This is a genomic window from Gimesia alba, from assembly GCF_007744675.1.
Taxonomy (GTDB): Bacteria; Planctomycetota; Planctomycetia; order Planctomycetales; family Planctomycetaceae; genus Gimesia; species Gimesia alba.
Genome location: NZ_CP036269.1, coordinates 3031008 through 3146350, shown reverse-complemented (window position 1 = coordinate 3146350; position 115343 = coordinate 3031008). Strand labels below are relative to the sequence as shown.

General features: G+C 50.3%; 83 protein-coding genes and 1 tRNA gene (1 of these 84 only partly in view). 46 read left to right on the top strand and 38 right to left on the bottom strand.

Going from position 1 to position 115343, the window contains the following annotated elements; all coding sequences use genetic code 11:
* Positions 1–454: 454 nt before the first annotated feature.
* Both Pan241w_RS11775 and Pan241w_RS11770 read right to left on the bottom strand, forming a co-directional pair.
* Entirely contained in the window at positions 455–2293 is a 1839-nt protein-coding gene (locus Pan241w_RS11775) for a 30S ribosomal protein S1 (protein ID WP_145215526.1), read from the bottom strand.
* A gap of 498 nt (positions 2294–2791) precedes the next feature.
* A complete protein-coding gene (locus Pan241w_RS11770) occupies positions 2792–3970 on the bottom strand; it encodes an aldose 1-epimerase family protein (RefSeq protein ID WP_145215523.1) in 1179 nt (392 codons plus the stop codon).
* Between the two features lie 239 nt (positions 3971–4209).
* Here Pan241w_RS11770 and Pan241w_RS11765 point away from each other — a divergent pair, with 239 nt between their 5' ends.
* The 3 genes from Pan241w_RS11765 to Pan241w_RS11755 all read left to right on the top strand — a co-directional run bounded on the left by Pan241w_RS11765 (position 4210) and on the right by Pan241w_RS11755 (position 8661).
* Positions 4210–5052, top strand: coding sequence for a glycosyltransferase family 2 protein (locus Pan241w_RS11765; RefSeq protein ID WP_145215521.1), 843 nt, complete (start codon positions 4210–4212; stop codon positions 5050–5052).
* Between the two features lie 287 nt (positions 5053–5339).
* Complete coding sequence (ftsH, locus tag Pan241w_RS11760) at positions 5340–7340, top strand: ATP-dependent zinc metalloprotease FtsH (RefSeq protein ID WP_145215518.1); 2001 nt, start codon at positions 5340–5342, stop codon at positions 7338–7340.
* A 67-nt stretch (positions 7341–7407) separates the two neighbouring features.
* On the top strand, positions 7408–8661 hold the full coding sequence (locus Pan241w_RS11755) for a DEAD/DEAH box helicase (protein ID WP_145215515.1): 1254 nt from the start codon (positions 7408–7410) through the stop codon (positions 8659–8661).
* 34 nt (positions 8662–8695) lie between these two features.
* Here the strand turns inward: Pan241w_RS11755 and Pan241w_RS11750 are convergent, their stop codons facing one another.
* From Pan241w_RS11750 to Pan241w_RS11735, 4 genes are all read right to left on the bottom strand, one after another.
* On the bottom strand, positions 8696–9586 hold the full coding sequence (locus Pan241w_RS11750) for an alpha/beta fold hydrolase (RefSeq protein WP_145215512.1): 891 nt from the start codon (positions 9584–9586) through the stop codon (positions 8696–8698).
* An 89-nt stretch (positions 9587–9675) separates the two neighbouring features.
* Positions 9676–10866, bottom strand: coding sequence for an 8-amino-7-oxononanoate synthase (gene bioF / locus Pan241w_RS11745; RefSeq protein ID WP_145215510.1), 1191 nt, complete (start codon positions 10864–10866; stop codon positions 9676–9678).
* 113 nt (positions 10867–10979) lie between these two features.
* Complete coding sequence (locus Pan241w_RS11740; protein WP_145215506.1) at positions 10980–12119, bottom strand: M24 family metallopeptidase; 1140 nt, start codon at positions 12117–12119, stop codon at positions 10980–10982.
* Positions 12120–12173: 54 nt separating this feature from the next.
* The gene (locus Pan241w_RS11735) at positions 12174–13226 is read right to left on the bottom strand and encodes an FAD-dependent oxidoreductase (protein ID WP_145215503.1); all 1053 of its coding nucleotides are present in this window, start codon (positions 13224–13226) and stop codon (positions 12174–12176) included.
* A gap of 660 nt (positions 13227–13886) precedes the next feature.
* Here Pan241w_RS11735 and panB point away from each other — a divergent pair.
* Positions 13887–14702 carry a 3-methyl-2-oxobutanoate hydroxymethyltransferase gene (panB, locus tag Pan241w_RS11730; RefSeq protein WP_145215499.1) on the top strand — a complete coding sequence of 272 codons (816 nt, stop codon included), beginning with the start codon at positions 13887–13889 and terminating at the stop codon, positions 14700–14702.
* 17 nt (positions 14703–14719) lie between these two features.
* Here panB and Pan241w_RS11725 read toward each other — a convergent pair whose 3' ends face one another.
* From Pan241w_RS11725 to Pan241w_RS11715, 3 genes are all read right to left on the bottom strand, one after another.
* On the bottom strand, positions 14720–15481 hold the full coding sequence (locus Pan241w_RS11725) for a polyprenol monophosphomannose synthase (protein WP_145215496.1): 762 nt from the start codon (positions 15479–15481) through the stop codon (positions 14720–14722).
* Between the two features lie 35 nt (positions 15482–15516).
* Positions 15517–16872, bottom strand: a complete 1356-nt coding sequence (locus tag Pan241w_RS11720; protein ID WP_145215493.1) for a tetratricopeptide repeat protein — start codon at positions 16870–16872, stop codon at positions 15517–15519.
* Positions 16873–17974: 1102 nt separating this feature from the next.
* A complete protein-coding gene (locus Pan241w_RS11715; protein WP_145215490.1) occupies positions 17975–18505 on the bottom strand; it encodes a hypothetical protein in 531 nt (176 codons plus the stop codon).
* A 124-nt stretch (positions 18506–18629) separates the two neighbouring features.
* Here Pan241w_RS11715 and Pan241w_RS11710 point away from each other — a divergent pair, with 124 nt between their 5' ends.
* The 5 genes from Pan241w_RS11710 (at position 18630) to Pan241w_RS11690 (ending at position 25892) form a co-directional block, all read left to right on the top strand.
* The gene (locus tag Pan241w_RS11710) at positions 18630–19028 is read left to right on the top strand and encodes a HEAT repeat domain-containing protein (RefSeq protein ID WP_390621005.1); all 399 of its coding nucleotides are present in this window, start codon (positions 18630–18632) and stop codon (positions 19026–19028) included.
* Between the two features lie 487 nt (positions 19029–19515).
* Complete coding sequence (locus Pan241w_RS11705) at positions 19516–20034, top strand: QcrA and Rieske domain-containing protein (RefSeq protein ID WP_145215487.1); 519 nt, start codon at positions 19516–19518, stop codon at positions 20032–20034.
* Positions 20035–20114: 80 nt separating this feature from the next.
* Entirely contained in the window at positions 20115–22118 is a 2004-nt protein-coding gene (locus Pan241w_RS11700) for a cytochrome b N-terminal domain-containing protein (RefSeq protein ID WP_145215484.1), read from the top strand.
* A gap of 295 nt (positions 22119–22413) precedes the next feature.
* The gene (locus tag Pan241w_RS11695) at positions 22414–22860 is read left to right on the top strand and encodes a BlaI/MecI/CopY family transcriptional regulator (protein WP_145215481.1); all 447 of its coding nucleotides are present in this window, start codon (positions 22414–22416) and stop codon (positions 22858–22860) included.
* Complete coding sequence (locus Pan241w_RS11690; protein WP_145215476.1) at positions 22857–25892, top strand: M56 family metallopeptidase; 3036 nt, start codon at positions 22857–22859, stop codon at positions 25890–25892. The genes Pan241w_RS11695 and Pan241w_RS11690 overlap by 4 nt, the downstream gene beginning before the upstream one ends.
* A gap of 47 nt (positions 25893–25939) precedes the next feature.
* Here Pan241w_RS11690 and Pan241w_RS11685 read toward each other — a convergent pair whose 3' ends face one another.
* The 4 genes from Pan241w_RS11685 to Pan241w_RS11670 form a co-directional block, all read right to left on the bottom strand.
* Complete coding sequence (locus tag Pan241w_RS11685) at positions 25940–27577, bottom strand: S41 family peptidase (protein ID WP_145215473.1); 1638 nt, start codon at positions 27575–27577, stop codon at positions 25940–25942.
* A gap of 84 nt (positions 27578–27661) precedes the next feature.
* Positions 27662–30712, bottom strand: coding sequence for a PVC-type heme-binding CxxCH protein (locus tag Pan241w_RS11680; RefSeq protein ID WP_145215470.1), 3051 nt, complete (start codon positions 30710–30712; stop codon positions 27662–27664).
* Positions 30713–30839: 127 nt separating this feature from the next.
* A complete protein-coding gene (locus Pan241w_RS11675; RefSeq protein WP_145215466.1) occupies positions 30840–31838 on the bottom strand; it encodes a DHH family phosphoesterase in 999 nt (332 codons plus the stop codon).
* A 72-nt stretch (positions 31839–31910) separates the two neighbouring features.
* Positions 31911–32846 (bottom strand): bifunctional riboflavin kinase/FAD synthetase, encoded by a 936-nt coding sequence (locus Pan241w_RS11670; RefSeq protein WP_232107424.1) that lies wholly within the window; start codon positions 32844–32846, stop codon positions 31911–31913.
* A gap of 281 nt (positions 32847–33127) precedes the next feature.
* Between Pan241w_RS11670 and Pan241w_RS11665 the strand changes: the two genes are divergently transcribed.
* The 6 genes from Pan241w_RS11665 (at position 33128) to Pan241w_RS11640 (ending at position 38400) form a co-directional block, all read left to right on the top strand.
* On the top strand, positions 33128–34624 hold the full coding sequence (locus tag Pan241w_RS11665; protein ID WP_145215463.1) for a Gfo/Idh/MocA family oxidoreductase: 1497 nt from the start codon (positions 33128–33130) through the stop codon (positions 34622–34624).
* A gap of 117 nt (positions 34625–34741) precedes the next feature.
* Positions 34742–35737, top strand: coding sequence for a DUF6807 family protein (locus Pan241w_RS11660; protein ID WP_145215460.1), 996 nt, complete (start codon positions 34742–34744; stop codon positions 35735–35737).
* Positions 35738–35745: 8 nt separating this feature from the next.
* Complete coding sequence (locus Pan241w_RS11655) at positions 35746–36129, top strand: CoA-binding protein (RefSeq protein WP_145215457.1); 384 nt, start codon at positions 35746–35748, stop codon at positions 36127–36129.
* A 111-nt stretch (positions 36130–36240) separates the two neighbouring features.
* A complete protein-coding gene (locus Pan241w_RS11650) occupies positions 36241–36765 on the top strand; it encodes a UvrB/UvrC motif-containing protein (protein ID WP_145215454.1) in 525 nt (174 codons plus the stop codon).
* A gap of 137 nt (positions 36766–36902) precedes the next feature.
* Positions 36903–36984: transfer RNA gene (locus Pan241w_RS11645), tRNA-Leu, on the top strand.
* Between the two features lie 228 nt (positions 36985–37212).
* Entirely contained in the window at positions 37213–38400 is a 1188-nt protein-coding gene (locus Pan241w_RS11640; protein ID WP_145215450.1) for an SEL1-like repeat protein, read from the top strand.
* Positions 38401–38469: 69 nt separating this feature from the next.
* On the opposite strand, the gene Pan241w_RS11635 is transcribed toward Pan241w_RS11640, so the two are convergent.
* Entirely contained in the window at positions 38470–40521 is a 2052-nt protein-coding gene (locus Pan241w_RS11635; protein ID WP_145215448.1) for a PEP/pyruvate-binding domain-containing protein, read from the bottom strand.
* A gap of 258 nt (positions 40522–40779) precedes the next feature.
* Here Pan241w_RS11635 and Pan241w_RS11630 point away from each other — a divergent pair, with 258 nt between their 5' ends.
* Positions 40780–41772, top strand: a complete 993-nt coding sequence (locus tag Pan241w_RS11630; protein WP_145215445.1) for a hypothetical protein — start codon at positions 40780–40782, stop codon at positions 41770–41772.
* A gap of 48 nt (positions 41773–41820) precedes the next feature.
* The gene (locus Pan241w_RS11625) at positions 41821–42672 is read left to right on the top strand and encodes a 5'-nucleotidase, lipoprotein e(P4) family (protein ID WP_145215442.1); all 852 of its coding nucleotides are present in this window, start codon (positions 41821–41823) and stop codon (positions 42670–42672) included.
* Positions 42673–42731: 59 nt separating this feature from the next.
* Here the strand turns inward: Pan241w_RS11625 and Pan241w_RS11620 are convergent, their stop codons facing one another.
* From Pan241w_RS11620 to Pan241w_RS11595, 6 genes are all read right to left on the bottom strand, one after another.
* Positions 42732–43823, bottom strand: a complete 1092-nt coding sequence (locus Pan241w_RS11620; protein WP_145215439.1) for an acyltransferase family protein — start codon at positions 43821–43823, stop codon at positions 42732–42734.
* Positions 43824–43924: 101 nt separating this feature from the next.
* The gene (locus Pan241w_RS11615; RefSeq protein ID WP_145215436.1) at positions 43925–44446 is read right to left on the bottom strand and encodes a zinc ribbon domain-containing protein; all 522 of its coding nucleotides are present in this window, start codon (positions 44444–44446) and stop codon (positions 43925–43927) included.
* A gap of 219 nt (positions 44447–44665) precedes the next feature.
* A complete protein-coding gene (locus Pan241w_RS11610) occupies positions 44666–45160 on the bottom strand; it encodes a hypothetical protein (protein WP_145215433.1) in 495 nt (164 codons plus the stop codon).
* On the bottom strand, positions 45160–45972 hold the full coding sequence (locus Pan241w_RS11605) for a hypothetical protein (RefSeq protein ID WP_145215430.1): 813 nt from the start codon (positions 45970–45972) through the stop codon (positions 45160–45162). Before Pan241w_RS11605 ends, Pan241w_RS11610 begins: the two co-directional genes overlap by 1 nt.
* A gap of 207 nt (positions 45973–46179) precedes the next feature.
* Positions 46180–47721 (bottom strand): sulfatase family protein, encoded by a 1542-nt coding sequence (locus Pan241w_RS11600; RefSeq protein ID WP_145215427.1) that lies wholly within the window; start codon positions 47719–47721, stop codon positions 46180–46182.
* Between the two features lie 88 nt (positions 47722–47809).
* Entirely contained in the window at positions 47810–48349 is a 540-nt protein-coding gene (locus Pan241w_RS11595; protein WP_145215424.1) for a hypothetical protein, read from the bottom strand.
* A 188-nt stretch (positions 48350–48537) separates the two neighbouring features.
* Between Pan241w_RS11595 and Pan241w_RS11590 the strand changes: the two genes are divergently transcribed.
* Both Pan241w_RS11590 and Pan241w_RS11585 read left to right on the top strand, forming a co-directional pair.
* Positions 48538–50154, top strand: a complete 1617-nt coding sequence (locus Pan241w_RS11590; protein ID WP_145215421.1) for a phytoene desaturase family protein — start codon at positions 48538–48540, stop codon at positions 50152–50154.
* Positions 50155–50629: 475 nt separating this feature from the next.
* The gene (locus tag Pan241w_RS11585) at positions 50630–51724 is read left to right on the top strand and encodes a linear amide C-N hydrolase (protein ID WP_145215418.1); all 1095 of its coding nucleotides are present in this window, start codon (positions 50630–50632) and stop codon (positions 51722–51724) included.
* Positions 51725–51938: 214 nt separating this feature from the next.
* On the opposite strand, the gene Pan241w_RS11580 is transcribed toward Pan241w_RS11585, so the two are convergent.
* Positions 51939–52994: a GntR family transcriptional regulator gene (locus tag Pan241w_RS11580; protein ID WP_145215415.1), complete on the bottom strand. Its 1056-nt coding sequence runs from the start codon at positions 52992–52994 to the stop codon at positions 51939–51941.
* Between the two features lie 131 nt (positions 52995–53125).
* On the opposite strand from Pan241w_RS11580, the gene Pan241w_RS11575 reads away from it, so the two are divergent.
* On the top strand, positions 53126–54301 hold the full coding sequence (locus tag Pan241w_RS11575; RefSeq protein ID WP_145215413.1) for a sialidase family protein: 1176 nt from the start codon (positions 53126–53128) through the stop codon (positions 54299–54301).
* A gap of 66 nt (positions 54302–54367) precedes the next feature.
* Positions 54368–58474, top strand: coding sequence for an FAD-dependent oxidoreductase (locus tag Pan241w_RS11570; RefSeq protein WP_145215410.1), 4107 nt, complete (start codon positions 54368–54370; stop codon positions 58472–58474).
* 591 nt (positions 58475–59065) lie between these two features.
* On the opposite strand, the gene Pan241w_RS11565 is transcribed toward Pan241w_RS11570, so the two are convergent.
* Positions 59066–59731, bottom strand: a complete 666-nt coding sequence (locus tag Pan241w_RS11565) for a hypothetical protein (protein WP_145215408.1) — start codon at positions 59729–59731, stop codon at positions 59066–59068.
* Positions 59732–59947: 216 nt separating this feature from the next.
* On the opposite strand from Pan241w_RS11565, the gene Pan241w_RS11560 reads away from it, so the two are divergent.
* The 3 genes from Pan241w_RS11560 to Pan241w_RS11550 all read left to right on the top strand — a co-directional run bounded on the left by Pan241w_RS11560 (position 59948) and on the right by Pan241w_RS11550 (position 61928).
* Positions 59948–60529, top strand: a complete 582-nt coding sequence (locus Pan241w_RS11560) for a hypothetical protein (RefSeq protein ID WP_145215405.1) — start codon at positions 59948–59950, stop codon at positions 60527–60529.
* An 85-nt stretch (positions 60530–60614) separates the two neighbouring features.
* The gene (locus Pan241w_RS11555) at positions 60615–61349 is read left to right on the top strand and encodes an oxygen-binding di-iron domain-containing protein (protein WP_145215402.1); all 735 of its coding nucleotides are present in this window, start codon (positions 60615–60617) and stop codon (positions 61347–61349) included.
* A gap of 120 nt (positions 61350–61469) precedes the next feature.
* Positions 61470–61928, top strand: coding sequence for a hypothetical protein (locus Pan241w_RS11550; RefSeq protein ID WP_145215399.1), 459 nt, complete (start codon positions 61470–61472; stop codon positions 61926–61928).
* An 84-nt stretch (positions 61929–62012) separates the two neighbouring features.
* Here the strand turns inward: Pan241w_RS11550 and Pan241w_RS11545 are convergent, their stop codons facing one another.
* A complete protein-coding gene (locus tag Pan241w_RS11545) occupies positions 62013–63089 on the bottom strand; it encodes an alpha/beta hydrolase (RefSeq protein WP_145215396.1) in 1077 nt (358 codons plus the stop codon).
* A gap of 163 nt (positions 63090–63252) precedes the next feature.
* Between Pan241w_RS11545 and Pan241w_RS11540 the strand changes: the two genes are divergently transcribed.
* Together Pan241w_RS11540 and Pan241w_RS11535 are read left to right on the top strand one after the other, a co-directional pair.
* Entirely contained in the window at positions 63253–63702 is a 450-nt protein-coding gene (locus Pan241w_RS11540; protein WP_145215393.1) for a hypothetical protein, read from the top strand.
* A 115-nt stretch (positions 63703–63817) separates the two neighbouring features.
* Positions 63818–64045 (top strand): hypothetical protein, encoded by a 228-nt coding sequence (locus Pan241w_RS11535; RefSeq protein ID WP_232107423.1) that lies wholly within the window; start codon positions 63818–63820, stop codon positions 64043–64045.
* Between the two features lie 155 nt (positions 64046–64200).
* Here Pan241w_RS11535 and tal read toward each other — a convergent pair whose 3' ends face one another.
* Positions 64201–65286: a transaldolase gene (gene tal / locus Pan241w_RS11530; protein WP_145215387.1), complete on the bottom strand. Its 1086-nt coding sequence runs from the start codon at positions 65284–65286 to the stop codon at positions 64201–64203.
* Between the two features lie 333 nt (positions 65287–65619).
* On the opposite strand from tal, the gene Pan241w_RS11525 reads away from it, so the two are divergent.
* Positions 65620–67056, top strand: a complete 1437-nt coding sequence (locus tag Pan241w_RS11525; protein ID WP_198000475.1) for a DUF1598 domain-containing protein — start codon at positions 65620–65622, stop codon at positions 67054–67056.
* 309 nt (positions 67057–67365) lie between these two features.
* Complete coding sequence (locus Pan241w_RS11520; RefSeq protein ID WP_145215381.1) at positions 67366–69162, top strand: arylsulfatase; 1797 nt, start codon at positions 67366–67368, stop codon at positions 69160–69162.
* Here the strand turns inward: Pan241w_RS11520 and hemG are convergent.
* From hemG to Pan241w_RS11500, 4 genes are all read right to left on the bottom strand, one after another.
* Positions 69134–70609 (bottom strand): protoporphyrinogen oxidase, encoded by a 1476-nt coding sequence (hemG, locus tag Pan241w_RS11515; RefSeq protein WP_145215378.1) that lies wholly within the window; start codon positions 70607–70609, stop codon positions 69134–69136. The two genes, Pan241w_RS11520 and hemG, sit on opposite strands and share 29 nt — an antisense overlap.
* A gap of 230 nt (positions 70610–70839) precedes the next feature.
* Positions 70840–71898, bottom strand: coding sequence for a uroporphyrinogen decarboxylase (gene hemE, locus Pan241w_RS11510; RefSeq protein WP_145215375.1), 1059 nt, complete (start codon positions 71896–71898; stop codon positions 70840–70842).
* 125 nt (positions 71899–72023) lie between these two features.
* Positions 72024–72854, bottom strand: a complete 831-nt coding sequence (locus Pan241w_RS11505; RefSeq protein WP_145215372.1) for a uroporphyrinogen-III synthase — start codon at positions 72852–72854, stop codon at positions 72024–72026.
* Between the two features lie 153 nt (positions 72855–73007).
* Entirely contained in the window at positions 73008–73976 is a 969-nt protein-coding gene (locus Pan241w_RS11500) for a hypothetical protein (RefSeq protein WP_145215369.1), read from the bottom strand.
* Between the two features lie 563 nt (positions 73977–74539).
* On the opposite strand from Pan241w_RS11500, the gene glgB reads away from it, so the two are divergent.
* From glgB to Pan241w_RS11485, 3 genes are all read left to right on the top strand, one after another.
* Positions 74540–76483 (top strand): 1,4-alpha-glucan branching protein GlgB, encoded by a 1944-nt coding sequence (glgB, locus tag Pan241w_RS11495; protein WP_261344304.1) that lies wholly within the window; start codon positions 74540–74542, stop codon positions 76481–76483.
* 601 nt (positions 76484–77084) lie between these two features.
* The gene (locus tag Pan241w_RS11490) at positions 77085–78380 is read left to right on the top strand and encodes a DUF1444 family protein (RefSeq protein ID WP_145215366.1); all 1296 of its coding nucleotides are present in this window, start codon (positions 77085–77087) and stop codon (positions 78378–78380) included.
* Between the two features lie 31 nt (positions 78381–78411).
* On the top strand, positions 78412–79221 hold the full coding sequence (locus Pan241w_RS11485) for an MBL fold metallo-hydrolase (RefSeq protein WP_145215363.1): 810 nt from the start codon (positions 78412–78414) through the stop codon (positions 79219–79221).
* A gap of 246 nt (positions 79222–79467) precedes the next feature.
* Here Pan241w_RS11485 and Pan241w_RS11480 read toward each other — a convergent pair whose 3' ends face one another.
* Together Pan241w_RS11480 and Pan241w_RS11475 are read right to left on the bottom strand one after the other, a co-directional pair.
* Positions 79468–80841 carry a LysM peptidoglycan-binding domain-containing protein gene (locus tag Pan241w_RS11480; RefSeq protein ID WP_145215359.1) on the bottom strand — a complete coding sequence of 458 codons (1374 nt, stop codon included), beginning with the start codon at positions 80839–80841 and terminating at the stop codon, positions 79468–79470.
* 327 nt (positions 80842–81168) lie between these two features.
* Entirely contained in the window at positions 81169–83028 is a 1860-nt protein-coding gene (locus Pan241w_RS11475) for an ExeA family protein (protein WP_145215356.1), read from the bottom strand.
* A gap of 624 nt (positions 83029–83652) precedes the next feature.
* On the opposite strand from Pan241w_RS11475, the gene Pan241w_RS11470 reads away from it, so the two are divergent.
* From Pan241w_RS11470 to Pan241w_RS11455, 4 genes are all read left to right on the top strand, one after another.
* Positions 83653–84618, top strand: a complete 966-nt coding sequence (locus Pan241w_RS11470; protein WP_145215353.1) for a PhoH family protein — start codon at positions 83653–83655, stop codon at positions 84616–84618.
* Between the two features lie 53 nt (positions 84619–84671).
* Complete coding sequence (locus Pan241w_RS11465) at positions 84672–86993, top strand: HD family phosphohydrolase (RefSeq protein ID WP_145215350.1); 2322 nt, start codon at positions 84672–84674, stop codon at positions 86991–86993.
* 19 nt (positions 86994–87012) lie between these two features.
* Complete coding sequence (gene ybeY / locus Pan241w_RS11460; RefSeq protein WP_145215347.1) at positions 87013–87519, top strand: rRNA maturation RNase YbeY; 507 nt, start codon at positions 87013–87015, stop codon at positions 87517–87519.
* A 125-nt stretch (positions 87520–87644) separates the two neighbouring features.
* On the top strand, positions 87645–88955 hold the full coding sequence (locus tag Pan241w_RS11455) for a hemolysin family protein (RefSeq protein WP_145215344.1): 1311 nt from the start codon (positions 87645–87647) through the stop codon (positions 88953–88955).
* 19 nt (positions 88956–88974) lie between these two features.
* Here Pan241w_RS11455 and dusB read toward each other — a convergent pair whose 3' ends face one another.
* On the bottom strand, positions 88975–90057 hold the full coding sequence (gene dusB, locus Pan241w_RS11450; RefSeq protein WP_145215341.1) for a tRNA dihydrouridine synthase DusB: 1083 nt from the start codon (positions 90055–90057) through the stop codon (positions 88975–88977).
* Between the two features lie 304 nt (positions 90058–90361).
* Between dusB and Pan241w_RS11445 the strand changes: the two genes are divergently transcribed.
* From Pan241w_RS11445 to xerC, 3 genes are all read left to right on the top strand, one after another.
* Positions 90362–91525 carry a hypothetical protein gene (locus tag Pan241w_RS11445; protein ID WP_145215338.1) on the top strand — a complete coding sequence of 388 codons (1164 nt, stop codon included), beginning with the start codon at positions 90362–90364 and terminating at the stop codon, positions 91523–91525.
* A gap of 105 nt (positions 91526–91630) precedes the next feature.
* Positions 91631–91861, top strand: coding sequence for a hypothetical protein (locus Pan241w_RS11440; protein ID WP_232101029.1), 231 nt, complete (start codon positions 91631–91633; stop codon positions 91859–91861).
* A gap of 105 nt (positions 91862–91966) precedes the next feature.
* Positions 91967–92872, top strand: coding sequence for a tyrosine recombinase XerC (gene xerC, locus Pan241w_RS11435; RefSeq protein WP_145223356.1), 906 nt, complete (start codon positions 91967–91969; stop codon positions 92870–92872).
* A 65-nt stretch (positions 92873–92937) separates the two neighbouring features.
* Here xerC and Pan241w_RS11430 read toward each other — a convergent pair whose 3' ends face one another.
* Positions 92938–93930 (bottom strand): Gfo/Idh/MocA family oxidoreductase, encoded by a 993-nt coding sequence (locus Pan241w_RS11430; RefSeq protein WP_145215335.1) that lies wholly within the window; start codon positions 93928–93930, stop codon positions 92938–92940.
* Positions 93931–94098: 168 nt separating this feature from the next.
* The gene (locus tag Pan241w_RS11425) at positions 94099–95202 is read right to left on the bottom strand and encodes a calcium/sodium antiporter (protein ID WP_232107474.1); all 1104 of its coding nucleotides are present in this window, start codon (positions 95200–95202) and stop codon (positions 94099–94101) included.
* A gap of 232 nt (positions 95203–95434) precedes the next feature.
* Here Pan241w_RS11425 and Pan241w_RS11420 point away from each other — a divergent pair, with 232 nt between their 5' ends.
* Both Pan241w_RS11420 and Pan241w_RS11415 read left to right on the top strand, forming a co-directional pair.
* Complete coding sequence (locus tag Pan241w_RS11420) at positions 95435–96709, top strand: ornithine cyclodeaminase (protein ID WP_145215329.1); 1275 nt, start codon at positions 95435–95437, stop codon at positions 96707–96709.
* A 104-nt stretch (positions 96710–96813) separates the two neighbouring features.
* The gene (locus Pan241w_RS11415; protein WP_145215328.1) at positions 96814–97176 is read left to right on the top strand and encodes a cupin domain-containing protein; all 363 of its coding nucleotides are present in this window, start codon (positions 96814–96816) and stop codon (positions 97174–97176) included.
* Between the two features lie 6 nt (positions 97177–97182).
* Here Pan241w_RS11415 and Pan241w_RS11410 read toward each other — a convergent pair whose 3' ends face one another.
* The 3 genes from Pan241w_RS11410 to Pan241w_RS11400 all read right to left on the bottom strand — a co-directional run bounded on the left by Pan241w_RS11410 (position 97183) and on the right by Pan241w_RS11400 (position 102532).
* Positions 97183–97911, bottom strand: a complete 729-nt coding sequence (locus Pan241w_RS11410) for a Swt1 family HEPN domain-containing protein (RefSeq protein ID WP_145215325.1) — start codon at positions 97909–97911, stop codon at positions 97183–97185.
* Between the two features lie 212 nt (positions 97912–98123).
* Positions 98124–99587 (bottom strand): DUF1501 domain-containing protein, encoded by a 1464-nt coding sequence (locus Pan241w_RS11405; protein WP_145215322.1) that lies wholly within the window; start codon positions 99585–99587, stop codon positions 98124–98126.
* A 44-nt stretch (positions 99588–99631) separates the two neighbouring features.
* Positions 99632–102532, bottom strand: coding sequence for a PSD1 and planctomycete cytochrome C domain-containing protein (locus Pan241w_RS11400; protein WP_145215319.1), 2901 nt, complete (start codon positions 102530–102532; stop codon positions 99632–99634).
* A gap of 334 nt (positions 102533–102866) precedes the next feature.
* On the opposite strand from Pan241w_RS11400, the gene Pan241w_RS11395 reads away from it, so the two are divergent.
* From Pan241w_RS11395 to Pan241w_RS11375, 5 genes are all read left to right on the top strand, one after another.
* Positions 102867–103211, top strand: coding sequence for a 4a-hydroxytetrahydrobiopterin dehydratase (locus Pan241w_RS11395; protein ID WP_145215316.1), 345 nt, complete (start codon positions 102867–102869; stop codon positions 103209–103211).
* A gap of 36 nt (positions 103212–103247) precedes the next feature.
* A complete protein-coding gene (locus tag Pan241w_RS11390) occupies positions 103248–104660 on the top strand; it encodes a DUF6513 domain-containing protein (protein WP_145215313.1) in 1413 nt (470 codons plus the stop codon).
* 97 nt (positions 104661–104757) lie between these two features.
* The gene (gene pabB, locus Pan241w_RS11385; protein ID WP_145215310.1) at positions 104758–106257 is read left to right on the top strand and encodes an aminodeoxychorismate synthase component I; all 1500 of its coding nucleotides are present in this window, start codon (positions 104758–104760) and stop codon (positions 106255–106257) included.
* Positions 106258–106281: 24 nt separating this feature from the next.
* Positions 106282–106863 carry an anthranilate synthase component II gene (locus Pan241w_RS11380; protein ID WP_145215307.1) on the top strand — a complete coding sequence of 194 codons (582 nt, stop codon included), beginning with the start codon at positions 106282–106284 and terminating at the stop codon, positions 106861–106863.
* Positions 106864–107131: 268 nt separating this feature from the next.
* Complete coding sequence (locus tag Pan241w_RS11375) at positions 107132–108076, top strand: thioredoxin family protein (protein ID WP_145215304.1); 945 nt, start codon at positions 107132–107134, stop codon at positions 108074–108076.
* 9 nt (positions 108077–108085) lie between these two features.
* Here Pan241w_RS11375 and Pan241w_RS11370 read toward each other — a convergent pair whose 3' ends face one another.
* Positions 108086–112534, bottom strand: a complete 4449-nt coding sequence (locus Pan241w_RS11370; RefSeq protein ID WP_145215301.1) for an amidohydrolase family protein — start codon at positions 112532–112534, stop codon at positions 108086–108088.
* Positions 112535–112698: 164 nt separating this feature from the next.
* Complete coding sequence (locus Pan241w_RS11365; RefSeq protein ID WP_145215298.1) at positions 112699–114186, bottom strand: sulfatase; 1488 nt, start codon at positions 114184–114186, stop codon at positions 112699–112701.
* A 317-nt stretch (positions 114187–114503) separates the two neighbouring features.
* Here Pan241w_RS11365 and Pan241w_RS11360 point away from each other — a divergent pair, with 317 nt between their 5' ends.
* Positions 114504–115343: the start of a ThuA domain-containing protein gene (locus tag Pan241w_RS11360; protein ID WP_198000473.1), read on the top strand. It continues 5802 nt past the right edge of the window; only the first 840 of its 6642 coding nucleotides appear in the window; the start codon lies at positions 114504–114506; the stop codon falls past the right edge of the window.

Below are 115343 nucleotides of genomic sequence, written 5' to 3'. Positions count from 1 at the left end.
GAAAACCTGTTATCTATTCGTTGTTGACAAATGGAAATGCCGAACCAATTCCATGGCTTTCCATTAGATTTGCAACCGTTCGCGGGAACTCGTTTCCTCTCGACACGATGATTTATTTACAGAATCAAGGCAGATATACCTTGCACCCTGTAAACTACCTATCGGCAAATCAAAGTGGATTTCTGAAGGCGGTATGGAAAAGCCCAACAGGAAACGAGGAATCTGCAGAAACTGTAACGATTGTAGGGATCAGGTAGACCTCTACTGCTAAAACACAATGATTACTACAGTTTTGCACAGAATCGGACTCCAGGCATTGCATCAAAAGTGGTTGATTGGACATCCTCATCAAGTAGCTCCGCAGCTTTCGCAGAAACGAAAAAAGCGGTGGTCCGTTAAGACCACCGCTTTTAATTTCAATTCCATTTCCAGTCAGAACTGGACTGGAAATAATTTATTCTGCCGATTCTTCAGAACTCTCTTCTGCAGCAGGTTCTTCTGCAGGAGTTTCAGCACCTTCTGAAGGCATGCTGAACAGCGGGGCGTTTCCACCGGTTCCACCCATCAGTTCCTTACGAGGAGCACCAGCGGTTGCTGGTTCACCGGCTTCACCCGACGCTTCTTCTTCGATCGGTTCTTCGAGCTTACGGCTCAGGCCGATCTTACGATCATCAGTGTCAACACGCAGGATTTTGACATCCAGTGTTTCGCCGACCTTGACGATATCTTCGGGGTTTTCCACTTTGTGATCCGCGAGTTCTGAAATGTGCAGCAGGCCTTCCAACTCATCTTCCAGTTCTACGAAGACACCAAAGTTCGTAATCTTGGTAACCACCCCTTGCACGATGGCACCGGGCTGGTACTTCTGAGGAATATCGGTTTCCCAGGGATCGGAAGCGAGCTGCTTCAATCCCAGTGCGATTCGTTTTCGCTCTTCATCAACGGAAATGACCAGACACTCAATTTCGTCGCCTTTCTTCATGACTTCGCTGGCATGAGAAATCTTACGTGTCCAGGACATGTCGCTCACATGCAGCAAGCCGTCGACACCTTCTTCGAGTTCAATGAAGGCACCGTAGTTGGTGAGATTGCGAACGGTTCCTTTGACCTTGGCACCTTCCGGGTATTTCTTGGTGACTTCGTCCCATGGATTGGACTGAGTCTGCTTCATACCGAGAGAGATTTCCTGTTTGTCTTTGTTGACACCCAGCACAACCACTTCCACTTCATCGCCGATATTGACGAGTTCACTTGGATGGTTGATGCGTTTGGTCCAGGACATTTCACTGATGTGAACCAGGCCTTCGATGCCGTCTTCCAGTTTCACAAAGGCACCGTAAGACATCACGTTGACAACGTGACCGATGACTTTGGTACCCACTGGGTATTTGGATTCGACCAATTCCCAGGGACTGGGTGATTTCTGCTTGAGACCGAGGGCAATTTTTTCTTTGTCACGATCGACGCTCAGGATCATGACTTCGATTTCGTCATCAATCTTCACGATTTCAGTCGGATGGTTGATACGTCCCCAACTCATGTCGGTAATGTGTAACAGACCATCAATCCCGCCGAGATCAACAAAGGCACCAAAGTCGGCGATGTTTTTCACGACGCCTTTAACAATTTGACCTTCTTCAATCTTGCTGAGCAGATCCTGTTTGAGCTTCTCACGTTTTTCTTCGATGAGTTTACGACGTGAAACAACAATGTTTCGTCGGGCTTCATCAATTTTCAAAATCACACATTCAATGGTGCGACCAATGTAGTTGGCGATATCGGAAGGACGACGAATATCAACCTGGCTGGCTGGCAGGAAGACATTCACGCCGATATTAATGAGCAGGCCACCTTTGATTTTGCGAACAACAGTACCGGAAACCACATCGCCTTCGGCGTGTGTTGCGATGACTTTTTCCCACTCGCGAATGCGATCGGCTTTGCGCTTGGAAAGCATGGTCAAGCCGAATTCGTCTTCGACTTCTTCCAGCAGTACCTGAACCTTATCACCGGCCTTGGGAGGTTCTTCATCCTCAGACCATTCGTCAATATGAACGACACCTTCACTCTTGAATCCGATGTCGACAAGAACCTCTTCACCCTCAACGCTTAAAACAACACCATCAATAATCTGATTTACATCATAAGCACAGGAGACGGAAGCATAGACGTCATCCAACACCCAATCGGTTTCTTCACCCTCTGCATCAACTTCTGGCATGACCTCTGCGAATGCCGCATCCAGGTCTTCATCAGAAATGTTAAACTCTCGAATTAAATTACGATCAACCATACTAAAAAAAATCCAAATACACTTAAAATTTCAAAATCAACTTCTTACAGGAATGCCCCATCAAATTTTGCTGTTAGCGGAACATGGCATGAACTCACTTTGGTTCACCCGTTCCAGCAATCCAAAAACATCTCTTTGTCAACAGGTCTCAGACGTTCGCTCACGAAGAGCAGGGGGGAGAGAGAAGTACGTCAACTTGTCTTTGAATGCGATCCAACAATCGAAAAAAAAAGCGAAGAGATCAGAGAATCTCCCGCAACATTCCAGCGAATATCAATTTCTCCAAAACCAAATGTCTCTCTAAGCGGTCAACACACAACGCGTTGATCAATGCACCCAAGAGATCAGTCCAGCAAATATATCAGAACCAATTGATTTAATTCCAGCCATATAGATGTCTGAAAGTCATTAAATCACGTATTTCTTGTATTTTTTTGACTTTTTGTGGCTCTGATTCACAATCCCGACTGACAGTCATCAGATTGCCAGAATCAGGCATTAAGAAAACCGGGGATGGGGCGTCTCATGCACAACCGAGGGGCCCTGTTCACTTAACTTCGTGATTTTCTGCCTGACCTCATCAACGGAATCCGAATTATTCAAAATTGAAACCTGAAATTCGGTCTCGTAGCTGCCCCCTGGCTCAACGCGCTTTAAGCGCCCCTGCTCCCGCTCGACTCCCCTGAAATTCGGGAAACTGATCGCAGGCTCCAGCCCTGTCACGTAGCCGCCTGACTCAGACTGAGTATTCTTCCACAGTGTAAAATAAGGGAGAGACGCCTTCTTAAAATTCACCAGAAAACCTAAGGCCCCCTTTTTGCCAGTCAGTAACGCCGGCGAGTCCCCATTCTCATCACAGACAGGAAGAAAATAGTACGCCTGCTCAGCATAACCGGGTGTGGGTCCCAGATACGTCTCGAACTCATTCACCCCTTCTGCCGCACGGGGATCTCGGGGTGCCATTTCCTTAAATGGCATCGCAAATCGGGAACCTTCCCCCAAAAACGGCGCGCCCACATTGATGTGATACAACAATTCCGACTCAGTCGGTTCCGGTCCCAGGTTAGTCACACGGTCACGAATCCGAAATTCTGCTGATCCCAGACGGGTTTCGAGCGTCGATTCCAGTAGAAAATGACTGCCAAACAGCATGCCTTCTTCCATTTTGCCACTAATTTTCAACCAACCCCCGTCAGCAGGGTCGAGTTCCACACTCACATAATGCGCGGGCGTATTGGCAATCCGCCCGTGCAAAGTTAATTCTGATTCGAGGGGATTACCTGCTGAATCGGCCCCGGGAGGTCCGTTTGAGATCAGGCCACACCGACAAATCAGCTCATTAAAGCCACTCAGCCAACCGAGTCCACCTCGCTCCGAAAGCGTGACAAATGCAGGATTTACAGGCGATTTTACAGGAGACTGCCATTCCAGCGGAATTCCCTGGCAATTCCCTTTCCAGACCCCCATTCCCCGAGTGGGCAGAATCGAAAGCTGTAGCGCGCCGTTATTCACCTCGATCAGATCCACGCCTTCCGACAGTCCGCCGTGCAGTTGTGTTTTGCGAATTGACCAACTCGGATTCTCGGAAAACTCAGGATGGCTCTCTGCATTCAGCAGGATTTCTTCCACCCAGGTTTGCGAATTCACATCAGTGAACAAAATTTGTGTCGATTTCATTGTCGTGCCTCAAATCTAACAGATCAGTAAATTCGGAAAATCCGGAATGAGTGAAAAAAAGAAGAATATCAACCTGACAGTCTGGATAATGTAAACCGGTTTGTTCAACCTGGCCAGCGTCGAAAGCAGAAACCAATCAGAAAGTCCTCTTGCAGATGCCATTTGCAACTTATAATACAGAATAGAACCTATCAAACCTTAACCACTCTGTATCAAAGTTAATCATGGATTTCCACTCAATGACTCCAGTTCCTCAATCGGATGAGCACGGTTACCCGTACACGACCGAATGGTATAGCTCCTTAAAAGCATCACTGGGAGAAGCGGGCTGTCGGCAGCTTGGCTTTTATCCCATTCCAGAAGACTTTTTACTCTCAGTCGTCATTCCCATTTTCAATGAGAGCAAGACTGTCGAAAACCTGATTGATCAGGTCAAAGCTGTTCCGATTCGAAAGGAACTGGTTCTAGTCGACGATGGCAGCACCGATGGAACACGGGAAATCCTGAAACGACTGGAAGAACAGGCACAGACGAGCGACGACCCCCAAAATCAGCTTCGCGTCATTTTTCACGAGGTGAATCAGGGAAAAGGGGCCGCCGTTAGAACCGGATTTCTTGAAGCACAAGGCGATGTTATGCTGATTCAGGATGCCGACCTGGAATACGATCCTTCAGAATACCCGCGTCTTCTGCAGCCCATCATTGAAGGGAAAGCTGATGTCGTCTACGGGAGCCGTTTTCTGGGAGACCAGCCTCACCGGGTGCTTTATTACTGGCATTATCTGGGGAATAAATTCCTGACCACGCTCTCGAACTGTTTTACCAACCTCAATTTGACCGACATGGAAACCTGCTACAAGCTCTTTAAAAAAGAGGTGATCAAGGAAATCGCCCCTGGACTCTGCCAGAATCGGTTTGGAATCGAACCGGAACTGACAGCGAAAGTAGCCCGGCGCCATTGTCGGATATTCGAAATGTCGATCAGTTATGATGGTCGCACATATGATCAGGGGAAGAAAATTGGCTGGCGAGACGGTGTCAAAGCACTGTGGTGCATTGTGCGTTATGGATTAAAAGATTAGTGGCCCACCCAATAATGCAATAACATCCCGTCTTGGAAGAACTTATTTTACTGACAGCTTGCTCGATCCTTTCTAAAAACAGGCTTCCCACCATTGCCTGCAAGACGGATTTTCTCATAGAATCAGCAACATATTACTGAAACATAGAAATAAACAATCGTCCCCCATAATCGTGGTGCGACGATTTCCTGGCAGACGACTGATTCAACGTGTATGCCACACCATGAGTAAGCCAGTCTTCAGCAACAATATAAAATAAAGATCTCAGTAAACGAACGGAACATCATATGGCCTCTCCTCCGGAGATCCCCCAGGAAAATCCTCCCAAAGGCAAAGCACCGCAAAAGCAACCCGGCAAAGATTCTCAGGGCGCCGCTCCCTCAACAGGTCCCTGGCTGATTATCCTGCTGATTCTGGTAATTGGCAGTCTGATCATGATGAAAAACTCGCCGGAAAATACGGGATCGAAGGTCGACTATAGTTTCTTCATTTCTGAGCTGAAACGTGGCAATGTGGAATCCGTCGATTTCCATGGCGACATCCTGACCGGAAAATGGAAGATTCGTCCTGAGAATCCGGATAAGGAAAAAAAAGAGAAAGAGGAAAAACTGGCAGAAGAATTCAACACAGTTCTGCCTTCACACCCAGTTGAAGATCGAGACCTGGTTCCGGAACTGATCAAACAGAAAGTTGATTTCAAGGCGGAAAGTACCAATGTTGGCATCGGTACGTACATCATTCCCTGGCTGATTGGGCCATTGTTAATCATCGGATTCTTCTGGTTCATGCTGCGGCGTTCCGCCGACCCCATGGGCTCCGGAATGCTGGGTAACTTCACCAAGAGCCCGGCAAAGCGGTTCCGCCCCTCGGAAGAACAAACCACCTTTGACGATGTCGCAGCCATGGAGCAGGCCAAATCGGAATTACAGGAAGTCGTTGAGTTCCTGAAGACACCAGCCAAGTTTCAGCGTCTCGGTGCACAAATTCCCAAAGGCGTCTTGCTGATGGGCTCGCCTGGAACCGGAAAAACTTTATTGGCCCGTGCAACGGCCGGTGAAGCCGGTGTTCCCTTTTATTCCATAAACGGGTCGGAATTCATTCAGATGTTCGTCGGCGTCGGTGCCAGCCGCGTACGGGATCTGTTTCGAACCGCCAAAGAAAATGCCCCCTGTATCATTTTCGTTGATGAAATTGATGCCGTGGGACGAATTCGAGGTGCCGGTCTCGGAGGTGGACACGATGAACGCGAACAGACGTTGAACCAGATGCTCAGTGAAATGGATGGATTCCAGCAGAATGAAGCGGTGATCATCATCGCAGCAACCAACCGTCCGGATGTCCTGGACCCGGCATTGCTGCGTCCCGGACGCTTTGACAGGCACATCACAGTGGACCGACCCACTAAAGAAGGACGAGCCGCAATCCTGAAAGTTCACTCGCGAAAAATCCCGCTGGCAGATGATGTTGATTTGAATCATATCGCCGCCGGTACGATTGGTTTTTCAGGTGCTGACCTGAAGAATCTGGTGAATGAAGCGGCCTTATCGGCAACGCGTCTCAACAAAGACCAGGTCGATAAGGAAGATTTTGATAATGCTCGGGATCGTGTCTTGATGGGACCAGAACGTGAGGAGATTTTGAGCGAAAAAGAACGTGAAATGACAGCTTACCACGAAGCCGGCCATGCGTTATTGGCCTGGTTACTTCCGGAGATCGATCCGGTTCACAAAGTCACGGTGATTCCTCGTGGTAGAGCACTCGGAGTAACGCAGCTATTGCCCGATGAAGAACGCTACAATATGGGAGAGAAGCAACTTCACTCTCAGTTAGCATTCATGTTGGGTGGTCGGGCTGCGGAAGGCATTGTCTTCGGCGAACATACAGCCGGAGCAGCAGATGACATCAAACGAGCGACCCAGATCACACGAAAAATGGTGGGGCAGTGGGGCATGAGTGATGTCATCGGACCGGTGGCGTTTCGCCATTCGGATGAGAACCCGTTCCTGGGGAAAGAGATGAAATCACAGGGCGAATGTAGTGAAGAAACGGCCCACGTCATCGACCAGGAAATGCAGCGATTTTTAAACGCGGCTGAACAACGGGCAGAAGAAATATTAACAGAAAACAGGGAGAAACTTGACCTGCTGGCAAAAGCACTCGTAGAACAAGAGGCCATTGACAGTAATGACATCAAGCGTCTGATTGGCGTTTCGGTTCGGGAACAAGCAAAGCTTGACAGTGCTAAAGAAACCGGCACTGAGAGTCAAAGTGAAAACGAATCAGAGTAACCAGCCAATCCAGGATGCCTCATCAGAGAGCGAGTTTTCTCCTGCCTCAGCAGGAACAATTAGGAAAATGACTCAGAAAACGAAAAAGAAAAAGAAGACAACCAAAACCAAATTTGATCAGTTAGGACTGAATGACAAAATCTTAAAAAATCTCAGCAAAGCAGGGTATGAAAAACCCAGCCCCATTCAGGCTGAACTGATTCCGATTGCCGTTACCGGACAGGATTGTATCGGACAGGCTCGAACCGGAACCGGCAAGACAGCCGCCTTCTCGTTGCCCGTATTGCAACAAATTGACCTCAGACGTCCAGGCATGCAAGCCTTGATCCTGGCTCCCACCCGGGAATTGAGTGAGCAGGTCGCAGCAGAAATTCGTAAGCTGTGCCCTTCGAAATCACTGAGTCTCGCGGTATTAGTGGGTGGCAAACCAGTTCGTCCCCAGGAAAATCAATTGAAAAAAGGAGCCCAGATCGCCGTCGGGACGCCGGGCCGCGTGATTGATCATATCAATCGCGGAAATCTCAAACTGGGCCAACTTGGTTTCGTCGTCTTAGATGAAGCAGACCGCATGCTGGATATCGGCTTTCGTCCCGATATCGAAAAGATTCTGCGGAAGTGCCCGAAAGAACGACAGACTTTACTGCTATCGGCAACCCTGCCACCTCCGGTCGAGCGTCTGGCTCAACGCTACATGCAAGAGCCGGTCATGATCGATCTGTCTGATAACAAAGTTAGCGTCGACGCCATCGATCAGTATTACATCACTGTGGATCCGGATCGAAAAATCAAACTCCTCTCGCGACTCCTGTTTCAGGAACGCCCCAAACAAACGATCGTTTTCACCCGCACCAAACGGGGTGCCGATAAACTCGATCGGATCTTTTCCAAGAAACTCAAAGACGTCGCCGCCATCCACGGAGACTTACCACAAACGAAACGGGACCGTGTTCTTAAAAAATTCCGTGAAGGAAAAATTCGCCTGTTGATTGCCACAGACGTCATGGGACGCGGCATCGACGTCAGCGGCATCTCCCACATTATCAATTTTGATATCCCTGAATTCAGTGACGATTATGTGCACCGGATCGGGCGTGTGGGCCGGTTGTCTTCCGATCAGAAAGGCGCCGCTTTCACGTTTGTGGCACCTGATGAGGGAGACCAGTTGACCAACATCGAAAATCGGATCAATCACATGATTTCCGAATTTCGGGTAGATAACTTTGAAGCGTACAAACCTCAGAAGCCCCGCAAGAAAATCGAGAAGGTTTCACACCTCGGCTCGACCGAGCACTTAATCAATCCCGAGTTCGGCGATTTTTAATTTTAATCAGCAGACTTCCCGCAGGCTTCACTGCTTAACCGAGCGGTGAGGCCTGTGTTTTTAGAAACTGTTCGATGCGGGGCAACATGATTTCATGGGCGTCCTCAAACACATAATGTCCCGCATCCGAAATCCGTAATGTTTCCGCCTGGGGGAACCGGCGTTCGAATTCGTCCAGAAAATTGGTGGTAAAACACCAGTCCTTCTCGCCCCAGATCAAAAGCATCGGATGGTTTTGAAACTGTGACAGGCCTTCTTCCACATGCTGCAGCGTTGCATAGCTGGGATGAGAGGCTTTGAGCGGAATGTCTTTCACAAACTGATGCACGGCCACTCGATTCTGCCATGAATCATAAGGCCCGAGAAAACCGGCTTTGACTTCGTCCGTCATCCGATCCCGTTTATTGACCGCCATGGAAATTGCGGCGCCCGAAAATAGATTCAATCCGCGAACGCCGATGGCTCCCAGTAAGGGAATCCGACAGACTGCAATCCGCAGCGGAATTTCCTGTGAACGAAAGGCGGCCGTATTCATCAACACAAACCGCTGAAAGCGGTCAGGTAAATCGACGGCGGTCCCCATGCCGATCGCACCGCCCCAGTCATGAGCAAATAACGTAATGTCCTGCAAATCCAGTTCCTGTATCAACGTCTTCAAGTTATTGATGTGCGATTCCAGCCGGTACGGATAATCCTGAGGCTTATCGGACAAGCCACAGCCCATATGATCAACGGCAATCACGCGATACTGGGAAGAAAGCTGCTTCACCAGCCGACGCCAGGCAAAACTCCAGGTCGGATTCCCGTGGACCATCAACAACGGTTGTCCCTGGCCTTCATCCAGATAATGGTATTGATGGCCGTCGATCTTCAACCAGTGAGATTCAAACGGATATTCATTTTTGATCTGATCACGAAAATTCATGCAAGAGTCTTCAATCGATGAGTTTCAAAATGGCTGTCAGACAACCCGATGAGTGATGTTTCTGTGTTGGAAAAGCTGATTTGCCTACCTTATCGAGATTCGACATTTCTGGCGAGTGAACGATCCAATGCTTTTAAAAACCGCACCAGATCGTCTTGTGTATGAGCATAAGTGACAGAGACCCTGAGCCGCGACGTCCCCTCGGGAACCGTAGGAGGCCGGATGGCGCCGACCAGGAAACCAGCTTCCTGCAACTCCGCCGCGACCTTCATGGTGACATCGGGGTCCTGCAGAATGATCGGGATGATCGGTCCGTTAGACGCGGGAATCGTGATGTTCGTACGTTGTTGAAGTTCTTTACGTAGAAAATCTGCCCGCTCAAACAGAACACGCCGCCGCTCCGGTTCCGCCTGAATGATCTCTAACGCCTCGCAGGCGGCTGCACAGATCGCAGGGGGCAGGGCGGTTGAATAGATTTGTGTCCGTACACGGTTCCACAACCAGTCAACCAAAGCCGACGAACCGGCTACAAAGCCCCCCATCGTTCCGACCGCTTTACTGAGCGTCCCAATTCGAACCGTCACCCGATATTCGACACCAAGCTCTTCCGCCAGACCTCTACCAGTGGCGCCCCAGACGCCGGTACCATGTGCTTCATCAATCATCAAAATCGCTTCATACTTTTCTGCCAGATCACACAGGGAAACCAGGGGGGCCAGACTGCCATCCATGCTAAAGACTGAATCGGTGACGATGATTTTTTTTCCGTCGCCGGTCACTTTCTCCAGCTCGCGTTTCAGCTTTTCGAGATTGTCATGACGATAGACGCGTAACCGGGCACCAGAGAGCCGGCAGCCATCAATCAGACTCGCATGATTCAGGCGATCGCAGAATACGGTATCCTGTTCACTCGCCAACGCCGAGACAACACCCAGATTAGCGGCATAACCGCTGGGAAACAGAATCGCTGCTTCAGCCCCCTCAAACAGAGCCAGCTGCGATTCCAGCCGTTCGTGCCATTCGGTACGACCACTGACCAGCGCGCTGGCCCGCGCGCCGACTCCCATTTCCGACAACGCCGACGTGGCAGCAGCGATCAGACGGTCATCGTGCGCCAGATCAAGATAATCATTGCTGGAAAGATTGATCAGCGTTTGACCATCCAGCAGGCAGCGCCCGCCTGGGAGTGGTTTGAAGGTTCTCCGGGATCGAAACAGACCCGCGTCCCGAATCTTCTGCAAGTCGTCATCAATCCATTTCGGATATTCAGGAGAGGACATGCTGCTTGAGACACCTGACAGAACTAGGAATATCCCCGAGTGAAACAGACAGCCGGCTCATCAACACACTGAAACCGGCCGTTCTGTTTTCGAAAGTTCACTCAGGACAATTTTTACGTTAACGAAATGACGTGATTACTGAGCCGCTCGAATCCGTCGTCCGTAATCAGGTAGTTATGCTCAATCCGCATCCCACCGATGCCTTCGACATAAACACCGGGCTCGAGTGTGATCACATCACCGGCCAGCAGGGTATCCGTACTTTCCGGCACCAGAATCGGTGCTTCCGGATGCCCCAGTCCCAGTCCATGACCGGCGTGATGCTGGAAGTTTTCTTTGTAGCCGGCGTCCCAGATCGGTGCCGCGGTTGCTGCATGCACGTCGGCACATTTCGTTCCCGCTTTGAGAGTCGACTCGCCTCCCTGCATGGCAGCCTGACATAGACCGAATAGTTTCTGTTGATCAGCCGTCGGTTCACCAACGCTGATGGTATTCGTGAAGTCACTCCGGTAACCGTGAATCACAACTGAATAATCGAGGACGAACAGATCCCCATTCTCAAGTACATGGCCGGAAGGTAGACCTCCCGCTTTGGGGACGGCAGGAGTGGATGCACGAAAATCGCCGTAAATGATCACAGGCAGGCCCGCCGCCTGCAGTACAGCCGCCTGAACTTTGCGGAAGATGTCGAATTCACTTTTCCCCGCTGCCACCACTTCCCGTGCACAGGCATGGCCGGCATCACAGGCCTGCATGCACTGTTTCAACAGCTCGATTTCATCCGCGTGTTTCTGCCGACGCAATTGACGCAACACGCTGCCTAATTCCAGCGTCGTATCAGTCTGGGTGATTTCCAGTTCCTGCAACGCGCCCACCGGCAACCATTCTGCTTCGATCGCACCGGCACGACCCTTTAATTGAGGAACCACCGACCCGAGTGCCTTGAACAGCACATGATCTCGGTTTTCCACCGAATGTTTGTGATCGTACCACGTTTCGATGGCTTCATGATCGACAAAGAAATCGGCAGCGGAGGACCGTAGCGTAAAATTATCGCCGATCAGCGTAACGCCTTTATCACGATCCAACAGCAGCAGCGCCCGTTCGCCTCGCGAGAAACTGCAGGGCTGAACGAGAAAATTCGAAAGATAGAGGACGTGACGCGGGTCCGCGATCAGAATCCATTCCAGATGATCGGGAACGGCTTCCCACAATCGTTTCTGTCGCGCCAGACAACCTTCTTTTGACAGCATGATCTTGAAGTCCTTTCAGACATGATTGAAAAAGTATGAATCAGCAGGTCCAGATTACTCGTGGCCTTTTTCAACGAGCCAGCGTTCCGCATCCAGGGCCGCCATACAGCCACTACCGGCGGCGGTGATCGCCTGCTTGTAGTTGTCGTCGGCAACATCGCCGGCAGCAAACACACCATCCACGCTGGTATTCGTGCGAAAGGGAATCTTCCACTGAATGAAACCTTTGTCGTTGGTTTCAATCTGACCTTTCAAAAAGCTGACGTTCGGAGTGTGACCAATGGCGGCGAAATAGCCGGTCGCTTCCAGCTCTTCGGTCTGACCCTCATCTTCCGTGCTGCGAATGCGAACGCCGGTCACTCCTTTTTCATCATTGCCCAACACTTCATCAATGACCGAATTCCATTTGACTTCAATCTTCTCGTTGGCCAATGCCCGTTCTGCCATAATTTTACTGGCGCGGAATTCATCGCGACGATGCACGATATAGACCTTGGAAGCAAATTTGGTCAGATAGTTGGCTTCTTCCATGGCGCTGTCTCCCCCACCAACAACCACCAGAGGATGATTACGGAATCGAGGCATCGCGCCATCACAGACGGCACAAGCAGAGACGCCCATGTTCTTGAAGCGGTTTTCTGAGTCGAGTCCCAGATAGTTTGCACGAGCTCCTGTGGCAATAATCACCGACAAGGCTTCCACAGGTTCGCCATTGAGAGGGGTAATCTTAAAAGGATGTGAGGAAAAGTCGACATCGACCACGTCGTCGGTCACGACCCGTGTGCCAAAATTGACCGCTTGCTGACGCATCAACTCCATCAACTCCGGGCCGCTCACACCATGCCCGGGATGTGGTGCCATATACTTCCGCTTCGATTCGTCGATGGAATCATTAAGATAGCTTTCCAGGTTACCGGCGGGAAAGCCGGGATAGTTTTCGACTTCGGTGGTTAAGGCTAACTGTCCCAGGGGCAGAGTCCCTTGAAGGCGATTTTCTTCTGTAATCGCCCCTTCGAAGCAGAGTGGTTCAAGGTTAGCACGAGAAGTATAAATGCAAGCGGCCCAACTGGCGGGTCCTGATCCAATTACGACGACTTTTTCTGGCACGTTCGGTCACCTCCTGATATGCAGACTCTCTCGGCGGAAATCAGAAATAAGAGATTTCGGACAAGAGAAATTGCCAGTGGAATGGAATTCTGAAACACAGCCAGCATACGAACCTGGCGTGTGTCACAATCCTAATGAAGTCAGGGCAGGAATTCCAGAAGGGGAAAGGACTCGTTTTTAAGCCGAGGAGAAAATCAGGGGATAACGCATAGATATAGACGTAAAAAAAGGTGCTTCGAATCATGTGAATGACTGAAGCACCTTTTCTGTGCTGAATGGAGCAAGTGCGGGCCAACGCTTGCCACCATCGCTGCTATAGTACTAATGCATAAGCCGTACCATTCAGAAAATTTCGTGCAACTTTTTCTGTAAGACACTTATATTCAGGCCTTTACGTTTTTATGAAGATCTTGCTTAGTCGATCCCCCCAAAAGAATGCGCCGCATTATGCAACAGGTGTTGCAATATAATACGGTGCAAAATACTACAGCCGTTGTGCCCGATCTGTTTTTGAAGAAAAGCAGACCTCAGTCTTGCGAATCAGGACTCCATTTTCCTATTGTGGAGCCTCAACTGCTAAGAACGTCTACGATGATAGTCCGTAGATGCCTGATTTCTGGCTGCTGTGCCAGACCAGCGATGTGATTTAAGGAGAGTTCCGTGTCGAATGCGTCCCCCGCACGGCCCAAAAAGTTTACCGTCCCCCGATTTCTGGCTGCCAAAGCAAAAAAACAGAAAATCACCATGCTGACTGCCTACGATTATCTGTCAGCAAAAATTATGGATGAAGCCGGCTTAGACTGCCTGCTGGTAGGCGACACTTTAGGAATGGTCGTCCAAGGCAAGAGTACAACGCTCCCGGTGACCGTCGATGAGATGATCTATCACGGCGAAATCGTGGCCCGCGCTGCCCAGCGGGCTTTAGTGATCATTGATATGCCTTTTATGTCATTTCACGTCTCTCCCGCACAGGCTTTGGAAAATGCGGGACGTATCCTGAAGGAGACCGGCGCGGATGCCGTCAAATTGGAAGGGGGCGTCAATCAGGCCAAAACCATCGAAGCCATCGCATCAGCCGACATCCCTGTCATGGCCCACCTGGGTCTCAAACCACAATCCGTGCGGGCGATTGGAGGCATGGGCAAAATCCAACGGGACGAAGACCAACTGATAGCCGATGCACTTGCTGCAGAAAGAGCAGGGGCCTTTGGAATTCTGCTCGAAATGATCACAGCACCCATCGCACAAAAAATTACCGACACGGTCACAGTCCCCACCATTGGCATCGGTTCTGGACCTGGCTGCGACGGTCAGGTGCTGGTTACGCCGGATATGCTGGGCATGAACGCCGATTTTCATCCGCGGTTCTTAAAGAAATATGCCAACTTCGCTTCAGATATGACGACTGCCGTACAGGCGTATGCAAACGAAGTCCGCGAAGGGGCATTTCCTGATGAGTCTCACAGTCATTCCTGAGACAGTGAACCGGCCGGTTATTCTGAGGACTCAGCGGGAAGCGTACGGACCCGTTTACCCAAACAGTTATCAATCCCCAGCACGAACATCACCCATAGCGCAGAAAATGCTTCACCCATATTGATTTTCGAGCTGCCAAACCGGCGTTCTTCGAACGTGAAGGGGACTTCCTTAAACGTACAGCCCACACGACGGCAGCGATAGAGAATCTCTTCCTGAAAAGCATAACCCTTGGCCCGCAGCAGATCAAAATCGATCTCGGCCAGTTTGGGAACCCGATAACAGCGAAAACTGCCGCTGCAGTCCCGTGATTTCAGACGGAGCAACAAACGGGCATACCAGTTGATGGCCCCACTCATAAAATAACGTTTCGGCCCCCAACCTTCGATTTTGCCCCCCGGCACATAACGAGAACCAATGGCCACGTCAGCTTCTTGGGTCGCTTCTACCAGATCGGGCATGAATCGGGGTGGATGACTGAAATCGGCATCCAGATTCAAAACCAGATCATATTTGTTTTCGATCGCATACCGGAAACCGGCTATCGTTGCCGTTCCCAGCCCTATTTTTCCGGTACGATGGATCGAATGAATCCGTGGATCGGCTTTTCCCAGTTCTTTCGCATACTCTCCTGTCCCATCGGGCGAATTATCATCAATCACCAGAATATGCGCTTCTGGCAAGTAATTGTGAATCTCCGGGATCAGCAATTCCAGGTTTTCGCGCTCGTTATAAGTACATAATGTCACTAACAATCGAGGAGAGGCAGTATCTGTCATCAGTCGTATTGAGCCCGGTGATTAAAAGAGGTGTTCTATTTCTGTGGAGGTATCAACAACGGCGGCTGTTGACTTTTAGCAGGCTCGGGAAGAGGAATCAACGGTTCGCCCGGTGTACCGGCGTCTTTAGGGAGCGGGGGTAGAGGCAGATTGTTGATCTGCGGCGCCTTCTGCTTCGCAGGAGGTGGCGGCAGAGGCAGTGGCTTGGAGATCGGAGCTGATCGTGATGGTCCCTGTGGTTTCGGCTGCGGTTGCTGTTTGGTTGCTTCAAATGCGGGTGGTCGGGTTTTCGCCGGATCAACAACGTACCCGGAAGGGGCACCTTTCTGTGGAATCATCTGCTGTTTTCCTGGAACCGGCTTGGGATCCAGAAACGCCAGAAAATGATCGCCGCGTCCCGCCAGACGAGCCGCCGTTCTGAAGACATCGTTTGCCTGTTCTGTCTGACCGTTAAAATGTAACACCACGCCGAATACAAACAGCCGATCAGGATCGCGAATATCTTCTTTGACGAACTCAGCCACCTGATGCAACATTGAATCTTTCGCAATCATATGATCCGAACCAAACAACTCGTTCAAACTTTCACCGGTCGCAGGCCAGGTGGGATCAAGAGCCAGTCCCTGTTTAAATTCATACGCAGCCCGGTCATATTGTGTTAATGCAACTAAGGCAAACCCTTTTTTGAAATGGGGAGTCGCGAGATCTTTCGCCAGAGAAGCAGCCAGCTTATAGCGATCATAGGCTCTTCGATAATCCAGCTTTTTAAAGTACTCGTCCCCTTTGACCTGATTTCGCAGGCTCAATTCTTTTGCATGCCGTGTGGAAGGGATGACATATCTTTGAATCTTTTTTGAAGGCTCAGGCAGATAGTTCTTGTCTTTCCATCGATCCAGATCATCTTTCAACGCCTGATTCAACGGCACATTACTGGCAGCGTTATTGGGATCATTCCATTGGGGATGAGCGGGCAGAGTCGGTAAGACGCCCGGCACATTGCTATAAGGATAAACGGCTGGTGGCGAATATCCCTGACCAGGGAGAATCGGATAAAAGCCGTTTAAGGAATACCCATTAGAAAACAGGACGGGATTGCCAGCGATAAAGGCATCCGTTCTGTAATAACCAAAACGGTTATAGAAGTAGGGGCCCCAGGGATCGCCATAATAGGAATTGCCACCAAACGAGAAGTTATAAGCAACGTTTCCGGAGCGACCACTGACCGACCAGCTGGGATTCGACCAGGTACGACCATAATAACGCGGGTACGAATGATGGTGATGCGAATGCCCGTAATGGTGTCCGTGTCCCGAGTGATGCCGCTGAGCGACAGCCGGTTCGGGAAGCATCATAAAGAAAGAAGCCAAGCTCAAAACGAGAAGATACCGCATTTGTTTTTCTCCTGTTGGCCCGACTGGAAATACTCTAATACATTATGCACCCTGAATTTGCTAAAAGCAAGGATTGTTCAACTGATACAATCAAAAGCCTTTGACCAAGACCATGTCAAAGCATTGCCTGAAAAATGCATGTCAGGACCGGTCGAAACTGATTAAGTTTGTTTCCAGACATAATTCCCACTATTTGAGCATACGGACCAGCAGGAAAAGAGAAAAAATCAGTTGCCATTGTTCCAGACAGCATTGATCGGCAAAGTTGGAACAGATTCCAGGCAACTTAGTTAGACTTTTCCGGCTGAATTCTGAGCACGCTGAAAGCGAGGATGTCGCAAACCATCCAACAAAAACAGCTGACAGGAACGGGTCCCTCCTCACATTAGGCATAGCCCCAACCGTCAAATATAAGTTTCCCTCTGGCACACAACTCTCCCAGATTTACACATTTTAGGGGGCGTTTCTGCACTCAATTCGTCGCAAACCTCTCCTAGTTTAACCAACCGTTACGATGCTAATAATCCGATGTAAAAATGACGTAACCTTTTTATCTGATAATGACTTGAGACATTCAAGCGATAATTACAGCACGCCGATAGATTGTAGCAGTCGCAATGAGAATTCGCGTCTGAATGATAGAAGGAAACAATTCGGATGTGAATTTGGCCGGTGCTCGCAAGAGCATCGACCGCAATCGAAATTACGGAAATTATTGTAAAGGAATTGTGAGTCACAATTCCTTTAAGGCTCAAGCCAGCGCGAGTTGATGATTTCAACTTGGACCGAAAGCAGTCCCTAAAGGAACAAAACAAAATTCGCGCCGTAAACCACTGTGATGTGACAAAAGAGGCACATCAATCTGTCTATGATGGTCAGAAATCGACCCAAGAAGGAGACGCTGTTCTATGAAATGGATTAGTCTGTTAAGTGCATTTGTTGTGGCATTGGGGATGAATGCCGTTGCACAAGCAGATCTTTTTGACCTTTCGCTTAATTGCGGGGCTGCAAAGAGCTGTGAATGTGCCTCGACATGTCAACCTGAGTGTTGTAAACCCACTATTACCAAACCATGTGAGCCTAACGTTTATACATACCAACGTCAGTGTTCATCAATTAAACCGCCTTGCTGCTGTGAATCTGCTCCAGTTTGCTGCAAGCCTGCTCGCCGTCTGCGTGGCTGGTTCAAAAAGCACTGCTGCAACTCAGGATCTAGCTGCAACACATGCAACACCGGTTGTAACACCGGCAAAGGATGCTGCACACCAGCTCCTAAAGCATGTGCCGCTCCTGCACCTAAAGCTTGCTGTGCACCAGCTCCCAAGGCCTGCTGTGCTCCTGCTCCAAAAGCATGTGCCGCACCAGCTCCTAAAGCTTGCTGTGCTCCTGCACCAAAAGCCTGCTGTGCTCCTGCTCCTAAAGCATGTGCCGCACCAGCTCCTAAGGCTTGCTGTGCTCCTGCACCAAAAGCTTGCTGTGCTCCAGCTCCTAAAGCCTGCTGTGCTCCTGCACCAAAGGCTTGCTGTGCACCAGCTCCCAAGGCCTGCTGTGCTCCTGCTCCCAAAGCATGCACACCAGCTCCTAAGACCTGTGCTGCACCAGCTTCTTGCTGCAACGAAAAACCTTGCTGCAACTATGATCCTTGCGAAATCGCTGAATTGATCTACCAGTCTCAAACTGCTTGCTACGCTAAACACCGTCGTAAAGCAATTCACAAACTGGGCGACAAATTCACCTGCGAATGCAATCCTGAGATCATGTGTGCTTTCATCTACGCTCTGAACGACGCTGACGAACGTGTTCGTGCTAAAGCTGCTGATGAAATCGGCGACCAGCTTCGCAAGAATAGCTGCTGCTGCTCACCTGAGCTGACAGCTGCTCTGACTTGTGCTCTGGGCGACTGTGACAAGAAAGTTGTTCGTGAAGCAACTCAAGCTCTGGAACTCTGCGGATACGAAGTCGTTGAAGGTTGCTGTGACAAACCTTGCTGCCACACTGGATGTGCTCCTGCTGGATGCTCACCCTCAGCAGCTCCTGCAGCTCCTGCTCCAACTTCAGATCCTAAAGCTTACTTCCCCAGCCGTATGCAAGACCGTAAACAGTCTCGCCGTCTGAGCGGAAACAGCCTGTCAAACCTGTTCGGCCTGATTGACTAGTTCTCAATCAAGACTTCAGTTTGACTGAAATTAAGATAAAAGCGGCTCCCCTCTTCGGGGGAGCCGTTTTTTTTATTGTCTGACTGAATTCAGAAGCCCGGGATTGTACTTCCCCTATTCTGGACAGTATAATCCTAATTAACTATTCCCATTGCCTTAAAGACATGAAGCCATTAGAGTTAAAATAAACATTCGTAATCTCTTGTATGATTTGTTAGGATAGAGTCAGCCTTCCAGCAGTAACTGAAACTTAAAGATTACTGTTTCGGAAAAGTAGATTGTTACTTCCCTCCTCAACAGCAACTCACTAAAAACGAGAAGCATCCTACCAGTTTGAAGTATGACAGACATTTGACTGTTTACTATTCCAAATAGAAGAAAACTAAACCGTTACCTTAAAAGTCACATTTTGTTTGATTCAGAAATCAAGTAGTGATATCCAGATTACTGATCAACAGCTGGCTTTTCAGATTTGAAGGTTCTCACCATGCGACGTCGAAAATTCCTCAAATATTGCACTGGTGTTTTAGGTGCCATCTATGCCACAGTTCTGGCGGTGCCTGGATTAGGCTTTCTACTTTCGACGCTGAAGCGCGGTCAAAAACAAGAAAATACGTATCAACTTGCCAAACTGAACGACCTGGAGCCGGGCGTTCCTCAACGATTCTCCATCATCGATCAGCGCGTCGATGCCTGGACCAAATATCCGTCTGGTCCGATCGGTTCAGTCTGGATCACCAAAGCCCAGGACGGAACGGTGACGGCGTTCTCATCCACTTGTCCGCATCTGGGCTGTGTGATTGATTATGTTCCTGGCGACGAAGAGTTTTTCTGTCCTTGCCATGCAGCCACCTTCGAGCCAGACGGTGGTACGGTTAGTGGCCCTCAGCTCCGCGGAATGGATGAACTGAAAACATCGCTGAAAAAAGTACGGGGCGAGCAGTGGGTTGAAGTCGAATACCAAAAATTTGAACCGGGCATTGCAGAAAAAAAAGCCTTAGGCTGAGTTCGCATTCCCAACCTTCCAACTCTGATACCTTATTCTATTGAAGTAATATTTTTGATTTCCCATAGGGAGATGTTTCAGTGCTGTCAGAAAAAACCAAACAGTGGATCGACGAGAGAACCGGCTACAAGAACTTCTTCCATGCGATCTTTTTATTAAACTTCCCCACGAAGAGACGCTCCCGCTGGCAGAATATCTGGGGCGGGGCTCTGGTCCTGTTGATGTTGCTGGAAATCGTCACTGGCACTTTGTTAATGACGGTCTATAGCCCGTCCGAAGCAGCCGCTTGGGGTAGTGTGCATTACATTGAAACACAAGTTGATCTAGGCTGGTTTGTACGCGGTCTGCATCATTATGTTGCACACATGATGATTGTCGCGGTCATCATTCATATTTTTCTGGTCATCATTTCAGCCGGTTATCGCAAGCCAAAAGAATTTATTTACTGGACCAGCCTCTTGATTGGCGGCGTGATTGTCGGACTCACGATTACCGGAAATCCGCTCCCCTGGGACCAGAAAGGCTATTGGTCTTATCAAATTGAAACCGGAATCGCCGGGACCATGCCTGTGATTGGTTCCACTCTCCGCTCCGTTATCGTTGGTGGTAGCGAATTTGGAAACCTGACTCTAACACGACTCTACACAATTCACGTTGTCGTGTTACCTGTGATTGCCATTCTGCTGTTTACCATTCACATGGCGCTCGTGCGGCGTGACCGTCTGCGAACAGCAAAAATCAAAGAAGCTGCCGACGATCCGGAAATCGATTTTGAACTGGATGATGATGATCCGGTCAAAGACGAAATTACTCAACCTTACTGGCCTTATCAAACGACGCGCACTCTGGTGTTAACCCTGATCCTGATTGGGATCGTGATTCTCCAGATGGTCGTTTATCCTACCCTCAAAAATCAACATGTTGCTCCAGAACTGGCGGAATGGGAAATGGACATGCCGCTCAGCGAGATCAAACTCGAAGCGCCCGCCGTCAGCGACAGTTCGATTCCCTTTATCGCACGTCCCGAGTGGTTTGTACGATTTCTGTTTGAACTCAGACACATGGTTCCCAAAGAACTGGAAGTCCTGGTTACTGCCGTCCTGCCAGGTGTGCTTCTGGCCATTTTGATCCTGGTTCCCTTTTACGAAAAATTCTTTGGAGAGAAATGGGGACAGCGTCTGGCAATTGCCGTTTATGTCGGCGGTTTAGTAATCATTTCCGGCATCAGCTGGTATAGCATTAAAACCGAGAGAAGTGCGCCAGACTATTCCTTGAAACGTTCACAGGAAATCGCCTATGCCGCCCGTGCTTCCTGGCTGGCTCAAAAAAATGGTGTGCCCCCGGAAGGCCCCGCTTCGCTACTGCGCAACGACCCCAAGTCGATGGGACCGTTGATTTTTGCACGGCACTGTGGAGTCTGCCATACGTGGAACGGCCATGACGGAACAGGTCTCAATATCATGGAAATGAAAGACGGCAAAAAAGTCAAAGCGACTCCCCGTGCATCCGATCTGGCAGGATTTGCTTCGAAAGAATGGATTGCGGAATTTCTGACAGATCCGACAGCGCCCAAGTTTTTTGGGCACCTCGGATCATCAAAAGGGGGTGACGCGATTCTACACGGAGACATGAGCGACTGGGCTGACAGCTATGTCGGTCCGGAAGGCGTACTCTCGAAAGAAGATATCGAAGCCGTCTCGGCACTCATCGCACGCGAAGCCAAACACCGGAATGCGGAACCGCTCAGCGAAGCGGTCATGAAACGCGGCGTGTCTGTCTTCAGCGGCATCGACTTTAAAGATAAATCTGGGAAAGTAGTCGACTTTGACGGTTACTGCGCCCAGTGCCACGCCATGAAAGCCGGTGACCCTGAAGAAGAGGGGGGCGGTGCTGCTCCCGATTTGAACGGTTACGGCTCCACCAAATGGCTCTCCGATTTCATTCGCAATCCGGGCGCAGAACACTTCTATAGTGACAAGAACATCATGCCCGCGTTCGAAGAATCGAAACTCTCCCAACACGATCTGAATTTGCTCGTCAATTGGATGCGTGGAGAATGGCAGCGTCCGGAAGAAGAAAAATAACCTCTCATCGCACACCATAACAGGGGCACTACCAGCGTCTTTCCAAAATCAGGCGCTGGTAGCCCACTGACCTTGATCCACCTTCAAGGCAGTGTGTCCAACTCTTGTGCTCACTGCAGCTTAACCTGTGAAGCGATGGCCTCTTTCTGTCTGCAAATTCGTGCAATGACGCAGTCAATTCGATCACTCTGCGCAACAGAATCTGAAAAATCTTAAATTTTCTGCTTGCAGAATTACTACACCTGTGGTAACACTACACAAACACATTACTACACACGTAGTCACAGGAGACCGCATGAGCCAGCAACCCGAATTACAAATCACAGATGCAGAATGGGAGGTCATGCTGAGCGTCTGGGAAGCGAAGGACCAGACAGCCGGTGAAATCATCGCTCGCGTCGAACCGATTCGTGAGCGAAGCCATCGAACAGTGCGAACGCTCCTTGCACGCCTGGTTGAAAAAGGTGCTGTTGCTGTACGTGTTGATGGCTCGCGCCATCTCTACAGCGCGGCCATCTCGCGAGATGAATGCGTTCGACTGGCAGCCCGTTCCTTCACGGAACAATTCTTTGCCGGGAACCTGCAGTCCCTGTTGATGCATTTTGTCGAAAATGAAACGCTCTCTGAAAAAGAAGTGAAAGAACTCAGACAACGCTTAGACGAACGTCTCACGAAAAAATCCCAGCCGAATGCTGAGGAACGTACCGGCAGATCCTCTTCAACCCGGAGAAAGAAATCATGAACTTCGATTTTGAATGGACCGCGTTATTGATACTTGTATGGCGTGCAACCTGGCAGGCGTTCGTCCTGGCTGGTATTATTCTCTGCCTGACTTCGACTTTGCACCGCTGGATTTCTCCCAAATTTCGTGCGCTGCTGTGGGCCATTCCACTGGCACGTCTGGCTTTGTTACTGATTCCAGCAAGCGGGTTGAGTCTCTTCCATTTTCTCGATTTCGAGAAGCAAAATCCAACTCCCGCTACCGTGATCTCTTTCGTTGAAACCAGAGACACAGGATTGACAACTCCCCCAGATTCGCTTCAGCCAGATCACCGGATGATAAAAAAGGAGGCCGCTCAAGAACACAGCGCATCTCAGGCACCAGTTACGGTGCCTCAAGAGCCCCCGGCCAGCACATCCATTTCGCTTTCCAGCTGCCTGTTGTTTCTTTGGCTGACTGGTTGTTGTATTGTACTTTTCAGATGGATCGGTTCCAGAATCACGTTGGCCCGCATCATCAAAAACAGCGAACGTCTCCAGGATACAGGGCTGCTCCAACTGATCGCGGTCAGACAAACACGGGATCGACTCTGGTTCCCGGTACGCTGTTTCGTTACCGATATCGAGCTGGGCCCCTCCTCTTGCGGATTCTGGCGGCCGACTATTTTGCTACCCCAAAATTTATGGACCGATTTTAATGAAGAGGAACGACAGGCGATTGTTAATCACGAACTGGAACATATTCGCCGCCATGACGTTTTACTGCTGCTCATCAGCCGTATCGCAATTACCATCCACTGGTTCAACCCATTGGCCTATCTGATCAATAACCGCATGCGTCGCGAAATGGAACTAGCCGTTGATTTAGCAACAGTCGCCAATTTTGATGAGCGAGCACGTCATGATTATGGCGAGCTCTTAATTCGTATGGCACAGCAAACACAGAAGCCTGTTGGCGCACTCCCCATGGCAGGTAAACGTTCTGCACTACGTGCCCGCATCAATCAGCTCACATCACCGATTCAAGACAGCCGCACGCAGTCTGCACTTGCCATAAGTTTATTGCTGATCCTGTTCGTAACCGGTTTGAGTGATGTTGCGCAGACTCAGGAACAAAGCTCACCAAAAACGAAGCAAGCAACAGTCTCTCCTAAATCAGAAGCTGTTCCAGACTACAAGAAGTCTAACCAGTATTTTATCACCGGCACCGTTCAAGATGCTCAGACTGGCAAACCAGTAACAGGTGCTGAGATCCAGATCCTGGTGGCATCAGAACCAGATCCGGATAAGAAAGTTCTTAAGGGAACAACGAACAAGGCAGGGCAGTATCGCGTTGAAGTACCTTTGGGTAGTGTGCAGATCTGGTTTCCGACTTTAAAACCGGGTTATTGGCTTAAGCCGGAAGAATGTATGCGGGCCTTAGCAACAACGACAGAAAAACCTGTTGTAACACACGACATCATGGCACAAACAGGAGCCGCCTGGAACATTCAAGCCAAAGGCAACCTCGACGACAAACACTTTCGACACCTTGTAACAGTAAACGAGGTGGAGGATGATGACAAACGGACTGCCTGGCTGAAAGGGGAACCCGTCTCGATCCAGAAAGCACTCAACTCATCTATTAGCTACCTGGATCAGAAAGGTCGTGGGAAGCTGACCGAAGTTGGAACGAGTGGTAAATATCTTGTCGGAGTTGCCAATCAGTTAATCGAACTGATAGTTGAGCCTGGTTTTGATAATACTCATGTTGTATCGCTGAAACGACTCCCTGATTCCGATACAACCCAGATGGTCGATGCCTCCGGCAAAAAAGCAACGGTGACAAATGCTACTGTCACGCTCAACAAAGGTGTTCCTCAACTGACATGTCTTTACGAAGCATTGAAACCTGTCGGCATGCAAAAACTGGTCGGTCGCGTTGTCGATGTGGATGGCAAGCCGCTTGCCGGTGTGCGAGTGGGAGTCGCTACAGGCACAAAAGGAGGGGGGAGCTATGACACGGGAGATGAAACGCAAAGCCTGCGTCACGGCAACTTCTCTCTGGAAGTCCCCGTGTATGGCAAACAAAATCCGGGTGATCATTTTTATTCTGTGATTCTGACAAAAGACGGTTATGCCGCCATGGATTCGCAAATTGTTGATGCCTCAAAGAATTTTGATCTCATTGACTTCAGGATAATGACGCTACGCCCTGGCTATACACTGCCAATACGTGTTCTGGATGAACAGGGAAAGCCCCTGCCTGGCGCAGTCATCGAACCGGGAACGGCTTATGCATTGAGGCGACAAGCGGTTCGTACGGACGTTGATGGTCGGGCGGTGTTAAAAAACTTACCCAGCGGCGTAATTCAGGCCTCCGTGCGTTGGGGATCGAAAATGAAATGGCTCAATCTGGTGATCAGTCAACATAAAAAAGAAAACAAGGAAGTCATCATTCACCTCAAAGAGCTAACGAATTCTACAACAAACCGGGTAGAAAAACTCAAACCGCTGGCTGTGGGTCAGATCGCGCCCGAGTGGAACATCACAGAATGGTCTGATGGGCGTGCCCGCAAATTATCTGACTATCGCGGTCGCGTTGTCGTACTTGATTTCTGGGGACTTCGCTGCAAAGGCTGTATCGAAATGCTTCCCGCTCAAAAGAAACTGGAAAAGAAATTTGCAGAGCAAGGTGTAGTCTTTCTCGGCATCCATACCGCGGATGGTGAAATGAGTCAAATCAACAAAATCAAACAAAGTGAGCAATGGACGATTCCCATCGCACTTGATCGCGGCACGTCCATTTTGGATGGCGCAACCTGTCTGAGTTATGGAGTACAATCCTACCCGACACTGATTATCATCGATGCGGATGGGAAAATTGCTTTTCGTAGCGATGTAGAACCACCTCAAGATCGTACGACCTACATGCGAATTCTAGCTGACGCAAGCGGCGTCAAATGGCCGCCTGCCAAGAATGCGACTCAAGCAGAGATGGTAGAAATCATGAATCAAATCCAATATACCTTGCTGAATCGTGAAATAGATCGCGTCCTGAAAATGAAACGATAGAGCTTACACACTTATTTGAGGTTCGGTTCGCGCGAACCAGTTTGATCTCATTTACGAGGTATGAGCGTTTCTTCAGAACGGCCTGGCTCATTCGGTGAGTTTTTTCGCAGCCGTTTTAAAGCAGCAGTCAGCACGGGATCTTCGGTTTTCGTAAAGTCTTTGGGAGCCGCCTGGACTTTGATATCTGGTTGAACTCCCACGGTATCAAAGGATTTTCCGTTAACATCAAGGGGAATCCAGCGGGGCAGATTCACTATAATCCCCGCGCCAGCATCGATCCTGCGCGGATTCCCACTGGATCCGGCGGTTCGATCACCCAGCGTGGTCACATTAGGACATTCCGCCAGCATCAGTGCAAACGCTTCCGCAGAACTCATCGTTTTCTCTCCCAGAAGCACAACAACGGGCCCCCGGTAATACCATTCCTCATTGGGAGAAAAGTTTCGTTTCTGTTTCGCTCCCAAGTCGGTGTGCTGGGGACCGCTCCGGTACTGATGCATCGCATACAGCCGCGGCTGATCTAAAAAGTAGCCCGCCATTTTCATCGCCAACGGTTCGGCGCCGCCTCCATTGGCCCGAAGATCCAGAATCAAACCATGAGTTCCGCGCATTTGTTTCAGCGCGGTTTGAAACTCATCAGGCAAGGCAGCGTTTGATAAACTGTCAACGGCGATATAGCCAATATCGTCTTTCGTTCGCCCCCATCTCATTCCCCTGACTCGATTGAGCTGACCAATCAAATGCGGCGCCGCTGCGGGACTAGCATTAAAGAACCGCTCGCGATTGAAACCTTTGACAAATTTGCCATCAACCAGAACATAGACATGCAGATCTTTCAAATGCGTCAACATTTCGCTGAGCACGTCTGCCAACTCACGATTTGTTTTTGCTGCGACAGCCTGAGGACGATACTGATCGCGCAGCTTCTGCCATTTGACGTCCGGCTTAATCACAAACATCGCATACTCGCGATCGAAAGCATTCCAGACTTTGTCGAAAATGTCAGCTCCTGCACCAGGCTTAAACGGGACCACTACAGGAAGCACCCGGTTACGGAATGCATCCACATACTTCACCGTCTGCTGTTTGGTATCGATTACATAGAAACGCCGCGATCCTTCTTTCGTCTCCAGATCAATAATGATTGATTCATGGAGCGGAACCATCGGTCTACCGTTCTTGTGCCAGCTTGATCTCATTTTGTGAGAGGCTAATCCATTTGCCTGTTTGATCAACGCAGCGTTTCCCTGTTCGACAACCGTGTTCGCGGGAAACAACTCCCCCAAACGTGCCGGATGAAAACGCAGCCAGACACTTGTAACCTGCTCCCCTTTGCCTGCACTGGCCGTCACAATTTCCCCGGGCTTATCAGGAAAAACAGCAGCCCACAGGACATTCTTATCATGACGTCCCAAGGCAACCTGCGCGGCTCCAAGTTTGACTTCGAAACGGTCTGCTAATTTGAAATCAAAAGACGAAAGACTCCAAACGTCCTCTTTCTCTGTTGCCGTATTATAGCTACGAGGCTGCTTTGAAAAATCCAGACTGGCTGGATATTTCTTACTTAGATCTTCTGCAACCGCTGGTTTTACCCCCGTTGTCAGCAACAATGCCAACAACAGGGCTCCTAACGAGACACAACTTCGTTTTCGTAACAACACACTTTTTGTAACAGGTCCTGCCATCACACGATCACCTCCCTGAAAGAGTATCGGAATCTGGGTCTATTATTTCAAAGTGCCTGCGAATTCAGTGTTTCACGTCTCGATTTATGGGCTCGTGGCTGCTGCCACGGGCGGTTTCACCTGCGTATTTCCAGCAATGTAAGCAATCAAATCCGCCAACTGCTGCTTGGTCAGTTGATCAAGTTGCCCTTCCGGCATCAGAGATAATTTGGACTGATTCATTTCATCAATCTGACGCCGATCCAGCACAAGTTGCTCGTTCTGTGTCTGCAAAGTCAGCTGTTGATCGGTTTGTCTGACAATCGTCCCATTCAAAATGCGACCATCTTCCAGCGCGACCACCACCATCTCGTATCCTTTCGGAATCAGGGCAGAGGGGTCTACCATATTTTCCAGCAGATAATCCATATTGGTCCGATTGGCGCCGGTCAGATCCGGTCCAATCGTACCGCCGTTCCCAAACAGCCGATGACATTTCGCACACGTTTTTTCGTAGAGCGCCCGACCTTGCACGCGATCTGCTTTTTGCAGGCGTTCTGCCGTCAATAATTCTTTATAACCTTCTATCTGTGCCCGTTTCTTTTCGGGAGTTTCCCGCGCGAGGCCCCAAACCTGATTCAGTTTATCGACGACTTCTTTGTCCTGAAAATTACGCAACTGCCGCACATGAAATGCAGAGACTTCACCTTGGGGCACCTGCTTCTTATCAATGGCCGTCAACAACAAGAGGACATATTCCTTGCGACTGCAGAGTGTATCCATCAATACCTGGCGTCCCTCATGTTTAATATTGCGATACCGGCCCAGCATGCGCTGAACCGTCTTGGGATCATAAAACCGCGCTAATCCCCGGAATGCCAAAGGTTGCAATTCGGTGGTGTAGACCGACTGCTGAATCACAGGCAATAAATCTTTGTCTTGAGAACTGTTCAATAATGATTCCAATGCCTGATAGCGGCTCTTCATAGACTGGTCCTTATCCAGAACGATCTGCTTGAGTGCGTCCATGGTCTGTCCATCACCAAATACAACAGACAGTTCTGTTACCAGAGTCTGCAATTCTTTTGAGTCTGATTTTGCAGTCTGTTGTTTTAATGTCTGCCAGTTTTTCGGTGCCTGGGCTTTGAGCCGCCCCTGTAACGCGGACTGGATCCCCGTTAACAGATCTTGTTGAACCGCTGAGTCCTTCGCATCAATCACCTGTTGAACCAGTTGTTTCACATACTCAGGATGTTGATCAATGTCTTCGGTCAACCGCCGAGCCACCAGTTGTCGTACCAGTGGTCGTGTAGAGTGACTCAAAAACTGCAGTGCGGCATTGCTCTCTGCCATGACCGACGGTTCGATGCCATACCAGAGCATCAATGTAAAATTGCGGTCTTCCGTGTCCTGATGATTTTGGTCGAGCGCCGCAGCGATCTCCCAGCAATCCTGTGGAGCAAGCGACTGCATCGCCGATGCCAGATAAAGCCGGACCAGTCCTGATTGATCATTGCGGGCCAACTTAGCAAACGCCTCTACCGCTTCCGAGGGAACCTTCCCGTCATCCACCAGATACCGAATCGCCCAGATGCGAACGTGCTCACTCGGATCATCTAATTGTTTTACCAGCCACGCATCATTTAATTGATTCGTACAATACAGAGCCCACATGGCACGCAACCGACGGGGCACCTCTTTGGATGTGTTATAAATATTCAACAATTCAGCTTTGGGCTGACTCCAGTTCGCAGCCGTTCCTGCTCGCTCCATCAGAATGCGCCGGGCATGACGGACATACCAGTCATTTGGATGCAGCTGCAGCTTGACGAGTTCACTGTCAGAAAGCTGATTCAAATCCAGCTTGTTCGGCTGTGTGACATCACCATACGAAATTTTGTAAATGCGTCCGCTGGTACGATGCACGCCATCATGGTCGTGACACTCACCGAGATCGGCCCAGTCAGAAAGATAAACACTGCCATCAGGACCATACTTCAATTCGGTTCCCCGAAACCAGTCTGATCCAGTCAGCAGAAAATCAGGACGGTGGGTGCCCACATATCCGGAACCTTCGCGTTCCAGAGCATCATTATTCACACGATGTCCGTGCGTGTTGCACAAAAAGATGGTATTACGATATTTCTGCGGCCAGTTGTCGCCCAGATAAATCATGCCGCCACAGTGACTATGGCCGCCTCCCAGTTTCCCATGAATTCCGGACGTATCCCGCGAATCGGTCCATTTGCCTGAAGAACTGTCCCAGTGATCGTGGTCGGCACACTTGGTCATCAATTCATAAACATAAGGATTGGGATCGCTGCCGTGACCATTCATGCGAATGTAATGCGAACCGGGAATCATGTGCCATAAATGACCGTTCACATTGTTCGTAAAAAACATTTGACCGTATTCGTCATAATCAAAGCCCCAGGGATTCGTGGTGCCGGAACTGACTTCTTCGATTGTTTTACGAACGGGATGATAACGCCAGACTCCACAATGAATCAGCGTGCGCTGGGAAGGATCGGTCTCGGGTGTTCCCACCAGCGAGGTGTCGGTAATTCCGTGTCGGCCGTACAACCAGCCATCAGGCCCCCAGGTCAGACCGCTGACAATATTGTGACGGACTGTCTTATAGTTCCAGCCTTCGAGGAGAACCTGCGGTTTCCCGTCGGGAACATCATCGTGATTTTTATCTTCAAAGTAACGTAATTCGCCACGGCACAATGCCCAGACACCATTTGAGCCGACAGTGACGCTGGTTAAAGGTCCCGGTCCCTGCCAGAAAACTTTCCGACGATCCATTGAACCATCGCCGTTGGTATCTTCCAGAATGATAATCCGGTCCTGATGTTTATCGTCGTAGGTGCCGCGTTCATAAGTGAAACATTCGGCGACCCAGACACGACCACGGTCGTCAATTTCAAATCCGATCGGTTGATGCACATCAGGTTCACTGGCAAACAGCGTCACTTTGAAACCTTCCGGCACCGTCATGTTCTGAATCGTCTGTTGTGGTGACGTCGCGATATCTTTGGGATCTTGCGTATTCTGAATCGGAATTTCGGCCAAAGAAAATTGAAACAACAGGCCGGAGAGCAGTATGAACGTCAGTAGAGAGACAGAAAATCGGTTTAGGTAGTGAAAGCGCATCGAATACCCTCTGTGGCAGGAATAAATAGACAAACATAGCTTGATGTTATTTATGCTATATCAGCCACTGAGCAAGAGCAATCAAATCGCTATCGGGATCACCAAGAAATTTGAGAAATCCAGTTTGTTATTTCTCAAGTACATCAAACAGATCTCGGAATTTGCCGAGAACTTTGGTGACGGCTGAAGAAAGAGGACCGTTTAACATCGCCCCCGATGCCTGCCGATGACCGCCACCTCCGAATGATTCTGCGATTTTGGAAATATCCCATGCAGAACGACTGCGAAAACTGATTTTGACCTGTCGGCTGCGCTGTTCGACGGCGATAAACGCCGCCTGAGTCCCCGCCAGCGTCAGACAATAGTTGACGAGGCCTTCCGTATCTACGGGTGTGGTTCCCGTGGCACTGAAGTCTTCACAACTGACAACCGTATAAGCCAGCTGTCCGTCGAAGTCCGTCTGTACTTTGCCCAGTACGCGGCCCATCAATTTTAACTGAGGCAGACTGTTCTGTTCGTACAACAACTCATAAATTTGATGCGGTTCTGCTCCTGCTGTAATCAACTCGCTAATGATCTGCATCGTGTAACTGGTTGTGGAGGGAAATCGAAACCAGCCGGTATCAGTGGCGATGGCAGCATAAAGTAAGGTTGCGATATCCGGTGTCACCGTGCAATTGAGAGCTTTGCCTAGATCATACACCAGACAACCCGCCGCCGGAGAAGTAATGTCTTTAAATTCTTCTGCTCCCAGAGAATCTGAACTGACGTGATGATCAATCACCACTTTCTTCGAATCTGTTTTTCGGTAAAAATTTGCCAGTCCGGGCAACTGCGACCAGGCACTCGTATCAAGAATGATGTGCACTTCGGCCCATTCAAAGTCTTCCGTGGTCACACCATCGCCTACATAGCGAACTTCGTGCTCCTGAACCAGAAAGTCCAGGCTTTTTGGATGCACTGACGGGTTGATCACGCGGACTTCTTTACCCAGCTCTTTCAAAAAGCCGGCCAGCGCCAGCTCAGAACCCAGAGCATCGGCATCAGGCCGCACATGGCAAGAAAGGAGAAACTTCTGATGTGCCTCGATGATTTCACAAAGGGGAGTCCAGTTGATACTGCTCATTCATGTTTCCTACGCTGCGTGTTCCTGCCAATTCCAGTAACTGGTTCCACTTTGTCATTGAGACATCTTAGGTTATTCTGGGGTGGCATTCCATTGCTTGAGCTGCTTTTTTGCTGAATCAACGTCAATCGCCAACTGAGTTTTGAGTGCTTCGGCATCAGAAAACACCTGGGTACCGCGTAAGCGTTCGATCAAATCGACCTGCAATGTTTGATCATAGATTTCATCAGAGAAGCCGATCAAATACACTTCCACCTTCGTTTCCGAATTTTGAAATGTGGGATTCGCACCAATATGAATCGCCGCTGAGTAGCGCTGACCTCCCACAGTCCCAAATCCACAATACACACCATCTGCTGGTAAGAGTGTTGTGACGCCACTCAAATTGGCCGTCGGAAAACCTAACTTTCTTCCCCGCTCGGCACCATGTTCCACAGTTCCTTTGATCTGATAAGGCCGCCCCAGCATCTTTTCCGCCAAAGCTACGTCTCCTGCTTGAATTGCTTTGCGGACTTCCGAGGAAGAGATCATCTGAGTATCACACATGCTCGGTTCGACCACTTTGAAAGACATCCCAGCATGCTCACACAGAGTCTGTAACAGCTTGACATCACCCGCACGGTCTTTGCCGAAATAAAAGTTGGGACCTTCCACCAGTCCTTTCGCCTGCAACTGATCACATAAAACCTGTTGAAAGAACTCTTGGGCACTCAACTTCAGTAACGCCCGATTAGTCGGGTAGGCAATCACACAATCAACACCCAGGCTCTCCAGGATGGCGGCACGCTCTTCAATGCCCATTAATTCCGGGGGGGCGTGCTCGGGGCGGAGGAGCTGAATCGGATGTGGATCAAACGTGAACACAATCGCGGGCAGATCCTCACACCGGGCCTGGTGAACCAATGTCTGAATCATCCGTTGATGCCCGCGATGCACGCCATCAAAGTTACCGATGGAAACGACGCCTCCCTTGCAGGCGTTGAATCCTTCTAATTCACGTATTAACACCACTTAACCCAACAATTTATTGCCTTTATTTAGAAAATCTTCATGCCCGGTACTTATATCAGGCTGTATCAATTGAATCGGCAACAATTCAGAAAATGTAGAGTGATAAGTACCATCTGGCCCTCAATATTGCTACTATTAGGCGTAAGGAGAGTGTATCCCTCTCCTTCCCCCGCTGCACCAGAGGGTGCTCACCATAAAGTATTGAACACTTTGGTATCGCCGTCCCTTGATGCCATCCAGTAACAGACTCACTTTATTAAATAACTGGAGATAACGAAATGGATCAAAGCCCCATCAATCGAAGAGATTTCCTGAAAACATCAGGAACGACAGCTGTTGCTGCCAGTACCATCGCCGGCCTGGCAACCGCACCTGCACTGGGAGCCGGAAATAGTAACGAAGCCATTCGCATTGGATTTATTGGACCGGGTGGACGTGGGTTTGGTGCTCACGTCAAAAAATTGGTTCAATTGAAGAAAGATGGGATGAATATCGAGTTGGTCGCCGTATCAGACGTCTATTCAGAACACCGCGACCGAACCGCCAATTACATTAAAAAAGAGCTGGGTAACGATGTCGCCAAATATGTCGACTACCGGGACATGCTCGAAAAAGAAAAACTGGATGCCGTCGCCATCGGAACTCCCGACCACTGGCACGCCAAGCAGACCATCGACGCGATGAATGCCGGCCTGAACGTCTATTGTGAAAAACCAATGACGAAAAAAGTCGAAGAAGCACTGGCCGTCGTCGATACCTGGAAAAAGACCGGCAAGATCATGCAGGTCGGCGTGCAGTCCACCAGTCTGCCTGTCTGGGACGATGTCCGGGCACGACTGCAAGACGGGCAACTGGGTAAAGTGATTCAGTTCCAGACCGAATACTTCCGCAACTCATCAATGGGACAGTGGCGGTATTATGCTCTGAAAAAAGAAATGAATCCCAAAAACATCGACTGGAACCTCTGGTTGGGTACCAAAGAAGGCCTGGCGGAATTCCAGCCGTTCGACCGCGCTGTTTATGCACAGTGGCGTCGTTTCTGGCCATTCGGTTCGGGCATGTATACCGACCTGTTCGTTCACAGAACTACCGCCATGTTAAAAGCAACCGGACTGCGTTATCCCGGGCGTGTTGTTGGTGCAGGGGGGCTTTATCTGGAATATGATGGCCGCGATGTTCCCGATGTCGCCACCGTTGCCGCGGACTTCAATGAAGGTGTTCAGGGGCTGATCAACGCTACCATGTGTAACCAGGAAACCCGCATCAAGCAAATTATTCGCGGGCACAATGGTTCGTTTGTCTTCGGTAACGGCGAAGGCTTCGACGGATACGATTTTGTCCCCGAACGCCCTCAAGTAACGCGAGACAGTTCTTTGAAACAGCAGCGAATCGATGTCGCTCAAATCAAAGACACCACGTACGCTCACTTCAAAAACTGGGTCGAAGCAATGCAGGCCAACGATCAGAGCAAGTGTAACAACCCGCCTGATCTGGGTGCTGCTGCCATCGCCGTTGTGAACATGGGCTCCAACAGCTATCGCAACGGTAAGGTTTACCACTTCGATACAGATACGCAGGAAATCACCGATGGTGACGGAAGCTGGGCCAAGAAATGGGAAGCCATGTCCAAAGCACGGCAGAAACCCAAGCACATCCCCGGCTGGAAAGCAGGCGACAAAGGCAGTCTTCTGGAAGAACCCGCCTACATGTCTCTGGCTGGTCCCTGGATCGACGGAAAACCTCCTAAGAACGATCCAAATTCCAACGCCGGTTAATCAGACGGTTTGACAACTCCATTCCCGCGTTCCTCCCTGGAACGCGGGAATTTTTTCACGTATCATTTAGATTCACAAACCAGATTCTTTTTCACTTTTAGTTCCACGGATCTCACCATGAAACGTTTTTCTGCATTCTCAATCACCCTCTCAGCAATGATGACGCTGCTCACATTCATCTCAGCAGCGAACGCAGAGGAGAAACCTGGTTTCACCTGGAAAGATCAGCCCGAGAAAAAAGTCGCCGATCTCTATTTCAATGGCACCCCGGTTCTGCAGTACGTTTACCCGTACGATGATTCTTCCGCAGAAAGCTTTCACGACACATACAAAGTCTTCCACCACGTCTATGGGCCAGCCAGTAAAGCCATCATCACCAAAGGCCCCGGCGGAAAATACACGCATCACCGCGGACTGTATGTCGGCTGGAACAAAACGAAATTTGATGGCAAACAGCTCGACTTCTGGCACTGCAAAAACGGAGCGCACCTGAGACATGCCAAAATGATCGAGATGAAAGGTGGTCCCGAGACCGGCACTATGACGTCTGAAATTCACTGGAATGATGCAGAGGGCAAACCGGTCATCGTGGAAACCCGCACTGTCACCGTCACTCCAATCAAAGTCCCGAACTCGAAAATTCACGCCTGGCAGATCGACTGGCAAACCAAGCTCGAAAGCAAACGGGGTGAAATCATTCTCGACGGCGACCGCCAGCACGCTGGGTTCCAGTTTCGCGCAGCCCAACCCGTCGCAGAAGCCAACAACGCAAAGTACGTCCGCCCGGAAGGATTCCCCCAACAACCCGCGCCGTTTCAGGTCTCGGACAAAACCGATCCCAACGGCCACATCAATCTGGGCTGGTTCGAAATGTCGTACGGCATTGATGGCAAACATTACAATGTCGAATACATGGAAGATCCCGGCGTTCCCAAACCATCGCGTTATTCCGAACGTCCCTACGGCCGTTTCGGTGCTTTCTTTGATACCAAGTTTGATGAAAGCAAGCCACTGGAAATGAAATACCGGGTGATTGTCAGTGAAGGGAAGACTCCCACGCAGGCAGAGATCCAAAAACGCTATGATGAATTTGCCGCTTCTCTGAAGAAATAGGATTTCACATGGGCAAACCAACCGTTGCCATTATTGGAGCCAGTGCGGACCGACAGAAATACGGAAACAAATCGGTCCGCGCTCATCTAAAACAGGGTTATGATGTTTACCCCGTTCATCCTACCGAATCGAGTATCGAAGGCCTCACCGCCTACCCCAGCCTGGAAGAAGTTCCGTCAAAACAACTCGATCGGATCAGCGTGTATGTTCCCCCCGAAGTCGGGATTCAGCTGCTGGAACAGATTCGCAACCGCGGGGCAAACGAAGTCTGGTTCAATCCCGGCAGCGAAAGCCCGGACTTACTCGCCCGTGCCAAAGAACTCGGGCTGAACGTCATTCAAGCGTGCAGTATCATCGCGATCGGCGAATCACCGTCGGATCATCCGGAATAAACCGGAATCGCGATTGAGCCGCTTTACCGGTTCGTATAGAATAAATTCAGACGTGATTCATTTGCGTTGGTGAATTTCCTCATTTGTCCGGTATCTGATAAAGTCTCGACCATGAAAAAATGTAAAGTCTGTAATAAACCGGCCGTCTACCACCTGACCGAAATTCAGAGCGGACAGGCACAGGCGCTGCATTTCTGCGAAGATCATTTCCAGGAATACATCAGCGGCCAGGCCCCGCAGGACGAATGGGAACCGCAAGACGAAGCCACGCTCATCGAGCTCAACTCGCAGGATCTGGAACTCGACGAAGAACTGGAGTGCCCGAATTGTGGCATCACCTTCCAGGAATTTCGCAGTGAAGGGCGGCTCGGCTGTCCGCACGACTACATTGCCTTCCGGGAACCGCTGATTCAGCTCCTGGAAAATATTCATGGCGAATGTGTCCATATCGGCAAATTCCCCAAGCGAGCACCGACGTCGAGCCAGCAACAGTACGACCTGATCAAACTCCGCCGCGAGCTGACGGCTGCCATCGCAGAAGAAAATTACGAAACAGCCGCCTCACTCCGCGATCAGATTTCCAAACTGGAAGAGGAAGAGCAAAATAGTTCCGAATCAGAAACGGCAGAAGAATAACGATTCCGGATCTCAGAATTCCCGGCATAAAACCGGAAAAATCGACCAAAACCCTCTGAAAGTCAAACTTTTTCCTCCTGATCGATTTGTATCAGCCTCCGGAAATCGTTAGTATTCCTGCAGAATCAAAATTCCCCGGGGATGTGGTGGAATTGGCAGACACGCTAGATTTAGGATCTAGTGCCGCAAGGCGTGCAGGTTCAAGTCCTGTCATCCCCATTTTGTTAACAGAAAAACGACTTACAGTAATCACTGTGAGTCGTTTTTTTTGTTCTAGCCGATGCTGGTTGTGCCCCCAAAAAGCGGAAATCAACTTCCTCAAGCGATCAAATTTGACAGCCAAATCAACGGGTTCTACCAACAAAAACAAAATTTGAACCTTACCTTAGAAGTATGTATATTTGTTTTCCGTAATTTCATCATGATACTTTTTCTGGAAAATGAGCCATGACACAAAAACAGAAGTTCGAGGTGAAACAGAGTCAATTTGGTTCTCATTCTCCGTCTACTAGATTAGCTCAATATATGTGCCAAGGAATGATTAACACTTTTGCTGGGTGGCTCTCATTTGTTGTTTTATGTTTGATATTACTTAGCGGATGTCAGGATGATCAAGGAGCCTCCTCACAACCTAAGTCTGTTTCCAGCTCAATTAAATCTGAAAATGTGAAACAGGAGGAAAGACAGGAGTTTGAACGGTGTCTTAAAGCTGCTGAATCAGGGGATGTCGAAGAACAAATAAATATAGCAGCAATGTATTATAGAGGAGAAGGTGTCGAGCAAGACCACATTCAAGCGGCGAAGTGGTTTCGGAAAGCTGCTGAACAGGATGATTCCGATGCACAAAATCAAATAGGAAGCTTGTATTATGAAGGGAAAGGTGTCGAGCGAGACCTCGCTCAGGCAATGAATTGGTTTCGGAATGCTGCGGAACAGGAAAATGCTGAAGCACAATTTAATTTAGGAACCATGTATTATAATGGAGAAGGTACTAAACAAGATCACGCTCAAGCTGCGAAATGGTTTCAGAAAGCTGCTGAGCAAGGATTTGTCGATGCACAATTTCTGCTGGGCACCATGTATGCTAATGGGGAGGGCGTGAAGCAAGACCACATTCAGGCAATCAAGTGGTATCGAAAAGCTGCAGAACAAGGAGATGCAGATTCACAACACAATTTAGGACACTCGTACGCCACAGGAAAGGGGGTTGAGCAAGACTACGAAAAAGCGATCAAGTGGTATCGAAAAGCTGCTGAACAAGGGGATATAGATTCACAATATAATTTAGGAGAATTATACGCCTCAGGAAAGGATGTTAAGCAAGACTACGCGAAAGCGATCAAGTGGTATCGTAAAGCCATTGAACAGGGAGATGCCGGAGCACAACATAATTTAGGAATCATGTATTACAAAGGCGAAGGTGTAAAGCAGGACCACAAACAAGCATTCGAATTATTTCGAAAATCTGCTGAGCAAGGGATTCCCAATGCACAATTTATAGTAGGCGCCATGTATTATAATGGAATTGCTATCAAGCGTGATCAAAATCAAGGCATAAAGCTAATCCGTAAAGCTGCCAGACAAGGACATCAAACAGCAATTCAAACCTTAACGGATTTGGGAGCGAATCCGTAGCCAAAATTTAACTTCGAACGATTTTAATCTCATCCCTGAAACGATGAAACCTTCATCACTCTCATCTGCTCACTCGCAATTCTCCAAAATCCGTACGACCTGGGCGTAGGTGTCGACTTCAATCAAATCGCCGGTTTGAATACGGGTGGTGGCTTCGCGGGTGCCTATGAGCGTTGGTTTCTTTAATTCTCGGGCCAGAATCGCCGCGTGGCAACCGATCCCCCCGTCATCGGTGACAATCGCACCACACCGATTCAATAACGGCAGCAATGCCGGGTTGGACTGAATTGAAACCAGCACTTCACTCTCATCAATCGTCTGATCCTTCGCATCCAGAGTGAGCACGACCCGCGCCCGTCCTCGAAAGATGCCAGGCCAGGCAGCCTGGCCGGTGAGCTCGTTGGAGTTGTTTGTTCGCGCGAGCTGACGCTGCTTTGCCAGGCGGGTTAATAAGTAACCGGTTTGCGAGACCAGATGAAAATTCTCTTCTCCCCCGATCATTTGAAAGATATACCGGTCACCGGCTTCAACCGCCTGCAGGCGAGACTCCAGCAGTTCCCGAGTGACGGTACCCGCTTTCAACTCGCTCCACAAAACCAGATCACAGGCACGATCGGGATCTGCAAAACCGAGCTGTTCTGCTGTCTGTGCCGCCAAAGGCTCCAAGATATTTCGTTCGATCACCGGATACAGAGAATGCGAGCGAATCTGTTCCGCCAGCGCCCTGACTTCAGGATCATCAACCTCGTGCGCTTCAATATAAATCAGAACCCAGGCCGGAAAGACTGTTGTGTGCTGCGCGACATCGGCAAAGAAGTCTTCGAGTTCCTCTAAGTTTTGAAACCCGTCCAGCCCCCGTTCAAGGATGGGCGGTGCCTGTGCATAAATCCCCAATCCATATCGTAAAATCCTAATAAGTTCATCCCGATTATTTTGAAACAGATCACCGATCCGATCGAGAAAAGCGTCTGCAGACTCCTGAGAATAAAACAGATTCATCATCCCTGTTTCATCCTGGACCAGCAACGCTTCATTCAGATGTCCTCCGAGCGTATTATCGGCGTGCTTTGCATCCAACCAGTAAGGTAGGATGGAGGCAGCCAACAAGAAAAACGGGCGACGAACCGTGAATTGCCATTCCTGACTTTCATCAATCAGCGTCTGGTTATATTCCTCCGCCAGTGTCGTGATCGGGCGCGCCTGCAATACCTGAAACTGCCCCTCCTCGATCGCCCATTCGGTATCAATCGGATGGCCATAATGATCGTGCAGCCGCGTCAACAGACTGGCAAATTCGGTCACTTGCTGCGTGCTGATTTTTGGCTGCGAGCCACGCCCGTCAAGTTTTTGCCACGCCGGTTTCGTATCGCCTTCTCCCATCCAGAGCGCTTCTTTCTGTTCGCCAATCATCGACTCGAGAATCTGGTTGGTGCCACGCTCCACCACAAATTGATCGGGAACAATTCGCCCGGAGACAATCGCTTCACCCAACCCGAGACAGGCCTCAATCAGCTGAATCTCAGGTTCCTGAGTTACGGGATGCACGGAAAAGCCGATGCCGGAAATGTCACTGGCCACCATTTGCTGCACCACAACCGCGACAGAAATCTCCCCTGCTGCAAAGCCGTGCGTCGCCCCGTAAGAGAGTGCCGACTCGCTGAACAGGGAAAGCCAGCAATCCCGGATTTTTTCCAAAATCGCATCCGGCCTCACGTCCAGAAATGTTTCCAGTTGTCCTGCCCAGGCACTCGTAGCACTATCTTCGCAGGTAGCACTCGATCGCACTGAAACCCGAGTGACGTTTAATTCTTCTGTAGCCGCGTCAACGGAGTCGCTGATTTCGTCTGGTATCGCGACACCTTCAAAACAGGAGCGTATCTGCTGATGTGCCTGAGATAAATCAATCTGCCCCGCATTCAATGCCTGGATCGATTCGATGACTGCCTGTTTCAGATTTCCCGATGCCAAATACTTCTGGAAAGCGGAACTCGTTACAACAAAGCCCGGCGGGACCGGTGCCTGGGCTCGCATCAGCTCTCCCAGTGAAGCCCCTTTTCCGCCCGCTTCTGCAACGAACGAAGAATCCAGTTCTGAGAGTGAATAAATGAGTCGATTTGCCATCGTGACTTCTTCCCGTTGTACTTATGAAACCTGTTTCTGCAAAGCGGCCCGATTTATTTATCGGCATTAAACACGATCCGCCTGTTCATATGCAACCTGTGAAACGGAATTCAGAAAAGATCCTCAAAAACCAGCGGTCCTCAGAGTGGTCTGTACATCAAAGCGGTTTCCACGTATGGTTCTCCTCAAATCGGCGTTGTTGCATGCGAAAACGGCTCCGCACCTTGTTGAATCTTCAATCTCCAACGGACTGGAAATATGAGATATCTGTTGCTGTTACTCCCTTTACTGTTATTTGAGGGAGATGCCAGCACTTTTGAATATCGTACCCCAAACTTTGTGGTGTTCTGTCATGATGCGTCTTTCTCCGTTCAAGTCGGGGAAGCAGCCGAACACTATCGAGAGAAACACGCCAGGGAATGGCTGGGGAAATCGATCCCCAACTGGTATTCGCCATGCCCGATCCGCGTCAGCCTGATCAACGAAGCAGGAGCAGGGGCAACCACATTTTCTTTTGACCAGGGCGAAGTCTTTGGCTGGGATATGCAAATTCAGGGCACTCCCCAGAGCCTGATGGAAAGCGTAATTCCGCACGAAGTTCTGCACACCGTTTTCGCTTCACACTTCAGACGGCCACTGCCACGCTGGGCCGATGAAGGCGCCGCCACTTATGAAGAGGACGAATCTGAAAAGCAGTTTCACAGACAATTAGCAGAGCAGGTCGTCGGCACAGAACAGCAGATCCCCATCCGAAAATTGCTTGTGATGCATCATTATCCCGATAATATGGGCGGGATCGCAGTCCTGTATGCACAGGGATTTTACCTGGCTGAATTTCTAATTAACCGCAAAGGGAAACAGGAGTTTGTCAAATTCCTCGATACCGCGTACCGGACAGACTGGGACCGGGCCTTCGAAAAACACTATGGTTTCAAATCTCAGGAAGACGCTTACACAGCCGCCTGGCGGGAACATTCCCAGCCCGAACAGCAGGTAGCCAGCCGCTATGAAATCAAAATGTTTACCGGCCCCAACTGCCAACGATGTGAAGAAGACCAGCGTAAAGTTTTACCTCTTCTAAAAGCCAAAGGGCTCGTTGTGGAAATTCTGGACTATGATCGGAACCTTGATCTGGCCAGAAAAGAAAATGTCATCGGCTTACCAACTTATATCATTTACGAAAACGGGAAACGGATTGCCAAATTGCGCGAGAGTCGCTCGATTTCTTCTCTGTTAAAGCGACGCCACTAAACCTCGCTTCGGAGAGTGAATCCAAACTCCCGTTTCACAGGTGCCCCCATGCCAAAATACCTTTTCCTCTTGTTCCTGCTCAGTTGGACGACGCTCAGCGCACACGCACAAGAACCAGCGTCCCCCACCATTGTCGCTCCCCAAACCGATCAGGGGCTCGATGGCACACTCTGGATGCAAACTTCCGTCGAGCACGATTTCGCCTGCGTTCAGGCATATCGACTGGCGACAGCACAGGCCACGCAGGCACTAAATGATCCTTGCTGGACCGCAGCGACCGAACAACAGACAGGCTATGCCCAACTCCCTCCCGCAGTCATTCTGGATCTGGATGAAACTGTTTTGAACAATGCCCCCTTCATGGGCCAATTGGTGAAACAGGATACCAGCTGGAACGAAACTTTGTGGGAACAGTGGGTCCGCTCCAAAAAATCAACCGCGGTTCCCGGTGTGAAACCTTTCCTGCAGAAGTTAGTTTCGCAAGGCATCGCCGTCTACTTCATCACCAACCGGCATTTCAAACTGGAAACGCCGACCGTCGAAAACCTGTCCCGCGTACTCGACATGCCCATCACCAAATCGCAGGTCCTCTTCCAGCAGGAAAAACCAGACTGGACCTGGAATAAAACATCCCGCCGTGCCGAGGTTGCCCGCAGTCACCGCATCCTGCTTCTGCTCGGCGATGACTATAACGACTTCGTCTACCAGGGAAAACTGACACCCCTGGAACGAGTCACGCAGGGAAAACGCTATCAGCAATACTGGGGCGAACGTTGGATTATTTTGCCAAACCCCGTATACGGCGACTGGGAAAAGGCGCTCTATCATTACGACAGTGCGCTTCCCACCGCGAAAAAAATCCAGTTGAAATTCGACGCGCTCAAGACAGAGAATGATTAACCAGACATACTGCAGTCTGGCGACAACACCGAATGTAGTTCGATGTCTCTCATACTTGATTACAGACTGGCAGGCTGCTTAACGGGAGTGCCTGTTTCCGCCTGTGTCGTGGCTCCCACATAATGACTGCTTCTGAGCAGAAATCGTTTTTCCACCAGATTCCACATCAGGATTGCGCCGACCAGCGTGAGACTGACTGCAGACAACAGAAAGAACCAGGGACGCTCTATAAACCAGCCCGTATTCAATAAAAGCTGAATCAGTGGAAAGTGGAGAATATAAACGCCGTACGAAAAATCGCCATACTTCCCGAAGTTCCCCGCGTACAGAAACAGTCCGAAAAACAGAACCAGCGTCGCCAGCGCAAACGGCTGCAAGAGGGGCAGGGGAAACAGAAAATTGACAGACAGCACCCCAGCCGCGATCGCAACAAAGTATCCCACCCGGCGTTCAAAGAACGGCAGATAATAAAACAGAATCGCCCCTGCTATAAAATACGACAATTGTCCCGGCAATTGTCGCGCCAGCCGTTCATAAAAACCGCCCCCCGTGTGTGCCGCTACGATCGTCATCAACTCGGCATACGCGACCGACAGACAATAAATGAGAAGTAGCACAGGAAGTCGGCGAAACCGTCTTAAACAATAGACGAGTATTGGCACCACAGCATAAAACATCACCTCAATCTTGAGCGTCCATAACGCTCCATTGACGGCTGCCAACCGGTTGCTTTCAAACACACCAGGCAAACTGGGTTGCAGAAAATTCAGAAACGAGAGATTCGCAGCCAGATACTTAAGCCACGCCAGTGAAAAATATTCCTGAAGCGGCCGCTGACTCACCAGCACCAGTCCCAGCGCGCACAAGATGACGACCGTGAAATAAGCAGGATAAATCCGACGTAGACGTTTACTGGTATAAGAGGTGAGAGAAGAAGACCGCTCATAACTCATCACGATCAGAAAACCGCTCACCACAAAAAATGCCTGGACCGCGACTTGTGCAGACAAGACTCCACTCAATGACTGCAAAGCTGCAAAGCCCGAGAGTTCAGCCGCATGCACCAGACAAACCGCCATCGCCAACAACAATCGCAAAAGATCGAAGTTATTCTCTTTCAAACGAGGATGATCGAGAGGCAGCAAATCCATTTCCTGACCCGTTTTTGAACGTCAAAATCAAATAATCAACGCCCAAACTGTCGCGAACGAACAGGATTCTGTCAAGATGGGTTGTGCTGACTGAAAGCGAATCACCGTTTTTGTTGAGAAACTCGGAATTTCTCCAACAGATCAGACTCCTGTTTGATGAAGCGCTCTTTCGAGTAGGGAGTTTTGACCCGTGGGTTATTTGAAAAAGTCACTGAAACGACTTTCACGCGACGGGTTTTCCATTCCGGTTCAAGCTGGCTTTTGAGCTCTTCCGGCATCGATTTGCCATGCTCTTGAAAGAATCGCGTGAACAGTTCTCTATCTTTGACACTGATACTCAGCCGGGGTGGATGTCGATATGTTGGCGTTTCTGGTTTCTTACCCCAGGAGGTCAACCCAGCTCCCACCAGTCCAATGATCACATTCAACGCCACCATCGTCACCAGCGAACCCGATTTGCTGTCCACTTCTTCCAGCGGAGCCGACTCGCGCGAAGAGACCTCGTTCTGCTGGAAACTGTGATCACAAAACAGACATTCCTCAGCATCCAATTCCAGATCAGCCCGACATCCCGGGCATTTCTTATAAATCAACCGTTGTTCGTGATCATGATACTCCTTCATTTGCGATCCCCCCTAGGTTAATTATCTATTGAATTGATTACACGATTCAACAGGCCCGCAGAATCTCTGCCTATTTTAAATGATCTAAATTCAACTGGCAAATTATTTTTGTCGAAGAAACAAATAATATTTTTGAGACAGGTTTACAGAAAAAGACACGATGACATTAATTGGAGTTCACGCCTGAATGAACACAACTTCTATCAAAACATAGAACGACTAATCTGAATCTGTGCCATCAGGCTCTGAGATGGACTTAGGGAGTTTTAAGTCAACTTGACCACCATGTTGGATCTGAATCTGGTCGATAATATCCTGTAGCTTTTTCATTGCTTCTTCGGGAGTATGATTTTGCAACATCGTCGCCAGTTGTGGATCATCCGAATCAGATTCGGGGAGTTTGATTTCTGACTTTATCTGATTCGCTTCGGCTCTTAACTTGACTGCCTCGGCCATCTTCAACTCATAATCCGCTTTGGCCTGGATCAACTTGACCTCGTTTTCGATTTCTTCTTTCCTGACTCTGGCTTCTGTAAATCGTCTCGCAAGATCAAGTGGTTTCATTCCCAAAAACAATCGAACTTGATTGAGGAACCTCTGATATCGGGAAGGAGGGTCATTTTTTTCAATCGGTGCAAGATCGGTTCTTTGAATAACCAACTGCTCCTCTTCCTGTTGAATGACCGGATCATCTTCAAAGGGAGTCATACTCATCAGATCACCTCCCCGGCCAAAGAACGACGTTCTTCTTTAACAATCTCTAACCCAGACCCACCATGTGCGCGATACAAGGAGTCCAGTGCAATATATAAATCGGTAATCAATTCCGGTGGAGCACTCCCCGGATCGAGGTAAACGGAAAACGGCTCAGTTTCACTCACCGCCTCTTCATTTGCTGTCGCCTGTCCCCAGACCTTGATGGTTTTATCATAATATTCTTTGGTTTTCAGATACCATTCTGGCGGCGCACCGTGCCAGAAGTCTCCCAGTGGACCTGACTCAGAAGCATCCGTCACGTCCATTCCGAGTTTTGTTAAACTCTCGAAATCTTTGTATATCGCGGCAATTGTCTCGTTCGCTACGAGACGACTAAAATGGCTGGCCGTATGAAGCCCTCTTGCTTTATGCCTGGCATACTTGACCGCCTCAACACTCAACTCAGCAGCGTTCAGAGCTTCCTCAACAGCATAATTGGCATCAGCAGTTCGAGCAGCTCGGGTTGCTGCCACTGCAGAAAGAATCGCATCTTTTAAAGCGTCTGGCAGATCTGGTGTAGTAAGTGCATTTTCAGCAACAACAAGAACAGTAGAGACAGCATCAGCCGATGCCGAAACAAGCAAAGACCGGAACTGACGATCGAGTTCTACGACTGCTTGCTGGTAAGAAGCGGAATAGGTGAAAGAACCATTAGATAAAACAAGTAAAGGCTGCGCCCGTAAGGCGCAACGTATCGCGTACTGAACAACAGAACGACCGGGAAGCTTCAGTAACATTTCTTTACCAGGTAGCCTGTGATTCTCACTCATTTCGATCCCCCGTAAGTACAATGCAACGCCACTGACTCTGGACTCTCTTACAGAACATAGCGAGAATTACATGTTACCAGTTGTATATAAGCCGTCAACCTTTTTCATATTTCAACAGAATTCAACACGGAGTGAACAGTAATTCTTCGTTGATACAAAAGGAGCGCGAGAGCTCGTCTTCGAATGACTCATCTCATACTGATACGGTTACTCTTTCGCATTTTTATCCCGCATTAGCTGATGCGGAAACTGTGCCGGTTCCGACCCGTTTTTCAGCCGCAGGTTCGCTCCCATCCGCCGTTTGTGGCTGAAGGGAACCCGGTTGGCATCCGACTTTTCCAGAATCGCATGCAGGTCGGCCCGCATCTTTTGGATCCGTTTCTGATGTTCTTTCTCGAAGATCAGATTGTGCTCTTCGTGTGGGTCCTCTTGCATGTCATACAGTTCGTCAAGATCCCAGATGCCGTGATATTGGATAAACTTATACCGCGGCGTGCGCAACGCGAACGTGGTCGGCGTCTGTGGGAAGTTATACTCCCAGTAGTATTCATAAAGGCTGTTCTGCCGCCATTGGGAAGCTGGCATGTTTCCAGCGGCCAGTTGCAAAAAGCTTTGACCGTCCATTTGTGATGGAGTTTGTAATCCTGCTGCGGCCAGAATGGTCGGTGCAATGTCAATATTCGCGACCACTTCATTCAACACAGTTCCCGGTTTCCAGAGACCGGGGCAGACCCCCACCAGAGGCACACGGATCGATGCTTCATAGGCGGTCCGCTTGTCAATCAGGCCATGCTCGCCCCACTGAAAGCCGTTATCTCCCATGTAAAGAATCATGGTATTCTCGCCATAGCCATTCTCATCGAGCCACTTCCGCACGCGGGCAATCGATTCGTCTACACTGAGCAGTGCTTCACAATACAGGCGGTAATGTTCTTCAATATTCGTATCCTGATGATAGGCGAAATCAACGCCGTGCCAGCTGTTCCTCTGGTTTTTCAGCCACATCGGCTTGTTGAAGTAATTGTCCGAGGTATTCGCCATCGTTTTCGGGATCGGCATCGCTTTGTCTTTGTAACGGCCCGCATGTCGCTCGGCCGGATGAAACATGCCATGCACCCCTTTGTGCGACAGATACATGAAGAACGGCTTGTCTTTCGGTTTCACACTCTCGTTCAACCAGTTGATGGCGTAATCGGTCAGCTCATCGGTGATATAGCCTTTTTGAGGCACCGATTTGCCGTCAACATTCAGTGACCATTTCTTCAAATGTTTCGGCGGATAGTAATGTCCCTGTCCGCGAAACGAGACCCACTTATCAAAGCCGGGTCGCGGATCATCCGAGTGACCACCCATATGCCATTTCCCGAAGAAACCAGTCTGATAACCGGCCGCCTGCAGGTACTGCGGGAAGAAGATCGTGCCCGGTTTCGCAGACACGTTATTATCGACCACACCGTGGTTATGCATATATTGGCCGGTCAGAATCGAAGCCCGGCTCGGCGAACAGAGCGATGTCGTGACCATCGCATTTTTAAAATACACGCCGTCCTTTGCCAGACCGTCCATCGCCGGTGTTTCCACCCAGGGGTGCCCCACAAAACTCATCACGTCATAACGATGGTCATCAGCGAGAATGAAAACCACATTCCTGGGTTTCGCCCCTTTGATCTTTTCCAGTTTCAAATCAGCGGCAGAGACCGGAGTCGGGACCGCCAGGAACAGTAAGCATATCAGAGAAATCAGTCGCATGAGTTCACCCGTTGTTTGGAATAATGATTCTGTTTATGATCAAGTAATATTTCATCAGCGGGAATAGGAATTCCCTTTGATGTCTTCGTTATTCAGTAGTAGTTTCTGTCTCTTTCGTTTTTTTGCGATTCGGCTCAAACACAGGTTCTTCCGGTTTAACTTCTTCCGAATTAACGGCTGGGTCTGCTTTGATAATCACTCCACCAAAGGTCGATTTCAGCTGGCCATCCGGAGATTCGAGAATGACAAACTCACTCGCATTCGCACCTTGGTCCTTAATGGTCTTCATATTTATCCCCCAGGTCACCTGATAGTCCAGGGATTTGATTTTCTGAATCGCATCCAGAGCATCTTTCTGAGCGGGACTTTGTAAGGTTTTCGCATAGGCTTCCAGTGATTCCCAGTTCTGGGGGCCCGCCTCGTTGACGCGTGCACTAATCGTATAGATGGCCGTCACGATGTCCAGTGCTGCTTCTTCAGGATTCATAGGCTCCGATGCCTTGGGAGGAGACGTAGATCGACCACAGCCCACAATAAACAACAGCCCTAGAATCAAAATGAAAGCAAACCGAAAACGAACCATTCCCAACCTTAATTTTTCTGAACGAATTCCCTGCATGTGATTCATGATTGAATACCAGTAAAAATCATAACGGGCCTCAAACGGGCTGTACACACAACCTTAATCAACTAAATCAGATTTTCTACGACTTAGCACAAAGATGACTCTCCACTCACACTGGCACACCACCCGATTTTTCTCATAATACAACCTGCTCAGGAAACTGATTCACTTCCTAACCGGAAACAACAACGATGTACGACTGTGTGATAATCGGAGCAGGGCATAACGGCCTCGTCTGTGCCCATCAACTCGCACGACAAGGATGGAAGATCCTCGTTCTGGAACGCCGTGATCTCGTCGGCGGCGCCTGCGTGACCGAACCACTCTGGCCTGGCTTCAAAGTCTCCACCGCCTCGTATCTGGTGAGTCTGTTGCTCCCGGAAATCGAACAGGAAATGCAACTGGCCAAATATGGCTATCGTGTGTTACCTCGCAATCCGAGTTCATTCACCCCGCTCCCTGATGGAAAATCCTTACTCCTGGGACCGGACCTCAAACAGAACCAGGAACAGATCGCCCAGTTCAGCCAGCACGACGCCGAACAGTATCCTCGCTATGAAGCGATGCTGGAAAAAATCGCCGAATGCCTCGAACCGGCGCTCATGCAAACGCCCCCTGATCTGCTTCCTCTTCCTTCTACTTGGCGATCGATTGGACTTGGCAAAAAAATCCGCGATACCAAAACCGCATACCACCTGCATCAATCATTAAAATCACTGGGCGAGACGATTCCCGAAGCCATCGAACTATTGACTGGACCGGCACTGCCGATTCTCAATCGCTGGTTTGAATCGGATATTTTGAAAGCCACCTTGGCAACCGACGCCATCATCGGCACCTTTCAGCCGCCGTCTGCGCCGGGGACCGCGTATGTACTCCTGCATCATGTGATGGGCTCGGCGGGGGGAGCACGTGGCGTCTGGGGCTACGTCGAAGGAGGTATGGGCGCCTTGAGCCAGGCAATGGCAAAGTCCGCTCAAGCATCCGGTGTCGAGATTCGCACCGGCGTCTCCGTCGAAGAAATCCTGATTCAAAATCAGAAAACAACGGGTGTCCGGCTTTCTACCGGCGAAACCATTTCGACCCGCGCCGTCGCTTCCAACGCTGACGCCCATGTGACATTTGAAAAACTGATCCCCACGGGAACCCTGCCGGAAACATTTCAAAATGCCGTCAGTCGGATTGACTATAGCAGCGCCAGTATGAAGATCAACGTTGCTGTGAGCGAACTCCCCGACTTCACCTGTCTACCCGGAAATTCTGAACCAGGCCCACAGCATCGAGGCACCATCCACATCGGCGCGACCTGCGAAGAAATCGAACGCGCCTACGACGATGCCAAGTACGGCCAGCCGTCTCAAAAACCGATCATCGAAATGACCATTCCCACCGCCGTCGACAAAACACTGGCGCCCCCCGGACAACACATTCTCTCTCTGTTCGTACAATACGCGCCGTACCAGTTAGCAGAAGGCAACTGGGATGAAATCAAAGAAGACTTCGCCGACCGCTGTATCAATCGGATCGCCGAACTGGCACCCAATGTTCCCACATCCGTTCTGCATCGGCAGGTCCTTTCGCCCCTTGATCTGGAACGAACTTTCAGCCTGACCGGCGGCAATATATTCCAAGGCGCGATGCCCGCCCATCAGTTGTACAACCTGCGTCCCGTTCCCGGCTGGAGCGATTACCGCACGCCCATCAAAGGACTTTATCTCTGTGGGAGTGCCGCGCATCCAGGGGGTGGCGTCATGGGAGCCTGCGGTCGCAACGCCGCACGAGAAATGCTCCGCGACGGAAAACCTTAACAGGCTTGGTAGTGTTTATTTAATAGTTTTGAGCGTAATTTTGCGGTCGACAGAGTGAGCTATGTAAGACCAAACCGTAGCCGATGGTGTGATATTGCCTTTGTTTCTTGGACTATGACCGCAAAAAAGACACTAGCCGCAGGGCGTTAGCCCCGGTTGGACGTCTTGGGTAGCCACCGTTTGAAATAAGAAACGCTACCTGGTGAAGCAGACGATTGCAGATCCCCTGTCTCTGTTTCAAAACCGACAGCCATTCTAATCCGATTTCTCGCTATTCTGTTTTGCATTTCAGAACTTTCCCAAAAACGTCCTCACGCGCAGTCATTATTTTTCACACGAGCGCCGAATGAGAGAAGACCAGAGACCGATTTCTGTATATTAAAACCATAAACCACATTTTATCTCACAGACGGTTTCTCTACTGAATAATGCGCGCTTCCTGCTAACGTGCCCCTGATGCGATTGGAGACTTACCGTGAAACACCTCATCCATTCCTTTGCCCTCATGGCACTCATCTCGGTTTCTGTATTCACCCCATCCAGTACATCCGCCTGCACAGGAATCACCGTTAAACCAAAAGACGGCTCCGTCGTTTTCGGACGCACGCTCGAATTCGCCGAGAACCTGCACTCGAATGTCATCATCATTCCCCGCAACAGAACCAATAGCGGCATTGCCCCCGGTCAGAAACAGGGACTGCAATGGACCTCGCAATACGCCATGGTCGGCATGAACGCCTTCAATCTGCCCATCGTCGCAGACGGCATCAATGAACGCGGATTACACGTCGGCATTTTTTACTTTCCCGACTACGCCAAATACCAGCCTGTCAGCGATCAGGAAGTCAGCAAAACCATCAGCCCGATGGAAGTCCCCCTGTATCTGCTCGGCACCTGCGCGACCGTTGATGAAGTCACCAAACGAATTCAGCAGATCAAAGTCGGCAATGTCGTCATGGAACAGATGGGTGGTGTGCCCCCGTTTCACTACATCGCCAGTGATGAAAGTGGAAAATCGATTGTACTCGAATACGTCGATGGCAAATTGAATATTCACCAGAACCCGCTCGGCGTATTCACGAATTCACCGACCTTTGACTGGCACATGACCAACCTCGGCAACTACGTGAACCTGCTCACCAACAATGTTGCCGAAATCAAAGTCCAGGGACAGACGATTAAAGGACTCGGGCAGGGAAGCGGCATGCTGGGTCTCCCCGGCGACTTCACGCCTCCATCGCGATTCGTCCGTGCGGTTGCTTTTTCAGCAAGCGTATTTCCCGTTGATACAGCCCGGGAAGGTGTCCTGCAAGTCTTCCATGTTCTCAATCAGTTCGATATTCCAAAGGGAGCCGCCCGCGGAGATGAAAACGGCAAAACGACCGCCGACTACACCGAGTGGACCAGCGTCTCTGATCTCAAGAATCGACTTTATTACTTCCGCACTTATGACGACAGCACCATCCGCATGGTCAACTTGAACAGCCTCAATCTCGATGGCGGAGCGATTCAAACGATCTCAATTCAAGGGGAAGAGCAAATCATCGACGTCACCGGCTGTGCCCGATAGAACGCGTTTATTTCAATCTCTAAACCGAATAATGTGGCTAATAGAGTGAGCTATGTAAGATCAAACCGTCGTCGATGGTTTGATCTTACATTTATTTCCTGATCAATGACCGCATAAAAAGCCATTAGCCGCAGGGCGTTAGCCCCGGTTGGGCGTCTTAGCTAAGGCCCGTGCGAACTGAGAACACTATCTGCTATGCATCCGCATGAGCTGATTACGGTATGACGAGTTTGACTTCCACGCGTTCATACAGGCTCGCCGCTGATTCTCCTTTCACCTGGCGAATCAGCATCGAGCCAATTTTCTGTCCGTATTCCACAGGTGATATCATCGCTCGTATATGCGGAAACGAGCAGGGGGTCGCATCACGGGCGAATCGATCCGCCACAACCAGAGCAGGGCGTTTTGATTTCGGTAACGTGATTTCCTCAAGCTTCGCGGCAATCGCCCGCGCTGCCGGTTCGGAGCGACAGAGTATCCCCAGTTTCCCTGTTGAACTTTCTAAAACATCCAGCGCCGAAACCTGAATCGCCCGGTCATCGGCAGGCAGACACCGCACCATCAATTGATCCAGACCAAAGCCCGCCTGACTCATCTCTCGTTGCACCGCATCTAACATGACATGATCCCCCGACGTCACCTGATCCCGCAACACAACCAGCACCCGCTGGCATTTCTGTCGACGTAATTCCTGAAACAACAGGCTGCCGATCTGCCGTTGATCGCGGTCAATCTGCGCCAACCCGGTAATCGATGGCTGTAGCACCCCATTTACCACCGTCGGCAATCCGCTCTCTTCCAGTATCCGTTGCACTCCCACTTGAGCACGTTGCAGAACAAAACCTTCCGTCTCGCTCGATTTCAATGCTCGATTGACGATCTCTTCGACATACACTTCTTCCTCCCGGTGCGGCAGGAAATTGAATTGCAACTCGGCTTCCGGCAACTCCCTCTGCAGGCCAATCAGAATCCCATCCGCCAGCAAACCTTCCCGCTCTAGAAATTTCTGATGCACCACCAGATGCACGCGCTGTAACGTCGACGTTGATCCGCTCGATTCCGGCTCGGCGATAAATGTGCCCGCGCGTTGTTTCCGCACCAGCACCCGCCGCTGTGTGAGTAACTGCAACGCCCGATTCGCCGTCGTGCCGCTCACTTGAAACGAACGCGCGGTCTCACTCGTTGTGAAATACGGATCGCCCGGTTTTAATTTGCGAGTCTGAATGTCCGACTGAATCCGGTCGGCCAGATCAATGATGGCTGGTTTCATAGACGAAGATCGTTCTGTGGAAAAAATGCGTTTTTTGCTTTCATTCTGCCGCTGACTTTTATAATATTACAACATAGATAATAATATCGCAACAATAATATTATTAAACCTCTCATCAGAAAGTACGAAACATGAGACGAATTCCCCTGCGCGCGGCGAAAATACTCTCTCTGTTTTTCCTCTCGCTCCTGAGTTCGGTCGACGTCACTCAGGCCGCCGACCTCCAGAAAACCACGCTCTTTTCCGCGCGGGACGGCAAATACCATCACTACCGCATCCCCGGCATCATCGCTTCGAAACAGGGTACACTGCTCGCGTACTGTGAAGCCCGGATCACATCCGGCGACTGGGCAAACATCGATATTCTGATGCGCCGCAGCACCGATGGCGGCAAGACCTGGCTCCCCGTGCAAATGATTCATGACGCCAAAGAAGAAACCGTCAATAACGTCGTCGCCTTCTCCGACGAACAGACAGGGCAGGTGCATCTCTTGTACTGTGAAAACTACGGCCGTTGCTTTTACACCAGCAGCAACGACGACGGCAAAACCTTCGGCCCCCGCGTTGAAATCACCAGCGTCTTCGAGCAGTTCCGCAAAGAATACGACTGGAACGTCATCGCCACCGGCCCCGGACACGGCATTCAATTGCAGAACGGCAGACTGCTCGTCCCCGTCTGGCTCTCCACTGGCGGCAAGAAACATCGCCCCTCCTGCGTCGCAACCATCTTCAGTGACGATCACGGTAAAACCTGGCAACGCGGCGACATCATCGTCAAACAGGGAGACGAAGTCGCTGGCGAAACCATCGTCAATCCCAGCGAAACCGTCGCCGTCCAACTCTTCAATAACAAAGTCCTCGTGAATATCCGCACGGAATCCAAGCCCCACCGCCGCCTGATCGCCGTCAGCAAGAACGGCGCGACCGGCTGGACCGACAAACATTTCGACGATCAACTGAAAGAACCGGTCTGCATGGCCAGCATTCTCCGTGTCCCCGCCAGCAATTCGCAGCCGAAAAACGCCATCGTCTTCGCCAACCCGGATAACCTGGAAGGTTCCAGCAAACGCCGCGGCCCAAACCGCGACCGCAAAAACCTGACGCTGCAGGTCAGCTTCGATGACTGTCAGACCTGGATCAGTAAACAAGTTCTCGAACCGGGCATCAGCGGCTACAGCGATCTCGCATCGCTGCCCGACGGCTCCATCTTCTGTTTCTACGAAGATGGCGGCTTGAAAAACAACGGCTACGACACAACGGCCTTGACAGTCGCCCGATTTCCATTGAAATGGATTATACAGGACTGATTGATCCACCGAACGAATCTGAAGTAACCCAACCCAAAGATTTCCCAGCCAGAGAAAATACCAGCCATGCCTCGCACCCTCATTCTCGCCCTTGTTTATGTTCTGCTGTTGATCTCGCAACCTCTGACGGCAGCCGAACCAGACCACCGTGCTGACATCTGCATCTATGGAGGCACCTCGGGCGGAGTCGTCGCCGCAGTCAAAGCGGCCCGGCTTGGAAAAAAAGCCATTCTCATCGAACCCGGCCAACATCTGGGCGGCATGAGTTCGGGCGGTCTCAGCTATTCCGATATGGGCAAAGCGGCTACCGTCGCCGGCATGGCTCGGGAGTTCTATCAACGAATCGGCAAAAAATACAACAAGCCGCTGGAGACACAACTCGAACCGCACGTCGCCGAACAGGTCTTCGAAGAAATGATCAAAGAAGCGGGCGTCACCGTGATCAAGGGAGAACCGCTGCAGAAGGTGGTCAAACAGGGCCCCACCATCGTCGAACTGATCACCGACAAGGGAACCCGCATCGCCGCCGATATGTTTATCGACACCACCTACGAAGGCGATCTGCTGGCCGCCGCCGGCGTCTCCTATTCGCTGACCCGCGAGGCCAATTCCCAATACAACGAAACGCTCAACGGCATTCAGCTCTATGAAATCCCGAAAGTGAAGTTCGGAAAGGTCAACAAAATCGGCCGCCGCAAAGACCGTCGCGGCTTGTGGGACCGCGCCATTCCCCTCGACCCCTATCGCATTCCCGGCAAACCCGAAAGCGGTCTGCTCCCGCTGATCGAAGCAGGGGAGTTGGGCACCATCGGCGCAGCCGCTCCCGGCGTGCAGGCCTATTGTTTCCGCTTGTGTGTGACCGATCAACCTGAAAACCGGATACCCATCGCACCGCCCGCCAACTACGACCCGGCCCGTTATGAAATCGTCGCCCGCTACATCGCCGCCTGCCAGAAAGCGGGAGACGACATGGACCTCCGCTGGTTCACCAAGCACGATGCCCTCCCCAACGGCAAATTCGATTTCAACACCGCCTACTTCGGACTCAACTTTGTCGGCGGCAACAAAGGCTACAGCGAAGCCAGCCACGCCGAGCGACAGAAGATTGTCAAAGAACACGAAAACTATGCCCGCGGCCTGTTTCATTTCCTCAAGACCGATGCACGCGTTCCGAACAAAGTTCGCGACCAAGTCAGCAAATACGGCCTCTGCAAAGACGAATTCACCGATAACGGCGGCTGGCCGCACCAGCTTTATATTCGCGAATCGCGGCGGATGATCTCCGACCTCGTGATGACCGAACATCACTGTCGGCACAAAGAGGTCGCCACCAAATCGGTGGGCCTCGCCTCTTACGGCATTGACATTCACGAAATCCGCCGCATCGCCCATAACGGGGTGATGGTCCGCGAAGGCAAACTGCTCGGTCATACCGGCACCCGCGGCCCGTATCCAATCGGCTTTGACGCGATTGTTCCTAAAGCCTCCGAGTGCGATAACCTGCTGGTCACCTTCGCGATTTCTGCCAGTCACGTTGCGTTCGGCTCCACTCGTATGGAACCGGTGCTGATGATTCTCAGCCAATCCGCCGCGACCGCCGCCAGTCAGGCCATTGACGCCGGCTGCAAAATTCAGGACGTCAACTACCAGCGACTCCGCACCAAACTGCTCGCCGACGGTCAACTGCTCGACTGGCCGTCCCCCGCAGAACGAGGTCAGCCCACCGCGCGCACGATTGTCAACGCCGATCAATTGCCGGGAATTGTTCTCGACGATACAGACGCCGAATTCACAGGCGACTGGAGCGAAAGCAACGGCCAGCCTTCGCCGATCGGCAAGAGTTATTCGCACGACAAAAACAAAGACCGCGGCAAGAAAACCGCCCGCTTCACGCCCATCATCAAGCAGTCCGGCGACTACGAAGTCCGTCTGCTTTATACCTGGCATGCAAATCGCGCCAGCAATGTCCCCGTTACCGTTCAAAGTGCCGACGGCAAGAAAACCGTGACCGTCAACCAGCGTCAGCCGGCACTGGTGAATCAGATCCCGGTCTCGCTGGGCGTGTTTCACTTTGAGTCCGGCCAGCCGGCGTCCGTCACGATTTCGAACCGGGGAGCCGACGGCTATGTCGTCGTCGATGGTCTGCAACTGCTGCCGGTCAAACTGGCACAGGAAGAACGCGCGGGCAAACGAAAATCCGGATTTCCTCAACTCACAATGGCAGCCAAACCGAAATTTCGTCAGCCGGGCCACGAACAGGCACGCCAGATCGCCTTTTCGCCACTGGCTGAGAAAACGGTTCCCCGCACACCCGGCGAATCGACGCGGCATTCCGACGAACCGGTGCAGCTCGCTCGCGCTACTGAGCCCGATGCGGTCAATGGAAAAACGTTTGACGTCGTCGTGGTCGGCGGAACCGGCGGCGGGATCGCGACCGCTGTCCGTGCGGCCCGGGAAGGGTGCTCGGTTCTGTTGGTGCAACACAACGGCCACATCGGCGGCATGATGACCAACGGCCTGATGCAGTGGGACGCTCTTTACGGCGGTCCCCGTTCGCCCCTCTTCAGCGAGCTCCTGGAAAATATCGAAAACTATTACATCAACACGTTCGGCCGTGACTCGCGCGACCATCAGACCATTCGCTATACCCACGAAAAATATCCCATCGGCTGGGTCGAACCGCATGTCGCCGAGCGAGAATACAACCGCCTGGTCTCCCGCGAAAAGAATATCACGCTGCTCCTGCACCATTACCCGAGTGCCGTCAATCGCGAAGATTCGTTGATCAAGAGTGTCACGCTCACCCGTTATGGCACGCCCGAAACCATCCACGTGAACGGCACCACGTTTGTTGATGCGACCTATGAAGGCGATCTGTTCGCACTGGCCGATGTCCCGTATCGCGTCGGTCGCGAAGCCCGCGAGGAATTTAATGAACCCCACGCTGGCAAAGTCTTCGTCAACATCGACGGACATCGTCCCGAAAGCGTCATCAAAGAGGGGCTCAACATTCGCGTCTACGGAGCAAGGCAGGGGAGCGTCGATCCGATCAGCCCCTTCAGCGCCGACGGCGCCGTCCAGGCTTATAACTATCGGTTCTGTGTCACCTCCGATCCAACGAACCGGCTGCCGATTCCGCAACCGGCCAGCTACGATCGCGCGGATTATCTCGACTTTCATCGCCGCTACATTCCGGCGAGCCGGGGCCCGAATCACAAATCGCACGTCAACAGCCCGATCATGCCGGGTCAGAACCACGCCTACCCCGAAGCCGACTGGCCCACGCGCGAGAAGATCATTCAACAGCACCTCGACTTCGGCCTGGGTCTGATGTGGTTTCTGCAGCACGATGAATCGATTCCTGAATCCAAACGCAGGGAGTACCTCAAATGGGGACTGCCGAAAGATGAATACGCAGACTATGGTCACGTTCCCTATGAAATGTACGTTCGCGAAACCCGACGGATTGTGGGTCGGCACGTCTTCAATGAAAACGACGGCATGCTCACCAGCGACTACCGCCGCACGCCGATTCACCCCGACAGCATCGCCGTGACCGACTGGTATATGGACTCGCATTCCTGCACGACCGACAGCCGGCCCGGCTTCAAGTATGACGGCAAACTGATTCTGACCGAACAATCCCGCCCGTCGCAGATTCCCTACCGGACGCTGCTGCCGCAAGGCGTGGATAACCTGCTCGTTCCCGTCTGTCTTTCTGCCACGCACATCGCCTGGGGCGCGATCCGACTCGAACCGGTCTTCCTGCAAACGGGCGAAGCCGCCGGATACGCCGCTGCGTTGGCCAGACAACAGTCGACGACTCCCGCCGACCTCGATGCCGATCTGCTGTTGAAAACACTGGTCCGACAACGCCAACTGGTCAGCTTCTTCAACGACCTGAAAGTCAATGACTCGAACCCGGCAATCCCAGCCGCCCAGTATTTCGCTGCCAAAGGTTTCTTCAACGACTATAACGCCCGCCTGGATGAACCGCTGACCAAATCGGTCCGCACCACCTGGGAAGCAGGCTTGAAACAACTGGAGCAGGGGACGCTGAATCCGCGCCAACTCGCGGCCGAAGTTCAGCAAGCCGAGATACAGAAATCGCCGGCACTCAAAGAAAACCGCGGCGAGTTTCTCCTGCGGGCGTGGAACCGAATTCAAAATTAAGTCAGGGTAGTGCACGTTGAGTACTGCCTACTGAAAAAATCCGACTTGACGCCAACCCGCGGTTCGCCATGATCACCTCTCATGTGTGTCGCGCGCGTGCTCAGTACTGGTTCAGGTGAAGAACAGAAAGCACTGCCAAAACCAGCACTACAAAAGTCCCTCGTTTCAGCAAGATTCAACAAAATTTGAGTCAAAAACCTTATGCGGGTCGACACACTTCGACACGCACAACCACATTCCCAACACACATTGTCCCACTCCCAAACCATCTGAGCACTCCTTCGCTCCACAAAATTTTCCATTTCCCCTTGCCCCTCTCACGCCGCTGAAGAGAATCAATATCACAACCAAAAGTGAACCGATTCTCGATGCGATAAAACCGAAGTCGGGGCGGCCCCATGTGTCCGCTCGGCTCACCCGCGCATGACTGCCAAGCAGGCTTCATCAAACACGCAGGAAATCAGCCGCAGGGCCTTAGCCCCGGTTATTCCAGTTTTAATGACGAACAAATCCTACCAGATCGTCACGAGATCCCGCAGATGAACATGGCGCTGGTATTGAGGTGGAAGTGAAGTATGACAAAAAGGAGCGTTATTGATTAGGTGAATGCTGTTTTTGTATCTGACAATAGTGAATTTTGGATTGTTTTCTGGCTGTGAATGCACAAGCCTTGTAAAGAGTTCCAATGACAAAGGCTGCTGCGACAGCGGTGCAGCCCTTTTGTCCCAACGTCATACAAATCCAATCAAATAGGCCCTGCTTCTCAAACAGGGATGCATCCCAGTAAAACCCAAAAAATATCACCATTGCGAAAGAGAACACTGTACCCACAAGGTAAGACCAGGCAACGCGGAACAAGCCGGCTGATTTTTGCTCATAATGAAATGGGAAGGGAAAGTGTGACTGTAAAATATAAAGCAGTGTTGTTCGTGCCTTATCGGAATTGACAAATACTTTAAAACGTTTGATTTTGGAATCTTTAGTATACGTAAATGTGAAATCACTCGTATGGTCATTCCAGGATAACGCCAGTAGATCCTGAATCGGTATTTGGGCGATCAGATGCTGAAAAGGCTGCATCAACTTAATCAGCTTTTCAATCGATTCTCCCGAATGTAGTTTTTTTCCGACATCCAGTCGTCCATAATTGATGCGCAATAAAATGACTGTCGCGTCCTCAATCACAATAAAAGAGAGGCCACCGTCACCTGCAATGTAATATCGGCTCGCTTCCTCAAGAGGTATGTTATTGTTCATTTTAATGCGACCAATTTCCAGACAATATCAGAACTAAACAGGATACCCCATCCGTCACTCATCTTTCCGATACGAGAACAGAAAGTCTTGCAGTAAGGAGAATCACCGATTTGAATTGACAGGCTACACCACCTCAATACAATTGTCCAGACAAACAATTTTTAATACATCATCTTATTTTCTCCAGAATAATATTGATAATTTAACAATAACAGTATGGCCATCATGACCAGTTTCATTTCAAATATGATTGACTTTCTGGGATGGGGAAAACCTTCGCCCCACGATTCTTCTCCTTACCGAGTGGCGGATGTCTATCAAGGATTACGGGAACAGGTTTTTGATTTCAAATCTGACGCACTTGAATCATCGAAACCAGAGAATGACCATTCCGTCCGATGCATCCTTATGGAAATGGGACTTCAAGAAGCTGTTGTATCTCTGCTAGCTCATAGCGATGGTACCGTCAGTCTCTACTTTAGCAATGGCGGCGGGATTCTAGGTCTCGGACAACAGGAGGGACCACACCGAGTTTCTCAAGAATTGCTTCAGATGATTCCTCAATTTCAATCGGAGTTGGATAGTACTTCCGATTATTCGATACCCATACCCGGAAGATCTAAGCTCTATGTTTTCACCTGTGATCAAGTCCTTGTTCTGGACACGACCGAGGACGATCCCAAAAATGACCGACTCTCTCAATCCCCACTTTATGACAAAGCGCAAGAATTGATTTATGAGATTCGCGTTGTGGATGAGAATCGTAAACAAGAAAGAACCTCTGAGACGGAGAATTAAGACTCGGTAATCTGTCAGAGACTAATAACAGCGTTTCCTTTTCAACTCATTCATTTTCTCAATCACTGAAATAGGCTAGGCCCTCATGTTCGACTTCGCCCCACCCACGATCAACGAAATTGCGCCGGATGTGTTTCGGATTGGCTGTTATGCGGCGGCTTTGGATTTGCAGTTTAATTATTTTCTCGTGCGGGATGAGGCGCCGCTGTTGTTTACGACCGGGTATAAGGCCAGTTTTCCACAGCTGCTTAAGGCGGTCGCTGAGGTCATCGATCCGGCGACGCTGCGGTATATTGCCTTCAGTCATTTTGAGTCGGATGAATGCGGGGCGCTGAATCAGTGGCTGGAAGCGGCTCCCGAGGCGGAGCCGGTTTGCAGTCTGGTGTCGGCGATGGTGAATATCAATGACTTTGCCATCCGGCCGCCGCGGGGGATGAATGACGGCGACCTCTTGAATACGGGCAAATATCAATACCGCTTCTGCTCGACCGCGCAACTCCCTCACGGCTGGGACGCCGGGCTGCTCTATGAAGAGACACAGGGGACGCTGTTCTGCTCCGACCTGTTCCACCAGGGGGGCAACGGCGTGCCGCTCACCGAGAGCGACTTGTCTGAACAGGTGCTGGCGGCGATGCAGCAGATGCAGGCGGGACCGCTGGCCGACTATATTCCCTACACCAGACAGACGGACAAGATCCTGCAGAAACTGGCCGCGTTGAAACCCAAAACGCTGGCCATCATGCACGGCTCCAGCTTCGCCGGCAACGGCGAACAGGCCTTTACGAATCTGTCGACCGCGATGAAAGACGTGTTTGGGTGAGTGCGCTTCACCGCGTAAAAAGGAGTTGCCTGTTGAGACGAGAGCAGTCAAAATACCCCGTAAGGAATGTTCGAATCGTCTTACTGAATTCTCATCCTCAATGTCAGCCAGAGAAGACTGATGGATTCACCCTTCAAATTTTATCTGCTGAAGCTCAGCCCAGTCGTCTGTTGCCTGCTGATACTGACGTTGGCGATCTACTCTCAGCCTGGCCCCCATCGCCAGCTCACGCCGCTGGAATCGAAGGTCGATCAAATTCCGCTGGGAGCCACACGCAGAGAAGTCCGGAAATTGATCGGCTCACGACACATTGCCACATTTCAAACCACCGGAGTCATTGTGAACCATCAAATTAAGAAAGGGCCTCCCAAACTGCTGGTCAGATACGGCCCTCCCCAAGACTATTCAATACGAATCTGGAAACAGGACGGAATGCACGCCAGGATCGCCTTTGATGAATCCGGGAAGGTCGTCTGTCGCTCGGTCAGGTCTCAAAGTGGAACACCAAGATATCACATCTTTGGCCCCTATTCCGTTTTCAAACATTTACGCCTTATGTTTCTCATCTATTTCATTTGAAACCGGCCTGGCTCCCGAACACCATAAGTTGCAGAGAGCTCTGTTTTTTCTACCACGAAAAACACGAAACGACACGAAATATTTTTAATCCACCTTAGCAAACTGCTTCTGGAAGAACTCGAGCATTTCGCGTTGTGGGTCGCGGCCTTTGGCTTTGGGGGTGTAGATGAAGACGTTTTCGATCTGGAGCGCGTTCATATTCTTGACCAGATCGCGGCCGAAGTTGGGGTGATGGATGCCCTGGCCGGGACGTGCGTTTTCGGGCAGAGGACCATCGGCTTCGCTGTAGATCATGTAGAGCGGCGGATCGTCTTTGGTCAGGTGCATGATTGCGGACGACTCATCATACCGTTTCTGCTGTTCCGGCGTGGGGTGTAATGCCTCTTTTGCGGTCGTGACACCATAGGCTTTGAAGATGGAAGGATGCTCCCAGGCGCGGCCGCCGACCAGTGCTTTGATCTTGATCGGGTCGTAGGTGCTTTGACCGCCCATGGTGCCGATGGCCTGAATGCGGGTCGACTGGCGTTTGACCGGGTCGTCGCTGTTGGGATCAGCCAGGTCATCGTGGAACCCGATCCACATCGAAATCCCGGCACCGGCCGAACCACCGTAGCAGGCGACTCGTTTTGGATCGATGTTCCATTCCCGGGCTTTGCTGCGGAGAAACTGCACGGCCCGCGCGCCGTCGCGTTGCGGTTCAGGAAGCAGAACGTTTTTCCCATCAATAAAGCGATAGTGAATCGCGGCGACGCTCATGCCGGCATCGAGAAAAAGCTGGAGCTGTCGGGGGTGAATCCGCTTGCTGCCGCCCACAAAGCCGCCGCCGTGAATGTAGATGACCAATGGCGTCGGTTTGTCTGATTTGGCCTGATAGAAATCCAGAACATTGCGCGGGTGATCGCCGTACTTCACATCCGCGTAGGTCGGCTTGACGGCTTTGGCCTGGGCTCCTCTGATCTTGTCGCGGTATTCTCTTGCTTCCGCGCGGGTCAGGATGCCGTCTTTGTTTTTGTCGGCAGCGGGAAATCGCTTTAATAATTTCTGCAGCTGTGCATCGGGCTGCGGTTTGTCTGCGGCGTTACTCCCATGACAAGACAGCATCACCATCGTGCATAAAACGAGAATTCGTAAACCAAGTCGAACTGTGGGAATTTGTGTCATTCTGTTGCTCGTTTTCTATTTTGGGATTTATGACCGCATTGATCTTGTGTACATTTTATTACACAATTCTATTTCAGAAGCGTATACTGAATCAAGGATGAAACATTCTCGGGTCACTTAATTTACGAACCAGTTCGGGTGAAACCATAGACTGGACAGACTGATGAAATCATCTCTCAAAAAATATCTGATCGTGTTCGTCTCGGTCGCCTGCTACCTGCTGCTGATGAAAGTCGCGATCGTCAATAAGCACAGTCCCCAGCGGGAGATTTCTCAGCTCGAGTCGACCGTGGCTCGGATTCCTCTGGGAAGTTCTCAAGACGAAACGGAGACGCTGATGGGATCTCCCCCTGACGCCACTTCAAATTCGAAAGGGGTCATCGTCAACCCGACAATGATGCTTGCAGCGGTGAACGAACAGATTGTGAAGTATGGAGTTCCACAGGAATACACGCTGCATACCTGGAAGAGGGATGATGTGATTGCGACGGTCGCCTTTGATCAAACAGGGAAAGTCGTCTGTCGCTGGGCGTGGTCTAAAAGCAGTATGCGGAGAAGGAGCTACCATCCCTACAGCCCCTATGAGATTCTCAAACGCGTGGGGCTGTTCTGATTTTGACAACGACGAACAGCACGAAATCGTTTTCTATGATTCAGATCAACCCCGAATCAGGATCGAACCTGTTTACTAAAGTGATTGTATTCCCATGAGATTCAAAATATCACAAATGGCAGCCTATACAATTGCCGATCTGACTGACCTGGACACTGAGCTTGTGGAACGGATTTATGCTTTACCCTCAAAAGCGGACACGTTCGATCTAAATGCGCCCATCGAAGTTTTACAAAAAGCACGCGATGAACTGAATGAATTAATCAAAACAAATGCGGAATATAATACTGCAATATACAATGAAATTCTGAAGGAGATTGACTATCTGGCGACTCCTGACTGATTTTTCAGTCAGCGTGGCATGGATTTTACTACCACGAAAAACACGAAATGACACGAACGTTTCTGGTAGTCTATCGATACAAAACAGGCATGCCTCACTATGATTCTTACAGTGAGACATGCCTGATTTTTTATCTCTACGACTCAGAATGATCTTCAGTCGACGTTCGCCAGGGATTCGCTTTTGGTCGTGATCACGTCCATCAGTTCGTTCCAGGACTGGACGAAGGAGTCGGCACCGTCTTTCTGGAGTTTGGCGGCGAGGGCTTGTACGTCGACGCCCGCTGTTTCGAATTCACCGAGCTTGGATTCACTGTCGCCGCCGCAGGCTGGCAGAGCATTGCCGACTTCGCCATGATCGGCGAAGGCGTTCAAGGTATTCTCGGGCATGGTGTTGACCGTGAAGGGGGAGGCGAGTGAGGTAATATAAAGCGTGTCGGATGCGTTCGGATCTTTCACTCCCGTACTGGCCCAGAGCAGACGCTGCGGACGGGCACCGAAGTTCAACGCACGCTGCCAGCGGGGGGAATTCAACAGATCCAGATAGGCTTTATAAGCCCGTTGACCAATGGCGACCCCCAGTTGATTGTGCAACGTTTCGGGAACGTTGTCGACAACGGCCCGGTCCCAGCGGCTGATGAACAGCGACGCGACGGAGCCGACTGCCGGATTCAGACCCGCTTCGATGCGTCGTTCGACGCCACGCAGGAACGCTTCGGCAGCATCGACGTAATGCTCGCTGGAGAAGAGCAGGGTGACATTCACGGGGATGCCGGCGAAGGTCGCTTCTTCAATCGCAGGCAGGCCCTCTTTGGTGCCGGGAATTTTGATCAATACATTAGGACGGCCCGCGCGGGCATGCAAATCTTTCGCCGCGGCCAGCGTGCTTTCGGTGTCGTAAGCCAGCAGCGGAGAGACTTCCAGCGAAACCCAGCCGTCAACGCCGTCAGTTCGATCCCAGACGGGGCGGAACTTATCGGCAGCCTGGGTAATGTCTTCGAGGGCGACTTCGAAAAAGAGTTGCTCGCCGGCCTGACCGTTTTTGAACTTCTCCTGAATCACACTGTCATACGATTGACTGTTTTTGATTGCCTGATGAAAGATCGTCGGATTCGAAGTCAATCCAGTTACCGAAAGATCATCGATATAACGCTGTAATGTGCCGTTTTCGAGCAGGTCGCGGGTGATATTATCAAGCCAGAGGCTCTGGCCGAGTTCGTTAAGTTGCTTTGTTGCCGTCATGGTATTCCTTCCCCATTTAGATGGTGAATCATAAATCAATATAAAAACAGTGTAACGGTAGTTTATTGTCGTGAATTCCCGTTATGAATGGAAGGCTGATCTGGATGCGTAAAATAAGTGCGGGTAATTTGTTTTTTGCTACCACGAAAGGCACGAAAAAACACGAAACGCTCTCTGGACCTTTCAAAACATGATCGAGATTCAGAAAGGACAAACGGATTTCCTGTTCATTTACCGGGAAATTAATAAAAGCCCTGACTCTGGAGTGGCGTGGCTGATAGAATGAGAGATGTCTTAATATCATGCGGGCAGCATTTTTTAGACAGAAAGTTGATGTTAATGAATCTCCTCTCTCTCGAAAAGATCTCTCGGATCAAAGTCGTTCGATGCGTCCTGTCTCTGTTCCTTGTCCTGTGTCTCTCGACCCTGAGTCTGGCACAGACAAATAACGGCGGCAACAACACCGGCGGTAATAATCAGAATAATAATCAGCAGAACGCAGGTGGAATCACCATTGATGCCGACGGCGTGATTGCGGCGCCGTTTCGTATTACGCAGAACAACAAACAATTGAATCAGCGCCGTCTGCAGGCACTTGCAGCGCAGTCACTGCCGGGCGACGTGAATCAGAAATCGGAGTTCCGCAAGATCTCGCTGGTGCAACTGGAAAAGGTCTGCCAGGAATTCAAAGAGAAAAACCAGCCGCTGCCTCCCGAGGTTCAATATCTGGCCGGCTTGTGGCGGATTGAGTATCTGTTTGTGGATCGCGAGAAGAACGATCTGATTATTGCCGGTCCGGCAGAGGGTTTCGCGGCGAATGCACAGAATCGGGTCGTTGGCGTGGAAACAGGGCGACCGCCGATTCGGCTGGACGATCTGGTCGTAGCGTTTCAATCGCAGGATCGCGGATTGATCACCGGTTGTTCGTTTGATGCGAAGCCGCAAAACCTGGCACGGATGAATGAATATATTCGTCGCACGAATTCCGCTTCCTCGGCAGCGACGGCGGCAACACGTTTTAAAACGATGGCGCAGATCATCGGTATGCAGGACGTTTCGGTAACGGGTGTACCTGCCGGCTCGCATTATGCCCGCATTCTGGTCGAAGCCGACTATATGCTGAAGCGAATTTCGATTGGCCTCGAGCCTTCGGGGATACGCGAAATCAAAAGCCATCTGGCGACGCTCCGCGGCGGCGGTAACAGCACGCAGCGCTGGTGGTTCACGCCGCTGTATGATGCGTTTACTACGACGGCAGCGCGGGATGCGTTTCAGCTTTCCGGGCAACGGCTGCAGATGATGTCGCAAGAGGAGTTTGTCAACACAGCCGGGCAGCGGACTGACGCAGCTCAGACGCGGCTTTCCACAACGAAGTACGCCCAGCAGTTCACGAAACACTTTGCCAAGCTGGCCGACCAGCATCCGACGTTCGCCGAGCTGCAGTCAATTACGGATTTGACCGTGCTGGCAGCCTTGATTCGAAAAGAAAACCTGGATCAACAGGTCGGCTGGGAGCATCGTTTCTTTTCTACGGAATCGGATTATCTGGTTCCTGTGGGAAACATTCCGAAACAGGTGCCAACGGCGATGAACTATAAAAAAGCGGGGCGGTTGATGATCTGTCTGGTAGGAGGCGGGGTAACGGTGAACGCCCGGGCTGTCGTCAACCAGACGGAGTTTGTGACGTCACGGGATAATTCGCTGGATGAGAAAAAAACGTCAGTTCTGGAACGGGGACAGGATCAAACAGTACGCTGGTGGTGGGATTGACGTTGGGCCTGTGATCGGGTCTACTGGAACTGTTGTCATTGGTTGTATGACGGTTTTGCTGAATTGCTGGTGTTAGAAATTGTTCCTCGCTTGAGTTGGATTCGCACTGTTGGACAAGCCAACAGTGGCACACTTTCTTGTGATACGAAGCTTAATTGACTGGCATGATTCAATCTGAATTCGCACTGTTGGACGAGCCAACAGTGCCACCCCAAAAATCCAAGATTAGTACCCGATACTCATTATTTATTCTAATTTTTCATATACTTTGTTCGTTTAATATCTGTTTTAAGGACACTGACTTTCATCATGAGACGCGCACCTTTGTTGAAACTGGTCTGTTTGTGGTTATTGTTTGTTGTGTTTACTTCAGGTCAATTGCTGCAGGCGGCTTCTAAGCCGAATGTGTTGTTGATCATGACGGACGACCAGGGCTGGGGCGATGTGCGCTCGCATGACAACCCTTTGATTGAAACGCCGAATCAGGATCTGCTGGCGAAGCAGGGGGCGCGGTTTGATCGTTTTTTTGTGTCGCCGGTTTGTGCGCCGACGCGGGCCGCTTTACTGACGGGGCGTTACAGTTTGCGAACCGGCGTGCATGGCGTGACGCGCGGCTTTGAAAATATGCGGGCCGAGGAAATCACCATCGCCGAAATGTTGAAGTCAGCCGGTTATGCGACGGGCGCGTTTGGAAAATGGCATAATGGGCGGCACTATCCGATGCACCCGAACGGGCAGGGCTTTGACGAGTTCTTTGGATTTTGCGGCGGTCACTGGAACAGTTATTTCGATACCAATCTCGAACGCAATCAGAAACCGGTTAAAACCAAAGGCTATATCACCGATGTGCTGACCGACAAGGCGATTGATTTCATCAAACAGAACCAAGAGCAGCCGTTCTTCTGTTATGTACCTTATAATGCACCGCATTCCCCCTGGATTGTCCCGGAGAAATACTGGCAGAAGTATGCCAACAAAGGTCTGGATGACAAAGCACGGTGTGCATACGCGATGGTGGACAGTGTTGATGAGAATCTGGGCCGATTGCTGCAGACGCTGGACGATCTCAAACTGGCCGACAATACGATCGTCTTGTTTCTGACCGACAACGGGCCGAACAGTAAACGCTATAACGGCGATATGCGAGGCCGCAAAGGATCGATTCATGAAGGGGGCATTCGTGTGCCGCTGTTTGTGCGTTATCCGGGAAAAATCAGACCCGGAACCGTCGTCAAACCGATCGCCGCTCATATTGACATTCTACCGACGCTTCTGGAATTCTGTGGCGTGGAATCGGTGTCCGGAATTCCTGTGGACGGGAAGAGTCTCGTTCCCTTACTGACAGATGACGCTACTGAAAACTGGCCGGAGCGGATGCTGTTCGTCGATCGCTTGTTTCGCAATTCGATTCCCGGTGCCGAATTGCCCGTGGGTTCGGTTCGTACGGACCGCTGGCGAGCCGCTTATGAGCGAAACAAGTGGAGTCTGTATGATATGCTGGCCGATCCGGGACAGAAAAACGATGTCGCTAAAGCGCATCCCGAGGTCGTGAAGAAGTTGAGTGCTGCTTACGCGGACTGGTTCCAGGATGTCTCGGACGCCGGCTTTGAGCCGATTCCGATTCCCGTGGGGCACCCCAGCGAAGCGGTCACTTCTGTTCCCGCGAATGAATCATTCCTGCAGCCGGAAGCCGGGCAGGGAATCAACTACAGCGGCAAAGGGCACCACGGTTATGCGAACAGCTGGTTGGAAGACTGGACCGATCCCTCAGCATCTGCCGCCTGGCATCTGAATGTTTTAACGCCGGGAAAATATACCGTCACGCTGAAATACACGTGTGCAAAACAGGACGTCGGCTGTAAGGTGGCTGTCTCGACCGGCGATCAAAGTCTGACCGCCACTATTTCCAAGCCGCATGATCCGCCGAAGATTGGGAACCAGGATCGCGTGGAACAATCAGACAACTATATGCGCAAGGACTGGGCGACAATCAAACTCGGAACGCTGGATCTGAAAAAAGGATGCTCTGACCTGAAGCTAACCGGCGTCAAGAAAACCGGCAACGAATTAATCGACGTTAAGGGGATTGAACTGACGCGGGAGTAAACAGCGTCTCAATCATTCGTTCTGCTGCCTGCTCGGCACTGTGAATGGAATCGGGAATGCCAACGCCACGATAGGCGTTGCCTGCCAGTTCCAGGTTGGGATATTGGTCGGCCTGTAGTTCGATCTGTTCGACCAGCTGCAGATGCCCCATGTGGTATTGCGGCATCGACTGATTGTGCCGCAGCAGTTTTGAGAATAGTGGTTTGCCTGTCACCCCCAGAATGTCGGCCAATTCGCTCTGAACGATGCTTTCGAGTTCTGCATCAGTATGCTCAAGCAGTTCGGCCTGCATCGCGCCGCCAACAAACGTTCGCAGCTGCACACATCCTTCGGGAGCCCGACCGGGGAATTTTCGACTCGCAAAGGCGACGGCAAAGATCTTGCGATTTTCGGCAGCCGGAATCACAAGGCCGAACGCATTCAGCGGATGCTTGATGTCTGAGAGTTTGAAGACGTTCACCAGAATCGCCGTCGACGCGTATTCAATTTGTGCAAGGAGACCGGAGAGTTCAGGCGCGAAGCCGGCAGTCATGCCAGCCGCATAGTGTGTTGCGGTCGCAATGAGCACCGCATCGAAGTGTTGTGTTTGTGTGCCACCGTCCGCTTCTGAGGTCACAGCATAACCGCCTGCTTTAACGGGGCTGATTTTTGTAACCGGCTGGCTGAAAAGAATCGTACCACGCTCGGAGACCCATTCGGCAAGTGTGCGCGTCAGCGTTTGCATGCCTCCCTGGAATGCGGCAAAGAGTCCGTAGCGGGCACCAGTGGCATCAGCCGATTTGGCGGCCCGTTTCTGTTTGCGGATCGCTTTAATCAGGCTGCGGTGATCGCGTTCCATATCCAGAAAGCGGGGCAGGGTCGCGCGCAGACTCAACTTTTCGGGATCAGACGTATAAATGCCGGCGACTAAAGGCTGAATGAGGCGATTCAAGGCTTCTACGCCAAAACGGCGCTTCACAAAATGTGCCAGACTTTCGTCATCCTGATCCAGTCCGGTCACACTCTGTCGGCGGGGAAGAAAATATTCGAGCCCCATCCGCAGTTTTCCCCAGAGACTCAGCAGCGGCGTCTTGAGCATGGGACCAATGCGGGACGGCGTCATCAATTCAAAGCCGAGCGGCACCGGAACGGGTTGCCCGTCCTTGAGAATCAAGGCGCCTCGATACTGCTGATTGGTGGAGATAAGTTGATCTTCCAGCCCCAGCCGTTTGCAGAGTTCAATCGCTGCCGGCTTATTCGTGATAAACATGTCGGCACCGGTATCGATCAGATAGTCCTGTTGCTCGATAGTGCCAATCCAGCCCCCCGTTTCCGGCTGCGATTCAAACAGGGTGACTTCGATTGACTGCTGTTGTGCGTCTGCCAGTTCGAACAGACGGTGGGCGGCGGAGAGACCGGTGATCCCGCCGCCGATGACGGCGATCCGTTTTGTTGCAGTTGAACTCATGGCGTGACTCTTACGTACTCAATGTTCTCTTTGGGTTAGGTCGTGTTTCTTAATTCGAACGGGCCTTACAAAAGATGCCTAACCGGGGCTAACGCCCTGCGGCTAATTTGGCATTTACTGCGGCCATAGTCCTTAAAACAAGGAACAGCACACTGTCGACCACGGTTTGATCTTACATAGCTCACTCTGTCGACCTCCGAATCCGGTTCTGAGTTATTAATAAACGCTACCTAGCGGCTGCCCAGTTCATGCACGATTTCGACGAGGGCTTTCACATTGTCGGGATTCATGTCAGGCATCACACCATGACCGAGATTGAAAATGTGTCCGTTCCGGCCGCCGGCAGCATCGAGAACCGACTTTGCTTTCTCTTTGAGTACCGGAATATCCGCGTAAAGGGCAATCGGGTCGAGGTTCCCCTGCACGGCGACGTCGGGACCGAGGATCTCCCAGGCATCAGCGAGGTTGATGCGCCAGTCGAGGCCGAACACCTGACCTCCCGTCTGTTTCTGCAGTGGAATCAACGCAGGATTCCCCGTGAGGAAATTGATCACCGGCGCATGATCCTCTACACCGGCAACGAGTCTTGCCGTATAGGGTGCCACATACTGCTGATAATCTTCGGGAGAGAGACAACCGGCCCAGCTGTCGAAGATTTGTACGGCCTGACAGCCCGCTTCAATTTGCCGTTGGAGATAGACAATCAGATTATCGACGAAGCGATCCATCAGCGCCTTCCAGGCACCGGGGTCGTTATACATCATCTGTTTGGTGCGGCGGTAATTTTTCGAACTGCCTCCTTCGATGGCATAGCTGGCCAGCGTGAACGGGCAGCCGGCAAAGCCGAGCAGGGGAATGTCGGCGGGCAAATCGGCACGAATCAGTTTGACGGCATCGAAAACAAACTCCAGACAATTCATATCGGCGATGTCCGTCAGCCGATCGACGTGTGAGGAATCGGCGAGCGGATTGTGAATGACCGGGCCTTCGCCTTTGACATATTCGAGATCGAGGCCCATCGGTTCCAGAATCGGCAAGAGATCGGCGAAGAGAATCGCGGCATCGACGCCGAGCACCCGTTGTGCGGTCAGTGTGACTTCGGCTGCCAGGGAAGGCGTTTTGCAGAGATCGATGAACGTCGTTTTGTTACGTACGGCCATGTATTCGGGTAAATAGCGGCCCGCTTGTCGCATAATCCAGATCGGCGTGGTGTCGACAGGTTCGCGGCGGACCGCTTTCATAAAACGACTATTCTGATAGTTGGCTTTCTCAGCCACTTGAGAATTCATTTTCAGCTCTTTCAAGTACGATTTCTGTAATTGCTCAATATTCCGTTTATTTTAGCAGGTATCAGAGCGGACGGAAATTCTGACGGAGCCGGTTTCCCGGAAACAACCTGATTCGGGAACGAGACTTACCGTTTTTTCGCGAGAATGTCCGGTGCGGCCTGGAGGGCGTCTTTGACAAGGGGGCCCATTTTGGGAGGACTCGATTCAAAATCGACGGGCAGCCCGGCCTGCTGCAATGCTTCCGAACAGGCAGGACCGACGGAAGCGATCATCGTTTTGGCAGCCGCCTGCAGCCATTTGTCCCGTACCTGTTCTTCGTCCGCAATTTGCAAAACGTGTGTAATCTGCTGGGCACTGGTAAACATCAGCACGTCGAATTCATTTTGAAGGGTCGCGTTGATCGCATCTCTTAAGCCGCTGGTATCCTCGGGGAGTGCCCAGCGATACACGGTGACAGGCAGAACCTGTGCCCCGCGTTTGCGAAGTTCGTCGTAAAATTCCTGTACGGGTTTTCCATATTCCTGCACTGCGATATGCTTGCCCGTGACCGAAAACTTTGCATCATCCCAGGCAGAAATAATTTCATGCCAGGTGTTCGGCTCGGGCGCGGTATAGTGAATCGGGACTTCCCAGTTTCGCAGGACGACCGTCGGTTTCGGCCCGCGGACCGTGACGATGATTTTTTTGAGGGCTGTGAGAAACTGTTCCCGCGGGAAATAGAGTTCTACCGCATCCAACAACGCGGTCGCCCCCACGCCCGTCATAAAGACCATCACATCGATTTCATTTTGAAACAGTTTTTCGCAGAACGCCTTGACCTGCTCGTTATCTTCCAGCGGAATTTCATCCATGGAATGGACGAGTGTTGGCAGCCCCTGATTTCGTTCAATCAGAGCGCGCATGGCCTCGCTTTTACGACTTTCAAAACTGCAGACGCGTAACGGGGTGTTCGTCATAGAGAAATATCACCATTTGAAGAAAGTATCGAGCGATGTCAGTTTTGTAATTATAGGAGGCGGCAGAATCGCAGAGAATGCTTGAAAGCGGCTTTCTTTCAGAGAACCCTGTTTTCATCGTGGAACGCAGGCGGTCAGTATAAGCTGATGCGTTTACTGATTCGGTTTGACGCGAAAACCGGATAACCACTGTTGAAAATCGGCATCGACTTCAGACAGATCATGCACATTCAGCAACTGCTCCAAGGTACGCTGCCCGGTTTCGTCGATTTCTCTGTTCGTGCGCAATTTGCGATAAAAGGGAGAGAGCAGCCTCTGCTGTTGCAGATACAGACAGAAATAACGTGCATAAGCATAGGTCAACGCTTCCCGATCGGTATTGATGCGGATCTGTTGCACCAGAGATTTCAAATCGGGCAACTGATTCCGGTCCAAGGCCGACAGCAAAATCTGAGCCCGCCAGTTGGAAATGCCCACCAGCTGATTGCCTGCTTCCGAGAATTCACACTGTTCGTGCAAAGAGGCCAGACCCTCGTCAAACCATTCCGGCATGTCAGGATAATCAATCTGGGCCAGTGCGTGTGTGAGTTCGTGCCCCAGGGTTCCGCCGCCCGTTGTCAGGTTGAGGACGATTCGCATTTCATCAGACTTAAAATAACCGTAATACGAACCGGTTTTCCTTTGATCGAGATCATAGGCGACCTGCTGGTAACGTTCCTGACTGGACAGCGCGATGATCGTAATCGGGCGGTCCGGCTGTGAATCGAAGTAGGAAACGTTGAGTGCATACTCGGTTGGCTGAATTGCTTTGCGATGCAAGGCCTCCAGCGTCTTGGTTTCATAATCCCCGATCAGAATATACGGCGCTCTGACCAACACATTCGTGGGAATTGAAATACGTTGCTGAATCTGCTTTGCCTGTGTTTCGCACTCGGTCAGCAGGCGCGATGACGGCTGCGGCAATTTGATCTCGGGCGCTGACTTGAATGTTTCCGGTGCGCTGAGACGGACCGCGTTCGATGAGGCGCGGCCTTCCTGAGTCCCCGAAAAGACCAGAAAGTAAAAGCCTGCCATCAGAACGAATGGTCCTGCAATTAACAGCGTATGACGGTGAACAGACAAAATAGCCCCTTCATCGAACCAGCCAGATCCAGCAGGCGGGAATTCGAAAGAGATGAAGTGTTATACAGATCGTAACGACCTTCTATTATAGTTTGCGGTAGACGCAATCACTTGAGTAAAGGTGAATGGAATCCGGAATTTCGACCATGTTGCGGTCTTTCTGAGTGCTTCATTCCTCTTGATCGCCGCTGATTGCCCAGCCAGATAATTCACCATAACCGGAACACTTTAACAAATGGCGCTCCCCGTTCATTCAAAACGGGGGCCAGGCTCAACGAACTCCCTGTAGCTGAAAAACCGCATTAAGGATGGGTAACAATCTGGTCGAAATTTAGTTATACTAGGCTTACTGATTATAATGATTTGCCAGCCTGTAGCTCGAATTCAGGTTGAATGTCACGTTTCCAGAACGATTCGAACCCGGTAGAACAGAATTCAGGCCAATCAGGCTTTGTTGGATCCGATCTGGAATCAGATAAAATGACGGTGAAATAAAAACTTCGATGGGTCAATCCTCTCACTTTGATACAAACCAGAACCGACCCATGACCACCAGGCATTCAATGCGGCGACGCAACAAGCCCCAAGCCAGGCGGCCTTTATTTACACCCGCAGAACTTCATGCACTAAAGACAGGAATGCACTGTACTATGTATAACTCAATGGGAGCACACCCTGACGAAGTCAATGGAATCAAGGGAACTCGATTTGCCGTCTGGGCACCCAATGCACAAGAAGTGTGTATCATTTGCGATAAAAATCACTGGAAGCATGGTGAATATTACCTGAACTCAAGTGATGCAGGGGTCTGGTCCGGATTTGTTCCCGAAATCTCCGAAGGAGATGCCTACAAGTTCAGTCTGCGTGGCCAAAACGGTGAGTTTTTTGAGAAAAGCGATCCCTACGCGTTCTACTCAGAACTGCGTCCCAAAACCGCATCCATTGTTTACAATCTGGAAAACTTTCCCTGGCAGGATACAGAATGGATCGACAAGCGGAAAGAGATCAACTGGCACGATCAGCCGATCACCATTTATGAAGTACACCTCGGTTCCTGGAAACGCCCCAAAGATGGCCGCCAGTTCTTCACTTATCGCGAGTTAGCAAAACAGCTCGTCGATTATGTGAAACAGATGGGCTACACGCATATTCAATTGATGCCGATCACAGAACATCCCTTCGATGGTTCCTGGGGTTATCAGACGACCGGTTATTTTTCCCCTACCAGCCGCTTTGGGACTCCGCATGATTTAATGTACTTCGTCGATTACTGTCACCAGGCCGACATCGGCGTGTTATTCGACTGGGTTCCCGGCCATTTCCCCACCGACGGTCACTCCCTGGGTCGTTTTGATGGAACCTGTCTGTACGAGCATGAAGATCCACGCAAAGGGTTTCACCCGGACTGGGGAACATACATCTTCAATTATGGTCGGAATGAAATTCGCGACTTCCTGCTTTCCAGTGCCCATTTCTGGATTGATAAATACCACTTCGATGGATTGAGAGTCGACGCCGTGGCTTCCATGCTCTACCTGGATTATTCACGCCAGGAAGGGGAATGGGTCCCGAACTCCAGTGGGGGACGGGAAAATCTGGAAGCGATCCAGTTCCTGAAAGACGCCAATACCAGCCTGCATGGCGCTTATCCCGGAATCCTGACGATTGCAGAAGAATCGACTTCCTGGGGCGGCGTTTCGCACCCGGTCTATAACGGCGGCCTGGGATTCAATATGAAATGGGATATGGGGTGGATGAACGACACCCTTCGCTATATGCATTTCGATCCGATTTACCGCTCGCATCATCAGGGCGAGCTCTCGTTCAGAATGATCTATGCCTTTACTGAAAACTTTGTACTGCCTTTATCTCACGATGAAGTCGTACATGGCAAACGTTCGTTACTCTCACAAATGCCAGGCGATCTGTGGCAGCAGTTTGCGAATCTGCGACTGCTGTATGGCTACCAATACACGATGCCTGGCAAAAAACTGCTGTTCATGGGTGGTGAATTGGCACAATGGCACGAGTGGGACCATGACAACGAACTCGACTGGAAATTGATCGGCCATGATAACCATGACGGAATTCGACGTTTGATTGGCGACTTGAATTACCTGTACCGTACAGAAAAATCTCTGTTCGAAACCGACTTCAATTCGGCTGGTTTTTCCTGGATTCAGTGCGACGATTCCAAAAACAGTGTGTTCGCATTCCAGAGAATTTCCGCCACTGACGACGAACATGTGATTGTGATCGCGAATTTTACCCCCGTTCCACGAGACGGCTATCGGATTGGCGTTCCGAAAGCCGGGTTCTACAATGAAATCATCAATAGTGATGCGGAGATCTACGGCGGCTCTAATATCGGCAATGCAGGGGGTGTCTACAGCGAAAAGATTAATAGCCACGGTCTGGACCATAGCATCACGCTGAATCTACCACCGTTGGGCCTTTTGATCATGAAACCGGTCGCTACCAGTAAGAAGCCAGATCAGAAAAAATAGCAGCGTGCCTAAACAGGCGTCGAGAGAGGATCTACGAGAAACTAAATTCTCAGTAGAAAAGACTGGAAATTCCTATCGCACCATTTTATTATGGTTTCCAGTCTTGAGCTGATCTTGCTCAGGATATAAAAAAAGGACGCCGCTGAGTGTATAGGCGCTCGCCCAAACAGTCCCGACAAGGGAAAGTTCGGCTATACTCCCCAGCAGCGTATCCTTTGGTGAAGTTCAAGTAAGATGAAGAACATTGCTTTCCGTTCTCATCTGAATGGTATCTAAAGCAAACGTCGTACCAGCGAACATCCGTTCTTGAAAAGAAAAACGTAAGACATTTCATACAAAGCACTTACAATCTCAACTAAATATTTTCAAGAATCTGCCCTGACCTGTTTTTTCAAGAATTGCCCTCCTGCAGGGCATTTTGCTGCTTAGATAAACAGCAGTCGGATCAAAAAAGTATCTCAAATTTTCAGATAGAGTTGTTTCTGAAAATCGTCTACTATGAAGAATCTGGAAGACACCGTGCGAATCAGTGAGTAGGGGATCCCGATTTGTTTCCGCTGATTCATAAATCAGAATCATTTCTTGTGCTGATGGTGATTTTTTGTCTGACTTGCATATTGATCAATGGGCCAACTACACCGGGCCAGCGAACTGGTATTCACTCTCGTATCCTTCCAATTGGATCAAGGAGGAAAAGGAGGGAATTCTCCAACTCAGTCCTCCTGATGGAAATGCCACGCTCACGATCAGCTGCCACTGGAAGTCAGTGCTGCCACAAACCAATTCCGAGTCGAACCTGCATATTGATTTCGATCAACTGTTTGTCAAACATCGAAATATTCTGAGCCGAGGCCCACTGGCGATTGAGCATGAATCGATTGGCTATTCCGGTGAAGCAATCATTCAAAAAAACACATCCTGGTGGAAAGAGTTACTGTCATACCTACCCGGTTTTCAAAAACACTGGCACTCCTGGAACCTGTGGTTGATCAAAGAACGTTCCATCCAGATGGTCGTTACGTTTTTCTATGAGCCAGAACACCATCAGGATTTATTTGAAGCCGTCCAGGTGATTCTGCACTCGGTTCAGCTCTCTCTGAATCCGTCGAATCCACCGGAACTGTTTGCCAACGAAGTGCTGGAACTCGCACACAAGAAATTCCCCTTGATTAACTCTCAGATTCTCCCTGGATTTCGGTTAAAATTTGGTGAATCTGAGATGAACCTCGCTAATTTCTACCGTGCCTACCTGACAACCCCCGATAACTTTGAGAAACAGATCACGACGGCGCTGGTCACAATTTTGCAGATAAATGAATGGGGTGATGCCCAGACTGAGCCGGAATTATCGGAGATTCAAGACCGCATCATGCCGATTCTGTTATCGCGCGAATCCTGGGAAAATAATTTTCCGAACTTCGTGGGTGAATCCTGGATTGCCAATTTAGCGATCCTGTATGTGGTCGACGAATCGAACGCGTATTGGTATATTCATGAAAAGCTGCTCAGAAAATGGAACATCGATCAAGAACAGCTCCATCAGATTGCACTGGATAATCTGGACCGCTATTTTGATCACAATCAAATTGAGCTGATTTGCATGTCGAAGGAAGAGGGGCCGAATATGGTGATCCAAAGCAGGCCGGACGCCTATAACGCGTCGCAGGTCCTGAGCCGCTCTTTCTACCAGCAGGCACGCAGGTTTCTGGGTAGCGAATTTTTAGCCGGAGTCCCCAACCGTGATTTTCTGTTGGCGATCAGCTTTAGTGAGACTCATGTGATCGAAAAAATCCAGCATAATATTGCCAGTGACTATTTAACCATGGACCATCCGCTGACAGATCATTTGCTGGTTGTGACTGCGGATGGCGTGAGTGAATATTGTGGCGTGAGCTGATCAGAGCCACCTCAAAAGTGATCTAAGAGTAATGCAACAGGAATCAAATCTATTTTCACAACGGCTCGGTGAATTCATCACACTGGGAACCGGAACCAGCGTAGGAATTCCCATTATTGGCTGCGATTGTGACGTCTGCACGTCTCCCAATCCCAAAAATCAACGCGGGCGCACTTCAGTTTATGTGGGAGCCCCTGAAGGGGGTTTTTTAATTGACACGCCTCCCGAACTCCGACTGCAGTTGCTGCGAGAAAATATTCCCTGGGTGCATGCCGTGCTTTATACGCACAGTCATGCAGACCATATCTTTGGCCTGGATGACGTGCGAATTAGTGGCTATCGATTAGAAAAACCGATCATGCTGCACTGCGAGGAAATTGTCGAAGAACAAATCCGTCGCTCATTTAACTACGCGTTTGAAGACCCCATACACAATCTTCATCATATGGCACGTCCACGCCTTGAATTTACCAGAGTCAACCTGGAAGCCTTTGATTTGCTCGGCCTGCGAATACAGCCTATTCGACTGATGCACGGCACTCTCCCGATTTTGGGCTACCGCATCAACAATATCGCGTTTTGCACAGATGTCAGCGAGATTCCACCAGAAAGCTGGCAGCATCTGGAAGGCCTGGATTACCTGATCATCGACGCACTGCGAATTAAACCACACCCCACGCATTTTAATCTGGAACAAAGCCTGGAAGTTGTGGAACGCGTCAAACCAAAGCGTGCGTATTTCACGCACATTTCGCATTCACTGGAGCATGAAGAGATTAACGCCAGTTTGCCCGACCATATCGAACTGGCTTACGATGGTCTCTCATTACCTCTGAATTAGTCAGCCTCAGCATTGCGAGTGCAGACGAATAGAAACCTGAAATCCGCCTGGGTAGCGTTTATTTATTGGTTTTGAATGTGATTCCCAGAACCGCAACCTAACCCAGTTCGGTTTTAACCGCGGCTAACGCCGTGCGGCTGATTTTATTTTTAGCTACTTCGCCAGCCGGAATGACTTATTAGCCGAAGGGCGTTAGCCCCGGTTTCTCCCCATTTGTAAAGATCTATTCGAATTAAGAAACGCTAACTAAGGCAATTCGAGTTTCATTCCTGGTCGAATATAGTGTGCGCTTTTCAGCATATCGCGATTCTTCTGATAGATTTTGAATGCTGCTGACCGTTTTCCGTAAATCCGGACGGCAATGGATTCAAGCGTGTCACCTTTTTTAATCGTATAGGTTTTCGCTTTAGCCGTCCCCTTGGTCTGCTGGGGTGAATCTTCCAGTTTGTCAAACAGCTCTTCGACGATCTGATCCACATTATCAGGTTGAACCTGTGAGAGAGACTTACCAGCTCCTGGTGTTCTGGCTTGAGAACCAGCCTGCGGAGTCAGCGGCGATCGGGGAACCGGAATGAATTTTCGGTAGTTTTTGGGAATGCCGCTGGTCCCATTTTTTCCATCGAGCAGATTGCCGGATTTCAGCGTTTTCTCCAACTCTTGAACTGTTTTTTTATGATCCAGATCCTTGAGTGAACTCGGATTGGAAGAATTCGACAGCGATTCAATCAAGCCTTCAAACTGAACGGATGAAGAACCGGATTTCAAAGTCGGTTGAGAGACCATCTGTCCGATGGTCCGTTTGCCGGCTCGGGCCGTCGATCCTGTTGAAGACTGGCTGTTCGCCGATTGGGGTGTCGCTCCCGCTGGCTGTTGCACGGGAATCCGCAGTTGCATTCCCTCGCGAATATCATTCGGACTTCGCAATCGATCGCGATTCAGATTGAAAATTTCTTTGTATCTGCGGCTGGTTCCCAGGTAGCGAATTGAGATTTCCGATAAGGTCTCACCCGCTTTGACGGTATGAATCCGGATTTGCGGAGCCTGCCGCTGATCAGGTCGCGTGGGCGCTGTTTTTTGTTTTGCTGGATTGACTTCCCAGGCATTATTATGCTCTGGCTTGATTGATTCCGAATCAGGCTGAATGGGACGGAGCGTTGTCCCTTGAGAATCTGGTTCATCCGCCGGTTGTGTTGGGTTAGGCTCAAAGACAGAGTCGGTCAGTTCTGAACTCGTAAACTGTTCTTCAGGCAGATCGATCTCTTTAAGAAAATCGGGCATTTCTCCCCAACGCTCGGCTTTCGATGCTTTGGGATCCGTTGGGGAAACAGGGGTGGAATGTGAAATCGTAGGCACAGCAACATTCGAACCAGAAGACGGACGCTCTTCTGTAATACCTGTCAGAGACTGTTCATTCCCCAACTGCGTATTCAGATTTTCTTTGCTTTGAGAACCGAAATAAGGAGTGCGGTCTTTGTCTGCAATCTGCTCATCTAAATAATGCGGGTCGTTCAACTCGGGAATCTCGACCGTCGTATTCCGATCCTGCCGGAGACAGAATGCCCCCACAAAACCAATCACTAATAACGCTAGAGCTAAACCGACTTTTTTATCTTGATGCATTTGAACCTCGCCTCAAATAGTACGCTGTGTAATAAAGCGTATCGGGCGAAATTCTTTAGCAGAAAATCAAAAATTCAATAGATGGGCGTTGTGCGCAGAGATACCACCATTGACATCACACTTGAGTCGATCATGCTGAAAATATGGCGAACGGTCAGAACAGACCCACCAGTTGATTGGCTGGTAGGAGTTGTAATGTTTAGGAAACCAACGCCTGTTGTAGTATGGTTGGGCAGAGATCGCATCCCATTCACCCAGAACGTCTCGCATTTGATTGAGCCTCGCTCTCAATGGCTTTGGAGAGGCTGCGAGAGATCTGGCGACAGGCTAGTTCACCTCCTGCTTTCGACGTAATCGCGTGAACAAATTCTTATATCTCCCCATCACAGGACCTTTGAGGTGAGCCGTCGCTGAATTTTGAGTTTCCTCATCCGGTTGCCTGTCAACTCGGAACGATGTCCCGGCAGGTGGTTCATATTCCGGTTCGACCAGATCGTAAGCAACGTCTTCCTCTTCAGAGGTCTCCGTTTCCAGAGATTCTGTATAATTACGAATCTCATTCAGTGCATTCAGGAGCCCCCTGCGTGTCTCCGAGCAGACCTCGTAAACCTGAGCAGCTAAAAGTTCTTCAAAGGAACCATCGTCCTGTGAAATTTCTTTTGCCAAAGCTTGAAATACGTTCGGTTCCAATTGCTTCAGTTGGCTTTCTTCAAAGGCGATCGAAGCGGATTCAGAATGCTCATCTTCAATCGGTTGTAACGGGATCGCAGGTTGCTCGGCAGCGGCTTGATTCTGTTTTGAATCGATCTCTGGTGGCACCGAAGCCCGAAACTGGGGTGGCTGTAAACGTAGTGCCGACCTCATGACATCGGTATGGGATAGTGTTTCCTGAGGAAGTGTCGCGGGATCCAGGCCGGCATCAATGGCGGCGTAACGATCGACAATCTCGACAAACCCATCGGTCACTTCAAGAGAAGGGACCACTTCAGGGCTGGTTGAGGGGCGATTCGCTGTTTCTGTGAAGGTTTCGACGGCAGACAGAGACGGCATTGCCGACTCGGGTTCCGGTTTGCTTGTTTCTGTTTCACAGACCGTGGATTCTTCAGAACTACTTCCGATTTCGATTGCTTCAATATCATCGCCGAGAGACAGTAAGTCTGACGAATCCCAGTCAAATTCATCTGCTTCTGCTGCCGATTCCGCTTCGCTTGAGTTCGCTTCCGCCAGTTCGTTCAAGCGGTCTTCCATGGAAAGATCAATCTCGAAATCAGCAGCTTCCTCTTCCAGATTCATCTGCCCCATGTCTTCAGCAGGTTCAGATTTGCGCAGCTCTTCCAGCGGAGAACGGGCGGGCAGGGGATCATTCCAATGCAGGGGTAATTGCCGGAGATCGGCCAGCGATTCGCGTGCGATGGCTTCATCGACCACAGGTGAGTCCTGTAAGTAGGCCAGCATCAAACTATGGTCACAGATCTGGTTCAGACACCGCGGCAATCCGTCGCTCACATGTGTGATGAATTGAATTGCCTCATCCGTAAAATACGCGCGTTCCTCGGTCACCACGCGTTGAATTCGATACTCGATATAATCTTTCGATTCCTGTCGCGTCATCCGATCTAAATAAACCTGGCAACCGATCCGCTGATTTAATGAGGAAAGCGCAGGCTGAATAAATGTTTCTTCCAACTCTGGCTGACCGCAGAGCATCAACTGCAGTGCCGGCTTGCCTTCAAACGAAATATCGGAAAGTACCCGTAACTCTTCTAAAAATGAAGCCGGCAAAAGGTGAGCCTCATCCACAATCAACAACAGGGGCTGTCCGTGGGCCAGAAAAGATGACCGCACTTCCGCAGATAGCGCCAGGCGCAGCTCTTGCTCGCTGACCTTTTCATAATAATCCGTTAAATTATACAACAACGTCTGCAGCAGTGCTCTCACCGTTGGAAAGTTGCAGTGTTCTACAAACTGAATTTGAAACTGTTCTTCCAACTGAGAAATTAATTGCAGACAAATCGCAGTTTTACCGGTTCCCGCTTCTCCCGTGAGAATTGTGATTCCATTCAAGCTCGAAATACTGACCAATAATTCATCAAGCACGTTCTTGTGCTCAGAAGCTTGATAAAAACAAGCTGAGGAGGGTGAAACGGTAAAGGGTCGATCCTTGAACCCAAAGTTTGTTTCGTACATTTCCGATGGCCTTTTCGCGTATATAGCATCAGTTCCCGCAGGAAACTGGATAGTTTTGACTTCAACAGGAAAACAGAGTCAACAGCGCAAACTCCATTGCATTTGATCCCGCATCATATGAACAATTCATCGAACAGGTTACGGGCACATCTTGAGCATTACCAATACAATCGACAGTATCTGAGCAGGGTCCCTCAGGCGCATTACCCAAACGCTAGATCTTCACATCGTCAGCAAGCTGGAAATCAAAGAATTCCGTTTATAGAGAATGGGTAATTTACCATCCGCTCATCCCGGGAACTGGTCTACCAGAAATCAAAGTTACAGATACTCCTGGTCAAATCATGCCGGAACTCCGCGATTTATCGTCGCACCTAACCCTTTTATTGAATACAATTTATGAAAAAACGACGTTTTAAGACCAACTCTCTCCTTTCTCTCCCCGATTTGCTGGAGTAGACTTACTTAAATAAAGACGAGAGCCGAATTCGTTTCTTGATTTCAGTCTCGTTAATATTGAAGTTTTCATTGATTTCAGCGTAGCGAAATTCAATTTTACCTGTCATGATTTTCATCTTCTAAACTGTTTATTCCTTGTCTCAGGAGGCACACGTAGAATTTCTGATGTCAGAAGCCACTCTTTCCTTTGCTGATCCCGATCAGATTCCTGTTTTGTTAGGGACTCATGATTGTCACATCAGACAAATTCAGGATGCACTAGGTGTGGATGTCGTTCATCGCGGAGATGAACTTCGAATCATCGGCGATGATTCACAGATCCAGAAATCACTCCGCATCTTCTCGGAATTGAAAGCGATTGTTGAAAATACGGGACAACTAAAAAACGAGCAGGTGCTGACCGCGCTCTCGAACGGTAACGCTTCCAGCAAACAGGTAAAACAGACCCCGGTTGCCACACCCTCTTCGATCGATCTGTTTGAGAAAACCAAAAAAGTTCATCCGCGTACTCCGGGACAGTCCGACTACATCAAAGCGATTGGCGAACATGATCTGGTTTTCTGCACAGGTCCTGCCGGCTGTGGCAAAACTTTTCTGGCAGTCGCCATGGCAATTAACGCCTTACGTACAGAGCGCGTGCGAAAAATTGTACTCGTTCGTCCTGCCGTAGAAGCGGGTGAAAAACTGGGCTTTCTGCCCGGAGATATGCTGGCCAAAGTGAATCCCTTTTTACGCCCGCTGTTAGATGCACTCGGCAGTTTGCTCGATTATGAACAAGTCCATCGTTATATGGATAATGATATTGTGGAAGTCGTGCCGTTAGCGTTTATGCGTGGGCGGACTCTGGATAATACGTTTATCATTATGGACGAAGCACAAAATACCACTGTGACTCAGATGAAAATGTTTCTCACCCGGATGGGCATGGGATCGCAAATTGTGGTGACGGGAGATACTTCTCAAATCGACCTGCCACCCGATATTTCCTGTGGTATGACCGACGCCATCAATCGCCTACGAAATATTAAAGGTGTGGGAATCGTCCAATTAAAAACTGAAGACATTGTAAGACACAGACTGGTTGGCGAAATTGTGAAAGCCTACCAAAACGAAGACAGTCTGGGGCTCTGATTCTCATCCACTTTCCCCCGTTCTAAACTCACACTCAATTTCAGGTTGTTTGCATGGCTTTTTTTGGTTCCAAAAAATCCCGAACGGCACTTGCTGCCAGTTTGCGAGATTCTTCCAAATTGAGTTCCAAGCTGCGCGAATTGCTAAGTAACCGAGGGACCCTGTCGCGACTGAGTGCTTGTCTATTGACCCTCATGATCTTAATGGTGGCGGTTGAGAGCTGGAAAGCACCGTTTCCGTACCGTCTCGGCATGTTCGCAGAACATGGAATTCTGGCGAGCGCCTCATTCAAGGTTGCCAATCCGATCGAGACAGACCGGCAACGAACACAAAAAGAATCGGAAGTCCCATATTCGTTCAAACAACAACCGGAGTTGATCGAAGACCTTCCTCCGTTACTCCGAGCAGACCTGGAAGCGGTTGCCAAGGCCAAGTCACTGGACGATTTAAACGCTGAGTCCCGCGCGAAACTGGGGTTATCATCCTCCCGGCGGCTGGAACAGTTTGCCGATCAGTTTCCTGAAGAATCCGAACAGACATTTGCAGAACTGAAACCACTGGTCAGCAATCCCGATTCCAATGACACCAAAAAAATTGATGCCATTGTTAAAGATTTCAAAGAACTGATTTCTCCTTTAGAGACCTATGGAATCGTAAACGAAAATGATCTGACAAAAAATCAGATTCGCGCTGATGATGATATTGTCATTATCAATGACAAACTGGGATCCAGGAAAAATGTCACCCTATTTGATATCCGCCTGTCCAATCAACTTTCGGATAAAGGAGCCATTGGCCGAGAGTGGAAAAACTTTCCACGACTGGATCTGATGACTGCCGTACTCTCGCACTGGATTCATTTCCAGGCACCGACCACCCTGGTTTATGATTCCGCCCAAACAGTACAGGAACGGAAACAGGCCAGAATGGCTGTCGATGAAATTTACGACACCTTTCAACGCGGAACCGTTCTGGTGGAACCCGGGCAGTCCATTGATGAAACCCAACTCGTATTGCTGCGTGCGGAATACGAAGCCAAAGAAGAAGTGGTTCCCGTCTATGAACGAGTGACCCGCGTCACCATCATTTTTCTGATGCTGATCGTACTGGCCGTCTTAAATGGATATCACCTGCTGCGAAACAAAAAAGCGGTCGCCAAAACAGTCAGCAGCTTAAGCATCTATTCCAGCGTGATCATCTTAACGGTGTTTCTCGGTCGATTACTTTCTTATGACCCCTGGCGGGCGGAAGTGCTCCCTCTGATTGTAACGGTCATGGTATTTGCCATTGTCTATGACCAGATGATGGCCATCCTGACCGCGCTCTCACTGGCCCTGTTACTCTGTCTCTCAACAGGTGCCTCCTTGGGCCACTTTGTGGTTTTGATGAGTGTTTCTTCTGTGGCCGTCACTTCCCTGGGCACGATTTCCTCCCGATCCACGTTGATTAAACTGGGTTTCGGGATGGGCCTGACCTACTTCCTGGTTTACTGGGGAATCAACCTGATTGAGAATCAGAATCTCTCCGATGGATTTTTTAATCAGCGCGTGTTATGGGAAAGCCTGCAAGGGGCAGGGTGGTGTCTGGCAGCAGGCTATCTCGTTGCCGGAAGTCTGCCGTTTATTGAATCTCTGTTTGGAGTCGTAACGGATATCAGTCTGCTGGAAATGAGCAATGTTTCGCATCCATTGCTGCAGGAATTAGTCCGCCGCGCTCCAGGAACGTATAATCACTCCATCTCGATGGCGACCATCGGAGAAGCTGCCGCAGATAAAATTGGCGCGAACGGTCTGTTGGTACGCGTCGCCGCCTACTATCACGACATCGGTAAAATGCTGAAACCACAATACTTCATTGAAAATATGGTGGTCGGCAGCGACAGCCTGCATGATAATCTGGCGCCGGCCATGAGTACGCTGATCATTATCGGTCATGTGAAAGATGGTGTCGACCTGGCGCGTCAGCATAATTTGCCGCAACCCATTATCGATTTCATCGAACAGCATCACGGTACCACTCTGGTCGAATACTTTTTCCGCGAAGCAGAAAAGCTGGCCGAGACCAGCCCGGACCACAAAACCGATGCCGAAGAATCTTCGTTCCGCTACCCGGGCCCCAAACCGCAAACCCGGGAAGCAGGCGTGATGATGCTGGCCGACGCCGTCGAAAGCGCCAGCCGTACGCTCAGTGATCCGACCCCCAAACGGATCAAATCGCTGGTTCATTCCTTAGTCATGAAGCGTCTCTTGGACGGGCAATTCAATGAGTGCTCCTTAACGTTAAGTGAAATCAATATTGTAGAAGAATCCCTGGTGAAATCCCTCATCGGAATCTATCACGGCCGCATCAAATATCCGGAAGAGCGATCTGCATAACCACCGGTAGAACAACTGCATGAACACCATAGACCAGTATCAGATCAACATTCAAGACTCGCAGAATCATATCGCCATCGATGAAAGACTGATTCAGGTGATTCAGGAAGCGGTCTGTTATCTTTTGCAAACAGAAAAAGTCAACCAGGCCGAAATCAGTCTGGCCTTCTTTGGTAACCCTGCCGTCCGTGCGCTGAATCAGCAATATTTAGCGCATGACTACGACACGGATGTTCTGAGTTTTCTGCTGGACAGCGAAGCAGATCCAGAGCAACAGACCACGGAAATCCGCGGCGCCGGTAAGCGCATTGAAGGCGAGGTCATCGTCTCTGCTGAAATGGCGGTCGCGATGGCGGAAAAATATCAATGGTCTGCCAAGCATGAGCTTTTGCTGTACGTTGTGCACGGTTTATTGCATTTATGTGGTTACGACGATCTGTCTGAAGACGAGCTGCAGCTGATGCGAACGAAAGAACAACAGATTTTTGATCATTGGGGGTTGAAAATCCCCAGAAGAGAAGAGTGAAATTTCATCAGAAATAATAGGCCGAACTGATTCATGTATTCGTCCGTTCCAGTTAAACTAAAGTAGATTCCGGTAGCTTCACCGAATCCGTTTTGTCACTTACAATTTGGCTATTTGCAAGATTTATGGTCCCGCTGATATTTGCTGTTTTAATTGCATTCACCCTGTTCGCAGGCGTATTGGGTTTTTCTTTAAGAGATTTTTCACGAAGTCGCTTAGAAACGCTCTGTAATGAAGCAGGCGTACCGGACCGGTTCAGTGAAATTCTGAGGTCACATCCTACGATTTTGCTGGCCGCTGATTTCTCCTATCTTTCCGGCGTCATTCTGATTTCGGTCATTCTGACCAGACAATATATCGATATCCCCAATGATTTCAGTTCGATTGCTGTAACCGTTCAATTTGCGTTTCAAATGCTGCTGGCCCTTGTCATCGGAATTTTGTTCCTGATGACCGTTCCCTGGACGATTTCCCGGATTACAGGAGAACGCTTCCTGCAAAAATTCTGGCCTGTCGTACGCTGGTTGCCTGTCTCCCTGACTCCTGTAATCTGGCTCTCATGGAAAATTGATGGTTTTTCTCATCGTCTGGCAGGCAAAGAGGAAAACAAAAATGGACGGGAAGCCAATATCAGCGAAGAGATTCTTTCAGTCGTTGAAGAAGGCGCGCGAGGCGGGATCCTGGAATCGGAAGCCGGTAAAATGATTCAGCGCGTGATGGAACTTCAAGATGAAGATGTCGCTGCCATCATGACCCAGCGCATGGATATGGAATACATCTCTGTCGATGCGACTCTGGACGAAGCACTCTTAAAGTTCATTGACGTCGGCCACTCGCGGATTCCCGTCATCGGAGAATCAACCGATGATATCATAGGGATTCTGTATGCCCGAGAACTGCTGAAACACTATTCGAAGGAAAATCAGAACTCCAATTCTGCGGATAAGCTGACGATCAAAGATCTGATGTTTTCTCCGTTCTATATCCCGGAAACAACGGGCATCGATTCATTACTGGAAACCATGCAGAAAGAACATGTCCACATGGCAATCGTCATTGATGAATATGGGGGCGTTGCCGGCCTGGTTACGATGGAAGATGTACTCGAAGAAATCGTCGGTGATATCGTCGATGAATTCGATGACGAAGAAGAGCAGATGATTTTCGAGCAGGGCAATAACATCGTCGAAGTCGATGCCCGGGTGCATATCGATGATCTCAACGAACACTACAACTACGATCTGCCTGAAGGAAAAGACTTTGACACCATCGGCGGATTTGTGATTACCCAAATGGGAAAGGTGCCTCAAACAGGCGATTCGCTGACCTGGCAACAATTGCGAATTGATGTCCTTGAATCCGACGAGCGAAAAATCAGCAAGCTGCGCATCGAATTAGATCCCTCACTCGTCGAGGAACTCGATGCCGATACTTAGAGGGCGTTCACTCTGAAACTTACCAGCGTTCGACTGGTCCACCGGGCACGGGAATGTGCATCTCCGGCAAAACACCACTTCGCGAACCGGACGTCGGCCCCTGGGCGGAAATTTTCTTGATCGCGGCATCGAACTCTTCCAGGCTTTGAGCACATTGAAATACGTGCCGTAAGGCAGGTTTGACCCGCATCGATTTCAAATACCAGTGTCCCATCTTGCGAAACATGGGAAGTGCCCGCTCTTCTGTCGTCATTTCCAGCAGATAACGAAACTGTCGTAGTAACAACTCCAATCGCGCATCGAAATTTCCCGCCGGATCACATTGCCCGGTTTGTTCCCATTGGAGCAACTGGCGAAAGATCCAGGGATTTGCCAAAGCACCGCGGCCGATAGAAACGCCGGCGCAACCGGTGGTTCTCAGCATATAATCCGCATCAGCAATGGAAGTCACATCCCCATTGCCAATCACCGGAATCGATTCGACGGCTTCCACCACCTGCCGAATTCCATCATGATTGACCGAGCCGCGAAAACCCTGCTCGCGCGTTCGCCCATGAATGGCCACCGCAACCACGCCGACCTGTTCAAACTCCCGGGCAAAAAAGGGAGCCGTCAGGTTCTGATCATCCCAACCCAACCGCATTTTCACCGTAACGGGGATCTTGACGGCTTCTACCACAGACTGGACCAATGACACCGTATCATCAGGACGACACATCATACTGGCGCCGGCCCCCCCTTTGACAATCCGATTCACAGGACACCCCATGTTGATATCAATGGAATCAACGCCTCGTGCTTCCAGCAATTGAGCCGCTTCGCTCATCTGCTTTGCTTCACTTCCGAAGATCTGTACCGCAAACGGGGAATCTTCGGGACAGGTCTGGATCAGCTGCAGCGTCTTATGACTCCCTTCCAGCAAACCCCGTGCATTGACCAGATCCGTCGTCGCCAGCCCCACACCATCTAGTTCACGAACAATCCGGCGAAAGGGTAAATTCGTATATCCGGCTAAGGGAGACAGCAAATACCGGGACTCCAGCTGCAAAGAACCATAGCAAAGCGGAGGGCGAGGATCGGGTTGGGGCGGCAGTGATTTCATTGAATTCGCATCGTATCAAAAAGCGTAATTTAAGTCATATAGAGCATCTTAGCAGTCATGTCAGGCTCTGGAAATAGTCACCTGCAACAATATCTGAGGCGACCCGGCTCTCGAATCAAAGGGGATTCACTCAAATGTAAAGATAGGAAGATTGCTAAAAGATTTCTCATTGAAGTTACTCTGCCGGTTATGCCGATAAGGTTGATATCGATTCTTTCTGGCTTCATTTTTTGGGAACCGTTCGGTGCTGACTCGCATTTTCACATTGCTAATTTGTCTCTCCAGCCTGTCAGGGTGCGTCATCATGCGGACCTCTGTCACGAATCCCAATCCGAAGCTGAAAACAGTCGCGATCGCCCCATTTTTCAATCTGAGTCAGGAACCAGATGTAGACGGACGCCGTTTTGCACTCGCTTATTATGCCGAGTTACAGAAAGTCCCCGGATTCCAGGTTTTACCGGTCGGCGTCGCGGAAGTCGCGATGGTGGAACATCAACTGCAAATGAATAACCCGGACGATGTTCTCAAGCTGGCAGAAGCCTTGAACGTGGATGCGGTTGTCATCGGTGCGATCACCGATTATTCCCCCTATTATCCACCCCGGATTGGCATGCAGGTTTCCTGGTATTCTCCACATTCACAGGAATTTATACCGGGACTCCCGTTACTGACGGAAGAACGGCATGCGAAAAAGTCCATCCTGAATCAATTCTTCAAAAGCGATCGTCTGGCTGCTAAAGAAGCCCGAAAAGAAGAACACCAGATGAACCGTGAAGTGAGACAGGCGTCTCACATGGAACGCAAAGCAGAAAAACAGCAGCAGAAAATCAATCGAAAGCTGGGCAAACAAAACTGCCCGGAAGGTGACTGTCCCACCGGACCTCAAATTCCTGCTGTCCCTGAAGATACGGTCTTTCGTGGACAGTCAGCTGAATCACTCGATACCTGGCCTTATCCCAAAAACCAAACCGGAATCATCCAGGCGTATGCACAAGCCAATCAGGGCGCACAGACAAAAAGCCCCGTGGTCCAGGCCCCGGTGTCAGACCTGACTAAATCCAGACTCTCACTCAAGAAACAGCCAGTGATTGCTCCGAAACCAACCACAGCGGCTCCCCCCACAACAGCCCCTGTGGACAATCTCAAGCAACAAACTCCTTTATATACGAAGCAACTCGATGACTACTGCCCTCCTACGGTATCCACCCATACCACGACCGTTGACCCCCGACAACCGTTTATGTCTTACACACGGCTGTTTGATGGGTCAGATGCTGCTCTCGTAGCTCATTTACGCGATTACCTTGAAGTCAGCGGCGACCGACGCAGTGGGGGCTGGGAAGCCTATCTACATCGGAGTGAGGACTTTATACGGTTTACATCGCATTTAATGATTCTAGAGATGTTAACGCTGCATGGCGGACAAGCTCAGCATCAGCTCATCTTCAAAGTAAGAAAATACCGATAATCCCACCGCTCGACTGCCGATATTAAATATTGCGGTTTAAAGAGCACTCCCAACCCATCCCGTCTCTGACTCCAGTGCTCTGACAAATAAAAAAGGACTGCCACAGTGAAACAACAAATGAATGTCGTTGCATTAGTTAAAGATTCAGAACGCTATGTCTTTCTATATGATGATGAAAGCTCTTCACAGATGCTCCAGACATTGGGGCAATATGCGGCTGACAAGGACCTGAGTTTCACCTGGTATGATGCGGCTGTCATGAGTCAGAAGGTACGCAAATTAAGACGGGAAGCAGAACTCGAAGAACAATCCAGGCGATTGCGCAAAACGGCTTGAATCCCGAACCACGGAATTCACTCGCGAAGATCTTCTCACTCGACAAAGCCTTACATCATTCATTGAAGCCCTATGATCTCTTCGCAACCTATCCGGTCAATTGAACTGCATGACGCGATCGACAGCTTTTTGCGATATCTGCAAATCGAACGAAACTCGTCCGATCTGACGCTTAAGTCTTATGCGGAAGACATGGAAAGCCTCGTTGAATATCTGACCGAGTACGAAGAATCACTTTTACCTCCGGACCGGATCGGCATCAGTGAATTACGTCGCTACGTTGCCTACCTCCACGAGTGTCAGTACGAGCGAACCACTATCGCCAGGCGGTTAGCCTGCCTGCGGAGTTTCTTCCGATACTGCTGCCGAGAAGGGTACACCAAAACCAATCCGGCCAAGCCACTCCGCACGCCGCGCACCGGTCGAAAATTACCGCATTTTTTAACGACAGACCAGATTGGCTCTCTGCTGGAAGCCCCTCCGGCCAACAGCAAAATGGGGCTCAGAGATCGTGCCATTCTCGAAACCCTGTATTCCGCAGGTCTGCGTGTTTCCGAACTGGTGGCCCTCAACCTGAGTGACTGGGATCAGGATGCCAATATTATTCGCGTCCTGGGCAAAGGCCGCAAAGAACGTATCGCTCCCATCGGCAGCTACGCCGCCAAAGCATTGAAATACTGGCTCGAAGAACGAGAAGCCAAACCCAAACCACACCCCGATTCGGACGCGATCTTTCTCAATCGGTTAAAAACCCGTATTACTTCGCGGAGTGTGGGCCGCATGCTGGAAAAATATTTGCTCCAGACAGGGCTCGACAAAAAAACAAGCCCGCATACCTTGCGACACAGTTTCGCCACGCATCTCCTGGATGGCGGCGCAGACCTGCGTAGCGTACAAGAACTGCTGGGACATAAAAGCTTAACCACAACGCAAATTTATACCCACGTCAGCACCAAACGTTTGCGCGAAACGTACGAAAAATCTCACCCGCACGCACAGCGCTCTAAGTAGCCGTCCCTTTGTTTTAGCGGGCACTGCACTTTGTTTCAGCACGGCAGTAACACGAGAGATTCATTTCAGTCTTTGAACTTAGTCACATCGAGCGACTTGCCTGAACTCAGACTTTCACGCGACAGCCGCACCAGTTGAATCGCCTGACAAACATCCCGGATATTGGGAACCGGAATGATCCCCCCCACCGCGCGCCGGCAAAAATGATCCAGCATCACTTCCAGCTCCCGTCGATCGCTTTTGAGCGACTCTGTCATGGAAGACGATTCGTTTTCCCAATGAATCTCGTCAGGGGAATGAAATTCAGCCAATCCATTTCGACAGAGAATCTGATGCCGGGGAAACAGTGGCTCTGTTTCTCTCTGCTGAATTTTGATTTTGATCAACGCAAAGCGTTCCGCCCCCGTCACCGGGTCTGGCAGGAATTCAATTTTAATCTGCCGATGATCTTCCGATCGATCACTCGAATCGGAATGCAAGGTCGTTTGCACTTTGACTGGTTTGGTGCGCATGACGTAACAACACCAGTCCATTAATCCCACTAGAAAATCGGTTTCATTCTTTTGCCCGGGGACTTCTACCTGCTGATCTTCCGCGGGACAACAGGTCTCAATCTGAATCGAATTTGGCTTTCCCAAACGTGTGACGGCTAATTCGAAAAAACGACTGGTAGCTTGGGAATAACGGCGGCTGAACTCTGGCATCAGCGTGACTAACTGTTCCGCTGCGCGAGAATGAACCCGTTCCAGCAGATCCAGATCTTCCCCTAAACTGCCGGCGATATATACGGGCCGATGCTGCTGACTGAGTAGCTGGAGCGGGTAATGATTCATCCAGTCTGAATGCAGAAGCAGAAATGCATCCAGCGGATAGCGTGAAACGAGACACCCCATTCCCGAAACGGCCGCTGCATTCCAGTGCGTGGCAACTTGTTCCGCGCGACTGCGAACCGGATCATAGACTGCTTTGATCTGGATTCGCTGATCAATCGCCCGCAGTGCAGGTTCATAGCGCTGTTCCCAATATGGGCCAAGCCCTATAATTCCAATTCTGACCATAGCGGGAACATTACTGATTTGGAGAACAAATGAAACAAGTGTGAAACTCAATGAGCTGACAGGCAAATTTGCAGACGATCTGCCTGATCTCAATGAAACAACTCCAGATTGGATATGATATTCTCAAATTGACTCTTGAATCAAGTCTTTACTTCTGGAGAGACTCTTTTAACGACCAAACCAGAACGTCGCAACGACTAAATACCCCACATAAACAGTCAACAGAATAAAACCACTCAAACTGGAGATTTGCTTGCGTCTCCAGGAAAGCCCCAACATTGCCAGCATCAAGAAGATCACAACAGGACCATCCAGGAGCACGGTCTGTTTCTGGATCGGTAATGGATGGATCAACGCGCACGTTGCGATGACCATCGTGATATTCAAAACATTGGCTCCAATGATGTTTCCGGTTCCCAATGCACCATGGCCTTTGACCACGGACAACACTGAGATGGTAAACTCAGGCAGGGAAGTCCCCACTGCTAAAATTGTCAAACCAATCAGCAATTCTGAAACTTCAAAATAACGGGCAACCTGTACGGCATTGGTGACCAGCAGCTTACTTCCCCAAAGCACGAGAAAAGCACCGCAGAAAAAGGCGATCCCTAACTTGAAACAATAGACCTTCATGTTATCGACTTCCGGCGGTTGTTCCTGCTCTGCACCGAAGTCATGTCGCGAAGCCATCGCCACCCGTAAAGAAAACAGGATATAACCAGCGAGGACACACAGCAAAATTCCCGCCTGCCAGCGCGCGATACCAAACTCGGCAGGCTCACCGGCTTGTGTCACAGCTCCGCCCGTCGAAAACAGACTAAACAACCAGACCAGAACGCCGGAAAACAGCATAAAAAAACCGGGCCCTACGATGGTTAACCGTGAAACTGGAATTCCGCTCTCCGTTTTTCGCCGCCAGGCAAGAAATCCCTTCAACAGAGCACAGGTTCCAATGATCAAACCGATATTACACAAACAGGACCCGAGCGCATTGCCTACTGCCAGGTCCCCTTTGCCGGAAACGGTACTGGTAACAGACACCATTAACTCCGGGAACGTTGTCGACATACTGACGATCGTCGCACCGATAATTACAGGGGGAATGCGGGTTAATCTCGCAATCTCAACAGAACTATCAGTGAACAGGTCTCCGCCTTTGGTAATACTGAGCATACCCAGTAAAATGAACAACAGACTGATCAGAATCGAAGCAGGGGCATCCAGACCGGTAACCAATCGAATAAAATCAAGTGGCTCCAAGGCCATCATCATAAAATACAAGCGACTACTCCTGTGTCGTTTCCGGGGTGCTGATTTAAGTCTGTCTGCAAAATATTAAAAAGTAAGCAAATAATATGATAGTCATGACGGCAAACATTATTTTGAGAGTATTCTTTTGGGAAATAAAACGTAAAATAGAACGATAAGATCATTGTTTTTCTGATGTTCCTCTGTCTTTTCAGACTGTCATGTCAATTAGATTTCCAGCCAAGGATGAACGCCCATGAATCATTCAGATCAGTCTGCTTCCGAGACCCCATCATCTGAGACCTCTCGTGTCAGTGAAGAAGTCGAATTACAGGGACATATTATTGACAGCCTGCTGTTACCAAAAATTCTGGATGAGATCACCGTAATGGGAGGGGATTTCTCCATCAACGATATCTCCATTGGCCAACTCCGATCAGACAGCAGCCATGCCCAAATCACAGTCTCTGCCGAGGATGAAGAAACGCTTGAGAATATCCTGACGCATATCGCCCAGCACGGCGCAACTCCCGTTGAACAACACGACTGTGTTCTCGACACCGCGGATATGGACGGGGCGTTTCCGGAAGGATTTTACTGTACGACAAATCAGCAGACAGAAATTCGAATTGCAGGAAACTGGATCGCCGTTGATTTACAGGAAATGGATTGTGGGATCGTCGTCAGTCCAGATCAAAAAACGGCACATTGCCTGCCGATGTCAGACGTGACCAAAGGGGAACTGGTTGTGACCGGGAACCAGGGAATCAGAGTGATTCCCACCGAACGCAGCGCTCCTGAAGTTTCCGGTTTCTCTTTCATGCACAGTACTGTCTCCAGTGAAAAACCGAAAGGAGTCACAGTCAAAGAGATCGCCTCTGAAATGCGGCGCGCGAAAGCAGGCGCTGGCAAAATTCTAGTTGTCGCCGGTCCGGCGGTCGTGCATACCGGCAGCAGAGATTACTTTAGCGAACTGATCAGAGAAGGATATGTGAATCTGCTCTTCGCCGGCAACGCATTGGCCACACATGACATCGAAGAATCCTTCTATGGAACCAGCCTGGGCATCTCGATGGAGCATGGCGGCTCCAGTGAAGAAGGACACGAACATCATCTACGATCCATCAACCGGATTCGTCGCTTAGGCAGTATTCAAAATGCCGTCGATCAAGGCGTACTGAAATCCGGCATCATGTATGAATGCGTCAAAAATCAGGTTCCGTATGTCCTGGCAGGCAGCATTCGCGACGATGGCCCCTTACCAGACGTCATTACCGATTCCATCGCCGCACAACGTAAGATGCGCGAAATGGTGCAGGGGGTCTCGTTCTGTCTGATGATTGCCACAACCCTGCATTCCATTGCTGTCGGTAATTTACTGCCAGCCAGTGTGAAAGTGGTTTGTGTCGATATCAATCCAGCTACCGTCACAAAACTCGCTGACCGCGGGACATTTCAGACTGTAGGGCTGGTAACAGATGTGGAACCATTCTTAAGAGTCTTACTGGATGAAATCAATCAGCTGGAATGATTGTTTTCTTTCGTAGTCACTCCGCTATAATAGAGGCTCATAGAAGGAATTCGCCGATCTTACTTCACGCTCAATTGCTGACTGATCCACCTGGGGATATTTGAATGCCGGAATCAACACAGAAAAAATATCATATCGCTGATTTTTCCCAAATCGAGGGAACACCCTGTCCCTGTGGAACCGCACGGCGTGCCTTTGCCGATGTGCCCGAATTTCCAGGCACGTTGCACGTCACGGAAATCTCAGAGGATGCCGAACTGCACTATCATCGCAAACTGACGGAAACCTATTACTTCCTGGAATGCGGCAAAGATGCGAAAATGCAACTGGATAATGAATTCATTCCCGTGCATGCAGGGATGTCAATTGTGATTCCACCGGGAGTTCGCCACCGGGCCATTGGTTCCATGAAGATCATCAATATCGTCTTTCCGAAATTTGATCCGGAAGATGAATGGCTCGATTGAGGTCCCTTATGCCGGGAGATCTTCATTGCAGTAGGGACACGCTTCGCCGTAAATGATCTTGCCACAGTTGGTGCATTCATGCGCGCCGTAGGTCGGTCGATCGGGAGTCACCCAGCGCTGATAAGCGAGAAAGACAAATACACAGGCCACAAATACTGCAAACAAAATCGCCAGGCCACCGGTTCCAAAAGAAAAGAAGACGACTAAATCGATGGCGACGGCGCAAACCAGAAAGATGATGGCATCGCGCATCCGCTCGCGACGCTGATCATCCGAGTCGATCACAATCTGTTCCTGGTATTGCAGGATCTGATGCAATAATTGGTCGCGTTCTCTCTGCAGCTGTCGGGCTTCCTGTGTGGAACCTGCTGCGGATAAGAGCCGGGCAGCAGTATCAAGGATTCTCAGCGTATCATCGGTACTGATCTGACTCTGATGCGCCCAGCGATTACGAAATTCCCTTAACTCGCCGACATAACTTCGCTCAAGTGGAGTCAGCCGATTACGAAAAACGCTGTTCCAATGATCCCACAAAATCAACAGCGTGGAATGGGCGTCCCAGCGGATCGCCTCGCCTTCGGGCTGTGAGGTCAGGGGAGAGTTTCGGAAACTCTCTTTCGCACGGGCGATCCAGTCATCCTGGTAAACGGCTTTCATTTCCTGCTCGATAATGGGGTACAGACCGGTCCCCAATACTTCGAGAGTCAGTTTAATGCGCTCGTTATCACCAGCCACACGCTTTCCCCTTTAACTGTCTTGGTTGCAGGAATTCAACCTTGAGAATCACACAACAATAATTCAGACACAGATACACATGAACAATAATTCCCTACTATTGGGAACAGGTCAAGCATCTATCTGCCATAAATTAAGTAAAGCGAGGGATTTATTTGTCCAAAGGCAAGCAGAAACGTTTTAATCAGACTGTCACTGTTCGAAACAACACATTAAGCGATGAGATCTTCAACCACGCGACCATGCACATCGGTCAACCTGAAGTCACGACCTGCGAATCGATAGGTTAATCGCTCGTGATCAAATCCCAGCAACTTCAAGACAGTGGCCTGCAAATCATGAACGTGAACCTTGTTTTCCACAGCAGCAAAGCCGAACTCATCCGTGGCACCATATGCCTGTCCGCCTTTGACGCCTCCGCCGGCTAACCAAACGGTAAATCCATGATTATTATGATCACGGCCATTCATCTTCCCGGCATTCGCGCCCGGTGTCGGCAGTTCCACAACGGGAGTTCTTCCAAATTCGCCGCCGCACATCACGATCGTATCCTGCAACAGGCCGCGTTGCTTGAGGTCTTTGAGTAACGCGGCAATGGGCTGTGCACACTGATCCGCCAAGCGCCGATGTCCCTTTTCAATTTCATCATGATTGTCCCAGGGCTGACCTGCACCGTGCCAGAGTTGCACGTACCGCACGCCCCGTTCGACCAGTCTCCGGGCAATCATACACTGTCGGGCATGCACCCCTTTGCCATACATCTCATGAATATGCTCGGGTTCCTGATTGATATCAAATACATCCGACGCCTGCATCTGCATCCGATACGCCAGTTCAAATGACTGAATTCGGGATTCCAACGCCGATTCTTCAGCACGAGCCGCCTGATGCCGACGATTCAACGCCTGTAACAAATCAAGCTGACGACGCTGCTCAGGGAGGGCCAGCTTTTTATTCTTGATGTTGGAAATCAGTTTTTCGATATCGGTATGCTTGGTATCGATATGCGTTCCCTGATAAGCCCCGGGTAAAAAGGCCGAGCGCCAGTTGGCCGATTCCGTAATCGGATATCCGCCAGGGCACATCACCACGAAGCCGGGCAGATTCTGATTTTCTGTTCCCAAGCCATAAGTCACCCAGGCCCCCATACTGGGACGAGGTTGAATCAGGTCGCCACAATTCATCATCATTAAAGAAGGTTCGTGGTTGGGCACGTTCGTGTACATTGATCGAACGAAGGCGATGTCGTCAACACACTCGCCCAATTGAGAAAAGAGCTCACTGACTTCCAGACCGCTCTCCCCATACTTTTTAAATTTGAAAGGCGAGGGGAGAGACGCCCCCGTTTTCCGTTCGGTACGCAGGTTTTGGGTCGGCAACATTTTCCCGGCATATTTTGCCAAAGCCGGTTTGGGATCGAAGGTATCGACCTGCGAAGCCCCCCCATTCAAAAAGATGTGAATCACATGCTTCGCTCTGCCGGGAAAATGAGACATCTTCGGAGCCATCGGCGATTCGGTACGTCCCGCTGATGCACCCGCAGCCTCATCGAGTAATCCCTGTGAGGCCATTAACGATGCCAGACCTAATGAACCCAACCCCGTACCGCAGCGCTGCAGCATCTGCCGCCGCGTAAAAATCGGATCACAATTAAAATGTTGATTCGTGTCAGCCATGGAAACAGGCTCCTGCAATATGAAAATGTTTCTGATTCACTCAATTAATCAACGAACATAAATTCGTTGGAAGTGCAAAGCACTTGTGCATATTTTTCCCAGCCACTCATGCGAGCGGGTGTCTTGATCTGATCGCGATGATGCGTCAGGAAGTTTTTCCCCAGTTCCATTTCTTCCGCCGTCGGTTTGCGTGTCAGAACCCGCTGATAGAGGGCTGTAATCGCAGTCTCCACGCCTTTTTCCTTTACCAGTTTTTCCAGGTCCAGATCCTTGACCAGTAAGACTGATTGCTCAATCAACAGGGGACTGTTCATCGCAAACAATGCCTGTTGAGGCACCGTCGTATAAGGCCGTTGCGCGGTGCTGGATTCCACATTGGCAAAATCGAACGTGCGAAAAACGTTGGGTAGATTATTTCGATCCACAAAACTATACACAGTCCGTCTCGGGACCGTAGGAATCTGATCAATCAGAAAACCCCTGCCTTCGGCTTCATCAGAAAGCTGCCCGGAAACAAATAACAAAGAATCCCGCATCGCTTCAAAGCCCAGACGCTGCGGAGAACGTTTCCAAAGCAATCGATTATCTGAATCAATCAGAGTCGCTTTTTCGTTGTTCTGAGACGATTGTTGATACGTCGAAGAAAGCATAATCAGTTTATGTAACGATTTGACAGACCAGCCATTCTCCATGAACTGTGCAGCCAGATAATCCAGCAATTCCGGATGGCTGGGAGGATCGCTGCGGACACCAAAATCACTGGGAGTCCTGACAAGTCCTTCACCAAAATGATGCATCCAGACCCGGTTCACAAACACACGTGCCGTAAGCGGGTTGTCCTTGGACGCAATCGCTTGAGCCAGTTCCAGACGACCGCTTCCTCTCTCAAATGGCTTTCGTTCTTCCCCAGCCAGAATCTGGAAAAACTGGCGGGGGGTTTTCTCTCCACGTCGCCCGGGATTTCCCCGCAAATGAACATGAGACGTCACCGGCTTATCCTTGTCAAACATCACCATCGCTCGCGGCGGAGCGCCTGGCGAAGTTACATCCAGTGTTTCGATCTCTTTCTCGAAGCGACGTACTTTATCGCGTTGCGCCCGATTGAACATGCTTTGTACCACATCATCACTGGCCGCTGTCGGACATTCCGGGTCATATAAAATTTGACGCAGCTCTTCGGCATCCGCATCAGCAAGTTTTGTCGGCACGGCCGCTTTCTTCGTTTGGGCTTCCGCAACCGCCTTCACCCATTCCTGCTCGACCTGTTTGAACACGCTCCCATAAGCGCGACAGATATCATAAACGGACTGCGGCGGATTCGTTTTCAACGCATGAATCACCAGTCGATTGATTCGTTTTTCCGGCTGAGTTTCCGCTTCCTGCTGAGCCAGCTTTTGAATTACCTCAGCAGCACGCGCAGGAAACTCGCCTTGAGGGACTTTGATCTTCGTCAATTCCATCCAGGCAGCAAAGACCGGACGATTTGATTTTGCTTTGCGTGCCAGGAACGATCGCCAGAGATCAACATAACGCCGATGCGGCGCATCCTTCTCATACTGAGGCTTCACATCTCCCTGAGACAGCTTCTCTCTTTCCGCAACCGCCTGTAACACATCAGCGACTTTCAAACGGGCATCGACTCGGAATTTCTGAGCTTCATCCCGAATATAATCATCTACCTTTTTCTGACGCTTGGCCCGTTCTGCCTGATAGACTTTGAACTCCGCTTCCGATTTTGACTTCCCAATTAAAGGCAGTTCTTTTTCTTCCGGTTCATAACTACTGACGAACACACCATACAGCGAGTAGTAATCCTTAATCGGAACGGGATCAAACTTGTGATCGTGACAGCGGGCACACGAAGCCGTCAAACCCAGCAAGCCACGCGAAACAAGATCGATGCGGTCATCGGTAATATCATGAATATTCCCGCGATAACGACGGCCCACGGTTAAAAATCCGAGTGCCGCCAACGAACGATCATCGCCTTGCCGATCCAGTTGATCGGCCGCCAGTTGCTCCTGAATAAAACGATCGTAAGGGAGATCTTCATTGAATGCACGAATCACATAGTCGCGAAAAGTATAGGAATAGGGATAACGTCGTTCTGAAGTAAACACGTACCCTTTCGTATCCGCATACCGGGCCACATCCAGCCAATGGCGGCCCCAGCGTTCGCCATAGTGAGGCGACGCGAGTAACCGATCGATCAACTTTTCATACGCGTCAGGCGACGCGTCATTCGCAAAGGCTTCGACTTCTTCATATGTGGGCGGGATACCAATTAAATCAACAGTCGCACGCCGAATTAACTTTCGTCGGTCAACGGGAGGGGAAAGAGACAGGCCTTTCTCTTCCAGACGCGCAAGCACAAAGTGATCAACGGGTGAACCGACGCGCTGCTGATTTTTGACTTTGGGTAATTCCGGTTTCTTGACCGGACGGAACGACCAATGATTCTGGGACAGGGTCTCGAAATCATAAGCACCATTTGTAGGGACGGCTTTGGCATCCTTTTCAGAGAAAGGCCAGGGGGTTCCCATTTTGACCCAACGGGTCAACGCAGCAATCTCAACCGGAGGCATTTTGCCTTCGGGAGGCATCTGGCTGTCATCGTCATGATATTGAATCACCTGAATAATGCGGCTCTTGAGCGGATCTCCCGGCACCACAGCAGCCCCCGTGTCGCTGCCTTTCATCATCCAGGCATGCGAATCCAGACGCAGACTGGCTTCCTGTTTTTTCGCACCATGGCAGGCATAACACCGCTTGACCAGAACCGGCCGGATCTCTTTCTCGAAAAACTCAACCTGCTCAGCAGGGATCTTTTTGTTATTCGCTGCGTTGACGAAATCGGGCACCGAAATCACAAACAGGATGAGAACCGATAGCAGGCACATGCCTGAAACCAAAGGCGATTTCAACAGAATCTGAAGCCGCTGCATTTTCCAGTTCTTTCTCAGCTAAAACAGTGGTGGGAAAAATTGGGAGGGATGAGATTCAACTTGTCGTCAAACAGGCTAAATCCCAGTGCTTCTATTCTACTCTACCAGATGACGAATGGGTAGTCAGTTTTTTGCACTTAATCGTTGTGAATCATAGAGTTAGTGAAGTTTGAGTTCACCCGCATTCTTAAGGTTGTTATGAAATTAGAGAAGTGCCCGCCATTTAATTACTTGCCCAATTTCATTACAGTTGCGATATGACTACTATCGACGGAATGCTGCCCTGATTTCAATTTTTAGTCCCGCAAAAGAGTCCAACTCAGGAGAGGTTACCATGACAGAAGATCAGGTCTTGTCGGAAGAACAAATTCAGGAATTTCTGAACACCTATCCGGAATGGGAACTTCGCGATGGCTGGTTGAGACGAAAATTTGCAACGCCTGGCTGGCCTCACACGTTAATGCTGGTCAACACGATTGGCTACCTGGCGGAAGCAGGTTGGCATCATCCTGACTTAAACGTGGGCTATGCCGCGGTCACTGTGAAACTTCAAACACACCGGGTCCGCGCGATCACAACCAAAGACACCGCTTTGGCTCAAAAAATCGAAGAGACAGCCACCTGGCAGCCGGAGGAAGACTCAGATCTCGACGGATTTCCGAAACACTGGGTTCACTAATCAGGATGGAGACACAACGTTGAAGAAAGACCATCGATGAAACAGGAACGCATCCTGTTTGTAACAGGCAGGCTGGCTGAATATTCGTTGCGCCAAGTTTTGGACAAACTCGCTCCGCAGGTCGAATTCGAATACGAAATCTGCGTTTTGAACGTTCAAGTCGCCGCTCTGATGCATGTGCCTCTGATCAAACGCCGACTCACCGTCCCCGAAGGCATCGACTGGGTCATGCTGCCCGGTTTATGCAAAGGCGATCTCCAGGTGCTCACGGAGCACTTTGGGCTCCCCTTTAAACGAGGACCCAAAGATCATTTTGACCTTCCCGAATATTTCGGACAGGAAGGCAAGCCACCAAAAGATCTCACCCAATTTGATATTGAGATCCTGGCCGAAATCAATCATGCCCCGTTTTTATCCGATGCAGAAATTCTGCAGCAGGCAGAACATTATCGGCAAAACGGCGCCGACCTGATAGATGTCGGTTGCGTACCCGGCGAAAGCTGGAAGCGGGCAGGGGAGGTCGTGCGAATGCTCGTCGAGGCAGGACACCGCGTTTCGATTGACAGTTTTGACAGGAAAGAAGTCGAGGCGGCAGTCAAGAACGGGGCAGAACTGGTTCTAAGCTGCAATCACTCCAATCTCGACTGGGTCTCCAAACTGGGTGCGGAAGTGGTCGCGATCCCCGACCTTCCCAGCGACTTCGATTCCTTGCATGACATTGTGGACCAGCTGGTTTGCGCAAAGACTCCGTTTCGAATTGACCCGATCCTGGAACCAATTGGCTACGGCTTCACTGCATCTCTGGAACGATATTATCGAGCGCGCAAAGAATTCCCCGACGTCGAAATCATGATGGGCATCGGCAATCTGACCGAATTGACGGAAGTCGACACCGCCGGAATGAACGTCCTGCTGGCGGCACTCTGTCAGGAACTGCAAATCCATAGTGTTCTGGCAACGGAAGTCATTAACTGGGCACAAAGCGCGATCAAAGAATTCGATCACGCGCGACGGCTGGTCAAGTATGCGATCGATAATCAAAGTCTGCCGAAGCACATTGATTACCAGCTGGTCATGCTCAGAGACCCCAAACTCAAAGAACTGGGGGCAGAGGCGTTACTCAATCTGTCTCAACAAATTCGGGACCCGAACTACCGCATCTTCGCTGAGCAGAATCAATTACACGTCATGAACCGGGATGGCTACTGGAAAGGGACCGATCCTTATGAATTATTTGATCAGTTCCAGGCTGCCAACCCCAAAGAGCTGGACGCCTCGCACGCCTTTTATCTGGGCTATGAGATGTGTAAAGCGATGACAGCCTTGACGTTGGGTAAGCAATACCAGCAGGACCAACCTCTCAATTGGGGATTTTTAACTCAGACCGAAATCAGTGCGCAGGAACGCAGACGCCAAGAGGGAGAGGAACCCCAATGCGGACCTCGCTGATGATTCCTTAACCATCCGACTTATGTTATACTCGCTCCGTCCATTGCGATGACTGTTCGTGTGCTCGCAACGCGTTTTTGTGTGAAATCGATCTACCATGTCTGGAAATTTATCTCAGGATCTCTCTCAGCTACCCCAGAAGCAGGGGAAGCAGGCAGCAAGCGCACTCCCGCTTGTGGAAGAGATTCTGCCCTGTCCGGATCTGGAGCAGCTCTTTCTGGAATTCTCCGGTGATGAAGGTCTGTTAGTCTTAGACAGTGCCAGACAGACTTCCACTTTAGGCCGGTTTTCCTATTTAATGTCGACGCCGCTCAAACGCTTTCAAATCCAGCAGGTACAGTTCGCGGTCGATCCCTTTGAAGCGATCCGACAAATTCATGCAACGCACTCAGTCGATTCGATTCCGGGACTACCTCCATTCCAGGGAGGATTTGCCGGCCTGCTGTCTTACGAACTGGGTCGCAGTTGGGAACAGTTCGCCCGGGCCCCCTTTGATGAATTTCAACTGCCTGACTTAGCGGTCGGTTTTTATGACTGGGTGATTGCCTGGGATCACAGCCAGCATCGCGCGTGGCTCATCGTGCAGGGATTTGATCAACGTCTGGAAACACAGAATGCAGACATCGCATCCTCGCGACTGAACCAGATCAAGGCACGCATCGACGCGGCTGAATTCAACAGACAAGATCGCCTGACGGCGCTGTCACAAAGTCGATTTGCTCAAATGGACCAGCTGCCGCTCGATCAACTTTCGCCTGTGTTTCCGCTAGAAGGGAACGAGGAGATACTGAGCAATTTCAGCAAACCTCAGTTTCTGAAGCAGGTGGAACGGATCATCGAATACATCTATGCCGGTGATATCTTTCAGGCCAATTTTTCACAACGTTTATTGACCCCGAGCAAACAGCATCCGGCAGAACTGTATCTGAATTTGCGTGAGAAAAACGCGGCTCCCTTTGCCGGCTATTTTGGCTGGGATGACTGGGCCGTGGTCAGCGCCTCGCCCGAACGATTTCTGAATGTGTCCGGCGATGAAGTCGAAACCCGTCCGATCAAGGGAACGCGTCGCAGAAAGTATGTGCCTGAAGCCGACCTGTTGACACGAGATGAACTGCGCGAAAGCGAAAAAGATCAGGCGGAGAATGTCATGATCGTGGACCTGTTGCGAAATGATCTGTCTCGCGTCTGTCAGGCCGGTTCGATTCGTGTCCCGCATCTATGTGAAGTCGAAACGTACGAAACCGTGCAGCATCTGGTTTCAGAAGTCAGAGGCCAACTCAAGCCGGAAAACACCGTCTGGGACCTGCTGGCAGCCTCGTTTCCCGGCGGTTCGATCACCGGCGCTCCCAAGGTTCGATCGATGGAAATCATCGCGGAACTGGAGCCCACGGTTCGCGGCCCTTATTGCGGCAGCCTGTTTTACGCCGGTTTAAACGGCGAATTTGACAGCAATATCCTGATTCGTACCTTCACGATTAAAAACGGCTGGGTGCAATTTCCCGTCGGGGGAGGCATCATTGCCCAAAGTCAGCCACGGCTGGAATACGAAGAAACGTTGCACAAGGCGGCGGGAATGATTTCTGCACTGCAAACTTGATCGACCGTTCTCAGAAATAACATCATGATCCTGATTATTGATAATTATGACAGCTTCGTGTTCAATCTCGCTCGTTACTTTGAAGAGCTGGGACAACAGACGCGCGTCATCCGCAATGACCAGCTCACATTGGATCAAGCAGAAGATTTAAACCCCGCCGCCTTAGTCCTTTCCCCCGGCCCGTGTACACCCGAGGAAGCAGGACTCAGTCAGGATCTGGTCAGACACTTTGTCAATCGAGTTCCCATTCTGGGCGTCTGCCTGGGACATCAGACCATCGCTGCCAGCTTTGGCGGGAACATTATCAAAGCCCCCAAGCCCATTCATGGTCAGACCTCGTCGATTCACCATCAAAACTCCCGTCTGTTATCTAAACTCCCTAATCCGTTCGAAGCCACACGCTATCACTCGTTGATTATTGACGAAGCCACGCTTTCACCGGATCTGCAAATCACAGCCAGAACAGCAGAGGGAATTCCGATGGCCATCGAGCACAAAACCGCGCCGCTGTTCGGCGTACAGTTTCATCCCGAATCGATCTTAACCGAATGCGGTCTCTCATTAATTGAGAGTTTCCTCTCCTTTGTACCTGCACACTCTTCCTAAAAAAACAAGACGCAGGCTACTGAAAAGCGACGGTCCGGTTAGTAAAACTGGTTCAAGTTTACTTCCTCTGGATCAAACACCTCCGTCATGATGTCCTGTTTTTTTCAAATCCTCACCTCCCATTTCAATTACTGTGTAATACTTCACAATAACCTACCCCCATCCAACCGATAAACAAACAAGAGATCAGAGCATCGATGAATCTGAGATCAGCCTGACTGAGCGCAATCGCGTTCATGTATTCAAAGCGATTTGCGGGGGCACTTGCATGCAATTAACCAGACAGTTTTCAATCAAACAAACTTTATCGATTATGACAATCACGTTCTCTCTGATCGTGATGTCGATCAACCAGTCTCTGGCTGGTGAATGGATGCATGATTTTCGCGCCGCGCAAAAACTGGCGCAGGATAAAGATCTTCCGCTCTTACTCCATTTCCATGCGTCCTGGTGTGGCCCCTGTCAGCAAATGGACCGATCGGTACTAAATACAAAAGCCGTCAAGAATCAGTTTGGTAAACGGGTGATCGCCGTCAAAATTGACAGCGATGAAAACCAGGAGATTGTCAATCGTTTTAACGTTCGTTCTCTCCCCAGCGATGTGCTCCTGACACCCACAGGCACGATTATCTCTCGAACAGACGGAATGCAGCCCCAGCATACTTATTTGAGTTTCTTAGGCCGCGGTGCGTCTCGATACGAAAACGACCGCCGCGTTTATCTGGCACAAAAAAGCAAACAGGAATTGATGCCGCGAAAAAACGAGGAAACAGAAGCGGACGATTCAGTTGAAAATCAATTTGCGACTCAAGAACCAAAGTCATACGTCGCCACCATGCCTTCAAAAATCGGTCTGGAAGGATATAGTCCCGTCTCTTTGACGCGAGACCGTAAATGGAATAAAGGCCAGGAAGAATATAGCTGGCCTTACCAGGGAATTACGTACCTGCTGGCCAGTAAAACGGAACTGGAAATCTTTAAGAATGATCCGGGACGTTATGCCCCGCAACTCTTAGGCTGTGACCCCGTGATTCTCAACAAACAGGACCGTGCGATTCCCGGAAATACCAAATACGGTGCCTACTACGATCAGAACCTGTATTTGTTCATCGACATCGAATCGCGCGAAGAGTTCAAAAAGAACCCGGATCGATTCAGTCGCACCATGCATGTGCTCAAGTTCAAATTGAGCGATGGAGCCGTCTTACGCTGATACGAACCGTTATTTCGTGTTAGCCGGTTTCTTCGCGGGTTCTGTTTTCTTCGTCTCCAGAGGCAACGATCCCGGCGATTTCCCATTTGACGACTTTTGCATCTGCTGCAGTCGGCCTCGATAACGCTCATACAGGCGTGTCTGTTTACTGACGGGCGGTAACAGTTTCCCGCCGACGCAAACGGCTTTAATGTGAGACGTGTGCTGCAGAGGCGATCCATCTGAAATAATCAAATTCGCCAACTTGCCTTCAGTGAGTGAACCAAGTTGTTTTTCGACTCCCAGAATTTCAGCTGCAGAGAGGGTCACTGCTCTTAGCGCTGCAGGCTCTGGTAAACCATAGGCAACCGCCATAGCTGCTTCAAAAGGTGTGTTCCGTGAGTTCCAGGCGCTGTTGGAACGAATACAGAATGCGACTCCCGCATCATAGAGATGCCCCGGGTTAGCATAGGGCGCATCAAAGGGATCGTAATTTTCCTGGGGACGTCGCATCACAGGCCCAACAATCACAGGAATTTTTCGGGCCTTCAATTCTTGCGCCACCTTCCAGGCATCCGTCCCACCGGTAATCACGATCCGTAATTTTTCTTCTTCTGCAAAGAGCAGGGCACCGGCGATTTCCTTGCGCGAGTTTGCTTCAATAAACACAGGTTTCTTCTGATCCAGGTAAGGCATCAATGCTTCAAAACGCGGGTCCGTCACCGGGCTGGTTGTTTTATTTTCTTTTGCCTGCTTCTTCAGTTTTTGATACAGGCGCGCCTGCTGCAGGAAATCTTTCAATTCCTGCTGACGTTCTTTTTTCGTGCTCCAGTTAATTTGCAGTCCTGCTTCCAGTTCCATCACCATCTCAGGCGCGGTCCAGCCGGCAGTCTGCACCAGCGACGTCTGACCAGGAATTAAACCAGATCGTGGAACAACCAGCACACTGGTAATGCCACCGGCTCGTGCGACCGGAAAGAGTTCAGAATCCGGATTGATGGCCACGCCGGTCCGCAAATCGGGTTGCAGATCGCCGCTTTCTGAATAATCGTGTGTTTCACGGACTTTATCAATTTCCGTCAGTCCGAGAGTCGATCCGGTATCAATCATGCCCGGGTAAACGTGCAGTCCTGTTGCGTCAACAACAGGCAGGGTCTTGGGGAGTGCTTTCGCGGGACCAACATACTTGATCTTTTGCCTCTTGACCACAATCGTCCCCGCGGCAATCTCATCACCGTCGACCGGATGCAATGTCGCCCCGGTAATCGCAAACTCTTTCAATTCGCCGGCCGGCAAGGCAAGCGGCTTGACGGGGCGTTGTGCAATCTCAACAGAAGGAACGGCAGAACGAGACTCTGAACCGTCAGACATCGCCGTGGGTTGTTGCTTGCGATCGAAATAAATTTCGCCTTCAATGATCGTCATTTCACAACGGGAATAGGCATTTAAAGGATGCCCGCTGAAAATGGCAAAGTCGGCGTCCTTTCCAATTTCAATCGAGCCAATCTGCTGATCCAATCCTAATTCTCGCGCGGGATTGATCGTAATTGTCCGCAGCGCGTCATTGAACGACATATTTCCATACCGGACTGTTTTAGCCGCTTCGAGATACAAATGACGAATCAATTCCCAGTCGTCACTTTTAATCACCGTATTCACACCGGCTTCATTTAACAGAGCCGCATTATGAGGCACCGCATCGAAGGCCTCGATTTTGTAGGCCCACCAGTCAGAAAACGTACTGCAACTCGCACCATGCGCCAGAATTTCCGGAGCAATCTTGTAGCCTTCCAGCACATGCTGCAGCGACCAGACGCGAATCCCCAGGTGCGAGGCCACTCGCATCAGCATCAGAATTTCATCCGCCCGATAGCAATGCGAGTGAATGAATTTTTCATGATTGACAATATCCGCCAGTGCTTCCAGACGCAGGTCGCGTCGAGGAGGCAGCCGCTTCTGGTCGGGATGTTTTTTTTGTGCCTGTTCATACTCCTGCCACTGACGGCGGTAATCCACGGCTTCCATAAACGCCCGCTGCAACGTGGCTTCGACGCCCATCCTGGTATTCGGGAAGCGTGAGGTACGATACTTCACATTTTCCCCCAGCGCAAACTTCACGCCCTGAGGCGCGTCATGCAGAATGTGCTCGCGGGCTGTGGTACCATGTTTTAATTTGACGACCGCATCCTGACCGCCGATCACGTTTGCAGAACCATGAAACAATCGGGCAGCGGTCACACCGCCGGCCAGCGCCCGGTATTCAGACACATCAGCCGTATTCACGACATCCCTGATCCGCACCTCAGGCACAATCGACTGTGACGATTCATTAATCCCCTCTGTAATCATGATATGGCTGTGCGTATCAATAATGCCGGGCATCACATACAGACCTTTGAGATCTATCTCAGTTGTACCAGCGGGAACTTTTAAATCTTTTCCGATCGCGGCAATCTTTCCCTGTTTTACCAGAATGGAAGCATCCTTCAGCGTTTCTCCGGTCACCGTAATCACGATCCCGTTTTTAAGCAGTAGATTCCCATTCGTTTTTTGAAATCGTCTGACCCGATCGGATTCCAGCTCGGTATTGAATTTGTGAAAATCCTGTTTGGTCTGGGGACTTTGTTTCACATCCGGTTTTTGCGCAACCAGCGCCCCAGTGGCCGGCATCTTCAATCCGTCATCGTCTCCTTCGAGGGAAAGCTGAATCGGATTGGCGGGCGCTGACTTGGGCTGCGCTGCTTTACGAATCGCCGACCAACTCGTTTCCGTACCAAAGGCCGATTTCAATTTCCCCGAAATCTTCTCGGGTTTCATCTCATCTTTTGCAACGGTTCCTTTAAACTGCAGTTCAATCGAATGTTCGCCCGCACCGATGGCCACCGTGAAAGAAAATTGTTCTTTCGCGATTTTTCCCGAGGTGACTTTTCCATCCCCTTTTTCACTGGAAAACGTTCCCCGTAAGGCTTCTTTCTCCTGAGAGAGATGCAGCTGGCCAATCACTTTCCCCTGTGCCGATTGAATTTCGACTCCCCATTCTCCGGCTAAATCTACGCGTGCCTGCGGCTTTGCCTGGGGGGAGTCCGATTTCTTCTCTTTCTCTTTGTCTGATTTCGTTTTGTCCTCAAAATCAAACTTGGCACCGTCCACAAACAGATAACGCACCTTGGACTCACTCTGTTCCCAGGGAGCCGACATCACAACAAGATGCGCCAGTTTCCCTTTTTCAATCGTTCCGAGCCGTTGCTCTATCCCTAACAGCTTGGCCGCATCCGCCGTCAACAGACGCAGTGCTAGATCTGCCGGGACTCCTTCTTTCACCGCAATCCGTAATTGAGAGACCAGATCTGCCGCTTGATTTTTTAAAGACTCGGAAGCAACAGCGACGGGCAAACCACCTTCAGCCAACTTTCTCACACCTTGAATGCGTGCTTTCCAGAGTTTGAGTTTTTCCTGTTGCACGCGCAGCGGGTCCGGTAATTCAGCCGAAAGTTTTTCGGTTTCCTTTTTCTCTTCCACCTTCGGCTTTTCGGGGAAATTCAATTGGAAGATCACGCCGCCCGATTCGGCCTTCAATCGATCCACACACAGATGCGCTTCCTCGCCCCCGAGAATGATAGGCTTGATTTGAAATTCCTGACAAAGATCAAGCGTTCGTAAAATTTCGTCGCGTTTGTCTGCTTTAAACACAGGAATTTTCTTGGCATGCAGAATTTCCAGTAACGCGGCATAGGTCGGATCGGTCGGCGGACGCTTAATAAACGCAGACTGATCCTGATACAAGCCCCAATGTTGCTCGTAGTGCCGTGTGTCCAAAAACGATTGTCTGAGATGCGCCATGGCCCCCATCAGAGTCGTCGGATAGACGTTACCTCGAGGTGCATAGATTCGGAACGAGCCCATTGTGGATTCGATCAATGTCGATTCCCTGACAGGAAATTCGCTGGTCGAGATCAGCGTTCCCTGACCACTGGCAATTTTCCCCTGTGGCAGCAGATGCACTGAAGTAAAGCCAGCCTTCTGGTGATTTAAAAAACTGTTCTTCTTTTCCAGCACTGCCCGATTCGCATGAAACTCCGGGTTGAGATAATTACGATTATCGGGTCGCGTTGCCGCCAGCGCATGCCGACCGAAGTCGACCTTTCTGCCTTTGACTTGGGGTGCCTTCACCTCTTTATTAATCAGAGAGCTCGAAGCGGCATCAATGAAACCGGGATAAATCAGCATCCCCTGGCAATCAATAATTTCTGCGTCGGCGGGAATTTTCAGCTCCGTGCCAACCGCTTCAATCAAACCGTCTCGAATCAAAACCGTCGCATTCTCCAGAACCGTTCCCGGCTGAGTCACAACCCTGGCTCCCGTCAATGCATACGCGTTGACCGAAAAGCCCACATTTCGCTCGGCTTGTGCCCAGGCCTTTTGTGAAAAAGTCGAAATGCTAACCAGAAGTAACAAACCGAAGAGACGGAAATAGTACATGACTGTTCCATTGATATTAAAAAGAGAGCGTCAAATACGAAGAAATTAACCAATCGCGAGGCTTTACTGTAACAGCCCCCACAGTCGTTGAGAATAGGGAATCAGGCAGATACTCAGGGAAACAGAAGGATGCGCCCTTCAGAAAAGCGACTCCCGTGATCAAATTATTTCGCCTGTTTTCCAAACAATCGCTTTTCTCGCGTCTGCTCGTAAGATTTGGTATCCCAGACCGGTCCTTCTTTCTGGACCGCCGTGTATTTTTGAATCAGCTTCTTTTTCAGACCGTTTAAGCGTTCCTGCTCCTGCCAGGCCAGATTATGCTGTTCGCTGATATCATGCTTCAAATCATACAGCTCGAATTTCGTCAGCCGGGCATTTTTAATATACTCCTGCGAAATCGAGTTCACATTATTTCCCAACGGAATAATCCCTTCCGGACCGCTCCAGTGTGCGACAACTTTCCAGTCTCCTTCACGCATGGCAACTCGCGGCGTGCTGTTCGCACGATAATAGTTCCAAAACAGGGGAGTTGTTCGCTGCAAATCCATCCCGGCAAACAGAGGCACGAGACTGGTCCCGTCCAGAGCACGATTTTGAGGAACCGCCACATTCGCCAGTTCACAAAATGTGGGCAGCAGATCTACACTGCAGACTGGTGTCTCATTTTCCTGTCCCGCCGCAATCCGTCCCGGCCAACGAATGATTCCCGGAACTCGAATCCCCCCTTCATAAATATGGAGCTTCATCCCGCGCAGCACTCCCGGCGATCCCCACGAACGCCGCGAACCTTTCCCATAACGATTCAACGTCTCGGGACCGTTGTCAGAAGTGAAGAACACCAATGTATTGTCCGCCATCTTCAAGTCATCCAGCGTTTTCATTAATTTCCCGACAGCAGCATCCATATTGGCGACATTCGCGAAGTACTGGGCTTGATCCTCATACCGACTTTTGTCGAGATACTGTTTCACCAACTCCGGCGGCGAAGCGACGCGCTCATGCGGTTCATGAAAACAGACATGCAGGAAAAACGGTTTTTCCTGATCGCGCCATTCCTTGAGCCAGCGAATGCCTTCATCGGCAACAATCTGGCAGGAGAACCCTTCGATCTCGCCCAGCGGTTTTCCATTACGCACAAAGTTATTGGGATTCTCATGCGTGGGCAGGGCATTGTTCTGTGTACTGAACCAGTGCTGGAAGCCATGATCTCCCGGCTGTGGCTGCTCTTTCGAATTGAACATCCCGTTACAGTGCCATTTCCCGACATGCGCCGTGTCGTATCCCCCTTTCTTCAGCAGTTGCGCCATCGTGACTTCATCCCGTTTCAAATGCATCGGATGCCCTTCCGGAATCCAGTCGTAAACGCCCAGGCGATTGGGAGTTCTCCCGGTCAACAAACCGGCACGGGAAGGAGAACAAACGGGCGCACTCGCGTAACAGTCAGTCAGCCGCATTCCCTCTGACGCCAACTGATCCAGATGCGGCGTCTTGATCTGCGGATGCCCATAGCAGGCCAGATCTCCGTAACCCAGATCGTCACAGAGAATCACCAGAATATTCGGTTTGGCAGTCTGCTTGTTCTCTGCCGATTGCAATTCCAGCAAGGGTGCGAATAGAAACAAAGCCAGCCAGCAAGCGCATTTGATCTTCATTAGAAATCCCGGGAAAGAATGAACTCAGAATCAGTTAATATTGGTATTCAGAGTTCCTATCATGAACGATCAAAAGACTTCTCGCAATTCCTATCCCGCCGATTGTATCATGGAACGATCAAACAAACTCTGATCCCTGATTCTGAAACCACTTTCAGAGGAATTCAAAAAAAGCCGATTGCTGAGCAGTTTTTTGTTCTCGTTATCGCTAATATTGAAGTCTTGATCCGAACAGTCTTTCCCCAATCATAAGTAAATGACCCATGCCAGCATTTCCTTTCCCCCAAATACTCGAGTGCTCCAGAGGAAACCTGATTGTGAAAACGATTTCATCCATTTGCACAATGCTCTGCCTGTCTTTTTTGAGCGTCATCCCACTACAGGCGGATGAGTCTCCCCAGAAGAAGACCGCGTCGGCACAGCGTAAAATTGTTTTGATTGCCGGCCCCAAGAGTCATGGTCCCACAGGCAATGGAATTCATGACTACCCCTGGTCCGTCAAGCTGCTGAAAGTCATGCTGGATAATTCGAACGTGAAAGATCAGGTCCGCGTCGAATATCATCTGGATGGCTGGCCGGAAGATCCCAGCACACTGAATGACGCCGATACCATCATGGTCATTTCGGACGGACGGGACGGAAACAAGTTTGCCGAAGCGCCGCACTTTGGCAATGCAGAACATTTAAAACAGGTCCAACGTCAGATCGATCGTGGCTGCGGCTTTCTTACATTTCACTTTTCCACGTTCGCTCCCGACAAATATGCACAACAGATCCAGGACTGGTCCGGCGGTTATTTCGACTGGGAAGAAAATGGACTGCGGCGCTGGTACTCGGCCATTAAAACGGTCAAAGCCCCCGTGCATCTCATCCATCCGGAACATCCCACTTGTCGCGGTATCAAGGATTTCGAGCTACGCGAAGAGTTTTATTTCAATCTCCGTTTTCAAGACGACGATCCGAAACTGACGCCGCTATTTGAAGTCACGGAATTGAAGGGACGGAAAGAGAACGGCAATGTTGTCGCCTGGGCTAAGGAACGCCAGAATGGAGGCCGTGGGTTCGGCACCACCTGCGGACACTATTACGATAACTGGCAAAATGACGCCTTTCGAAAATTCATCTTGAACGCCATCGCCTGGACCGCAAATGTTGAG

Excerpts from the sequence above, each read along its gene's own strand:
- Pan241w_RS11590 (WP_145215421.1), top strand. The coding sequence starts at position 48,538 with ATGTACGACTGTGTGATAATCGGAGCAGGGCATAACGGCCTCGTCTGT.
- Pan241w_RS11755 (WP_145215515.1), top strand. The coding sequence starts at position 7,408 with ATGACTCAGAAAACGAAAAAGAAAAAGAAGACAACCAAAACCAAATTT.
- Pan241w_RS11570 (WP_145215410.1), top strand. The coding sequence starts at position 54,368 with ATGCCTCGCACCCTCATTCTCGCCCTTGTTTATGTTCTGCTGTTGATC.
- Pan241w_RS11640 (WP_145215450.1), top strand. The coding sequence starts at position 37,213 with ATGACACAAAAACAGAAGTTCGAGGTGAAACAGAGTCAATTTGGTTCT.
- Pan241w_RS11390 (WP_145215313.1), top strand. The coding sequence starts at position 103,248 with ATGAAACAGGAACGCATCCTGTTTGTAACAGGCAGGCTGGCTGAATAT.
- Pan241w_RS11625 (WP_145215442.1), top strand. The coding sequence starts at position 41,821 with ATGCCAAAATACCTTTTCCTCTTGTTCCTGCTCAGTTGGACGACGCTC.
- Pan241w_RS11740 (WP_145215506.1), bottom strand. The coding sequence starts at position 12,119 with ATGCTGTCAAAAGAAGGTTGTCTGGCGCGACAGAAACGATTGTGGGAA.
- Pan241w_RS11465 (WP_145215350.1), top strand. The coding sequence starts at position 84,672 with ATGGCTTTTTTTGGTTCCAAAAAATCCCGAACGGCACTTGCTGCCAGT.
- Pan241w_RS11565 (WP_145215408.1), bottom strand. The coding sequence starts at position 59,731 with ATGAACAATAACATACCTCTTGAGGAAGCGAGCCGATATTACATTGCA.
- Pan241w_RS11535 (WP_232107423.1), top strand. The coding sequence starts at position 63,818 with ATGGCAGCCTATACAATTGCCGATCTGACTGACCTGGACACTGAGCTT.
- Pan241w_RS11420 (WP_145215329.1), top strand. The coding sequence starts at position 95,435 with ATGAATCATTCAGATCAGTCTGCTTCCGAGACCCCATCATCTGAGACC.
- Pan241w_RS11600 (WP_145215427.1), bottom strand. The coding sequence starts at position 47,721 with ATGCGACTGATTTCTCTGATATGCTTACTGTTCCTGGCGGTCCCGACT.
- Pan241w_RS11695 (WP_145215481.1), top strand. The coding sequence starts at position 22,414 with ATGAGCCAGCAACCCGAATTACAAATCACAGATGCAGAATGGGAGGTC.
- Pan241w_RS11455 (WP_145215344.1), top strand. The coding sequence starts at position 87,645 with ATGGTCCCGCTGATATTTGCTGTTTTAATTGCATTCACCCTGTTCGCA.
- tal (WP_145215387.1), bottom strand. The coding sequence starts at position 65,286 with ATGACGGCAACAAAGCAACTTAACGAACTCGGCCAGAGCCTCTGGCTT.
- Pan241w_RS11720 (WP_145215493.1), bottom strand. The coding sequence starts at position 16,872 with ATGCGGTATCTTCTCGTTTTGAGCTTGGCTTCTTTCTTTATGATGCTT.
- Pan241w_RS11520 (WP_145215381.1), top strand. The coding sequence starts at position 67,366 with ATGAGACGCGCACCTTTGTTGAAACTGGTCTGTTTGTGGTTATTGTTT.
- bioF (WP_145215510.1), bottom strand. The coding sequence starts at position 10,866 with ATGTCCTCTCCTGAATATCCGAAATGGATTGATGACGACTTGCAGAAG.
- ftsH (WP_145215518.1), top strand. The coding sequence starts at position 5,340 with ATGGCCTCTCCTCCGGAGATCCCCCAGGAAAATCCTCCCAAAGGCAAA.
- Pan241w_RS11750 (WP_145215512.1), bottom strand. The coding sequence starts at position 9,586 with ATGAATTTTCGTGATCAGATCAAAAATGAATATCCGTTTGAATCTCAC.
- Pan241w_RS11675 (WP_145215466.1), bottom strand. The coding sequence starts at position 31,838 with ATGAGCAGTATCAACTGGACTCCCCTTTGTGAAATCATCGAGGCACAT.
- Pan241w_RS11540 (WP_145215393.1), top strand. The coding sequence starts at position 63,253 with ATGAAATCATCTCTCAAAAAATATCTGATCGTGTTCGTCTCGGTCGCC.
- Pan241w_RS11425 (WP_232107474.1), bottom strand. The coding sequence starts at position 95,202 with ATGATGATGGCCTTGGAGCCACTTGATTTTATTCGATTGGTTACCGGT.
- Pan241w_RS11415 (WP_145215328.1), top strand. The coding sequence starts at position 96,814 with ATGCCGGAATCAACACAGAAAAAATATCATATCGCTGATTTTTCCCAA.
- dusB (WP_145215341.1), bottom strand. The coding sequence starts at position 90,057 with ATGAAATCACTGCCGCCCCAACCCGATCCTCGCCCTCCGCTTTGCTAT.
- Pan241w_RS11685 (WP_145215473.1), bottom strand. The coding sequence starts at position 27,577 with ATGGCAGGACCTGTTACAAAAAGTGTGTTGTTACGAAAACGAAGTTGT.
- Pan241w_RS11375 (WP_145215304.1), top strand. The coding sequence starts at position 107,132 with ATGCAATTAACCAGACAGTTTTCAATCAAACAAACTTTATCGATTATG.
- glgB (WP_261344304.1), top strand. The coding sequence starts at position 74,540 with ATGCGGCGACGCAACAAGCCCCAAGCCAGGCGGCCTTTATTTACACCC.
- Pan241w_RS11725 (WP_145215496.1), bottom strand. The coding sequence starts at position 15,481 with ATGACAGATACTGCCTCTCCTCGATTGTTAGTGACATTATGTACTTAT.
- Pan241w_RS11765 (WP_145215521.1), top strand. The coding sequence starts at position 4,210 with ATGACTCCAGTTCCTCAATCGGATGAGCACGGTTACCCGTACACGACC.
- Pan241w_RS11470 (WP_145215353.1), top strand. The coding sequence starts at position 83,653 with ATGTCAGAAGCCACTCTTTCCTTTGCTGATCCCGATCAGATTCCTGTT.
- Pan241w_RS11575 (WP_145215413.1), top strand. The coding sequence starts at position 53,126 with ATGAGACGAATTCCCCTGCGCGCGGCGAAAATACTCTCTCTGTTTTTC.
- Pan241w_RS11445 (WP_145215338.1), top strand. The coding sequence starts at position 90,362 with ATGCGGACCTCTGTCACGAATCCCAATCCGAAGCTGAAAACAGTCGCG.
- Pan241w_RS11705 (WP_145215487.1), top strand. The coding sequence starts at position 19,516 with ATGCGACGTCGAAAATTCCTCAAATATTGCACTGGTGTTTTAGGTGCC.
- Pan241w_RS11480 (WP_145215359.1), bottom strand. The coding sequence starts at position 80,841 with ATGCATCAAGATAAAAAAGTCGGTTTAGCTCTAGCGTTATTAGTGATT.
- Pan241w_RS11555 (WP_145215402.1), top strand. The coding sequence starts at position 60,615 with ATGTTCGACTTCGCCCCACCCACGATCAACGAAATTGCGCCGGATGTG.
- Pan241w_RS11660 (WP_145215460.1), top strand. The coding sequence starts at position 34,742 with ATGAAACGTTTTTCTGCATTCTCAATCACCCTCTCAGCAATGATGACG.
- Pan241w_RS11610 (WP_145215433.1), bottom strand. The coding sequence starts at position 45,160 with ATGAGTATGACTCCCTTTGAAGATGATCCGGTCATTCAACAGGAAGAG.
- Pan241w_RS11650 (WP_145215454.1), top strand. The coding sequence starts at position 36,241 with ATGAAAAAATGTAAAGTCTGTAATAAACCGGCCGTCTACCACCTGACC.
- Pan241w_RS11400 (WP_145215319.1), bottom strand. The coding sequence starts at position 102,532 with ATGCAGCGGCTTCAGATTCTGTTGAAATCGCCTTTGGTTTCAGGCATG.
- Pan241w_RS11505 (WP_145215372.1), bottom strand. The coding sequence starts at position 72,854 with ATGACGAACACCCCGTTACGCGTCTGCAGTTTTGAAAGTCGTAAAAGC.
- Pan241w_RS11475 (WP_145215356.1), bottom strand. The coding sequence starts at position 83,028 with ATGTACGAAACAAACTTTGGGTTCAAGGATCGACCCTTTACCGTTTCA.
- Pan241w_RS11580 (WP_145215415.1), bottom strand. The coding sequence starts at position 52,994 with ATGAAACCAGCCATCATTGATCTGGCCGACCGGATTCAGTCGGACATT.
- Pan241w_RS11630 (WP_145215445.1), top strand. The coding sequence starts at position 40,780 with ATGAGATATCTGTTGCTGTTACTCCCTTTACTGTTATTTGAGGGAGAT.
- Pan241w_RS11770 (WP_145215523.1), bottom strand. The coding sequence starts at position 3,970 with ATGAAATCGACACAAATTTTGTTCACTGATGTGAATTCGCAAACCTGG.
- Pan241w_RS11665 (WP_145215463.1), top strand. The coding sequence starts at position 33,128 with ATGGATCAAAGCCCCATCAATCGAAGAGATTTCCTGAAAACATCAGGA.
- Pan241w_RS11550 (WP_145215399.1), top strand. The coding sequence starts at position 61,470 with ATGGATTCACCCTTCAAATTTTATCTGCTGAAGCTCAGCCCAGTCGTC.
- hemG (WP_145215378.1), bottom strand. The coding sequence starts at position 70,609 with ATGAGTTCAACTGCAACAAAACGGATCGCCGTCATCGGCGGCGGGATC.
- pabB (WP_145215310.1), top strand. The coding sequence starts at position 104,758 with ATGTCTGGAAATTTATCTCAGGATCTCTCTCAGCTACCCCAGAAGCAG.
- Pan241w_RS11635 (WP_145215448.1), bottom strand. The coding sequence starts at position 40,521 with ATGGCAAATCGACTCATTTATTCACTCTCAGAACTGGATTCTTCGTTC.
- hemE (WP_145215375.1), bottom strand. The coding sequence starts at position 71,898 with ATGAATTCTCAAGTGGCTGAGAAAGCCAACTATCAGAATAGTCGTTTT.
- Pan241w_RS11405 (WP_145215322.1), bottom strand. The coding sequence starts at position 99,587 with ATGGCTGACACGAATCAACATTTTAATTGTGATCCGATTTTTACGCGG.
- Pan241w_RS11690 (WP_145215476.1), top strand. The coding sequence starts at position 22,857 with ATGAACTTCGATTTTGAATGGACCGCGTTATTGATACTTGTATGGCGT.
- Pan241w_RS11615 (WP_145215436.1), bottom strand. The coding sequence starts at position 44,446 with ATGAAGGAGTATCATGATCACGAACAACGGTTGATTTATAAGAAATGC.
- Pan241w_RS11595 (WP_145215424.1), bottom strand. The coding sequence starts at position 48,349 with ATGAATCACATGCAGGGAATTCGTTCAGAAAAATTAAGGTTGGGAATG.
- Pan241w_RS11710 (WP_390621005.1), top strand. The coding sequence starts at position 18,630 with ATGTGTGCTTTCATCTACGCTCTGAACGACGCTGACGAACGTGTTCGT.
- Pan241w_RS11370 (WP_145215301.1), bottom strand. The coding sequence starts at position 112,534 with ATGTACTATTTCCGTCTCTTCGGTTTGTTACTTCTGGTTAGCATTTCG.
- Pan241w_RS11560 (WP_145215405.1), top strand. The coding sequence starts at position 59,948 with ATGGCCATCATGACCAGTTTCATTTCAAATATGATTGACTTTCTGGGA.
- ybeY (WP_145215347.1), top strand. The coding sequence starts at position 87,013 with ATGAACACCATAGACCAGTATCAGATCAACATTCAAGACTCGCAGAAT.
- Pan241w_RS11395 (WP_145215316.1), top strand. The coding sequence starts at position 102,867 with ATGACAGAAGATCAGGTCTTGTCGGAAGAACAAATTCAGGAATTTCTG.
- Pan241w_RS11430 (WP_145215335.1), bottom strand. The coding sequence starts at position 93,930 with ATGGTCAGAATTGGAATTATAGGGCTTGGCCCATATTGGGAACAGCGC.
- Pan241w_RS11620 (WP_145215439.1), bottom strand. The coding sequence starts at position 43,823 with ATGGATTTGCTGCCTCTCGATCATCCTCGTTTGAAAGAGAATAACTTC.
- Pan241w_RS11485 (WP_145215363.1), top strand. The coding sequence starts at position 78,412 with ATGCAACAGGAATCAAATCTATTTTCACAACGGCTCGGTGAATTCATC.
- Pan241w_RS11605 (WP_145215430.1), bottom strand. The coding sequence starts at position 45,972 with ATGAGTGAGAATCACAGGCTACCTGGTAAAGAAATGTTACTGAAGCTT.
- Pan241w_RS11680 (WP_145215470.1), bottom strand. The coding sequence starts at position 30,712 with ATGCGCTTTCACTACCTAAACCGATTTTCTGTCTCTCTACTGACGTTC.
- Pan241w_RS11525 (WP_198000475.1), top strand. The coding sequence starts at position 65,620 with ATGTTAATGAATCTCCTCTCTCTCGAAAAGATCTCTCGGATCAAAGTC.
- Pan241w_RS11775 (WP_145215526.1), bottom strand. The coding sequence starts at position 2,293 with ATGGTTGATCGTAATTTAATTCGAGAGTTTAACATTTCTGATGAAGAC.
- Pan241w_RS11365 (WP_145215298.1), bottom strand. The coding sequence starts at position 114,186 with ATGAAGATCAAATGCGCTTGCTGGCTGGCTTTGTTTCTATTCGCACCC.
- Pan241w_RS11380 (WP_145215307.1), top strand. The coding sequence starts at position 106,282 with ATGATCCTGATTATTGATAATTATGACAGCTTCGTGTTCAATCTCGCT.
- Pan241w_RS11545 (WP_145215396.1), bottom strand. The coding sequence starts at position 63,089 with ATGACACAAATTCCCACAGTTCGACTTGGTTTACGAATTCTCGTTTTA.
- Pan241w_RS11655 (WP_145215457.1), top strand. The coding sequence starts at position 35,746 with ATGGGCAAACCAACCGTTGCCATTATTGGAGCCAGTGCGGACCGACAG.